This window comes from Saccharothrix carnea (assembly GCF_003014735.1).
Taxonomy (GTDB): domain Bacteria; phylum Actinomycetota; class Actinomycetes; order Mycobacteriales; family Pseudonocardiaceae; genus Actinosynnema; species Actinosynnema carneum.
The window spans coordinates 338,899-451,445 of sequence record NZ_PYAX01000007.1 but is presented as its reverse complement, the minus strand read 5'-3'; the positions used below and the strand labels follow the sequence as shown (position 1 = coordinate 451,445).

At 71.5% G+C, this 112,547-nt stretch carries 115 protein-coding genes and 1 pseudogene (1 of these 116 running past the window's edge); 49 read left to right on the top strand and 67 right to left on the bottom strand.

Features of this window, described 5'->3' with window-relative positions:
- Window positions 1-328 carry the 3' portion of a ricin-type beta-trefoil lectin domain protein gene (locus B0I31_RS23205; RefSeq protein ID WP_181320287.1) on the top strand. 149 nt of this gene lie to the left of the window's left edge, so the window shows 328 of its 477 coding nt (coding positions 150-477); its start codon lies off the left edge, out of view; the stop codon is at window positions 326-328.
- Between the two features lie 39 nt (window positions 329-367).
- Here the strand turns inward: B0I31_RS23205 and B0I31_RS23200 are convergent, their stop codons facing one another.
- The 5 genes from B0I31_RS23200 to B0I31_RS40765 are packed head-to-tail and all read right to left on the bottom strand — an operon-like array spanning window position 368 to window position 3,183.
- Complete coding sequence (locus B0I31_RS23200; RefSeq protein ID WP_181320286.1) at window positions 368-670, bottom strand: hypothetical protein; 303 nt, start codon at window positions 668-670, stop codon at window positions 368-370.
- A 10-nt stretch (window positions 671-680) separates the two neighbouring features.
- Complete coding sequence (locus B0I31_RS23195) at window positions 681-1,520, bottom strand: RecB family exonuclease (RefSeq protein WP_106617442.1); 840 nt, start codon at window positions 1,518-1,520, stop codon at window positions 681-683.
- Window positions 1,521-1,553: 33 nt separating this feature from the next.
- Window positions 1,554-2,411 carry a PHP domain-containing protein gene (locus tag B0I31_RS23190; RefSeq protein WP_106617441.1) on the bottom strand — a complete coding sequence of 286 codons (858 nt, stop codon included), beginning with the start codon at window positions 2,409-2,411 and terminating at the stop codon, window positions 1,554-1,556.
- A 14-nt stretch (window positions 2,412-2,425) separates the two neighbouring features.
- Window positions 2,426-2,986, bottom strand: a complete 561-nt coding sequence (locus tag B0I31_RS23185) for a PH domain-containing protein (protein WP_106617440.1) — start codon at window positions 2,984-2,986, stop codon at window positions 2,426-2,428.
- 38 nt (window positions 2,987-3,024) lie between these two features.
- Window positions 3,025-3,183: a hypothetical protein gene (locus B0I31_RS40765; protein WP_181320285.1), complete on the bottom strand. Its 159-nt coding sequence runs from the start codon at window positions 3,181-3,183 to the stop codon at window positions 3,025-3,027.
- A gap of 142 nt (window positions 3,184-3,325) precedes the next feature.
- On the opposite strand from B0I31_RS40765, the gene B0I31_RS23180 reads away from it, so the two are divergent.
- Window positions 3,326-3,739 (top strand): NUDIX hydrolase, encoded by a 414-nt coding sequence (locus B0I31_RS23180; RefSeq protein ID WP_106617571.1) that lies wholly within the window; start codon window positions 3,326-3,328, stop codon window positions 3,737-3,739.
- Between the two features lie 14 nt (window positions 3,740-3,753).
- Here the strand turns inward: B0I31_RS23180 and B0I31_RS23175 are convergent, their stop codons facing one another.
- Together B0I31_RS23175 and B0I31_RS23170 are read right to left on the bottom strand one after the other, a co-directional pair.
- Complete coding sequence (locus tag B0I31_RS23175; RefSeq protein ID WP_245950265.1) at window positions 3,754-4,839, bottom strand: DUF2332 domain-containing protein; 1,086 nt, start codon at window positions 4,837-4,839, stop codon at window positions 3,754-3,756.
- Between the two features lies 1 nt (window position 4,840).
- Window positions 4,841-5,344 (bottom strand): MaoC family dehydratase, encoded by a 504-nt coding sequence (locus tag B0I31_RS23170; RefSeq protein WP_053716239.1) that lies wholly within the window; start codon window positions 5,342-5,344, stop codon window positions 4,841-4,843.
- A gap of 295 nt (window positions 5,345-5,639) precedes the next feature.
- Between B0I31_RS23170 and corA the strand changes: the two genes are divergently transcribed.
- A complete protein-coding gene (gene corA, locus B0I31_RS23165; protein ID WP_106617438.1) occupies window positions 5,640-6,716 on the top strand; it encodes a magnesium/cobalt transporter CorA in 1,077 nt (358 codons plus the stop codon).
- Between the two features lie 139 nt (window positions 6,717-6,855).
- Here corA and B0I31_RS23160 read toward each other — a convergent pair whose 3' ends face one another.
- Window positions 6,856-7,941: a DUF2332 domain-containing protein gene (locus tag B0I31_RS23160; RefSeq protein ID WP_106617437.1), complete on the bottom strand. Its 1,086-nt coding sequence runs from the start codon at window positions 7,939-7,941 to the stop codon at window positions 6,856-6,858.
- 106 nt (window positions 7,942-8,047) lie between these two features.
- Here B0I31_RS23160 and B0I31_RS23155 point away from each other — a divergent pair, with 106 nt between their 5' ends.
- Together B0I31_RS23155 and B0I31_RS23150 are read left to right on the top strand one after the other, a co-directional pair.
- Window positions 8,048-8,710, top strand: a complete 663-nt coding sequence (locus B0I31_RS23155; protein ID WP_106617436.1) for a metallophosphoesterase family protein — start codon at window positions 8,048-8,050, stop codon at window positions 8,708-8,710.
- A 6-nt stretch (window positions 8,711-8,716) separates the two neighbouring features.
- Window positions 8,717-9,562 (top strand): chromosome partitioning protein ParB, encoded by an 846-nt coding sequence (locus tag B0I31_RS23150; protein WP_106617435.1) that lies wholly within the window; start codon window positions 8,717-8,719, stop codon window positions 9,560-9,562.
- Here the strand turns inward: B0I31_RS23150 and B0I31_RS23145 are convergent.
- The 8 genes from B0I31_RS23145 to B0I31_RS23110 all read right to left on the bottom strand — a co-directional run bounded on the left by B0I31_RS23145 (window position 9,559) and on the right by B0I31_RS23110 (window position 18,177).
- The gene (locus B0I31_RS23145) at window positions 9,559-10,530 is read right to left on the bottom strand and encodes a hypothetical protein (RefSeq protein ID WP_106617434.1); all 972 of its coding nucleotides are present in this window, start codon (window positions 10,528-10,530) and stop codon (window positions 9,559-9,561) included. The two genes, B0I31_RS23150 and B0I31_RS23145, sit on opposite strands and share 4 nt — an antisense overlap.
- Before the next feature lie 142 nt (window positions 10,531-10,672).
- The gene (locus B0I31_RS23140) at window positions 10,673-11,560 is read right to left on the bottom strand and encodes an SDR family NAD(P)-dependent oxidoreductase (protein ID WP_106617433.1); all 888 of its coding nucleotides are present in this window, start codon (window positions 11,558-11,560) and stop codon (window positions 10,673-10,675) included.
- A 284-nt stretch (window positions 11,561-11,844) separates the two neighbouring features.
- Window positions 11,845-13,026 (bottom strand): ABC transporter ATP-binding protein, encoded by a 1,182-nt coding sequence (locus tag B0I31_RS23135; RefSeq protein ID WP_106617432.1) that lies wholly within the window; start codon window positions 13,024-13,026, stop codon window positions 11,845-11,847.
- A gap of 4 nt (window positions 13,027-13,030) precedes the next feature.
- Window positions 13,031-13,876 (bottom strand): carbohydrate ABC transporter permease, encoded by an 846-nt coding sequence (locus B0I31_RS23130; RefSeq protein WP_106617431.1) that lies wholly within the window; start codon window positions 13,874-13,876, stop codon window positions 13,031-13,033.
- Window positions 13,876-14,823 carry a carbohydrate ABC transporter permease gene (locus B0I31_RS23125; protein WP_106617430.1) on the bottom strand — a complete coding sequence of 316 codons (948 nt, stop codon included), beginning with the start codon at window positions 14,821-14,823 and terminating at the stop codon, window positions 13,876-13,878. The genes B0I31_RS23130 and B0I31_RS23125 overlap by 1 nt, the downstream gene beginning before the upstream one ends.
- The gene (locus B0I31_RS23120; protein ID WP_106617429.1) at window positions 14,820-16,076 is read right to left on the bottom strand and encodes an ABC transporter substrate-binding protein; all 1,257 of its coding nucleotides are present in this window, start codon (window positions 16,074-16,076) and stop codon (window positions 14,820-14,822) included. The genes B0I31_RS23125 and B0I31_RS23120 overlap by 4 nt, the downstream gene beginning before the upstream one ends.
- A gap of 184 nt (window positions 16,077-16,260) precedes the next feature.
- Window positions 16,261-16,797, bottom strand: coding sequence for a YflT domain-containing protein (locus tag B0I31_RS23115; RefSeq protein ID WP_106617570.1), 537 nt, complete (start codon window positions 16,795-16,797; stop codon window positions 16,261-16,263).
- Window positions 16,798-16,980: 183 nt separating this feature from the next.
- On the bottom strand, window positions 16,981-18,177 hold the full coding sequence (locus B0I31_RS23110; protein ID WP_106617428.1) for an acyl-CoA dehydrogenase family protein: 1,197 nt from the start codon (window positions 18,175-18,177) through the stop codon (window positions 16,981-16,983).
- A gap of 144 nt (window positions 18,178-18,321) precedes the next feature.
- On the opposite strand from B0I31_RS23110, the gene B0I31_RS23105 reads away from it, so the two are divergent.
- Window positions 18,322-18,615: a DUF4190 domain-containing protein gene (locus B0I31_RS23105; RefSeq protein WP_106617427.1), complete on the top strand. Its 294-nt coding sequence runs from the start codon at window positions 18,322-18,324 to the stop codon at window positions 18,613-18,615.
- A 9-nt stretch (window positions 18,616-18,624) separates the two neighbouring features.
- Here the strand turns inward: B0I31_RS23105 and B0I31_RS40760 are convergent, their stop codons facing one another.
- Together B0I31_RS40760 and B0I31_RS23100 are read right to left on the bottom strand one after the other, a co-directional pair.
- On the bottom strand, window positions 18,625-18,786 hold the full coding sequence (locus B0I31_RS40760) for a hypothetical protein (protein ID WP_156077169.1): 162 nt from the start codon (window positions 18,784-18,786) through the stop codon (window positions 18,625-18,627).
- A 165-nt stretch (window positions 18,787-18,951) separates the two neighbouring features.
- Window positions 18,952-19,911, bottom strand: a complete 960-nt coding sequence (locus B0I31_RS23100) for an HpcH/HpaI aldolase/citrate lyase family protein (protein WP_106617426.1) — start codon at window positions 19,909-19,911, stop codon at window positions 18,952-18,954.
- A gap of 114 nt (window positions 19,912-20,025) precedes the next feature.
- Here B0I31_RS23100 and B0I31_RS23095 point away from each other — a divergent pair, with 114 nt between their 5' ends.
- From B0I31_RS23095 to B0I31_RS23080, 4 genes are read left to right on the top strand one after another with little or no spacing between them, the layout of a single operon-like run.
- Window positions 20,026-20,361, top strand: coding sequence for a hypothetical protein (locus tag B0I31_RS23095; protein ID WP_245950263.1), 336 nt, complete (start codon window positions 20,026-20,028; stop codon window positions 20,359-20,361).
- Window positions 20,358-21,215 carry an aminoglycoside phosphotransferase family protein gene (locus tag B0I31_RS23090; RefSeq protein ID WP_106617425.1) on the top strand — a complete coding sequence of 286 codons (858 nt, stop codon included), beginning with the start codon at window positions 20,358-20,360 and terminating at the stop codon, window positions 21,213-21,215. Before B0I31_RS23095 ends, B0I31_RS23090 begins: the two co-directional genes overlap by 4 nt.
- A 54-nt stretch (window positions 21,216-21,269) precedes the next feature.
- Window positions 21,270-22,523, top strand: coding sequence for a magnesium transporter MgtE N-terminal domain-containing protein (locus tag B0I31_RS23085; RefSeq protein ID WP_106617424.1), 1,254 nt, complete (start codon window positions 21,270-21,272; stop codon window positions 22,521-22,523).
- Complete coding sequence (locus B0I31_RS23080; RefSeq protein ID WP_106617423.1) at window positions 22,516-23,007, top strand: DUF1003 domain-containing protein; 492 nt, start codon at window positions 22,516-22,518, stop codon at window positions 23,005-23,007. Before B0I31_RS23085 ends, B0I31_RS23080 begins: the two co-directional genes overlap by 8 nt.
- A gap of 47 nt (window positions 23,008-23,054) precedes the next feature.
- On the opposite strand, the gene B0I31_RS23075 is transcribed toward B0I31_RS23080, so the two are convergent.
- Window positions 23,055-23,516: a MarR family winged helix-turn-helix transcriptional regulator gene (locus tag B0I31_RS23075; RefSeq protein ID WP_425444387.1), complete on the bottom strand. Its 462-nt coding sequence runs from the start codon at window positions 23,514-23,516 to the stop codon at window positions 23,055-23,057.
- 97 nt (window positions 23,517-23,613) lie between these two features.
- Between B0I31_RS23075 and B0I31_RS23070 the strand changes: the two genes are divergently transcribed.
- Window positions 23,614-24,783: an Mrp/NBP35 family ATP-binding protein gene (locus B0I31_RS23070; protein ID WP_106617421.1), complete on the top strand. Its 1,170-nt coding sequence runs from the start codon at window positions 23,614-23,616 to the stop codon at window positions 24,781-24,783.
- 177 nt (window positions 24,784-24,960) lie between these two features.
- Here B0I31_RS23070 and tatB read toward each other — a convergent pair whose 3' ends face one another.
- The 4 genes from tatB to sigE all read right to left on the bottom strand — a co-directional run bounded on the left by tatB (window position 24,961) and on the right by sigE (window position 28,210).
- Window positions 24,961-25,341 (bottom strand): Sec-independent protein translocase protein TatB, encoded by a 381-nt coding sequence (gene tatB, locus B0I31_RS23065; RefSeq protein WP_106617420.1) that lies wholly within the window; start codon window positions 25,339-25,341, stop codon window positions 24,961-24,963.
- Window positions 25,342-25,390: 49 nt separating this feature from the next.
- Window positions 25,391-26,917 (bottom strand): S1C family serine protease, encoded by a 1,527-nt coding sequence (locus B0I31_RS23060; RefSeq protein WP_106617419.1) that lies wholly within the window; start codon window positions 26,915-26,917, stop codon window positions 25,391-25,393.
- Window positions 26,918-26,999: 82 nt separating this feature from the next.
- Entirely contained in the window at window positions 27,000-27,623 is a 624-nt protein-coding gene (locus tag B0I31_RS23055) for an anti-sigma factor family protein (protein WP_106617418.1), read from the bottom strand.
- Complete coding sequence (gene sigE / locus B0I31_RS23050; protein ID WP_073895966.1) at window positions 27,620-28,210, bottom strand: RNA polymerase sigma factor SigE; 591 nt, start codon at window positions 28,208-28,210, stop codon at window positions 27,620-27,622. Before sigE ends, B0I31_RS23055 begins: the two co-directional genes overlap by 4 nt.
- Window positions 28,211-28,427: 217 nt before the next feature.
- Here sigE and B0I31_RS23045 point away from each other — a divergent pair, with 217 nt between their 5' ends.
- Window positions 28,428-29,054 carry an O-methyltransferase gene (locus tag B0I31_RS23045; RefSeq protein ID WP_106617417.1) on the top strand — a complete coding sequence of 209 codons (627 nt, stop codon included), beginning with the start codon at window positions 28,428-28,430 and terminating at the stop codon, window positions 29,052-29,054.
- Between the two features lie 236 nt (window positions 29,055-29,290).
- Here the strand turns inward: B0I31_RS23045 and glgC are convergent, their stop codons facing one another.
- Complete coding sequence (gene glgC / locus B0I31_RS23040; RefSeq protein WP_106617416.1) at window positions 29,291-30,505, bottom strand: glucose-1-phosphate adenylyltransferase; 1,215 nt, start codon at window positions 30,503-30,505, stop codon at window positions 29,291-29,293.
- Window positions 30,506-30,609: 104 nt separating this feature from the next.
- On the opposite strand from glgC, the gene glgA reads away from it, so the two are divergent.
- On the top strand, window positions 30,610-31,773 hold the full coding sequence (gene glgA, locus B0I31_RS23035; RefSeq protein WP_106617568.1) for a glycogen synthase: 1,164 nt from the start codon (window positions 30,610-30,612) through the stop codon (window positions 31,771-31,773).
- Between the two features lie 1,292 nt (window positions 31,774-33,065).
- Here glgA and B0I31_RS23030 read toward each other — a convergent pair.
- Window positions 33,066-33,776: an MFS transporter gene (locus B0I31_RS23030; RefSeq protein WP_245950260.1), complete on the bottom strand. Its 711-nt coding sequence runs from the start codon at window positions 33,774-33,776 to the stop codon at window positions 33,066-33,068.
- Here B0I31_RS23030 and B0I31_RS23025 point away from each other — a divergent pair.
- Window positions 33,702-34,514: a LysR family transcriptional regulator gene (locus tag B0I31_RS23025; RefSeq protein ID WP_106617566.1), complete on the top strand. Its 813-nt coding sequence runs from the start codon at window positions 33,702-33,704 to the stop codon at window positions 34,512-34,514. The genes B0I31_RS23030 and B0I31_RS23025 overlap by 75 nt on opposite strands.
- A 29-nt stretch (window positions 34,515-34,543) precedes the next feature.
- Here B0I31_RS23025 and B0I31_RS23020 read toward each other — a convergent pair whose 3' ends face one another.
- On the bottom strand, window positions 34,544-35,995 hold the full coding sequence (locus tag B0I31_RS23020) for a leucyl aminopeptidase family protein (protein WP_106617415.1): 1,452 nt from the start codon (window positions 35,993-35,995) through the stop codon (window positions 34,544-34,546).
- A 192-nt stretch (window positions 35,996-36,187) separates the two neighbouring features.
- Window positions 36,188-36,355 carry a DUF3117 domain-containing protein gene (locus B0I31_RS23015; protein WP_012783412.1) on the bottom strand — a complete coding sequence of 56 codons (168 nt, stop codon included), beginning with the start codon at window positions 36,353-36,355 and terminating at the stop codon, window positions 36,188-36,190.
- 262 nt (window positions 36,356-36,617) lie between these two features.
- On the opposite strand from B0I31_RS23015, the gene B0I31_RS23010 reads away from it, so the two are divergent.
- Together B0I31_RS23010 and B0I31_RS23005 are read left to right on the top strand one after the other, a co-directional pair.
- The gene (locus B0I31_RS23010) at window positions 36,618-37,397 is read left to right on the top strand and encodes a PaaX family transcriptional regulator (protein ID WP_106617414.1); all 780 of its coding nucleotides are present in this window, start codon (window positions 36,618-36,620) and stop codon (window positions 37,395-37,397) included.
- Window positions 37,398-37,411: 14 nt separating this feature from the next.
- The gene (locus tag B0I31_RS23005; RefSeq protein WP_106617413.1) at window positions 37,412-38,191 is read left to right on the top strand and encodes an enoyl-CoA hydratase-related protein; all 780 of its coding nucleotides are present in this window, start codon (window positions 37,412-37,414) and stop codon (window positions 38,189-38,191) included.
- A 41-nt stretch (window positions 38,192-38,232) separates the two neighbouring features.
- Here the strand turns inward: B0I31_RS23005 and B0I31_RS23000 are convergent, their stop codons facing one another.
- From B0I31_RS23000 to B0I31_RS22980, 5 genes are read right to left on the bottom strand one after another with little or no spacing between them, the layout of a single operon-like run.
- Window positions 38,233-38,781 (bottom strand): DNA-3-methyladenine glycosylase I, encoded by a 549-nt coding sequence (locus tag B0I31_RS23000; RefSeq protein ID WP_106617412.1) that lies wholly within the window; start codon window positions 38,779-38,781, stop codon window positions 38,233-38,235.
- Window positions 38,778-39,191: an SRPBCC family protein gene (locus B0I31_RS22995; RefSeq protein ID WP_106617411.1), complete on the bottom strand. Its 414-nt coding sequence runs from the start codon at window positions 39,189-39,191 to the stop codon at window positions 38,778-38,780. Before B0I31_RS22995 ends, B0I31_RS23000 begins: the two co-directional genes overlap by 4 nt.
- A complete protein-coding gene (locus B0I31_RS22990) occupies window positions 39,178-39,546 on the bottom strand; it encodes a DivIVA domain-containing protein (RefSeq protein WP_106617410.1) in 369 nt (122 codons plus the stop codon). The genes B0I31_RS22995 and B0I31_RS22990 overlap by 14 nt, the downstream gene beginning before the upstream one ends.
- A gap of 25 nt (window positions 39,547-39,571) precedes the next feature.
- Window positions 39,572-40,249 (bottom strand): permease prefix domain 1-containing protein, encoded by a 678-nt coding sequence (locus B0I31_RS22985; RefSeq protein ID WP_106617409.1) that lies wholly within the window; start codon window positions 40,247-40,249, stop codon window positions 39,572-39,574.
- On the bottom strand, window positions 40,231-40,569 hold the full coding sequence (locus B0I31_RS22980; RefSeq protein WP_106617408.1) for a PadR family transcriptional regulator: 339 nt from the start codon (window positions 40,567-40,569) through the stop codon (window positions 40,231-40,233). Before B0I31_RS22980 ends, B0I31_RS22985 begins: the two co-directional genes overlap by 19 nt.
- 88 nt (window positions 40,570-40,657) lie before the next feature.
- On the opposite strand from B0I31_RS22980, the gene B0I31_RS22975 reads away from it, so the two are divergent.
- The 4 genes and pseudogenes from B0I31_RS22975 to B0I31_RS22960 all read left to right on the top strand — a co-directional run.
- Window positions 40,658-41,830 (top strand): cytochrome ubiquinol oxidase subunit I, encoded by a 1,173-nt coding sequence (locus B0I31_RS22975; RefSeq protein WP_106617407.1) that lies wholly within the window; start codon window positions 40,658-40,660, stop codon window positions 41,828-41,830.
- A 12-nt stretch (window positions 41,831-41,842) separates the two neighbouring features.
- Complete coding sequence (locus tag B0I31_RS22970) at window positions 41,843-42,688, top strand: cytochrome d ubiquinol oxidase subunit II (RefSeq protein ID WP_181320284.1); 846 nt, start codon at window positions 41,843-41,845, stop codon at window positions 42,686-42,688.
- Window positions 42,689-42,707: 19 nt separating this feature from the next.
- Window positions 42,708-44,459 carry an ABC transporter ATP-binding protein/permease gene (locus tag B0I31_RS22965; protein ID WP_219910759.1) on the top strand — a complete coding sequence of 584 codons (1,752 nt, stop codon included), beginning with the start codon at window positions 42,708-42,710 and terminating at the stop codon, window positions 44,457-44,459.
- Window positions 44,456-45,643, top strand: a pseudogene (locus B0I31_RS22960) (ATP-binding cassette domain-containing protein); the annotation flags it as partial. The gene B0I31_RS22965 and the pseudogene B0I31_RS22960, both read left to right, overlap by 4 nt.
- A 197-nt stretch (window positions 45,644-45,840) precedes the next feature.
- Here the strand turns inward: B0I31_RS22960 and B0I31_RS22955 are convergent.
- Window positions 45,841-46,743 carry a glucosyl-3-phosphoglycerate synthase gene (locus tag B0I31_RS22955; RefSeq protein WP_106617405.1) on the bottom strand — a complete coding sequence of 301 codons (903 nt, stop codon included), beginning with the start codon at window positions 46,741-46,743 and terminating at the stop codon, window positions 45,841-45,843.
- Window positions 46,743-47,612 (bottom strand): dihydropteroate synthase, encoded by an 870-nt coding sequence (gene folP, locus B0I31_RS22950; RefSeq protein WP_106617404.1) that lies wholly within the window; start codon window positions 47,610-47,612, stop codon window positions 46,743-46,745. Before folP ends, B0I31_RS22955 begins: the two co-directional genes overlap by 1 nt.
- 119 nt (window positions 47,613-47,731) lie before the next feature.
- On the opposite strand from folP, the gene B0I31_RS22945 reads away from it, so the two are divergent.
- The 3 genes from B0I31_RS22945 to B0I31_RS22935 are packed head-to-tail and all read left to right on the top strand — an operon-like array spanning window position 47,732 to window position 50,671.
- A complete protein-coding gene (locus tag B0I31_RS22945; RefSeq protein ID WP_245950258.1) occupies window positions 47,732-49,228 on the top strand; it encodes a CocE/NonD family hydrolase in 1,497 nt (498 codons plus the stop codon).
- A gap of 35 nt (window positions 49,229-49,263) precedes the next feature.
- The gene (locus B0I31_RS22940) at window positions 49,264-49,635 is read left to right on the top strand and encodes a DUF3224 domain-containing protein (protein ID WP_106617402.1); all 372 of its coding nucleotides are present in this window, start codon (window positions 49,264-49,266) and stop codon (window positions 49,633-49,635) included.
- Window positions 49,628-50,671, top strand: a complete 1,044-nt coding sequence (locus B0I31_RS22935; RefSeq protein ID WP_106617401.1) for a DNA glycosylase AlkZ-like family protein — start codon at window positions 49,628-49,630, stop codon at window positions 50,669-50,671. Before B0I31_RS22940 ends, B0I31_RS22935 begins: the two co-directional genes overlap by 8 nt.
- Window positions 50,672-50,718: 47 nt before the next feature.
- On the opposite strand, the gene B0I31_RS22930 is transcribed toward B0I31_RS22935, so the two are convergent.
- The 3 genes from B0I31_RS22930 to dapE are packed head-to-tail and all read right to left on the bottom strand — an operon-like array spanning window position 50,719 to window position 53,106.
- Window positions 50,719-51,255, bottom strand: coding sequence for an LOG family protein (locus B0I31_RS22930; protein WP_245950256.1), 537 nt, complete (start codon window positions 51,253-51,255; stop codon window positions 50,719-50,721).
- Window positions 51,252-52,016, bottom strand: a complete 765-nt coding sequence (locus B0I31_RS22925) for an LOG family protein (protein WP_106617400.1) — start codon at window positions 52,014-52,016, stop codon at window positions 51,252-51,254. Before B0I31_RS22925 ends, B0I31_RS22930 begins: the two co-directional genes overlap by 4 nt.
- A gap of 10 nt (window positions 52,017-52,026) precedes the next feature.
- Complete coding sequence (dapE, locus tag B0I31_RS22920) at window positions 52,027-53,106, bottom strand: succinyl-diaminopimelate desuccinylase (RefSeq protein ID WP_106617563.1); 1,080 nt, start codon at window positions 53,104-53,106, stop codon at window positions 52,027-52,029.
- 25 nt (window positions 53,107-53,131) lie between these two features.
- On the opposite strand from dapE, the gene dapD reads away from it, so the two are divergent.
- A complete protein-coding gene (dapD, locus tag B0I31_RS22915) occupies window positions 53,132-54,103 on the top strand; it encodes a 2,3,4,5-tetrahydropyridine-2,6-dicarboxylate N-succinyltransferase (protein WP_245950254.1) in 972 nt (323 codons plus the stop codon).
- Window positions 54,104-54,293: 190 nt separating this feature from the next.
- On the opposite strand, the gene dapC is transcribed toward dapD, so the two are convergent.
- On the bottom strand, window positions 54,294-55,388 hold the full coding sequence (dapC, locus tag B0I31_RS22910; RefSeq protein ID WP_106617399.1) for a succinyldiaminopimelate transaminase: 1,095 nt from the start codon (window positions 55,386-55,388) through the stop codon (window positions 54,294-54,296).
- Entirely contained in the window at window positions 55,385-55,711 is a 327-nt protein-coding gene (gene fdxA / locus B0I31_RS22905; RefSeq protein WP_033430540.1) for a ferredoxin, read from the bottom strand. The genes dapC and fdxA overlap by 4 nt, the downstream gene beginning before the upstream one ends.
- A gap of 146 nt (window positions 55,712-55,857) precedes the next feature.
- Here fdxA and B0I31_RS22900 point away from each other — a divergent pair, with 146 nt between their 5' ends.
- Window positions 55,858-56,595 carry a GNAT family N-acetyltransferase gene (locus B0I31_RS22900; RefSeq protein ID WP_106617398.1) on the top strand — a complete coding sequence of 246 codons (738 nt, stop codon included), beginning with the start codon at window positions 55,858-55,860 and terminating at the stop codon, window positions 56,593-56,595.
- Here B0I31_RS22900 and B0I31_RS22895 read toward each other — a convergent pair.
- The 10 genes from B0I31_RS22895 to typA form a co-directional block, all read right to left on the bottom strand.
- Window positions 56,571-57,314 (bottom strand): hypothetical protein, encoded by a 744-nt coding sequence (locus tag B0I31_RS22895; protein WP_106617397.1) that lies wholly within the window; start codon window positions 57,312-57,314, stop codon window positions 56,571-56,573. The genes B0I31_RS22900 and B0I31_RS22895 overlap by 25 nt on opposite strands.
- Window positions 57,295-57,687: a hypothetical protein gene (locus B0I31_RS22890; protein WP_106617396.1), complete on the bottom strand. Its 393-nt coding sequence runs from the start codon at window positions 57,685-57,687 to the stop codon at window positions 57,295-57,297. Before B0I31_RS22890 ends, B0I31_RS22895 begins: the two co-directional genes overlap by 20 nt.
- Window positions 57,684-58,523 (bottom strand): N-acetyl-1-D-myo-inositol-2-amino-2-deoxy-alpha-D-glucopyranoside deacetylase, encoded by an 840-nt coding sequence (gene mshB / locus B0I31_RS22885; protein WP_106617395.1) that lies wholly within the window; start codon window positions 58,521-58,523, stop codon window positions 57,684-57,686. Before mshB ends, B0I31_RS22890 begins: the two co-directional genes overlap by 4 nt.
- Window positions 58,524-58,594: 71 nt before the next feature.
- Window positions 58,595-59,662 carry an ABC transporter ATP-binding protein gene (locus tag B0I31_RS22880; RefSeq protein ID WP_245950253.1) on the bottom strand — a complete coding sequence of 356 codons (1,068 nt, stop codon included), beginning with the start codon at window positions 59,660-59,662 and terminating at the stop codon, window positions 58,595-58,597.
- The gene (locus tag B0I31_RS22875) at window positions 59,659-60,846 is read right to left on the bottom strand and encodes an ABC transporter ATP-binding protein (RefSeq protein WP_106617394.1); all 1,188 of its coding nucleotides are present in this window, start codon (window positions 60,844-60,846) and stop codon (window positions 59,659-59,661) included. Before B0I31_RS22875 ends, B0I31_RS22880 begins: the two co-directional genes overlap by 4 nt.
- On the bottom strand, window positions 60,843-61,799 hold the full coding sequence (locus tag B0I31_RS22870) for an ABC transporter permease (protein WP_106617393.1): 957 nt from the start codon (window positions 61,797-61,799) through the stop codon (window positions 60,843-60,845). The genes B0I31_RS22875 and B0I31_RS22870 overlap by 4 nt, the downstream gene beginning before the upstream one ends.
- Window positions 61,792-62,790: an ABC transporter permease gene (locus B0I31_RS22865; protein WP_106617392.1), complete on the bottom strand. Its 999-nt coding sequence runs from the start codon at window positions 62,788-62,790 to the stop codon at window positions 61,792-61,794. Before B0I31_RS22865 ends, B0I31_RS22870 begins: the two co-directional genes overlap by 8 nt.
- A gap of 149 nt (window positions 62,791-62,939) precedes the next feature.
- The gene (locus B0I31_RS22860; protein WP_106617560.1) at window positions 62,940-64,763 is read right to left on the bottom strand and encodes an ABC transporter family substrate-binding protein; all 1,824 of its coding nucleotides are present in this window, start codon (window positions 64,761-64,763) and stop codon (window positions 62,940-62,942) included.
- A gap of 291 nt (window positions 64,764-65,054) precedes the next feature.
- The gene (locus tag B0I31_RS22855; protein WP_106617391.1) at window positions 65,055-66,725 is read right to left on the bottom strand and encodes an ABC transporter family substrate-binding protein; all 1,671 of its coding nucleotides are present in this window, start codon (window positions 66,723-66,725) and stop codon (window positions 65,055-65,057) included.
- A gap of 771 nt (window positions 66,726-67,496) precedes the next feature.
- Window positions 67,497-69,398 (bottom strand): translational GTPase TypA, encoded by a 1,902-nt coding sequence (gene typA / locus B0I31_RS22850; protein ID WP_106617390.1) that lies wholly within the window; start codon window positions 69,396-69,398, stop codon window positions 67,497-67,499.
- Between the two features lie 147 nt (window positions 69,399-69,545).
- Between typA and B0I31_RS22845 the strand changes: the two genes are divergently transcribed.
- A complete protein-coding gene (locus B0I31_RS22845) occupies window positions 69,546-69,734 on the top strand; it encodes a hypothetical protein (protein WP_106617389.1) in 189 nt (62 codons plus the stop codon).
- 49 nt (window positions 69,735-69,783) lie between these two features.
- Here the strand turns inward: B0I31_RS22845 and B0I31_RS22840 are convergent, their stop codons facing one another.
- Window positions 69,784-70,083 (bottom strand): YciI family protein, encoded by a 300-nt coding sequence (locus B0I31_RS22840; protein WP_106617388.1) that lies wholly within the window; start codon window positions 70,081-70,083, stop codon window positions 69,784-69,786.
- A 192-nt stretch (window positions 70,084-70,275) separates the two neighbouring features.
- On the opposite strand from B0I31_RS22840, the gene trpS reads away from it, so the two are divergent.
- Window positions 70,276-71,241, top strand: a complete 966-nt coding sequence (trpS, locus tag B0I31_RS22835; RefSeq protein ID WP_106617387.1) for a tryptophan--tRNA ligase — start codon at window positions 70,276-70,278, stop codon at window positions 71,239-71,241.
- Between the two features lie 192 nt (window positions 71,242-71,433).
- On the opposite strand, the gene B0I31_RS42950 is transcribed toward trpS, so the two are convergent.
- Genes B0I31_RS42950 through B0I31_RS22820 form a run of 3 tightly spaced genes read right to left on the bottom strand, consistent with a single transcriptional unit; the run spans window position 71,434 to window position 74,287 of the window.
- On the bottom strand, window positions 71,434-72,249 hold the full coding sequence (locus B0I31_RS42950; protein WP_106617386.1) for an NUDIX domain-containing protein: 816 nt from the start codon (window positions 72,247-72,249) through the stop codon (window positions 71,434-71,436).
- A gap of 23 nt (window positions 72,250-72,272) precedes the next feature.
- Complete coding sequence (locus B0I31_RS22825; RefSeq protein WP_106617385.1) at window positions 72,273-73,556, bottom strand: sensor histidine kinase; 1,284 nt, start codon at window positions 73,554-73,556, stop codon at window positions 72,273-72,275.
- Window positions 73,553-74,287: a response regulator transcription factor gene (locus tag B0I31_RS22820; protein ID WP_106617559.1), complete on the bottom strand. Its 735-nt coding sequence runs from the start codon at window positions 74,285-74,287 to the stop codon at window positions 73,553-73,555. Before B0I31_RS22820 ends, B0I31_RS22825 begins: the two co-directional genes overlap by 4 nt.
- A 150-nt stretch (window positions 74,288-74,437) precedes the next feature.
- Here B0I31_RS22820 and B0I31_RS22815 point away from each other — a divergent pair, with 150 nt between their 5' ends.
- From B0I31_RS22815 to B0I31_RS22800, 4 genes are read left to right on the top strand one after another with little or no spacing between them, the layout of a single operon-like run.
- A complete protein-coding gene (locus B0I31_RS22815; protein WP_106617384.1) occupies window positions 74,438-75,574 on the top strand; it encodes a LolA family protein in 1,137 nt (378 codons plus the stop codon).
- Window positions 75,571-76,587, top strand: a complete 1,017-nt coding sequence (locus tag B0I31_RS22810) for an ABC transporter ATP-binding protein (RefSeq protein ID WP_106617383.1) — start codon at window positions 75,571-75,573, stop codon at window positions 76,585-76,587. The genes B0I31_RS22815 and B0I31_RS22810 overlap by 4 nt, the downstream gene beginning before the upstream one ends.
- Window positions 76,584-77,417, top strand: a complete 834-nt coding sequence (locus tag B0I31_RS22805; RefSeq protein ID WP_106617382.1) for an ABC transporter permease — start codon at window positions 76,584-76,586, stop codon at window positions 77,415-77,417. The genes B0I31_RS22810 and B0I31_RS22805 overlap by 4 nt, the downstream gene beginning before the upstream one ends.
- Window positions 77,418-77,420: 3 nt before the next feature.
- Complete coding sequence (locus B0I31_RS22800; RefSeq protein WP_106617381.1) at window positions 77,421-77,927, top strand: GNAT family N-acetyltransferase; 507 nt, start codon at window positions 77,421-77,423, stop codon at window positions 77,925-77,927.
- Here the strand turns inward: B0I31_RS22800 and B0I31_RS22795 are convergent.
- The 3 genes from B0I31_RS22795 to B0I31_RS22785 are packed head-to-tail and all read right to left on the bottom strand — an operon-like array spanning window position 77,917 to window position 81,499.
- Window positions 77,917-78,888 (bottom strand): ABC transporter ATP-binding protein, encoded by a 972-nt coding sequence (locus tag B0I31_RS22795; protein ID WP_106617380.1) that lies wholly within the window; start codon window positions 78,886-78,888, stop codon window positions 77,917-77,919. The genes B0I31_RS22800 and B0I31_RS22795 overlap by 11 nt on opposite strands.
- Complete coding sequence (locus tag B0I31_RS22790) at window positions 78,888-80,489, bottom strand: ABC transporter permease (RefSeq protein ID WP_425444386.1); 1,602 nt, start codon at window positions 80,487-80,489, stop codon at window positions 78,888-78,890. Before B0I31_RS22790 ends, B0I31_RS22795 begins: the two co-directional genes overlap by 1 nt.
- Window positions 80,465-81,499, bottom strand: a complete 1,035-nt coding sequence (locus B0I31_RS22785; RefSeq protein ID WP_106617379.1) for a thiamine ABC transporter substrate-binding protein — start codon at window positions 81,497-81,499, stop codon at window positions 80,465-80,467. The genes B0I31_RS22790 and B0I31_RS22785 overlap by 25 nt, the downstream gene beginning before the upstream one ends.
- Window positions 81,500-81,636: 137 nt before the next feature.
- Here B0I31_RS22785 and B0I31_RS22780 point away from each other — a divergent pair, with 137 nt between their 5' ends.
- A complete protein-coding gene (locus B0I31_RS22780; protein ID WP_106617378.1) occupies window positions 81,637-81,936 on the top strand; it encodes a 4a-hydroxytetrahydrobiopterin dehydratase in 300 nt (99 codons plus the stop codon).
- On the opposite strand, the gene B0I31_RS22775 is transcribed toward B0I31_RS22780, so the two are convergent.
- Window positions 81,886-83,106, bottom strand: a complete 1,221-nt coding sequence (locus B0I31_RS22775; protein ID WP_106617377.1) for a mannosyltransferase — start codon at window positions 83,104-83,106, stop codon at window positions 81,886-81,888. The genes B0I31_RS22780 and B0I31_RS22775 overlap by 51 nt on opposite strands.
- 352 nt (window positions 83,107-83,458) lie before the next feature.
- On the opposite strand from B0I31_RS22775, the gene B0I31_RS22770 reads away from it, so the two are divergent.
- Window positions 83,459-84,034, top strand: coding sequence for a Uma2 family endonuclease (locus B0I31_RS22770; protein WP_106617376.1), 576 nt, complete (start codon window positions 83,459-83,461; stop codon window positions 84,032-84,034).
- On the opposite strand, the gene B0I31_RS22765 is transcribed toward B0I31_RS22770, so the two are convergent.
- The 3 genes from B0I31_RS22765 to ychF are packed head-to-tail and all read right to left on the bottom strand — an operon-like array spanning window position 84,018 to window position 85,714.
- Window positions 84,018-84,404, bottom strand: a complete 387-nt coding sequence (locus B0I31_RS22765; RefSeq protein WP_106617375.1) for a type II toxin-antitoxin system death-on-curing family toxin — start codon at window positions 84,402-84,404, stop codon at window positions 84,018-84,020. The two genes, B0I31_RS22770 and B0I31_RS22765, sit on opposite strands and share 17 nt — an antisense overlap.
- Window positions 84,401-84,604, bottom strand: a complete 204-nt coding sequence (locus B0I31_RS22760) for a CopG family transcriptional regulator (RefSeq protein WP_106617557.1) — start codon at window positions 84,602-84,604, stop codon at window positions 84,401-84,403. Before B0I31_RS22760 ends, B0I31_RS22765 begins: the two co-directional genes overlap by 4 nt.
- Window positions 84,605-84,634: 30 nt before the next feature.
- Window positions 84,635-85,714, bottom strand: a complete 1,080-nt coding sequence (gene ychF, locus B0I31_RS22755; protein ID WP_106617374.1) for a redox-regulated ATPase YchF — start codon at window positions 85,712-85,714, stop codon at window positions 84,635-84,637.
- Between the two features lie 80 nt (window positions 85,715-85,794).
- On the opposite strand from ychF, the gene B0I31_RS22750 reads away from it, so the two are divergent.
- Both B0I31_RS22750 and B0I31_RS22745 read left to right on the top strand, forming a co-directional pair.
- The gene (locus B0I31_RS22750) at window positions 85,795-87,063 is read left to right on the top strand and encodes a DNA-3-methyladenine glycosylase 2 family protein (RefSeq protein WP_106617556.1); all 1,269 of its coding nucleotides are present in this window, start codon (window positions 85,795-85,797) and stop codon (window positions 87,061-87,063) included.
- The gene (locus B0I31_RS22745; RefSeq protein WP_106617373.1) at window positions 87,060-87,557 is read left to right on the top strand and encodes a methylated-DNA--[protein]-cysteine S-methyltransferase; all 498 of its coding nucleotides are present in this window, start codon (window positions 87,060-87,062) and stop codon (window positions 87,555-87,557) included. Before B0I31_RS22750 ends, B0I31_RS22745 begins: the two co-directional genes overlap by 4 nt.
- A 37-nt stretch (window positions 87,558-87,594) precedes the next feature.
- Here B0I31_RS22745 and B0I31_RS22740 read toward each other — a convergent pair whose 3' ends face one another.
- Together B0I31_RS22740 and B0I31_RS22735 are read right to left on the bottom strand one after the other, a co-directional pair.
- Window positions 87,595-88,362 (bottom strand): DUF6542 domain-containing protein, encoded by a 768-nt coding sequence (locus tag B0I31_RS22740; RefSeq protein WP_146173911.1) that lies wholly within the window; start codon window positions 88,360-88,362, stop codon window positions 87,595-87,597.
- A 37-nt stretch (window positions 88,363-88,399) separates the two neighbouring features.
- Window positions 88,400-89,338 (bottom strand): DNA recombination protein RmuC, encoded by a 939-nt coding sequence (locus B0I31_RS22735; protein WP_106617371.1) that lies wholly within the window; start codon window positions 89,336-89,338, stop codon window positions 88,400-88,402.
- Between the two features lie 97 nt (window positions 89,339-89,435).
- On the opposite strand from B0I31_RS22735, the gene B0I31_RS22730 reads away from it, so the two are divergent.
- Entirely contained in the window at window positions 89,436-90,578 is a 1,143-nt protein-coding gene (locus B0I31_RS22730) for a metallophosphoesterase family protein (RefSeq protein WP_106617555.1), read from the top strand.
- Window positions 90,575-93,454: an AAA family ATPase gene (locus tag B0I31_RS22725; protein ID WP_106617370.1), complete on the top strand. Its 2,880-nt coding sequence runs from the start codon at window positions 90,575-90,577 to the stop codon at window positions 93,452-93,454. The genes B0I31_RS22730 and B0I31_RS22725 overlap by 4 nt, the downstream gene beginning before the upstream one ends.
- A gap of 34 nt (window positions 93,455-93,488) precedes the next feature.
- On the opposite strand, the gene B0I31_RS22720 is transcribed toward B0I31_RS22725, so the two are convergent.
- Window positions 93,489-96,350, bottom strand: coding sequence for an AfsR/SARP family transcriptional regulator (locus B0I31_RS22720; protein WP_146173910.1), 2,862 nt, complete (start codon window positions 96,348-96,350; stop codon window positions 93,489-93,491).
- A gap of 419 nt (window positions 96,351-96,769) precedes the next feature.
- On the bottom strand, window positions 96,770-98,653 hold the full coding sequence (locus tag B0I31_RS22715) for an ABC transporter ATP-binding protein (RefSeq protein WP_106617368.1): 1,884 nt from the start codon (window positions 98,651-98,653) through the stop codon (window positions 96,770-96,772).
- 430 nt (window positions 98,654-99,083) lie between these two features.
- Between B0I31_RS22715 and B0I31_RS41870 the strand changes: the two genes are divergently transcribed.
- The gene (locus B0I31_RS41870; RefSeq protein ID WP_245950250.1) at window positions 99,084-99,194 is read left to right on the top strand and encodes a DUF397 domain-containing protein; all 111 of its coding nucleotides are present in this window, start codon (window positions 99,084-99,086) and stop codon (window positions 99,192-99,194) included.
- 66 nt (window positions 99,195-99,260) lie between these two features.
- Here B0I31_RS41870 and B0I31_RS22705 read toward each other — a convergent pair whose 3' ends face one another.
- A complete protein-coding gene (locus B0I31_RS22705) occupies window positions 99,261-100,205 on the bottom strand; it encodes a 4-hydroxy-3-methylbut-2-enyl diphosphate reductase (protein WP_106617554.1) in 945 nt (314 codons plus the stop codon).
- 64 nt (window positions 100,206-100,269) lie between these two features.
- Between B0I31_RS22705 and B0I31_RS22700 the strand changes: the two genes are divergently transcribed.
- The 8 genes from B0I31_RS22700 to B0I31_RS22665 all read left to right on the top strand — a co-directional run bounded on the left by B0I31_RS22700 (window position 100,270) and on the right by B0I31_RS22665 (window position 105,835).
- Complete coding sequence (locus B0I31_RS22700) at window positions 100,270-100,746, top strand: lipid droplet-associated protein (RefSeq protein WP_106617367.1); 477 nt, start codon at window positions 100,270-100,272, stop codon at window positions 100,744-100,746.
- On the top strand, window positions 100,743-102,002 hold the full coding sequence (gene xseA, locus B0I31_RS22695) for an exodeoxyribonuclease VII large subunit (RefSeq protein WP_106617366.1): 1,260 nt from the start codon (window positions 100,743-100,745) through the stop codon (window positions 102,000-102,002). The genes B0I31_RS22700 and xseA overlap by 4 nt, the downstream gene beginning before the upstream one ends.
- On the top strand, window positions 101,983-102,390 hold the full coding sequence (locus tag B0I31_RS22690; protein WP_106617553.1) for a sugar ABC transporter substrate-binding protein: 408 nt from the start codon (window positions 101,983-101,985) through the stop codon (window positions 102,388-102,390). The genes xseA and B0I31_RS22690 overlap by 20 nt, the downstream gene beginning before the upstream one ends.
- On the top strand, window positions 102,387-102,596 hold the full coding sequence (locus tag B0I31_RS22685; protein ID WP_106617365.1) for an exodeoxyribonuclease VII small subunit: 210 nt from the start codon (window positions 102,387-102,389) through the stop codon (window positions 102,594-102,596). The genes B0I31_RS22690 and B0I31_RS22685 overlap by 4 nt, the downstream gene beginning before the upstream one ends.
- 66 nt (window positions 102,597-102,662) lie before the next feature.
- A complete protein-coding gene (glpX, locus tag B0I31_RS22680) occupies window positions 102,663-103,718 on the top strand; it encodes a class II fructose-bisphosphatase (RefSeq protein WP_106617364.1) in 1,056 nt (351 codons plus the stop codon).
- Between the two features lie 127 nt (window positions 103,719-103,845).
- The gene (locus B0I31_RS22675; protein WP_106617363.1) at window positions 103,846-104,613 is read left to right on the top strand and encodes a S1 family peptidase; all 768 of its coding nucleotides are present in this window, start codon (window positions 103,846-103,848) and stop codon (window positions 104,611-104,613) included.
- Between the two features lie 161 nt (window positions 104,614-104,774).
- Window positions 104,775-105,347, top strand: a complete 573-nt coding sequence (locus B0I31_RS22670) for a L,D-transpeptidase (protein WP_245950248.1) — start codon at window positions 104,775-104,777, stop codon at window positions 105,345-105,347.
- Between the two features lie 56 nt (window positions 105,348-105,403).
- Window positions 105,404-105,835: a L,D-transpeptidase gene (locus B0I31_RS22665; protein ID WP_106617361.1), complete on the top strand. Its 432-nt coding sequence runs from the start codon at window positions 105,404-105,406 to the stop codon at window positions 105,833-105,835.
- Here B0I31_RS22665 and B0I31_RS22660 read toward each other — a convergent pair.
- Complete coding sequence (locus tag B0I31_RS22660) at window positions 105,832-106,803, bottom strand: NAD(P)/FAD-dependent oxidoreductase (RefSeq protein WP_106617360.1); 972 nt, start codon at window positions 106,801-106,803, stop codon at window positions 105,832-105,834. The two genes, B0I31_RS22665 and B0I31_RS22660, sit on opposite strands and share 4 nt — an antisense overlap.
- Before the next feature lie 79 nt (window positions 106,804-106,882).
- On the opposite strand from B0I31_RS22660, the gene B0I31_RS22655 reads away from it, so the two are divergent.
- Window positions 106,883-108,277: a class II fumarate hydratase gene (locus tag B0I31_RS22655; RefSeq protein ID WP_106617359.1), complete on the top strand. Its 1,395-nt coding sequence runs from the start codon at window positions 106,883-106,885 to the stop codon at window positions 108,275-108,277.
- On the opposite strand, the gene B0I31_RS22650 is transcribed toward B0I31_RS22655, so the two are convergent.
- Window positions 108,274-109,170 carry a DMT family transporter gene (locus B0I31_RS22650; protein WP_106617358.1) on the bottom strand — a complete coding sequence of 299 codons (897 nt, stop codon included), beginning with the start codon at window positions 109,168-109,170 and terminating at the stop codon, window positions 108,274-108,276. The genes B0I31_RS22655 and B0I31_RS22650 overlap by 4 nt on opposite strands.
- Before the next feature lie 47 nt (window positions 109,171-109,217).
- Between B0I31_RS22650 and pdxR the strand changes: the two genes are divergently transcribed.
- Both pdxR and B0I31_RS22640 read left to right on the top strand, forming a co-directional pair.
- Window positions 109,218-110,585, top strand: a complete 1,368-nt coding sequence (gene pdxR, locus B0I31_RS22645; protein ID WP_106617357.1) for a MocR-like pyridoxine biosynthesis transcription factor PdxR — start codon at window positions 109,218-109,220, stop codon at window positions 110,583-110,585.
- A gap of 37 nt (window positions 110,586-110,622) precedes the next feature.
- Window positions 110,623-112,149, top strand: coding sequence for an ATP-dependent DNA ligase (locus B0I31_RS22640; RefSeq protein WP_106617552.1), 1,527 nt, complete (start codon window positions 110,623-110,625; stop codon window positions 112,147-112,149).
- The last annotated feature ends 398 nt before the right edge of the window (window positions 112,150-112,547 follow it).

Sequence of the window (112,547 nt, the reverse complement as noted above, 5' to 3'; positions counted from 1 at the left end):
CTGGGACCCGGAATACCCGATCATCCCCCACCCCAGGCACGACGGGGACAACCAGAAGTGGTACATCTCCGACGACGGCACGATCAGGAACGTGCAGTACAACGGGTGGTGCGCCACCTCGGTCGGCGGCAAGCTGGCCGGCCGGCCCTGCGACGGCTCCGACAGCCAGCGGTGGGACGGCACTTCCTACGACGGCTACTACTCGTGGCTGTTCGAGCTGCGGGGCACCGATGACTGCGTCACGCACAACGGCACGTACAAGGAACTGATCCTGACGTCGTGCAACCCCGGCCGGTTCGACCAGCGCTGGATCATCCACAAGGCCTAGCCCGGCACGCGTCGGCCGGACCCGTCCGGCCGACGCGCCTCAGGCCCACCAGAAGAACCACAGCGTCGACGCCACCAGCAGCACGACCGCCAGGCCGCACAACGCCACCACCCAGCCCCGGCGGCGGTCCGCGACGACCTGGGCCACCACGGCGGCCGCGGCCGCGACGACGTGGCCGACCACCACGTCGAACCCCGGTCCGGGCAGGTCGCGGGTGCCCGCGTAGACCTGCACGCCGATCATCGCCAGCGCCAGCAGCACCAAGCCGACGGCGAGCGCGCCGCTGACGCCGCGCCACAGCCTCGCCAGGCGTGGTTCGGGTCCGCTGTCCACCATCGTCACGCGGCCAACTCTACGGCGCGAGCAACGCCCACGGATCGAGGGACGGCGCCGCCCGCTGACCTTCGGGGCACGACCGGCGGAAGTCGCACCACGTGCACTGGTTGCCGGTGCGCGGCGGGAACAGGATCTCCGGGTCGCCGCCCGCTTCCAGCGTGTCGGTGGCCAGCCGCAGCTCGTCCGCCGCCTCCTCGGCCCGCGACACGTGCCGGCCCAGGCTCTCCTCGGTGTGCTCCCACACCGACACCGTGCCCGTGGGCAGGTGGTGCAGCTCCACCCGGTGGCACGGCTTGCGCAACGTGCGCCGCGCCGCCAGCGCGTACAGGGCCAACGCCTGCGAGCCGCGCGCGTCGTCCACGGTGAGCGCGTGCCGCCCGGTCTTGTAGTCCACGATCACCAGTTCGCCGTCGCGCAGGTCGATCCGGTCGACCCGGCCCTCGGCGACGATCTTGGACGTGGGCGTGGACACCCAGCGCTCGATGCCGACCGGTTCGATCGAGGTGTCCAGCTCGCTGACGTAGTCGCGGACCCACCCGACCGCCCGGTCCCGGTACACGGCGGCCTGCTCGGCGTCCCGGAAGCCGTCGTTCTTCCACTGCCGGTGCAGCAGCGCCACCGCCTGCTCGGGGGTGCGGCGCTCGGCGGGCAGGTCGAACAACGCCTTCAGCGCGTTGTGCACGACCGCGCCCAGGGTGTTGTGCGCCCACGCCCCACCGCGCGGCGGCGACGGCCGGTCGAGGTAGGCCATGCGAAAGCGACGCGGGCAGTCGGCCCACGTGGCGAGCTTCGCCGGCGTCACCCGCACCAGCTTCTTCGGCATCGCGCCGAAGTCGAACCCAAGCTGCTCCTGCACGGGTTCAAGCTACCCATCCGGTACGACAGTCCTTCACCCGACGAGGATCTTGCACCCGGTTGCCCGATCGGCCAAGGCGTCCAGCACCTCCGGCGACGTCGTCTCCGCGCCGAGCCGCACGGTCTTGTTCGTGCCGTGGTAGTCGCTGGAACCGGTGGTCAGCAGGCCGAGCTCCCCCGCGAGGCCGCGCAGCCGCGCCCGCGTCCCCTGGTCGTGGTCGGGGTGGTCGACCTCGACGCCGGCCAGGCCCAACGCGGCCAGGTCGGCCACCACCTGGTCGGTCACGATCGGCCCGCGCGAGGTCGCGAAGGGGTGCGCCAGCACCGTCACCCCGCCCGCCTCGGTGATCATCTCGATCGCCCGCGCCACGGGCGTGTCGGTGCGCGGCACGTAGTACCGGCCGCCGGTCAGGTAGCGGGCGAACGCCTCGTCCACGGTGGCCACGACACCCGCCCGGATCAGCGCCATGGCGAGGTGGGGACGCCCGGCGGGCGCGTCGGCAGGCATGGCCGCCATCAGCTCGTCGGGGTCGATGGGGAACCCGTCGGCGACCATCCGCTCGGCCATCCGGCGCAGTCGGTGCCGTCGTTCCAGGCGCAGCCGCAGCTGCTCCTCGACCAGCGCGGGCGAGGTGTGGTCGTACAGGTAGGCGAGCAGGTGGACGGTGATGACCCGGCCCCGGCCGTCGTCGGAGGCACAGGACAGCTCGGCGCCGCGCACCAGCTTCAAGCCGGGTGGCAGCGCGTTGGCCGCCTCCGCCCAGCCTGCTGCGGTGTCGTGGTCGGTGAGCGCGACCGCGGTCAAGCCGGTGGCGGCCGCGGCCGCCACCAACTCCGCGGGCGTGTCGGTGCCGTCGGACTCGGTCGAGTGGGTGTGCAGGTCGATGCGCACCCACCCAGTCTGAACTACGGCACCATCTTCTTGCCGCGCGCCGCCCGCTGCGCCTTGATCATCGAGAAGCGCTCGGCCTGCGCCTTCTTGTCACCGAAGGTCAACTCCGAGATGGCGTCGTAGACCTCCTCGGGGTTGGGCAGGTACTCGATCCGGTTGAGGGCCTGGATCTGACCCGCCGACTCCACGACCAGGGTGCCGAAGCCGAACATGCGCCCGAGCACCGAACGCTCGTAGGTGAGGTCGGTGACCTTGCTGATCGGCATCATGGCGACCTTGGTCTCGAAGACCCCCGAGGAGATCATGAACCTCTTGTCGGTGACGACGATGCGCTCCACCCACCACTCCATGACGAAGTAGGCCAGCCTGAGCAGCACGAACAGCGAGGCGTACCAGAGGATGTTCTGGATGATGCCCGCGTTGTCGGGCAGCAGGTACGAGATCATCATCGCGCCGGCCAGCAGTGCGCCCGCCTCGACGAGATCCCAGAGCAGACTGCTCCAGTGCCTGCGGACCCGGATGACCCGACGCTCCGTGGGGAGCAGGTACTCGTCGGGGTCCCGTGGTGCGAACATGCTTCGACCTCTCGCCGTGGGGGGAGGAGCCGGTCGACTCAGAACAATTGTTTCACGAAGGTGATGAGCGCCTCAGCGGCATCCCGCAGCGTGCCCAGGATGTTCTGCACCAGCTGAGCCGCCTGCTGTGGCTCCGCGATGAGGAAGAACAGGACCAAGCCGACCCCGGCGAAAGTGAGAATCTTCTTCAGATTCACGGTGATCAACCCCGTTCGCTACCGCACCCGTATGGCGCCAGTGAAAACCGTTGTACCGCACTCCGCGACACGTCGGGAGATTTGTACCGCACTTGGGTCAGCGTGCTGCACCGCCAACCCGGTGTGACTACGCTTGGTGATCGTGACGGCCGAACGTGAGCTCCGGATCCGCTGTGTCGGCGGCATCGCGCACAACCCGGACGGGCGACTGCTACTCGTGAGAAGGGCCAATCCGCCAGGTGAGGGACTGTGGTCGTTACCGGGTGGCCGAGTCGAACCCGACGAGTCGGACGAAACCGCACTTATGCGGGAACTTCGCGAAGAAACGGGACTCTCCGTGACCGTCGGCGCCTTGATCGGCACGGTCACCCGACCGGCGCCACGCGGTCTCTACGAGATCCACGACTACGCCTGCCAGGTGCGATCCGGCGTCCTCAGACCGGGCGACGACGCTTCGGACGCGCGGTGGGCCGATGCTGCGATCTTGGCCACACTCCCACTGACCGAGATGCTCCACGACACCCTCGCGGCCTGGGGCCAACTCCCCCGGTCGTGATCGTCATCCCCCGATCAGGGGAGCCACACCAACCGCTGGCCGTGCGGCGCCGTCTTCGCCAACGCCTGCGCCGACCGCACCTCGCCGCCCTCGAACCGGACCAGGCCCACCACGCCGAACGCCGCCTCGTCCGCCGCGGGCCGCAGGTCGTCCCGCTCCGGCAGCACGTGGACCAGGCCCGCCGGGTAGCCCTCGTGGCTCAGCCACCACACCGGACGACCGAGGTCGCGCAGCGCGGCGACGAACTCCTCCCCCGCCAGGTACGGCAGGACGTTGCTGGTCAGGACCACCAGCGGCAGGTCCTCGGGCACGCGGGCGGCGGCCTTGCCGAGGTCGGCCACCGCGTCGCCGACCACGAACTCCGGCGGCGACTTGCGCTGCACGGTCGCGGCCACGCCGAACAGCCGCAGCCGCTCCGGCTGGTCGGCCCAGACGCACGCTTCGAGCCACGCGTAGGTGTCCTCGTCGGTCAGGTCGGCGGGTGCCCGGTCCAGGCCGACCTTGGCCGCGATCTTCACCGTTTTGGGGATCTTCGGCAGCTCCGCGCCGGGCGCCAGCTCCAGCGCGCAGTGCAGCCCGAGCGCCGCCTTGGCGGGCCCCGCGACCAGCTGCCCGGCCTGCTGGGTCTGGTACCGGTAGCCGTACTGGTCCAGCCCGAGCAGCAGACCGGCCGAGCAGCCGACCTCCAGCAGCCCGACCGGTCCCTTGACCTTCGCCAGCGCCGGGTACAGCAGGGTCGCCCGCCGCACCTCGTTGGTCTGCACGGTCCGGTTGCCGATCAGCTCGCGCATCCGGTCGGCCCGCTCCAGCACGAACTCCCGGAACAGCCGCCACGTGCTCTCGTCCGCGCCGTACGTGCCGCCGAGCGACGGGTAGTAGTTGGACAGCTCGTGGAACGGCTCGGCCTGCACCAGCCGGTGCGCCGCCGCCAGGAGCAGGGTCGCGTGCGCGAACCGCTCCGGGGCGGCGGTCAGCAGGCCGGCGACCTCCGGATCGTCGGCGGCGTGCGCGGCCAGGTGCTCGTAGAGCGGCGAGACGCCGTGCGCCTCGCTGCGGGCGAACCGGGCCAGTCGTTGCCGCACCAGATCCAGCGAGGTCACGTCACTCCTTGGGTTCGGGCCTGCCCGGCTGCTCGCCGCCGCGCGCCTCGCCGTAGGAGCGCTTGGGCACCATGACCTTCCGGCGGAACACGCAGACGACCGTTCCATCCTGTTTGTACCCGCGCGTCTCGACGTAGACCACGCCGCGGTCGTCCTTGGACTTCGACGGCGTCTTGTCCAGCACCTCGGTCTCACCGTAGATGGTGTCACCGTGGAACGTGGGCTTCACGTGCTTGAGCGACTCCACCTCCAGGTTCGCGATGGCCTTGCCCGACACGTCCGGCACCGACATGCCCAGCAGCAGCGAGTAGACGTAGTTGCCGACGACCACGTTCTTGCCGAAGTCGGTGGTCTCCGCCGCGTAGTGCGCGTCCATGTGCAGCGGGTGGTGGTTCATGGTGAGCAGGCAGAACAGGTGGTCGTCGTACTCGGTGACCGTCTTCCCGGGCCAGTGCTTGTAGACCGCGCCGACCTCGAACTCCTCGTAATAACGCCCGAACTGCACCGCACGCCTCCGTTGGCCGGCTCTGTGTGAAGTCGGTGTGATGGAAGACCACTCCGACCGGGACGACAGTGTGAGCACCGGGGGAGTACCCTCGGCAACTGGTCTGTGAGCGACTACACCGCCGGGACCAAGCGACCCGAGGAGGTGAGGACTACCGATGAGTAACGACCCCCATCCTGCGAGTACCTCGCGCGTCCTCATCGGGGAGCCGGCTTTCCACAGCTAGGCCCAGCGGTACCGGTCGGGGACGTGCCGTCGTCGTTCGTCGAGTCGACGCCCCCACTGGAGGACCCTCGTGCCCAGCTTGCCCTCGCTCGGCGGTCGGAGAGGCCGCGCGCCGGAACGCCCCGCCGTGCCCATCCCCGTGCCGCTGTCGCACTACGTGGTGGACTGCGGCGTCTACGTCGACGGCACCCGCCTGCCCGGCCGCTGGTCGCACACCGACGCGGTCGAAGAGGTGCGCCGGCGCGGCGAGGGCTTCGTCTGGATCGGGCTGCACGAACCGGACGAGGAGCAGATCCAGGGCGTCGCGGAGACGTTCGGGCTGCACGAGCTGGCCGTCGAGGACGCGGTGCACGCGCACCAGCGGCCCAAGCTCGAGCGCTACGACAACATGCTGTTCATGGTGCTCAAGACGGTCCGGTACATCCAGAACGCGTCACCGGACACGGCCAACGAGATCGTCGAGAGCGGCGAGATCATGGTGTTCCTGGGCCGCGAGTTCGTGGTGACGGTCCGGCACGGCAACCACTCGGGGCTGGCGGCGGTGCGCCGCGAGCTGGAGGCGGAGCCCGAGCGGCTGAGTTCCGGCCCGGCCGCGGTGCTGTACGCGATCGCCGACCACGTGGTCGACAACTACCTCGACGTGACCGACCACATCGAGGACGACATCGACCAGATGGAGGCGCTGGTCTTCCAGCCGCGCAGCCGGGTCAGCGCCGACCAGATCTACCTGATGAAGCGCGAGGTGCTGGAGCTGCGCCGGGCGGTGATGCCGCTGGCCGTGCCGCTGCGGCGGTTGGCGGAGGGCTACACGCCGCTGATCCCCGAGCAGGTGCGCTCGTACTTCCGCGACGTGGACGACCACCTCACCGAGGTGTCCGAGCGCGTCATCAACTTCGACGAGTTGCTGACCACGCTGGTCAACGCCGTGCTGGCGAAGATCACGCTGCAGCAGAACTCGGACATGCGCAAGCTCGCCGCGTGGGTGGCGATCATCTCCGTGCCGACCATGGTGGTCGGCGTGTACGGCATGAACTTCGACTACATGCCGGAACTGCGCTGGCGCTACGGCTACCCCATGGTGATCGCGGTGATCCTCGTGGTGTGCCTGACGCTGTACCGAATATTCCGCCGGAACCAATGGCTCTGAGTCCGCTCACCTGCCCTTCTTCCAGCGACGGGATGTTCCGACATGACCAGGATCTTCACCAACCCGCGGTTCTGGGTGCTCACGTTCCTGATCGGCTGGCTCACCACGGTGACCCTGCTGATCGCGAACGGCGGCTGACTCAGTTCCAGGGTGCGGTGTCCCAGGTGAAGGGGATGCCGTGCCCCACACCCGTGCCCAGGCGCAGCGAGATGCCGGCCGGCCACAGCTTGAGCAGCAGCTGGAACTCGTACCGGCCCGCGGTGTGCGTGCGCCTGGGCTCGTAGACCAGCAGCGCCAGCGGCGCCATCGGGGTGGCGCGGGCGGCGGCGTCGGCCAGGATCGCGCGGCCCATGGCGCGGTCGGCCGGTGACACGTACTGCCAGACGACCGAGTGCCAGACGACGGTCAGCACGTCGCGTTCCGGGCGGGCGAGCTGCTCGGCCAGCCACTCCGGGCCGGTCGCCCGCCGCACCGGGACGGGGTCGAGCCTGGCCAGCTCCACGGCGGTCTGGAGCCGGTCGAAGCGGTCGACCTGGTCGGCCCAGACGAACGACGACAGGTGCAGCCGCCCGTCCTCTGTGGACACGTCCACCGGGTTGAGGTCGCAGCCGGCCCGGCGGACCAGGCGCAGGTTGTGGCCCGGGTCGACCGGCGGCCTGCCGGTCCACCCCGGGTCGAGGGCGAACGGGCTGCCCGGGTCGCCGTAGGTGACGCCGTCGACCCGGTAGGCGATGCGGTGCGGGCGCAGGTTCAGCCCGCCGGACGCGCCGACCTCCAGCAGCCGGATCGGGAACGTGGCGCGGCGGCCCGCCTCGTCGGCGGCCAGGTGGGTCGCGGTCTGCAGGCCGCCGAACAGGGGCGCGCTGCGGCCGGGCTCGTTGGTCTGCACGACGGTGGACGTGACCAGGACGTGCAGCTCGTCGGTGTGCTCGTGCAGCACGGTCAGCGCGTCGTCCCAGAGGGTGTCCAGGTCGGGTTTGCCGCCGACTGTGGGGTAGTGCTTGGCCAGCGTGGGCGCCCGGCCCTCCAGCACCAACCGGTGCAGCGCGCCCGCGAACCGCAGGCCGGGCACGGTGCCGTGCCGGTCGCACTCGGCGCCCGCCATCACCCGCGCGGTGATACCACCGCGGGCCAGGTCGTCCGCCGCCGCCACCAGCAGGGTGCGGGTGAGCGGGCTGTGGACTCCGCAGCCGCGGGACGCGTCGAGGAACAGCTCGGCGAGCACCCTGTGACGTTAACCCGATTTCCCTTGTGCGGCAGGGGGAGGAACGCGTTGTTCACCCTTTCACCAGCGATGTGTCGCCGTCTGCGGCAGCGCTTAGGCTCGGTGGATGCCGAGGGTGCTCGCGGTGGCCGACGAGGTGGTCGAGTCGTTGTGGACCGAACAGGTGCGCCGCCACGACGTCGACCTGGTCGTCGCGGCCGGTGACCTGCCGTTCGACTACCTGGAGTTCCTGGCGGGCGCGCTGGACCGGCCGTGCGTGTTCGTGCCTGGCAACCACGACGTCGACCTGACCGGGTACGCCAACGTGCGGGGCCTGTGGACGAAGGCGGGCCTGCCGGCGCGGTGGCCCGGTCCGGCGGGCGGCGTGAACGCCGACGAACGGGTGGTGGACGTGGCCGGGCTGCGGATCGCCGGGCTGGGCGGGTCCGTCCGGTACAGCGGCGGGCCGAACCAGTGGACCGAGCGGCAGCAGGCACGGCGGCTGCGGCGGGTGCTGCGGGCGGCCCGGTGGCGGCGGTGGCGTGACGGGCGAGGGGTCGACGTGCTGCTCACCCACTCGCCGCCGCTGGGCTGCGGTGACGAGCCGGACCCGCCGCACCGCGGGTTCGCGTGCCTGCACGAGGCCGTGCGGCGGCTGAGGCCCCCGGTCATGCTGCACGGGCACATCCACCCGCACGGCCAGGTCAAACCCGACCGCGCGCTCGACGGGACGCGGGTGGTGAACGTGGTGGGGTACCAGGTGTTGGACATCCCGTCCGGAACGACCTGAGGAGGAGTGCCCGTGCCCCGTGACACCGGTTTTCCGCGGGCCGACGCGGAGAACGACTTCCTGCGCGCCCGGCGACGGCAGGTGCTGTCGCGGTTGGCCGCGTGGCTGCGCCGCGAGCCCGACGACGTGAACATCATGCTGCCGTTCCACGAGGTGGTGGAGTCGCTGGGGATGCTCAGCGAGCGGCGGCTGGGGCTGCGCACGATCCGGCTGGAGTCGATCGTCGGCAGCGTGGACCGGACCAGGGACTTCGACCGCCGGTTCCGGCCCACGTCGGCGCGGGTGCGCGAGCGGTGGCAACGGCTGGCGCTGGCCCAGCGGCGGGGCGAGCCGGTGCCGCCGATCGAGGTGTACCGGGTCGGTGACCTGCACTTCGTCCACGACGGGCACCACCGGGTGTCGGTGGCGCACGCGTTGGGGCTGGAGGTGATCGACGCGTACGTGACGGAGGTCGTGACGCGGATCGCGGCGCACGGCATCCGGCACCGCGGCGACCTGATCGTGAAGGACTACCGGCGGCTGTTCCTGGAGCGGGTGCCGTTGGGCGGTGAGGCGCGGGCGGCGGTGCTGCTGTCGGACCCGTGGGAGTACGCCGAGCTGGGCGAGCACGTGGAGGCGTGGGGGTTCCGGCTGATGCAGGACGAGGGCGGGCTCCTGGACCGCGTCACGGTCGCCCGGCGCTGGTACGCCGAGGAGTACCAGCCGGTGGTGGGGATGCTGCGGCAGGCGGACCTGGTCGGTGACCGCACGGAGACCGAGGCTTACGTGTGGGTGGCGGCCGAGCGGTACCGGCTGATCCGCACGCACCGGTGGGACCCGGACGTGATCTCGACCCTGCGGTCACGCCGTTAGCGCTGGCCTTCGAGCCGCGGCAGCGGGCGGGCCTGGTCCATCACCCGGTCCGTGTAGCTGTCGAGCAGGCGGGTGGCGACCTGCTGGCCGTAGCCGAGGATGACCGCCCAGAGCAGCAGGGCGGCCTGCGACGCCACGCCGATGAGGCCGGTCGTCACGCCCGCGCCCAGCGCCAGGATGCCGACCACCGCGAGCGCCGCGCCGAGCAGGACCTTGATCAGCGCCTGGTAGCCGACCATCACGTACGGCGAGAGGCTGGGCCGTCGCCGCAGGAGCAGCACGACGGCCGAGAGCACCGCGCCGAACGCGCCGAACACCTGGATCAGCCACACGTCCGCGCCGGTCGCCGCCTTGCCGGACGGGCACACCGTGGGCAGCTTCTCCGCGCTGACGCACATCGGGATGAGGCCGGTCTCGACCAGGCCGATGACACCCAGGACGGTGTTGATCACGAACAGCACCACGGAGGTGGCGATGAGCTTGTTGCGCAGCGCCCGCGACCCGGCGTGGGCGAAGTCGGACGCGTCGAACGCGGCCCGCAGCGCGTCGACCACGACCTCCCGTTCCACGGCCAGCGGGAACTCACCGGGCCGCAGCTCCTCCAGCGCGACGCGCCGCGGGTCGTCCTCGTGCAGGTTCTCGGCGACCCGGGCCTTCAACCCCGGCAGCCGCCCGAGGAACCCGCTGCCCGCCGCCACGACCGCGATCTCGGCCTCGTGCAGCGACCGCCAGGCCCGCTCGATGTGCCACCCGGACCACCACGACGCCACCGTCCGCCACCGCGACTCGGTGCGCGTGATCATGTCCTCGACCACGGCGGCCTCCTGCTCCACCACCGCGCGCCACTGCCGGCTCTCCTGGTCGAGCGGATCCGGCGGCCCGAGCGCGGCCAGGTCGGCACGCACGCGGTCCAGCCGCGACTGCACCACCAGCCGCCAGTCCGTGACCCGGGGAGTGCGCGTGCCCATGTCCAGCATCGTCGCAGGCCAACCCACCTATCAGGCGATCACCCGAAGGTGTGACCAGCGGCGGGAACGCGATTCAGGTCGCGGCAACCAGGTGAACTCGGTCCACGAGCGGGGAAGCGCAGTCGGCACTTCCCCGCTCGTCTCACGCCGTGCGGCCGGGTTCGACCAGTTCACGCAGGCGTGGCGGCATGCGCTTCTCCAGGCCGAACGGTTCCAGGTGGGCTTGCAGGACGCCGTCGAACGCGCGCTTCACCGACGCGGTGTCCCACGTGTCGCTCTCCAGGATCGGCTGCTTGAAGTACGGGTGGCCGACCAGGTGCAGCTGCCTTCCGTTGCACCGGACGATCTGGCCGGTGATGCCGTGCGCCGCGTCGCTGAGCAGGAACAGCACGAGCGGCGCGACCTTGCCGGGGGTGCGGTCGGCCGGGATGGCCCTCAGGGACCGCTCCGACTTCCACACCATCCGGGTGTGCGCGACCGGGCAGACGGCGTTGACCCGGATGTTGTCCCCTTCGAGGTCCAGGGCCCACGACGAGCTGAGCGAGGCCACCGCGCCTTTGGTGGCCGAGTAGGTCGCGAGTTTGCGCTGGCCGAGAAACGCCCCTGACGAAATGTTCACGATCGAACCGTGGCCCTGCTCGCGCATCACGCGCATCGCGGCCATTCCCGTGTATATGACACCCAGGAGGTTGACCTCGATGATCCGCCGGATGGATTCCGGCTCGTCCTCCCACGGCAGTGCCTCGTAGTTCAGCCCGGCGTTGTTGACCAGGCCGTCGACCCGGCCGAACTCGGCCAGGCACATTCCCACGATCTTCTCGGCCTCGCTGGGATCGGCCACCGTCGCCGTGCTCGCCACCGCGCGCCCGCCGTACGCCCGGATGTGCTCGGCGACCTGTTCGGCCTGCTCAGCGTCGATGTCGTTGACCACGACCGCCGCACCGGCCTGCGCGGCGTGCATCGCGTAGGCCTCACCCAAACCTCGTCCCGCCCCGGTGATCACGACTGCTTTGCCGTCAAGAATCCCCATCTCGCGCTCTTCTCTGTGCTCGGCGGACTCCCCTGCCCCGGCCCTTTCCGGCCGGAGTCGTTTCCGCCTGCGCCCAGCGTGGAGATCGGCGGCGGTCCGGGCGCGACAATTGCGACGAGGTGTGGGTTTGCTGCGCTGAATGGCCTATGGAGTTCGTCCCTGCTGATGCCCTCGGCTGGTCAGTAACTCGCAGTGACCTCGGCAAACACCCCGGTTGGCCTTACCCGAAAGTGTGAAAGGCCGCCCCCGGTGGACAGCGGGGGCGGCCTTCGGGCGCGGACGGGTCAGCCGCGGTAGGTGAGGTTGCGGCCGTTGCCCGGGTCGAACAGCTGCACCTTGTCCGCGTCGAACCAGATGTCGGCGGGTTCGCCCGCGACGGCGGTGGACGTCGCGGCGATCCGGGCGACCAGCGACACGCCACCGCCGGGCACGTCGGCCGAGCCCGCGTCGGCGGCGAGCTCGGCCAGCTCCGCCGACGTCGCCTGTTCACCCTGGAGGCTGAAATAGGCGAACTTGTCCGAGCCCATCGACTCCAGCACGTCCACCTGGTTGGTGAACGTGACGCCCTTCGCGCGCACGGCCTCGTCCACCAGCCGCGCGTCCTCGAAGTGCTCCGGCCGCAGGCCCATGATCACCTCGCGGGGCGCGTCGGCGCCTTCCAGCAGCCCGCGCACCCGGTCGGTGAGCGGCACGTCGCCGAGCGCCGAGCGCAGCACGTTGTCCTCCAGCGCGGCGGGCACGAAGTTCATCGCGGGCGAGCCGATGAACCCGGCCACGAACAGGTTCGCCGGGTTGTCGTAGAGGAACTGCGGCGCCCCGACCTGCTGCACCGCGCCGCCTCGCATCACCACGACCCGGTCGCCGAGGGTCATCGCCTCGGTCTGGTCGTGCGTGACGTACACGGTGGTGGTGCCGAGCCGCTTCTGCAGCCGCGACACCGACGTGCGCATCTGCACGCGCAGCTTGGCGTCGAGGTTCGACAGCGGCTCGTCCATCAGGAACGCCTTGGGGCTGCGCACGATCGCCCGCCCCATCGCGACCCGCTGCCGCTGCCCACCGGACAGGTTGGACGGCTTGCGGTCCAGGTGCTGGGTCAGGTCCAGGATCTCGGCGGCGTCGCGGACCTTCTTCTCCACCGTGGTGTCGTCCACTTTGGCCAGTCGCAGCGGGAAGGCCATGTTCTCCTTCACCGTCATGTGCGGGTACAGCGCGTAGGACTGGAACACCATGGCGATGTCACGGTCCTTGGGCGCGCGCTCGTTGACCCGTTCGCCGCCGATGCGCAGCTCGCCGGACGTGATGTCCTCCAGGCCCGCGATCATGTTGAGGGTCGTGGACTTCCCGCAGCCAGAGGGGCCGACCAGGATGATGAACTCGCCATCGGCGATCTCGATGTCCACGTCCCGCACGGCCACCGCGCCGTCGGGGTACTGCTTGGTCACGCTGTCCAGAACGATCTCGGCCATTGCTTCACCCCTTGACGGCGCCGGAGGTCAACCCGGCGACGATCCGACGCTGGAAGAACAACACGAACAGGACGATCGGGATGGTGATCACCACCGCGGCGGCGGCGATCGACCCGGTCGGGTCCTCGAACTGCGAGCTGCCGGTGAAGAACGACAGCGCGACCGGCACCGTGCGGGACGCCTCGGTGGAGGTCAGCGAGATCGCGAACAGGAAGTCGTTCCAGCAGAAGATGAACACCAGGATCGCGGTGGTGAACACGCCGGGCGCGGCCAGCGGCGCGATGACCCGGCGGAACGCCTGACCGGGCGTCGCGCCGTCCATCTTCGCCGCCTTCTCCAGCTCCCACGGGATCTCGCGGAAGAACGCCGACAGCGTGTAGATCGCCAGCGGCAGCGCGAACGTGATGTAGGGCAGGATCAGGCCGGGCCAGGTGTCGAACAGCCCGAGCGTCCGCTCGATCTCGAACAGCGGCGAGACCAGCGAGATCTGCGGGAACATCGCGATCAGCAGCGACACCCCGACCAGCAGCCGCTTGCCGGGGAAGTCGAGCCGGGCGATCGCGTAGGCGGCCATCGTGCCGAACACGACCGCGACGGCCGTGGCGATGAGCGCGATGCCGATCGAGTTCACCAGCGCGCGGACGAACTCCGTGGTGGAGAAGATCGCCTTGTAGTTGTCCAGCGTCCACGCGCGCGGGATGAAGTTGCCGTCCGCCAAGGTCTCCTTGGTCTTGAACGACAGCGACACGATCCACAGCACCGGTACCAGCGCGTACGCCACCACCAGGATGTTGAGCACGGTCCAGCGCGCCTTGCGGCCCGTGGTCACGGCCCCGCCGATGCCCGCCATCAGCGCCTCCCCCCGCCGTCGCCGCCGGGTGCGGCGGTGCCGAACAGCTTCACGAACACGAAAGCGATGATCGCCACCGCGATGAAGATGAGCACCGACATGGTGGAGCCGATGCCCAGGTTCAGACCTTTGATCAGGTTGTTGTAGGTCAGCATCGACACCGACGACGTGCCCTGCGAGCCCGCCGTGAGCACGAACAGGTTGTCGAAGATGCGGAACGCGTCGAGCGTGCGGAACAGCAGCGCCACCAGGATCGCGGGCTTCATCACCGGGACCATCACCTTGGTGAACCGCTGCCACGCGCTCGCGCCGTCCATCGCGGCGGCCTTGAGCAGGTCGTCGGGCACCAGCGCCAGGCCCGCCATCAGCAGCAGCGCCATGAACGGCGTGGTCTTCCAGATCTCGGCCAGCGTCACCACCATGATCGCCGGGATCTTCTCGGTGAGCACCGGGTCGCCGCCCGCGATCGTCTCGGCCAGGTAGCCGGTGCGCGGTGTCCAGGCGTAGCGCCAGGAGAACGCGGCGACGACCGTCACGATGCCGTACGGGATGAGCGTGGACGTGCGCACGATGCCGCGGCCGACCAGCGTGCGGTGCATGATCAGCGCCAGCGCCATGCCGAGCACCAGTTCGACCGCCACGGACACCACGGTGATCAGCACCGTGACCCACATGGCGTTCCACCAGTACGGGTTGGACAGCACGGTGACGTAGTTCTCCAGGCCGACGAACTCGGTGCGGTCGGGGAACTTCAGGTCGTAGCGCTGCAGGGACAGCCACAGCGAGTACAGGATCGGCCAGCCGGCGACGGCGGCCATGATGAGGATCGCGGGCGCGCACAGCAGCAGGCCGAGCCGCCGTTCGGCTCTCTTGCCCTCGCTGAGCGCGGCCTTGGCCTTCGGCGGGAGCGCAGGTTCGGCGTTGTCGGTCTTCACAGCGTGGCTCACGGCAGCACCCCCTTCGAGTCGAGCGCGTCCTGCAGCTCGGTGCGCAACCGTTCGGCGGTGCCCCGCGGGTCGATGCCCGCCGGTGGCGACAGGATCGTGGAGATGACGGTGGAGACGTTCTGGTAGGCGGGGGTCCGCGGGCGCACGCTCGCGTTCTTCAGCGTCTCCAGGATCGCTTCCTTCATCGGGTACGGCTCGGCCATCTCCGGGTCGTCGTAGACGGACTCGATGGTCGGCGGCACGCCGTCGTTGATGGCGGCGAACTTCTGGTGCTCGGCGCTGCGCAGGCACAGCACCGCGTCGAACGACTCCTCGGTGTGCTCGGTGAAGGCGCTGACCGCGTAGTTGATGCCGCCGACGGTGACCTTGGCCGGGTCGCCGTCGATCGACGGGTAGGGTGCCCACTTGAGGTGCGGCGCGATGGTCTCGACCTTCTGCGCGGCGGCGTAGACGTACGGCCAGTTCAGCATGAACGCCGCCTTGCCGCCCTCCATGGCGAGCCGGGCGTCGTCCTCGGCGGCGTTGGAGAACGACGGGTCGACCACGTCGGAGGTGGCGAACTTCTTGAGCACTTCCAGCGCCTTGACCGCGCCGTCGTCGACCACGGCCTTGGTGCCGTTGTCGTCCACGATCTGCCCGCCCGCGGTGCTGACCAGGGTGTTGTAGAGGACGACGAGGCCCTCGTACTGCTTGCCCTGGGCGGCGACCAGGCCCGGCGTCTTGTCGTTGCCGTCCGCTTGGAGCTTCGCGCCCAGCTCGATCATCTCGTCCCACGTCTTCGGCGGGGTGGGCACGAGGTCCGCGCGGTACCAGAGGAGTTGGACGTTGGTGTTGTCCGGCGCGCCGTACAGCTTGCCCTCGTAGCGGGCGGTCTCCAGCGGCGTCTCCAGCGTGCCGTCCTCGACCTCGGACCTGGCCTGGCCGGTGAACTCCTTGATCCAGCCCGCTTTGGCCAGTTCGGCGGTCCAGGTGACGTCGAGCGCCAGCACGTCCATGCCGGCGTCCCCGGCGGCGAGCCTGCGGACCATCTGCTCGCGCTGGCCGTCCGCCTCGCGCGGCAGCTTGTGGTAGACGATCTCGTAGCCGTCGGCCTGGGCGTTGCAGTTGTCGACGATCTTCTGGAAGTTCTCCTGCGGGTACTTGTAGACGTTGATGGTGATCCCGCCGTCACCCGAACCACAACCCGCCAGCACGGACGTCGCGATCAGCGCGGCGCCCCCTGCGGCGGCCAACCGATGGCCCTTGCCCCTCATCGGTCCTGCCTCCTTCCCGACAACGGAGGAGCCAGACCGACAGCGCCCGGCACCTCGTCGTGCCCACCGGTCGGCTGGGCCGACCGGTGGAACGAACGTAGGCCCGGTGATCAGGTGCCGCAACCACCGGAGCCCGGAACGGCCTTACCCGATCAGGTGGCGCGCTAAACCTCGGTCTTCGACGTCAGGCTTGGCCGGTCCCACCCGCGTCCGAGGGGCGCATGGCGAGCTTGGCGAGCAGGTCACGGCCACGTTCGGCGGAACGGGGCTGGCAGAGCACGTCGTAGCGGCCCGCGACCAGCTGGCTGGCGCTCTGGAAGTCCCGCTTGCCGCGCGCCGACCCGTACCCGACCGCCGCGAAGATCAAGCCGAACGCGATGCCGACCACCAGGCCCGCGACGATGGGCCCGAGGCTCGCGCCGGGGCTGGTGTTGAACAGGCTGAGCAGGACGCCGACGAACAACCCGAACCACGCCCCCGACGCCGCTCCGGTGCCCAGCACGCGGCCCCAGGTGAGGCGACCGGTGACCCGTTCGACGAGCATCAGGTCGACACCGACGATCGTGACCTCTTGGACGGGGAAGTCGTCATCGGCCAAGAAGTCGACCGCTCGCTGTGCTTCCTCGTAGGTGCTGTACGAGCCGATGGGCCAGCCGGTGGGCGGGGTGGGCAGGCGGGGAGGCACCCCGGGTCGGTTCTGGCCGGAGAATGAACTCGTCACGGTGACCACCTCTTCGCGGTGCTGATCACCCCATCCTGCCAACACCGGGCGATCAGCGCGAAACGGGTTAGTGCGAACGGACGCGAAACGTGACCTGACCATCAGCGCCCGGGGCAGGCCTGGTGGCTGGGGTCCGATGGCCGGGCTCTGGTGGCCGCCGATCTTTGATCTTGACCAGCGGGATCAGCCGCGGGACTGGTAGTCGCGCAGGAGACCCCGGCTGATGATGGTCTTCTGGATCTCGCTGGTGCCCTCACCGATGAGCAGGAACGGCGCCTCGCGCATCAGGCGCTCGATCTCGTACTCCTTGGAGTACCCGTACCCCCCGTGGATGCGGAACGCCTCCTGGGTCACCTCGGCGCAGTACTCCGACGCGATGAGCTTGGCCATGCCCGCCTCGACGTCGTTGCGCGCGCCGGAGTCCTTCAGCCGCGCCGCGTTCACCATCATCAGGTGCGCGGCCTCGACCTTGGTCGCCATCTCGGCCAGCTTGAACGCGATGGCCTGGTGCTCCACGATCGGCTTGCCGAACGTCTTGCGCTGCTGCGCGTACTCGATGGCCAGCTCGAACGACCGCAGCGCGATGCCGCACGCCCGCGCCGCCACGTTGACCCGGCCGACCTCCACCCCGTCCATCATGTGCCGGAACCCGCGACCGGTGTGGCCGCCCAGCACCTGCTCCGCCGGGATCCGGAAGCCGTCGAACACCATCTCCGTCGTGTCGACGCCCTTGTAGCCCATCTTGTCGATCTTGCCGGGGATGGTGAGGCCGGGCACGACCTCGCCGTAGCCCTCGGGCTTCTCCACCAGGAACGTGGTCAGGTTCTGGTGCGCCTTCTCCGCGCCCTCGTCGGTCTTCACCAGCACGGCGGTGAGGTTGGACGTGCCGCCGTTGGTCAGCCACATCTTCTGGCCGTTGATGACGAAGTCGTCGCCCTCGCGCACGGCCCGCGTGCGGATCGCGGCCACGTCGGAGCCCAGTTCCGGCTCGGACATGGAGAACGAGCCGCGCACCTCGCCGGTCGCCATCCGGGGCAGGTACTTCTGCTGCTGCTCGGGCGTGCCGTGCTGCTTGAGCATGTGCGCCACGATGAAGTGCGTGTTGATCACGCCGGACACCGACATCCAGCCACGGGCGATCTGCTCGACCACCAGGGCGTAGGTGAGCAGCGACTCGCCGAGCCCGCCGAACTCCTCCGGGATGGTGAGCCCGAACAGGCCCATCTCCTTCATGCCCTCGACGATGTCGGCCGGGTACGTGTCACCGTGCTCCAGCGACTGGGCGTGCGGGATGATCTCCTTGTCCACGAAGGTGCGAACCGTCGACAGGATCTCCTCCTGGACGTCGGTCAGTCCTGCGGTCCGGGCCAGGCGCGCCATCGCGTTTCCCTTCGTAGCTCTCGGGTTACCGGCGAGTATGGACCGGTTAACGCCCGTTCGCGCCACGAGAGTGCTCATCACCACGCGCTGAACCGAAACAGCGGGTTAGCCTGTGCGCCCGCACGATCCGCCAGGGGGACCACCATGTCGCAACCGCAGTACCAGCAACCGGGCTACTACCCGCCGCACCGCCAGACCAACGGGATGGCGATCGCGGCGCTGATCACCGCGTTCCTGTTCTCGCCCGCGGGCATCGTGCTGGGCGTCCTGGCGCGCAAGCAGATCCGGCGGACCGGCGAGGAGGGCTGGGGCATGGCGACCGCCGGCCTCATCGTCGGCGTCGTGCTCACCGTGCTGTGGGTGCTGGCCATCGTGCTGTGGGTCGTGCTGGTGGTGTGGCTGTACCGCGAGGCCTCGAACCTGCCGGTGCCGCGCTGACCGTCCGCGTCAGGAGGCGCGCAGCTCCAGCTCGCCACCGCAGTGCCGGCACACGTCGGCGAACACGTGGACGTCGTGCGAGCAGGCCGGGCAGGGCCGGAAGCTGCGCTCGATCAGGTCGTCACGGCGGCGCTGGAACAGCCGCCTGCGCGGGGTGCGATGTCTGGACACGCCGACCACCATGCACAGGCGGCACCCCATGATCGCCAATCCACAGCCCGCCCTGTGGCCATGCTCACCGGCAGGGTCACCAGCCCGTGCCCAGCCGGTCACTCTTCGAAGGCGCGCAGCCAGCCGTCGAGGTGCGGGCACGTGCCGACCGGGAACCGGGAGAAGTCAGTCCTCCGGCGGCGACCACACGTTCGTGCGAGACATGCCCGCGGCACGTCCCTTGGACGAGATGACCAGTGCCATCTTGCGCGACGCCTCGTCGATCATCTCGTCGCCGAGCATCACGGCGCCGCGCTTGCCGCCCTTCTCGGACGTGAAGTAGTCGTACGCGTCGAGGATGTTCTCGGCGTGGTCGTAGTCCTCCTGCTTGGGGCTGTAGACCTCGTTCGCCGCGTCGATCTGACCGGGGTGCAGGACCCACTTGCCGTCGAAGCCCAGGGCGGCCGAGCGGCCGGCGACGCGCTTGAAGCCCTCGACGTCGCGGATCTGCAGGTACGGGCCGTCGATGGCCTGCTTGTCGTGCGCGCGGGCGGCCATGAGGATCTGCATGAGGATGTAGTGGTAGGCGTCGCCGACGTCGTAGCCGGGCGGCTGCTCGCCGACTACCAGGGACTTCATGTTGATCGACGCCATGAAGTCGGCCGGGCCGAAGATGATCGTCTCCACCCGCGGCGAGGCCGTCGCGATCGCGTTGACGTTGATCAGGCCCAGGGCGTTCTCGATCTGCGCCTCGATGCCGATGCGCCCGACCTCGTACCCCATGGTCTTCTCGATCTGGGTGAGCAGCAGGTCCAGCGCGTGCACCTGCTCCGCGGTCTGCACCTTCGGCAGCATGATGCAGTCCAGGTTCGCGCCCGCGCCCTCGACGACCTCGGTGACGTCGCGGTACGTCCACTCCGTCGTCCAGTCGTTCACCCGGACCACCCGCGCGCGGGAACCCCAGCCGCCCTCGTTCAACGACGCCACGATGGTCTTGCGCGCGTCCGGCTTGGCCAGCGGCGCGCACGCGTCCTCCAGGTCGAGGAACACCTGGTCCGCGGGCAGCGTGCGGGCCTTGTCGATCATCTTCTGGCTCGACCCGGGCACGGCCAGACACGAGCGACGGGGACGCTGCTGGTCGACCACTGTGGGTACCTCCTCGTACCGGCCGGTAACTCCTGTCGTGCGAAGGGTGGCACGCACGCGTGGCGCCCGCTATTTCGTGAGTCACGTTTCACAGGCCCGTGGCAGGCTGAACCGGTGGAGATCGAGCAGGTGCTGGACAACGCGCTGCGCAAGGCCGCCGCGGTGTGGATCCGACCGGACGGCCACGAGCCGCGACTGGTGTGGGCGCTGTGGCGCGACGGGACGCTCCTGGTGGCGGTCGGCGGCACGGAGCAGGAGGTCCCGGGCCTGGCCGACGACGTCACGTGCACGGTCACCGTCCGCTCCCCCACCACCCACTCCCACCTGGTCGACGCGTCCGCGACCGCCCGCCTGACCGAGCCGGACGACGACACCGCGGCGGCGTTGCGGGCGGCCCGGCTCAACAGCGAGCCGCGGTGGGAGTCGGTCTACCGCTTGGAGTTCGCGTGATCACCGTCCCGGACGACTTCGGCCGGATCCTCGGCGACCAATCGCGGGAGTGGCGCGCGAACCTGCCCGCCCTGGCCACGCGGTTCTGCGCCCGCTGGCGGCTCACCCCGGACGGCGCGCTGCTCACCGGCAACGTCGCCGTCGTCCTCCCGGTGCGCCGCGCCGACGGCCACCCGGCCGTGCTCAAGCTCACCTGGCTGGACGACGAGACCCGGCAGGAGCCGGTGGCGCTGAAAGCCTGGGCAGGTCAGGGCGTGGTGGACCTGCTGGAGCACGACGACCGGCACGGCGCCCTGCTGCTGGAACGCCTCGACCACACCAGGTCGCTGGACGACGCGCCGATCGAGGAGGCGCTGGCCGTCACCGGCGGGCTCCTGCGTCGGCTGCGCACGCCCGCCGGGCCGGAGTTCCACCGCCACGAGTTCCCCGACCTGGTCGCGGAGAACGCGCGACTGGGCGACCCGCTGCCGTCCGCGCTCGTGCACCAGGCCCGGGAGTTGGGCCGCCACCTCGCCGAGACCGCCGGGAACACCCTGGTCAACCAGGACCTGCACTACGAGAACGTGCTGCGCGGTGACCGCGAGCCGTGGCTGATGATCGACCCGAAGCCGCTGGCGGGCGACCGCGAGTTCGGCGTGATCCCGTTGCTCTGGAACAGGTTCGGCGAGCTGGACGGTGACCGGGGGCTGCGCGACCGGTTCGCCGCCCTGTGCGACATCGGCGAGCTGGACGCCGACCGGGCACGGGCCTGGACGTTCTGCCGGGCCGTCGACACCTGGCTGTGGTGCCTGGACGAGGAGCTGGACGACATGGCCGTCCCGGTCGAGGTCATCGCCCGCACCCTCCGCCCCTAGCAGCGTCCACAGTGGAACGCAGCGGCGGCGCACCGGGCGGACTAACCTGATCACGTGGTCGCCGTGAACCGCGTCTTCGCCGCCCAGCTCGCCGGTCTGCCCGTGTTCGGGCCGGACGGCGAGTCGATCGGCAAGGTCCGCGACCTGGTCATCGGCCTGCGGGTGGACCGCCAGCCGCCCCGCGTGCTGGGCCTGGTGCTGGAACTGGCCACCCGGCGGCGCATCTTCGTGCCGATGCTGCGGGTCACGTCGATCGAGCCGAACGCCGTCACGCTCGCCACCGGCTCGGTCAACCTGCGCCAGTTCCACCAGCGCACCAACGAGGTGCTGGTCGTCGGCGAGCTGCTCGACGCCCGCGTGACGCTCGACTCCGGCGCGGCGGCGGTGCTGGTCGACGCGGCGATGGAGCCCAGCCGGACGCGTGACTGGCGGATGACGCGGGTCGCGGTCCGGGAGCGCACCGGCAGGCTGGCCCGCCGCGGCCCGGTGCAGGTGCTGCGCTGGGAGGAGCTGACCGGGCTGTCGGTGACCGAGCTGGCCGGTCAGCCGCAGGGCGCGCAGCACCTGGTGGCGATCTTCGAGACGATGCGCGCCGCGGATGTCGCCCTGGCCCTGCACAGCCTGCCGTTCAAGCGGCGCTACGAGGTGGCCGAGGCGCTGGACGACGAACGGCTCGCCGACGTCATCGAGGAGATGGCCGAGGAGGACCAGAAGGACCTGCTGGGGCACCTGGACGACGAGCGCGCCGCGGACATCCTGGAGGCCATGAACCCCGACGACGCGGCGGACCTGCTGGCCGAGCTGCCCAAGGGCGAGCAGGACCGGCTGCTGGGGTTGATGGAGCCGGAGGAGTCCGAACCGGTGCGGCGGCTGCTGGAGTACAGCTTCGACACCGCGGGCGGGCTGATGACGCCGGAACCCGTGGTGCTCGCGCCGGACGCCACGGTGGCCGAGGCGCTGGCGCACGTGCGCAACCCGGACCTCACGCCCGCGCTGGCCAGCATGGTGTTCGTGTGCCGCCCGCCCACGGCCACGCCCACCGGCCGCTACCTGGGCTGCGTGCACATCCAGCGGCTGCTGCGCGAACCGCCGTCCGACCTGGTCGCGGGCGTGCTGGACACCGACCTCGCCACGTTGTCGCCCTCGGCGTCACTGGGCGACGTGACCCGCTACTTCGCCACCTACAACCTGGTGTGCGGGCCCGTGGTGGACGACAGCGACCACCTGCTCGGCGCGGTCACCGTGGACGACGTGCTGGACCACCTGCTGCCCGACAACTGGCGCGAAACGGGGCTGACCCATGCCTGAGCTGCCACGTCGACGGCTCGACCAGCCGCGCACGGAGGGCCGGTTCCGGCTGTCGCTGGACCCGGAGGCGTTCGGCCGGTTCTCCGAGCGGCTCGCCCGGTTCCTCGGCACCGGCAAGTTCCTGTTCTGGCAGACGCTGCTGGTGATCGTGTGGATCACGCTGAACCTGTTCGCGGTGACGCTGCGCTGGGACCCGTACCCGTTCATCCTGCTCAACCTGGCGTTCTCCACGCAGGCCGCGTACGCCGCGCCGCTGATCCTGCTCGCGCAGAACCGGCAGGACGACCGCGACCGGGTGTCGCTGGAGGAGGACCGGGCGCGGGCCGCGCAGACCAAGGCCGACACCGAGTACCTGGCGCGGGAACTGGCCGCGCTTCGGCTCGCCGTGGGCGAGGTGGTGACCCGTGACTACCTGCGCAGCGAGCTGGAACGCGTGTTCCGGGAGCGCAAGCGGCCCGCCAAGGACGACGTGCCCTCACCCTGAACGGCCCGTCGAGAGTTCGTCGGGTTCGTCGGGTTCGCGAGTGCCCGTCAGGGTTCGTCCGCGCCCAGCCGCTCGCACATCCGGCCGAACGCCTCCAGCTCCGCGTGGTCCAGCGGCTCCGCGAAGTGCCGCGCCACGCCCGTCAGGTGCGTCCCGGACGCCACGCGCAGCCGCTCCAGGCCCTGTGACGTGAGCACCGCCACCACGCCGCGGCCGTCGCCGTCCGCGCGTTCCCGCAGCACCAGGCCCGCGCGTTCCAGGCGGTCGACGAGTCTGGTGACGCCGGAGCGGGACAGCAGCACGGCGTCGGCCAACTCGGTCATCCGCAGTCGGTACTGAGGCGCCTCGGCGAGCTGGACCAGGACGTCGTAGGCCGCGAGCGACAGGCGTTGCCCGGCGATCAGTTCGGCTTCCAGGATCCGGGTGAGCCTCGCGTGCGCCCGGAGGAAGGATCGCCACACCCCCAGCTCGGTACGGGTGGGCAACCGGGCAGATCCGGTTTCCGGCACGGATACCAATGTTACGGAAAGCACGCAACCTGCTGCGCGCTGCCCCCGGAACCGGGGTGACCGACCGGTAGCTTGGAGGTGTACGACCCGCCGTAGCATGGCGGTCCCACCACCTCTTGGCGAAGGCGTTCCCGTGACTCTTCCTACCGTTGACGACGTGCAGAAGGCGTTGGCCGGTGTGCAGGACCCGGAGATCCGGCGTCCGATCACCGACCTGGGCATGGTCAAGGGCGTCGTGGTCGGTGACGACGGGGTCGTGGACGTGGCGGTGTTCCTGACCGTGTCCGGCTGCCCGTTGCGCGACAAGATCACCGCCGACGTGACGTCCGCCGTGTCCGCGCTCGGCGGCGTGACCGGTGTGCGCGTCGAGCTGGACGTGATGAGCGACGCCCAGCGCACCGAGCTGCGCAAGACGCTGCGCGGTGGCGTCGAGGAGCCGGTGATCCCGTTCGCCCAGCCCGGGTCGCTGACCCGCGTGTACTGCGTGGCGTCGGGCAAGGGCGGAGTCGGCAAGTCGTCGGTGACGGTGAACCTGGCCGTCGCGATGGCCGCGCGCGGGCTTTCGGTCGGCGTGGTGGACGCCGACATCTACGGCCACTCGATCCCGCGCATGCTGGGCACCGAGGCCAAGCCGACCCAGGTCGAGAAGATGATCATGCCGCCGCAGTCGCACGGCGTGAAGCTGATCTCGATCGGCATGTTCACGCCGGGCAACACCCCGGTCGTGTGGCGCGGCCCCATGCTGCACCGGGCGTTGCAGCAGTTCCTGGCCGACGTGTTCTGGGGCGACCTGGACGTGCTGCTGCTCGACCTGCCGCCGGGCACCGGTGACATCGCCATCTCGGTGGCGCAGCTGGTGCCGAACGCCGAGATCCTGGTCGTGACGACGCCTCAGCAGGCGGCGGCCGAGGTGGCGGAGCGGGCCGGGTCGATCGCGTTGCAGACGCGGCAGCGGATCGCGGGCGTGATCGAGAACATGTCGTGGCTGGAGCTGCCGGACGGCACCCGGATGGACGTGTTCGGGGCCGGTGGCGGCCAGGCGGTGGCCGAATCGCTGACCCAGGCCGTGGGCGCTGACGTGCCACTGCTGGGCCAGGTCCCGCTCGACCCGCGCCTGCGCGAGCAGGGTGACGCGGGCACGCCGATCGTGCTGGCACACCCCGAATCGGCCGCCGGCCAGGTGTTGACGACCGTCGCGGGCAAGCTGTCGACGCGGTCGCGCGGCCTGGCCGGCCGCCTGCTGAACGTCTCCCCCGCCGGTCGCTGACGCCTGGCCGCTCACCGGCCGCCCGGACGGCACGTCGCCCGACGCCCGACGCCCGACGCCCGACGCCGAATGCTGCGCAGGGGTCCCCGCCAAGGGGACCCCTGTGTTGATTTTACCGGTGGGGTACGACAATTCCCGGTGCCCGCGACGTCGACCCGGCGCGCGAGCCGGGTCGGGTCAGGTGGCGTCCGGGTCGAACGGCGGGCGTTCGCCGCGTTCCAGCGGACGGTCCTGGCCGACCGTGTCCCGAGCGGGCGGGACGGCGGGGTGGCCGTTCGGCTTCTCGATCGGGTCGTCGTCCCACAGGTGCTTGGTGATCGCGCGCTTCGGGTCGAAGTTGCGCAGTTCCCGCAGGTCCTCGAGGGGCTTGCGCAGCTGCTCGAACTCCGGCCCCATCTCCTGCTTCAACTGGTCCCGCGCGCCGGTCGCGTAGTCGCGGACCTTGCGGACCGTCTTGCCGACCCACGAGGCGGCCTCGGGCAGTCGTTCCGGGCCGAGGATGAACAGCCCCGCCACGACGATGACGAGGATCTCAAGCCACCCGATGCTGTCGAACACCCGCGTGCCCCACCTTCCGCGCCCCAAGCCCTGGTTGCCAGCGTAGCCGTCAGTCGGACCTCAGAGTCACCTGCACGGTCAGCTCACGACCCTGCCTGGCCAGCACGACCGGAACCGTCTCGCCGATTTCACGCTCCCGTACCGCGACGGTCAGCTCGGCGGCGTTGCGGACCATCCGGTCGCCGACGCGCGTGATCACGTCGCCCTCCTCGATGCCCGCCGCGTCGGCCGCGCCGCCCTCGGGGACGTTCTGCACCTGCGCGCCCTCCGCCGTCTCCGCCGACGCCGAGCGCACGTTGACGTTCATGTCCGCGTGCTTGACCTGGCCGTCGCGGATCAGCGCCTGCGACACCTTGCGCGCGTAGTTGCCGGTGATCGCGAACCCGAGGCCGACCGAGCCGCCGGTCTCGGTGCGGATCGACGAGTTGATGCCGACCAGCGCGCCGGACGAGTCGACCAGCGCGCCACCGGAGTTGCCGGGGTTGATGGCCGCGTCGGTCTGGATCGCGTCGTAGGTGACCTGCGGTCCGCCGTTCTCGCCCGCCGCCGTCACGGGCCGGTGCAGGGCGCTGACGATGCCCTCGGTCACGGTGTTCGACAGCGACAGCGGCGAGCCGATGGCCAGCACGGTGTCGCCCACGGCCAGCTCGTCGGAGTCGCCGAACTGCAGCACGGTCGGGTTGTCCACCTCGACCTTGATCACCGCGAGGTCGGTCTTGGAGTCACGGCCGACGACCTGCGCCACGGCCCGCTTGCCGTCGGTGAAGACGACGGTCAGCTTGGCCGACGTGTCCTGCACGGCCGGTGCGACCACGTGGTCGTTGGTCAGCACGTACCCCTCGCCGTCGATGACCACGCCCGAACCGACGCCGGCCACGTTCGCGCCCTTGAACTCGATCGACACGACGCTGGGCGTGACCCGCTTGGCGATCTCGGCGACGGACCCGACCGGTCGTTCCTTGCCCGGCTTGACCTCGGCGAGCGTGACGCCGCCATCGGTGAGCGGGTTGCCGACGCGGCCCAGCAGCCAGCCGACCACCCCGCCGCCCGCGCCGACCAGCAGCGCGGCCACCATCAGCAGCACCAGGCCCATCGGCTTGACGCGCCGCCCGAACAGCAGTTCGGGCACGCTGAGCTGCGGTCCGGGCTCGCGCTCCGGCTTGGGCCCGGTGTCGGGCTGCTCGGTGACGGCGGGCGGGCCGATGACGGCCGACGCGCCCGGGTCGCGCCACGAGTCGCCCGCCGGTTTGCCCTCCCAGAAGACGGGCTCCACCTCGGGCTCGCCGTGCAGGTCGACGGGCGGGCGCTGCAGGCGGGTCTCGCCGTCGCCCTGCGGACGGCCGAACGCCGTGGTCAGCGCTTCCGGTGGGGGTGGTGCGAGCTGGACGAAGCCGTTGCCGTTGAGTCCGGGGCGGTCCGCGGCGAACGCGCCCGCCACGCCCTGCGGCCTGCCGAACACGGCCTGCTGGCCGGGCTCCACGGGCGGGCGGTGCAGCGGGCGGGGTGCGAGCCTGCGGTGCGCCCCGTCGTCCACGCCCGACCTGGGGGTCCCGTTGCCCTGTTCTGGCTCGCTCATCGCTCCCCGCACGTCGTCACACCATGGTTGTCGCGGGGCCAATCGTGCCCGGTGACCGGTGAAGTTGCCGTCAGCGGGCTGGTCAGCGGCCCAGCAGGCCGGTGTTCGAGACCGGGCGCAGCACGCCCACGGGCTCGCGGTCGTCGGCCGACGACGGCGCCACCACGGGCGAGGGCTGCGGCGTGTTGCCCTGCGCGGGCGCCGGCGAGGTGTCCTCGCTGCCCGGTGCGACCAGGGCGAGTGCGCCGAGCATGAGACCGGAGACGACGACACCGGCGCCCTGCCTGGCTCGTCTGCCCCCGAAGAGACCGGTTCCGAAGCGGCTACCGCCGCCGGTTCCGAAAGGGCGGCCCGACCCCAGCACGGGACCGCCGCCGAACGCGGCCCGGTCGGGCCGCTGGACCGTGACGAGCTGGCCGTCCTCGGTGACCGCGAGGCCGTCCGGCGCGCTGGGCAGCTCCACTTCCTGCGGGATCGCGCCCAGCCTGGCCAGCAGGCTCGCGGGCGCGCACGGCGCGTCGGCGGCACGCACGGCGGACCGCGCCTGCTGCTGCGAATACGCCTCCGCCGCGCAGAACGGGCACCTCTGCAGGTGCGCGGCCGCCCTGGTGTGCGCCGAGGCGGACAGCTCGCCGTCGACGAAGGCGACGACCGCGTCGGGCAGCAGGTGCTGCTCGGGCAGTTGCCAACCTCGCAGGTCGGTCATGCAGAGTCCTCCTGGGCCAGACCCCGACGGCGTTCCAGTGCGACCCGCAGGGCCTGGCGGCCCCGGTGGATCCTGCTCCTCACGGTACCGAGTTTGACGCCGAGGGTGGCGCCGATCTCCTCGTAGGAGAGTCCTTCCACGTCACACAGCACGACGGCGGCGCGGAACTCGGGCGGCAACTCGTCCAGCGCGGCCTGCAGCTCCGGGTCGAGGTGCGTGTCGTCGTAGATCTCCTCGGGCGTGGGGTCGTCGCCGGGGATGCGGTCGGTCTCCTCGGGCAGGGCCTCCATGCGCACGCGGGAGCGGCGGCGGGCCATGTCGAGGAAGAGGTTCGTGGTGATGCGGTGCAGCCAGCCCTCGAACGTGCCGGGCTTGTACGACGCCAGCGACCGGAACACCCGGATGAACGTCTCCTGGGTGAGGTCCTCGGCGTCGTGCTGGTTGCCGGTGAGGCGGTAGGCCAACCGGTACACCCGGTCGGCGTGTTCGCGCACGACTTCGTCCCACGTGGGCGGGATCCACTCCACGTCGTCGATGGGCGCCGTCAGTGCGGGCGCAGTCGGTGCGAGATTCGGCTGCTTTGGCATCGGGCGGTTAAGCACCTCCACTGGGCTGGCTGCCCTGCTGCACGGGTCAACGCTCGGCTCCCCTGACGTGTTCCCGTTGGTCCTGCTCGTCATGCGTTGGGACCATCGTGACGTCTTCCCTTATAACCATCGTGAGAGGCGGCTGAGAGCACGCTGAGAATCCGGGTTGTCGGCGAGATTCACCCGAACCGACGCCGGCGGCGTTAGCCTTCGTGCTGTGGATGCGCCGACGCGCGAGTACGTGGAGCGCTACCTGCCCGAGGACGCCGTGCTGACGGCCGCCAGGGCTCGTGGCGCCGAGTTGGGGTGCGTGCCGATCGGGTCCGGCGGCGGGGCGGCGTTGCGGTTCCTCGCCGCGGCGTTGCAGGCCAAGGCCGTGGTCGAGATCGGCACCGGTGCCGGGGTCGGCGCGTTGTACCTGCTCAGCGGCATGCCCGCGGCCGGGGTGCTGACGTCGATCGACGTGGAGCCGGAGCACCAGCGGGCGGCGCGGGTGGCGTTCGCGGAGGCGGGGATCGCGGTGTCGCGGACCCGGTTGATCATGGGGCAGGCGCTGGAGGTGCTGCCCAGGCTGACCGATGGCGCGTACGACCTGGTGTTCGTGGACGCGGCGAAGTCGGAGTACCCGAAGTACCTGGCCGAGGGCGTGCGGCTGCTGCGACCGGGCGGCGTGATCGCGTTCGACAACGTGCTGTGGCACGGCCGGGTGGTCGACCCGGCCCACCGCGATCCGGACACCGTCGCGATGCGGGACGTGGCCCGGTCGGTCCGCGAGGACGACCGCCTGGTCCCGGTGATCCTGCCGCTGGGCGACGGCCTGCTGGTGGCGGCGAAGGTCGGCTGACCGGATCGCTTCGCTGGGCGCTTGGCGGGGCAGGACCCCGGCCAGTTGTCCGCGTGCCCCACCTCCCCATCGAGGGGTCACCCGTGAGGGTGAAAAAGCCGTGGTTCATCCGCGCCGGGCTCATTGAGGCCGCACGACGTGTTCGTCATCCCGAAGCACGCCACAAGCCGTGGTCGGGGACCCCACGAGGAGATCCCCGACCACGTCGACGCGACCACCGGCCACCCGCCGGTGACCTAGAGCGCCGTGACGCCCTTCCCCAGCACCGTCACCCCGCCGGACGACACGGTGTAGCGCTGCCGGTCCGTCGCCGGGTCCACCCCGATCAGCGCCCCGTCCGGCACCACCACGTTCTTGTCCAGGATCGCCCGCCGCACCACCGCGCCGCGCCCGATCCGCACGCCCGGCAGCAGCACGCTGCCCTGCACCACCGACCCGGATTCCACGACCACGTCCGAGCTGATCACGGACCCGTGGATGGTGCCCGAGATGATCGACCCCGGCCCCACCATCGAGTCCTCGGCGCTGCCGCCGGCGATGAACTTCGCGGGCGGCAGCGGCGGGGTCGCCGTCCGGATCGGCCACGCCTGGTTGTAGAGGTTGAACACCGGGCGCACCGACACCAGGTCCATGTGCGCCTCGTAATAGGCGTCGATGGTCCCCACGTCACGCCAATAACCGCGGTCCCGGTCGGTCTCGCCCGGCACCTTGTTGTCGGCGAAGTCGTAGACGTGCGCCTGACCCTGGTCGACGAGCATCGGGATGATGTCGCCGCCCATGTCGTGGTCGGAGTCGGGGTTCGCCGCGTCCGACCGCAACGCGTCGATCAGCGCCTCGGTGGTGAACACGTAGTTGCCCATCGACGCGAACGTGACCTCCGGGTCGTCCGGCACGTGCGGCGGCTCCGAGGGCTTCTCCAGGAACCGCGTGATCAGCCCGGACGCGTCGGAGTCGATGCAGCCGAACGCCTTGGCCTCCGCCCGCGGCACCCGGATGCCCGCCACCGTCACGCCCGCACCGGTCTCGACGTGCTGCTCCACCATCTGCCCCGGGTCCATCCGGTAGACGTGGTCGGCACCGAAGATGATCACGTGCTCGGGTTTCTCGTCGTTGACGAGGTTGAGGGACTGGAAGATGGCGTCGGCGCTGCCGGTGTACCAGCGCGGCCCGAGCCGCTGCTGCGCCGGCACCGGCGTGACGTACTGCCCGAGCACATTGGACAGCCGCCAGGTCGTGGAGATGTGCCGGTCCAGGGAATGGGATTTGTACTGGGTGAGCACGCAGAGCTTGACGAAACCCGCGTTCACCAGGTTGGACAGGACGAAGTCCACCAGCCGGTAGTTACCGCCGAAGGGCACCGCCGGCTTTGCCCGGTCGGCGGTCAACGGCCACAACCGTTTGCCTTCGCCACCGGCGAGGACAATTCCTAGAACGTGCGGTTGCCCTTTCACAGCAACGACCCTAACCGGGTGACCACCGGCCCACCAACGGCGAAGCGACCCGGACTCCGCTCGTTCACCCGGCTGCACCCGGCGACCGGGTTACGGTGAGCGTCGTGCGAATTGGACTGCTCACACGGGAGTACCCGCCGGAGGTCTACGGCGGCGCTGGGGTGCACGTCGGCTTCCTGGTGCCGAGACTGCGCGAACTGGTGGACGTCGACGTGCACGCCTTCGGCGGGCCGCGCGCGGACGCCAGGGCGCACAACCCCGCCCACGGCCTGGAACAGGCGAACGCCGCGCTGGCCACGTTGTCGGTCGACCTGGAGATGGCGGCCGCGCTGGGCGGGGTGCAGCTCGCGCACTCGCACACCTGGTACGCCAACATGGCCGGTCACCTGGCGAAACTGCTGCACGGCATCCCGCACGTGGTGACCGCGCACTCGCTGGAGCCGCGCCGGCCGTGGAAGGCCGAGCAGCTGGGCGGCGGCTACCGGGTGTCGTCGTGGGTGGAGCGGACGGCGTACGAGGCGGCGGACGCGGTGATCGCGGTCAGCGAGGGCATGCGGGCCGACGTGCTGGACTGCTACCCGGCGTTGGACCCGGCGCGGGTGCACGTGGTGCGCAACGGCATCGACACCACCGCCTACCACCCGGTTTCCGAGACCGACGCCCTCGTCCGGCACGGGATCGACCCGGCGCGGCCGATCGTGACGTTCGTCGGGCGGATCACCCGGCAGAAGGGCGTCGGCCACCTGGTCGCCGCCGCGCACCGGATCTCGCCGGACGCGCAGGTCGTGCTGTGCGCGGGTGCGCCGGACACGCCGGAGATCGCCGAGGAGACGCGGCTGGCGGTGGCGGAGCTGGCGGCGTCGCGGCCGGGGGTGTTCTGGATCCAGCAGATGCTCCAGCCAGCCGAGGTGCGGCAGATCCTGAGCCACTCGACGGTGTTCGTGTGCCCTTCGGTGTACGAGCCGCTGGGGATCGTGAACCTGGAGGCGATGGCGTGCGGCACGGCGGTGGTGGCGTCGGACGTCGGCGGCATCCCGGAGGTCGTGGACCACGGGCGGACCGGGCTGCTGGTGCACTACGACGAGAAGGACGTCGACGCGTACCGGGTGGCGTTGGCCGACGCGGTGAACGAGGTGCTCGGCGACCCGGCGCGGGCGGCGGCGTTCGGTGAGGCCGGGCGGGCGCGGGCGGTCGAGGAGTTCTCGTGGGCGACGGTGGCCGAGCAGACCGTCGCGGTCTACGAGGCGGCGCTGAGCAGCTCCAAGTGATCGTTCGACCGCGCACTGTGACGTCCGTCACTAAAACGTGATGCAACGGTATGGGGTGCCGACCGCCTTTAACCAGTAGGGGCAACTACTGGGGGCGGTATGCGGTGGCTTGTGCTCCTGCTCGCGCTGGTGGCCGGTGGGTGTGCCACGCCCGCGTTCAGCGCGGAGCAGGTCAGGTTGACCATCGAGGGAGAGGCGGTGCTGGACGCGCCCGGCCTGCAGGCGCGGGCCGAGGCGGAGTTGAGCTACACGTTGTCGTTCGGGTACGTGGCCCGGACCGGCCGTGACGCGGTGAGCTGCTGGTTCGCCCGCACCGGCGAGGAGTTCGAGGTGGACACGCGGCTGTGGTGCGGTCCCGTGCAGGTGCCGGGCACGGCCGCGGCCACCGACTGGGTGCCGGTGCCGATGAAGAAGGTCGAGCGCACCGGGTCCGGGATCCGGCTGGAGGTGCAGCCGCCGCAGGTGCCCGCGCAGGGCGCCCGCAGCACACCGGTGGGGAAGCTGGTGCGCACGGACGGCCGGGAGACCGACGCGGACCAGGACGTCGGCCACGCGGGGCCGGATTTCCTGGCCGTGCTGCCCGACGACGGCCAGATCCTCGACGCGGCGTCCGCGATGGTGCGCGACGACCAGCTCGAGGTGCAGGTGACGGGGTACTCGTCGCCGTCGGTGTGGTCGACGGCGGACGGTGACCTGCGGGCCGAGCACGGGGTGGCGTTGCGGGTGCTGCGGGTCCGCGTGACGCGGCACGGCGAGGTGGACTCGGCGTTCGCGCAGACGCCGTGGCGGGGCTGGCTGCCGCAGCCGCCGGAGCTGTCGCTGGACGTGCCCGGGCGGCGGCACCGATTACCGGCCGAACGGCTGCCGGACAACGGGTCGGCGCTGATCGTCTACACGGTGCCGGTCACGGGCGGGCAGGAGTCGCTGGTGCTCGACACGGTGGGGGCGAAGTCGCTGCAACAGCGGGTCGAGGTGCCGTCCGGGCAGGTGGTCGGCGAGGCGCCGATGGTGCTGCGCCGTCTTCCGGGGCCGGAGGAGATCTCGGTGTCGACGCCCGTGACGGTGGGTCCGGCGGCCGGGACGTTGGAGGTCGTGCGGGCGCGGCTGGGGCGGCAGCGGCCGGTGGCGGCGAACGGGCCGTACGAGCTGGCGACGGCAGGCGCGGGGAAGGCGTTGGTGGAGTTGCGGCTGGTGGGCCACGACCTGCCGAGCGTGGTCGGCGCAGGCCAGACCGCGCCGCTGGTGACGTTGACCGTGCCGGGCGGGCAGGCGGCGGCGCAGGTGGGTGCGCGTTACGGCGGTGACGCGTTCCCGGTGGCGGTCGTGTTCGAGGTGCCGGAGGACGTGCGTTCGGCGACGGTGTCGGTCGCGCCGGGGACGGTGACGTTGCCGCAGTTGGGGGAGGTCGCGGTGGCGGGTGGCGCGGGGGTCGAGGTGCCGCTGGACTTCTGAGCCTTCTGGGCCTGGTGGGCCTTCTGCGCTACGACGACGGCCACCGCCGCCGGCGTCAACCAGGCGGCGATCAGGCCCGGCCAGCCGTGGGTCTGGTAGGCGGCGCTGCCCGCGGTGCCGCCGGTGCTGCTGCCCACGTAGAACGCGAACAGGTAGACGCCCGAGGCCTGGCCGCGGGCGTGTTCGGGGGCGCGTGCGCCGACCCAGCCGCTCGCCACCGCGTGGGCGGCGAAGAAGCCGCCGGTGAACAGGGTGAGGCCGAGGGCGAGCGCGGCGACGTGGTCGGGGAGGGTGATCACCGCGCCCGCGGCGGCCAGGGCCAGGCCCGCGAGGGCGATGCGGGTGCGGCCGTGGCGGTCGGCGAGGGCGGCCATGGGGATGATCGCGAGGGCGAGCGCGCCGGTGGCGGCGCTGATGGCGAGGGACGCTTCGGCCGGGGTGAGGCGGAACTCGGCCGCGATGTCGGGCAGGACCGACTGCGGCGCGTAGAGCAGCGCGAACGTGGCCAGGCCGTCCTGCGTGCCCTGGCCGCCGACGAGCACATCACCCACGCCGCCGAGGCCGCAGGCGTCCCCCAACCCACGGTGAGCCGCTGGCTGGCCTCACTGAGCGCATCCCTCGGCGCACCAGTGGCCATACGATCGGGTCGCCGAATCCGCCTGACCAGGGCAGGCCGCCTACTCTGCGAAGCCGCCGACCGAGCCCTGACCGCACTGGAAGCCGGCCACCGCGCCGCCGCCGAAGAAGTGTCACCCGAACGTGGCCAGGTCGCGCTCGGCTTCCTGCACCTGCTGGGCAGGTCCCTGGTCCCGACCCTGGTCAGCACGTTCCGCGAACATCACCCGTCCGTGCGCTTCCGCCTGGTCCAGAACTCACGCCAGGACATCCTCGCCGACCTGTCGGAGGGCGTCGTCGACCTGGCCCTCGTCTCACCGCCACCGACCGATCCCGCGTTCACGCACGCCGTCATCCGCGAGGAGGAACTGATCCTCGTCACGCCGAGCCACCGCCGGGCCTCCCCGCACCCACGCCGATGCCGTCGCCGGGCCGTCGACACCTGCGCGCCAAGCCCGCCGCTGGGCCTCCCCCGCACGCACGTCAGGCTCGCCGCCAGGCCGGCCAGCGGCCGCCCTGCACGCGGGCGCCCGCCCTGGGCGCCTTCGCTGGGGCCCGTCGCTCGGGGGCCGTCGTGGGTCACCGCTGTGGCCGTTGTGGCGGGTCGTTGGGTGTTGGGGTCGTCAGGGGTCGTTGGGGGGTTGCGGTTCCTCGATTCAACCGAGGGGCGGTAACGGTGTTTCCGTACATTTTCGGGACATGATCACCCGATCGTGTTCGGTTGGGTGTAGGTCTCGGCCAGTTCGATCAGGGTTCGGGCGGCGAAGCCGGTGGCTCCGGCGACCACTTCGTCGTAGACCCTGTCGGCGCGGGCGGGGCCGGCGATGTCCAGGTGGGCCCACGGGACGTCGCCGGTGAACTCCTTCAAGAACAGCGCGGCGGTGATGCCGCCCGGGCCCGGTGGGCATTGGCGGACGTCGGCGATGTCGCTGCGGACGTCCTCCGCCAACTCCTCCAGCAGTGGCATTCGCCACCAGGACTCACCGACCTTCGCTCCAGCGTCGGCGATGCGGCCGGCCAGGTCGTCGTCGGTGGCGAACAGGCCCCCGGTGCGCACGCCCAGCGTGACCTTCATCGCGCCGGTCAGGGTCGCGACGTCCACCAGGACGTCCGGCCGCAGGTTGCGCACGGCGTAGGCGAGGGCGTCGGCGAGGACCAGCCTGCCTTCCGCGTCCGTGTTCGTGACCTCGGTCGTCGTGCCCCCGTAATGGGTGATCACGTCACCCGGTCGGTAGGCCGAGCCGGACACGTGGTTCTCGGCGGCGGGCACCAGGCCGGTCACCCGGACGGGCAGGCTCTGCTGCGCGATCCCCACCAGGGCCGCGATCACCGCCGCACCGCCGGACATGTCCGTGCGCATCAGGTGCATGCCCTCGGCGGGCTTGATCGAGATGCCGCCGGTGTCGAACGTGATGCCCTTGCCGACCAGCACCAGGTGCGGCAGGCCGGAGTCGGTGCCGGGCCACGTCAGCTCGATGAACCTCGGCGGCCGGGACGAACCGCCACCGACCGCCAGCACGCCGCCGAACCCCTGCTCGGCCAGCCACTTCTCGTCACGGACGTCGACCCGCAGGCCGGGCGCGACCCGGGCCGCCTTCACCGCCGCCGCGGCCAGCCACGACGGATCTTTCACATTTGACGGCGTGTTCGCCAGGTCCCGCCCCAGCGACGTCGCCGCGGCCAGCGTGTTCGCCTTGCGCACGGCCTCCGCCAACCCGGCCCCCGCGGCGACCAGGCGCAACGACTTCACCCGCTTCGGCGGCTCCTCGCCGCTGACCTTGAACCGGTACCCGCCGACCGCCGCACCCAGCGTGAACGCCGCCACCGCCGCCGCCGTCACGTCCTCCGGCAGCCGCACGTCGAACGTCGTCCCGCCCGCCTTCTCGGCATCCGCGTGCAGCGCCCGCACCAGCGACGCACCGGCCTTGCGCCAGTCACCCGGCCCACCGTCGCCGACACCGACGACCCACGCCCGCCCCTGCCTGGACGTCGCACCGGCCTTGCCGCTCACGTCGGCGAGGTCGACCACGTCCTCACCGCCGGGCCCCAGCCGCACCGGGTCGCCGGTGGACGCGACGAGCACCGCGGGCACACCTCGCCGGAGGGTGTCGGCCACCTCGACGGTGACCAGCGGGGTGGGCAGGGGTGCTCGCACGGGGACCTCCGGATCGGGCCGCCGGGCAGGCGCCGGCGGGTCGGGTCGCGGGACAAGCCGCAGGTGAGCGGCCTGGTCGGGGCACGTCGTCAGGGCACGGCCCCGGCCCGCGTCACGGGGCGCGGCACGACGTAGCGATGCCCCGGTTCCACAGTGGAAACCGGGGCGTCGACGCTTTCTCGGTCCGGCTGGTCAGCCGGCGGCTGCCTTGAGGGCGTCGCCCAGGGCGTTGGCCTCATCCGCCGACATCTCGACGACGAGGCGCCCACCACCCTCGAGCGGAACGCGCATCACGATGCCGCGCCCCTCCTTGGTCACCTCGAGGGGACCGTCGCCGGTCCGGGGCTTCATGGCCGCCATCGCGTGCTCCCTCCGTCAACATCTTCCCCGTCCGACCAGGGCCGGATACTCCGGCCATTCTCCCCTATGCGGACTCGGCAGCGAAACCGAACCGATCTTTCCGGCCGCCCGGTGACCGTTTGACGATCTTCACCAAGTCGCAGATCAGGGCCAGGATCGTCCTGCCCCAACGACTTCCGGTCCGGCCGCCGACCGTCACCTGGTCGTGACCGATCGCGGCTCTGTGGCGTGTCGCGGGGTCGCCCTGACAGACTCGGCTCTCGTGCGAGCCCGTTCCGCGCTCTTCGACGTCTACGGCGGCCACCTCCGCGAGCGGGGTGGCGCCGCGACGATCGCCGCGCTCGTCCGGTTGCTGGAGCCGCTGGACTTCGCCGCGCCCGCTGTGCGGACGGCCGTGTCGCGCACCGTGCGGCAGGGCTGGCTGGAGCCCGTCCGCCTACCGGACGGTCCCGGCTACGCGATGACACCTCGCGCGGAACGACGGCTGGACGAGGCGGCGGCCCGCATCTACCGCACCCGGCCGTCCACCTGGGACGGTCGGTGGCACGTGGTGGTGCTGGAGGAGCTGCCCGCGCGTGAGGCGCGCGACCGGCTCGCCTCCTCGCTGCAACTGCTCGGCTACGGCGCGCTGGGGCCCGTGACGTGGATCGCGCCGCGCTCGTCGCCGGAGCTGGCGGACGTGCTGGCGGGCGAGGGCGTGCGGGCCGGCACGTTCCTCGGGGAGCACGAGGGCGACCCGGCGGAGCTGGCGGGCCGGGCGTGGGACCTGGGCACGCTCGGGCGGGACTACGCGCGGTTCGTGGCGGAGTGGGAGCCGGTGATGTCCGCTGTGGACGGTACGGCGCCGCCGTCTGCGTTCGCGGCTTCGCAGCGGTTCCTGCACGCGTGGCGCAAGTTCCTGTTCCGCGATCCCGGCCTGCCGCGCGAGCTGCTGCCCGCCGACTGGCCGGGCGCGGAGGCGGCCGAGTTCTTCGACCGGCACACCAACCGCCTCGCGCCCGCGGTGGCCAAGTTCGTCGACGACTGCCTCGCACACCACTAACCGGAGGTCACCCCGTGTCCGAACTCCTCATCGACGACGCTGACGGTGTTCGCACCTTCACGCTCAACCGGCCCGAGTCGTTCAACTCGTTCACGGTGGCGCTGAAGGAGCGGTTCTTGGCGGCCGTGGTCGAGACCGCGGCGGACGACGCGGTGCGGGCGGTGGTGATCACCGGGGCGGGGAGGGCGTTCTGCGCCGGTCAGGACCTCAAGGAGCACGTCGCGCTGCTCGAGGCGGGTGACCCGGCGCCGTTGAACACGGTGGAGCGGCACTACAACCCGTTGATCAAGGCGATCGTGGGCATGCCGAAGCCGGTGATCGCGGCGGTGAACGGGATGGCGGCGGGCGCGGGGGCGTCGCTGGCGTTCGCGAGCGACCTGCGGGTGGCGGGTGCCGGGGCGAAGTTCCTGATGGCGTTCGCGAACGTGGGGTTGACGGCGGACTCGGGCGCGTCGTGGACGTTGCCGCGGTTGATCGGGCACGGTCGGGCGATGGAGATGATGCTGCTCGCGCAGCCGGTGGGCGCGGAGGAGGCGTTGCGGATCGGCCTGGTGGGGCAGGTCGTGCCGGACGGCGAGGTGCTGTCGACGGCGCAGGCGCTGGCCCGCCAGCTGGCCGCCGGGCCGACCACGGCCTACGCCAAGATCAAGGAGGCGATGGCGTTCTCCGGTGAGCTGGCGGCGGCGTTGGAGGTGGAGGCGCGCACGCAGGCGGAGGCGGGTGCGACGGCCGACCACCGCGAGGCCGTGGCCGCTTTCGTGGCGAAGCGGAAGCCGACCTTCACCGGCGAGTGATGCCTGTTCGCGGGTTGTGGCCGGCCGACGCGTAGTGGCCGCTAGGAGGTGGCGCGGAAGCAGGCCGCGATGTGGTCGTCGACCATGCCGGTGGCCTGCATCAGCGCGTAGCAGGTGGTGGGTCCGAGGAACACGAAGCCGCGGCGCTTGAGCTCCTTGGCCATCGCTTTCGACTCGGGTGTGACGGCGGGCACGTCGGCGATCGTGGCGGGGCGTTCGTGGTGCTCGGGGGCGAACGACCAGAGCAGGTCGTCCAGGGGCACGTCGAGCTCGGCGACGGCGCGGGCGTTGTTGATGGTGGCGTTGATCTTGGCCCGGTTGCGGACGATGCCCGCGTCGGCCATCAGCCGGTCGAAGTCGGCCGGTCCGAACTCGGCCACCAGCTCGGGCTTGAAGCCGGCGAACGCGGCCCGGAAGTTCTCGCGCTTGCGCAGGATGGTGATCCAGGACAGGCCGGACTGGAACGATTCGAGGGCCATCCGCTCGAACATCTCCGCCTCACCACGCAGCTCCACGCCCCACTCGGTGTCGTGGTAGGTGATGTAGTCGGGCGTGCTGTCGCCCCACGGGCAGCGGACGAGGTCGGTCATGCGGGGTACTCCCGGGCGAAGGCGGCGAAGCGGCGCAGCGACCATGCCACACCGGGCGCGAAGGCCAGGTTGAGCGGTAGCGCGATGTCCTCGGACCAGACGAGCTCGCTGCGCGCGTCGCCGCGGGGGACGACGACGAACTCGCCGGTCCCGCGCACGAGCCGGCCGGTGTGCTCGACGGCGCAGCGCACCGGCGGCTCCCACGCGGTGATGCGCATGGTGTCGGTGAACCCGAGCGGGCCGAGGCCGGTGAACGCCGCCAGCCCGCTGCCCTCGCTCGCGCCGTCGCCGCTGGTCACGCGCACGGTGGTGCCGAGCATCCACTCGCCCTGCCGTGCCCAGTCGGTCAGCGCCGCCCAGGTGGTCCCGGCCGGTGCCTCGACCTCGACGCGCAGGTCAAGCCGGGTCATGCTCCGGCTCCCGTTCGGGGTCGGGCGTCACGTGGTCGGGTTCGGGCGCGACCCGGTGGTCGACGCCCTGTTCGGCCTCCAGTTCGGCCACCCGGGCGCGCAGCCGGTCGACCTCGTCGGCCAGGCGGGCGAGCGCCCAGTCGACCTCGGTCATCTTGTAGCCGCGCAGGACCTGCTGGAACTTCAGGTCGCGCACGTCGTCCGGGGTCACGTCGTCGGACGGGAGGCGGGTCGGCGACGCGCCCGGGGGCAGCGGCGCCAGTTCCTCGCCCCGCCCGAACACCAGCGCGGCCAGCAGGAAGACCACGGCCGCGACGAGCGCCATGACGACGATGTAGATGAGCGCTGAGGTCACAGGACGATCGTGACACATGCGCCGGTCAAACCGACGAGAACGCCACGCAGCGCCGGGCGAGGACGGCGAGTCGCAGCGCGATGACGAACGAGACCACGGTCGCGCCGGCCACCGGCGGCGACATGAGCAGCCTCGCCGCGTCCAGGTAGGCGGTGGCGGCGAGGATCGCGACGTTGCCGAGCAGGGACACGCCGACCGCGACGACGGCGACCACACCGGCGAGCCGGGCCAGGGTCACCGTGCTGACCGTCGTGCGGGCCAGTCGCCGTCCGACGAGCAGCGCGAGGACCGCCGCGCCGGCCACGAACCACGCCGCGTCGTCGTTGAGGCGGGCGATGGTGAGGTACCAGTCGGGCGGTGGGGCGTCGAAGTCGTTCCAGGCGCCGATCCAGAACTTGCGGTTCAGCTCCCACATCACGTACGCCAGCGGCACGACCAGCATCACGGACCGCAGTGTGCGGGCACCGTAGGCGAGGCCGAGGAGCCCTTGGTACTCGCGTGCGATGGCGGTGACCGGGCCGAACTCGGCGACGGCGCGGCGTTGCGCGGCTTCCTCGCCGAGTCCCCGGTCGCGGTGCGCGGCGGCGGCGTCGTGGAGGCTGTCCCTGGCTTCGGCGAGCAGGTCGCCCTTGACCGGGTCGGGTCCGCGCAGCCGCCGGTCCAGGGCGGTAACGTAGTCGTCGATCACGTCTGCGCCGGCCACGGCCCACCTCCGAGCACGCCCTCGATCGCGGTGGTGAACTCGCGCCACGCGGTGCGTTCGGCGGCCAACGCGCGCTGGCCGGCCTTGGTGAGCCGGTACGTGCGCCGCTGCCTGCCGCCGACGGTGCTCCACTCGCTGGCCACGAGACCCGCGGTCTCCAGCCGCCGCAGGGCCGGGTAGACGGTGCCGGTGGGCAGGTCGAGGGCTCCGCCGCTGCGCCGCTGCAACGCCTCGATGATGGCGTAGCCGTGCAGCTGGCCGCCGTCGAGGGTGGCCAGCAGGAGCGCGTCGAGATGGCCCCGCAACGCGTCGGACTTCATGGGTAGCCACTCTACTGATCAGGACAAGGGCAGGAATCCGGGACATCCCTGATGTTGAGTTGTCTGCCTACATATACTGTGCCTACCCATGGATGCTCTCGGACTGGCCCGGCTCCAGTTCGCCACCACGACGTCGTTCCACTTCCTGTTCGTGCTGCTGACGCTCGGACTGGTGACGGCGGTGGCGGTGATGCAGACCCGGGCCACGCTGTCCGCCGACCCCGTGCACGCCCGGATGACGCGCTTCTGGGGTCGGCTCTACGTGGTGAACTACGCGCTCGGCATCGCGACCGGCATCGTCATGGAGTTCCAGTTCGGGCTGAACTGGTCGGGCCTGTCGACGTTCGCGGGCGACGTGTTCGGCGCGCCGCTGGCACTGGAGACGCTGGTGGCGTTCTTCCTGGAGTCGACGTTCCTCGGCCTGTGGATCTTCGGGTGGGACCGGCTGGACAAGTGGGTCCACCTGGCGCTGATCTGGCTGGTGGCGTTGACCGCGTTCGCCTCCGCGTTCTGGATCATGATGGCGAACGCGTTCCTGCAGAACCCGGCCGGGCACGAGCTGCGTGACGGCGTGCTGCGGATGGTCGACTTCTCGGCGCTGGTGACCAATCCGACGTTCGGCACGGCGTTCCTGCACGTGTGCTTCGCGTCGTTGACGGTCGGCGGGGTGTTCCTGACCGGGGTGAGCGCCTACCACTTCATCCGGCGCACGGCGGAGGTCGACTTCTTCCGCCGGTCGCTGCGGCTGGGCGTGGTGCTGACCGCGCTGGCCACGCCGATGCTGATCGGGTTCGGGTTCGGGCAGTTCCCGGTCGTGGAGCGGTACCAGCCGGACAAGCTCGACACGGTCGGCGCGCTCGACGGAATGGGCCTCGGGTTCATGATCCAGATCGGGTTCGTGCTGCTGCTGGTGAGCTGGGTGACCGTGCCGCTGCTGTTCCGCGACTGGGTGGTGCGGTTGCGGTTCCCGCTCTACCTGATGGTGGTCGGCATCCCGCTGCCGTTCGTCGCGGCGATCGGCGGGTGGCTGTTCCGCGAGGTCGGTCGGCAGCCGTGGCTGGTCCAGGGCGTGCTGACCACGCAGGACGCGATGTCGCACGTCAGCCGGGACCAGATGCTCGTGTCGTTCATCGCGTTCACGGGCGTGTTCGCGGTGCTGGCGGTCGCCGACTGGGTGCTGATCGCCCGGCTGGCGCGGCGGGGGCCGGCGTCGTCCGAATCCGATGAGGCGCCGGTGTCGCCACTCGTTCCGGTGCTGTGAGGGGTGTGTGTCGTGGAAGGTGTCTGGGTCTTTCTGCTGGCGTTCCTGACCTGCGGCTATTTCGCGCTGGCCGGGTTCGACTACGGGGTCGGGGTGGTGTTGCGGCTGGTCGGGAGGGACGAGCGGTCGCGGCGGGAGGTGTTGCGGGCGGTGACACCGTTCTTCCTCGGCAACGAGGTGTGGCTGGTCGCGGCGGTGGGTGTGCTGTTCGGGGCGTTCCCCCGGTTGGAGGGTGAACTGCTGTCGTCGCAGCACACGGTGTTCGTGGTGCTGCTGGCCGGGCTGGTGTGCTTCACGGTCGCGGTCCAGTTGCGGTCGCCCGGGTGGGATTTCCTGCTGGTGGGCGGGGCGCTGGTGGTCGTAGTGGGGTGGGGTGTGCTGCTGGGGCGGGTGCTCGGCGGGCCGGTGTGGTTGTGGGGCGCGGGGATGCCGGTGTTGTTCTCTTTGCACGGGGCGGTGTTCCTGGCCTGGCGGTTGTCCGGTGGGTTGCGGGAGCGGGCGGTGCGGATCGCGGGTCTCCTCGTGCTGCCGTCGCTGGTGTTCGTGGTGGCGGCGGTGGTGACGGCCGGGTCCGTGCCGGTGCCCGCGTTCGGGGTGACGGGTGTCGTCGCGGTGGGGTTGCTTGGCGGGGTTTGGGCAACGTTGCGATCGCGACGGCATCTGGTCGCTTTTTGTTGCAGTGCTGCAGTTTGCGCGTTGCCGGTGCTGGGTGTGTTCGGGGCGCGGTCGGTGGTGACGGTGTCGGTGATGGCCGATGTGCCGACGTTGCGGGTGTTGACGTGGGCGGCGGTCGTGGTGGTGCCGTTGGTGCTGGTGTTCCAGTGGGCGACTTGGCGGATGTCCCGTGCGGCACGTTGACCGGCGGTATGTCGTCGTCTTGACGGTGTTGGCGGTCGTCACGGCGGTCGTGGTGGTGGCACAGGCCGAGGTGCTGGCGTTGGTGCTGTCCGGTGGGTGGTCGCCGGGGTGGTTGGTGGCGGTGGTCGTGGTGCGCGGGTTCGTGGTGTGGGGCGGGCAGGTCGTGACGCAGCGGTTCGCGGCCGCGGTGAAGGCCTCTTTGCGGAAGCGGGTGTTGCGTGACTCGGCCGGGTCAGGCGGGCAGGCCGGGTCGGTGGCGACGTTGGTGGTGAAGGGGGTGGACGCGGTCGAGCCGTACTTCGCCGGGTACCTGCCGCAGGTGGTGGTCGCGGCGGTGGTGCCGGTGGCGGTGGTGGTGCGGCTGTCGTTCGCCGACTTGGCGTCGGCGGTGGTGGTGCTGGTGACGTTGCCGCTGGTGCCGGTGTTCGCGGCGTTGGTCGGGATGCACACCCGGGACCGGACGCGGGCGCAGTGGGCGGGGATGGCGGTGGTCGGCGGGCACTTCCTGGACGTGGTGCGCGGGTTGGGGACGTTGAAGGTGTTCGGGCGGGCGGCGGCGCAGGCGGGGACGGTGCGGGCGATGGCGGGGGCGCACGCGGCGGCGACGATGCGGACGTTGCGGGTGGCGTTCCTGTCGGCGTTGGTGTTGGAGTTGGTGGCGACGTTGTCGGTGGCGCTGGTGGCGGTGCCGGTGGGGTTGCGGCTGCTGCACGGTGGGGTGACGCTGCAGGTCGCGCTGCTGGTGCTGCTGTTGGCACCGGAGGCGTACTTGCCGCTGCGGGCCGCCGGTGCACGGTTCCACGCGTCGGCCGAGGGGCTGGCCGTGCTGGAGGCGGTGGCGGCGCGGCGGGCTGTGGCCGGGACTGTGGACGGGCAGGCCCCGCCCGAGCGATCGGCCGCGCAGACATCGCCGGCGGCGGGATTGGCTGCGCAGGCGCACCCGCTCGACGGACTGGCCGCACAGGCACCCCCGCCCGAGTGCCTGGCTGCGCAGGCGTCCCCGCCGGGGGGATCCCCGGATTCGATACTGCCAGGGAAGGACGACATAAAGGTGTCGGCTGGAGCGGGTTGTGGACAGCTCGGCGAGGTGGGTGCGGGTTGTGGACAACCCGGGCGGCGGGTGGTGGTGAGGGTTGGTCGGGTGCGGGCGCCCGATCTGCGGTGCGCCGAGGTCGTGGTGGAGCGGGTGGTTGTCAGGTATCCGGGGCGGGAGGTGTTGGGGGAGGTGTCGTTGCGGGTCGGGGTTGGGGAGCGGGTCGGGTTGGTTGGGGCCAGCGGGGCGGGGAAGAGCACCTTGTTGGCGGTGTTGTTGGGGTTCGTGACGCCCGCGTCGGGGCGGGTGCTGGTGGGTGGGGTGGACTTGCGCGAGATCGACCGGGAGTCGTGGTTGCGGCAGGTCGCGTGGGTTCCGCAGCGGCCGACGCTGTTCCCCGGCACGGTCGGCGAGAACATCGCGCTGGGGTCCTCCGGTGACGTGCGGGGCGCGGCGGCGGAGATGGGGTTGGCGCACCTGGTGGACGCGGCGCACCCGTTGTCCTCCGGTGAGCGGCAGCGGGTGGCGTTGGCGCGGGCGTTGGTCCGGGACGACGCGCGGTTGCTGCTGTTGGACGAGCCGACGTCCCGGTTGGACGGCGGGACCGAGGAGGCGGTGTTGCGGGCGACGCGGCGGCTCGTGGCCGGGCGGACGGCGGTGGTCGTGGCGCATCGGCCGGTGGTGCTCGGTGAGGTGGACCGGGTGGTGGAGTTCAGCGAGGCGGGGGCGGGACGATGAGGCGACTGGTGCTCGCGGTGGCTGCCGGGGTGGCGGCCGAGCTCGCCGGGATCGGGCTCATGACGACGGCTGTGTGGCTGATCATGCGTGCCGCGGAGCAGCCACCGCTGTCCGCGTTGACGGTGGCGATCGTGGCGGTGCGGACGCTGGCCCTGGCGCGGGGCGGTCTGCGGTACGCGGAACGGCTGGCCGGGCACTCCGCCGTGCTGCGGCACCTGGCGGACCTGCGCGGCCGCGTGTACGAGGCGCTGCTGCGCCGTCCCCTCCCCCGCGGTGACGCGCTCACCCGCCTCGTGTCCGATGTGGACTCCGTGCAGGACGCGTTGTTGCGTTGCGCGTTGCCCGGCGCGGTGGCGGTCGTGGTGGGTGCGGTGGCGTTGCTGGCGACGGGCTTCGCGTGGCCGTTGGTGGTCGGGTTGGCGGCGACGGTATTCATCCTCCCGTGGGCCGCCTACGCGTTGGCTTCACGGCACTTGAAGGCCCTCGCACCGCTGCGGTCGGAGTTGGCGGAACGGACGGTCGTGCTGCTGGACGGCGCCGCGGAGCTGACCGCGTTCGGCGCGCTGGACCGCGAGCTGGACGCGACCGGCCGGGTGGTCGACGCGCTGGCCGAACGGGAACGGCGGGGCGGTGCCGGCGCGGCGGTGTTGGCGGCGGTGGCCGTGGTGGTGCAGTTCGGCGTGGCGGTGGTGCTGCTGCACACCGCAGCGCCGGCGCACGTCGTGCTCGGCTCGGTCGCGGTGCTGGAGGTGGCGGTGCCGTTGACGTCGGCCGCGCAGCGGTGGGCCGAGGTGCGGGGATCGGTCAGGCGGGTGCGGGAGGTGTTGCGGGCGGTGGAGGCTCCTGTCCGAGAAGTACAGCCGCCTGTCGGCCGGGTCGGGGTGGTGGGCGCGAGCGGTGCGGGGAAGAGCACGTTCCTGCGGGCGTTGGCCGCCGCGCACCCCGGCGTCGCCAAGGGCGTGCTGGACGACGCGCACGTCTTCCACGCCACCGCGGAGGCCAACGTGCGGCTGGCCCGGCCGGACGCGTCACGGGAGGAGTTGGACCGGGTAGCGGAGCTGGTGGACCTGGACGTGCCGTGGGACACCGCGGTCGGCGAGGACGGGGAGGCCCTGTCCGGCGGTCAGCGGCAACGCCTGCTGCTGGCGCGCGCACTCCTGGCCGACCCGGACGTCCTGCTGCTCGACGAACCGGTCGAAGGCCTGGCCATCGCACACGGTGACGCCGTGCTGCGCCAGGTCCTGGACCACGCCCGCGGCACGGTCGTGCTCGTCACGCACCGGCTCGCGCCGCTGGTCGACTTCGACCGCGTCCTGGTGTTCGAGGACGGCCACATCACCCAGGACGGCACGCACGCCGAGCTGGTGGAGGTGCCCGGGTACTACCGCGACCGCTGGAGCACCGAGCGCATGGCGGGCCGGTCCTCGGCGGGCACGTCCACCGGCGACGGCAGCCACTCGCCGTCGAACGGCACGAACTGCGTCAGCGTGGACGACTGCACCGGCACTCCGCACCGGCGCAACGCGGTGACCGTGATCTGAGCCGCCATCGGCCCGAGCTGGCGCAGGTCCCGGTTGCGGTGCTTGCGCACACCCAGGTTGACCTGCGCGATCCCGTCCAGCCCGTACCGGGCGTGCGCGTCGAGCAGCAGGCCGATCTCGACGCCGTAGCCGGGCGCGAACGGCACCGACTCCAGGAACGCGCGGGTGCCCGCGTACTCGCCGCCCAACGGCTGCACGACACCGGCCAGCTCGGGCCGCAGGGCGTTGAGCAGCGGTCGGGCCGCCAGCTCGGTGACCCGGCCGCCGCCGGTGCTCTCCAGCCGCAGCGGGCGCCGGTAGAAGCCCTTCACCAGGTGCACGTCGTCGCGGGTCAGCAGCGGCCCGAGCAGGGCGGGCACGAAGTCCGGGTCGGGGTCGACCAGGTCGGAGTCGAGGAACACGACCAGGTCACCGGTCGTGGCCGCCAACGACCGCCACAGCACCTCGCCCTTGCCGGGACGCGGCTCCAGCTCGGGCAGCACGTCGGTCCGGTGCACGACCCGCGCACCCGCGGCGGCGGCACGTGCCGCGGTGTCGTCGGTGGAGCCGGAGTCCATCACGACCAGTTCGTCCACGAGCGTGCCGAGGAGCGGGCGCACCACGGCCACGACATCGCCGACCGTGGCCTCTTCGTCCAGCGCGGGCAGGACCACGCTGACCGTGCGACTTCCCTTGTGCGCCAACAGTGCCGCGATTGTCCAGTGTGGACTCTGCCACGTGTTGGCCGCGAACCAGTCCGCCATCAGGCCAGCGCCCTCAGCACCCGGGCGGGCGGACGCGTGCCCGCGATGCTCGCCACCATCTCCACCACCCGCCTGGTCTGCCGCACCTGGTGCGCCCGGAACACCTTCGCGCCCGACCACGCGGCCACGGACGTCGCGGCGAGCGTGCCGTCGACCCGGTCCTCCAACTCGGCGCCCAGGGTCTCGCCGACGAAGTCCTTGTTCGACAACGCCATCAGCACCGGCCAGCCCGTGGCCACCAGCTCGTCCAGCCGCCGCAGCAGTTCCAGGCCGTGCCAGGTGTTCTTGCCGAAGTCGTGGGTCGGGTCGATCAGCACGCCCTCCGCCGGCACGCCCAGCGCGACCATCCGCTCGGCCCGCTCGACCAGTTCCGCCGTGACGGACGCCACCACGTCGGCGTACCGGACGCGGTGCGGGTCGGTGCGCGGTTCGAGGCCGCCGGTGTGCGAGCAGACGATGCCGACGCCGAACTCCGCCGCCACCTCCGCCAGCGCCGGGTCCGCGCCCGCCCACGTGTCGTTGATCAGGTCCGCGCCCACCTCGCACACCGCGCGGCCCACTTCGTGCCGCCACGTGTCGACGCTGATCACCAGGCCGGGGTGCCGTTCGCGGACCGCGGCGACGAACGGCACGACCCGCCGCGCCTCCTCGGCGGCGTCCACCACCTCGCCCTTGGACCCGGCCTTCACGCCGCCGATGTCGACGATGTCCGCGCCGTCGTGGACCGCCCGGTCCACCGCGGCCATGGCGGCGTCGTCGGAGAACGTCGCGCCGCGGTCGTAGAAGGAATCGCGCGTCCGGTTGACGATCGCCATCACCAGCGCGCGATCCCCGGCGACCTCTCGTGAACCGAACCGCATGACCGGCATCGTGCCACGTCCGACGCGAAGGTGAGCTGCGTCACAGACTTCTGCTACTGCAGAGTAAGTTTCGTGTTTACTCGCCGGTAACACCCTGCGTGATCCCGGTCACGGTCAAGGAGGACCTCGTGCGCCGATCACTTCCCCTGCTGCTCGCCGCTCTGGTGGCGCTCACGGTGGCACCACCCGCCGCTCAGGCCGCGCCCGGCTTCGCGGTGGCGTACCAGAGCATCCCCGGCGAGGGCGGCACGCCGCTCAAGGCCTTCGTCGTCACGCCGACCGGGCGCGGCAGCGGGCCGTTCCCGCTGATCGTGCTCCCGTCGAGCTGGGGCGTGAACAACATCGAGTACGTCGGCGCGGCGGCCAAGCTGGCCTACGAGTCCGGGTACTCGGTGATCAGCTACACCTCCCGCGGGTTCTACGACTCGGCGGGCGAGATCGACGTGGCCGGCCCGGACACCGTCGCGGACGTCAGCCGGGTGATCGACTGGGGCCTCGCGCACGCCGGTGGCGACCCGGCGCGGATCGGCGTCGGCGGTATCTCGTACGGCGCGGGCCAGTCCCTGCTGGCCGCGGCACGCGACCCGCGGATCAGGGCGGTGGCGGCGCTGAGCACGTGGACCGACCTGGCGCGCTCGCTGTACCCGAACGAGACCGTGAGCGCGCAGGCGGTCGAGCTGCTGCTGGCGGCCGGGAAGCTGACCGGGCGGCCGGGTCCGGTGCTGCGCGAGGCGGAGGCCGCCTACCGGGAGAACCGGTTCGAGGACGTGCTGCCGATCTCGCCGCCGCGCTCGCCGGCGACGCACGTGTCGTCCATCAAGGCCGCGGTGATGATCGGCAACGCGTGGAACGACGGGCTGTTCGCGCCGAGCCAGATCACGGACTTCTTCGGCGCGCTGACCGGGCCGAAGCGGTTGATGCTCTCGCCCGGTGACCACGCGACGGCGGAGCTGTTCGGCGCGGCGGGGTTGCCCAACGAGATCTGGGCGTCGGTCGGGCGCTGGTTCGACCACCACCTCAAGGGCGCGGCGAACGGCATCGAGCGCGAGCTGCCCGTGCAGGTCAAGCCGAACAACGGCGGCGGCTGGCGCGCGTTCCCGTCCTGGGCGGCGGCGACCGGGCGGACGAGCACGGTGCCGTTGAGCGCGGACCGGATCGGTGCCGGGTGGCCGACCATCGCGGAGAGCGGGACCGTGATGGTGTCGGGGGCGTTGCAGGGGTTCCTGAACCTGCCGGTCGGCGTGTCGACGCCGTTGATCGACCGGAACGCGGCGGCGGTGTGGCGCGGGCCGGTGCAGTGGACGTCCGCGTCGGTCAGCGGGACGCCCCGGGTGCACCTGACCGTGACGCCCAGCGGTGCCCGGACCACGCTCTACGCGTACTTGTACGAGGTCAACGCGTTGGGGTTGGGTGCGCTGGTCACGCACAAGGCGGTGACGGTCGCCGGCACGGGGACGCGTGCGGTCGACCTGGACCTGGAGCCGGTGGTGTGGAACGTGGCGGCGGGCAACCGGCTGGTGCTGGTCGTGGACACCGTGGACGCCCGGTACCGGGGATCGAGCGCGCTGGGATCGTCGGTGACGTTCGGCGCGGACTCGTGGTTGCGGGTCCCGTGGGGTAGCTGACAGCGGTTGGCAGGATTTGCTGCGAGGATCAGCGCATGGAATCCAAGTCGACGTTCAAGATCACCCGGTGGGACCAGACCGTCTACGACTCCGCGGAGCCGCAGCTGGGCCGGGCGGTTGTGGACAAGGCCTACAGCGGTGTCATGGAGGGCACCAGCACGGCCGAGCTGACGATGTGCCAGCCGTCCGACGGCTCGGCCGGCTACGTGGGCACCGAGCGGTTCGTCGGCACGGTCGACGGGAAGGCCGGGACGTTCGTCCTGCAGCACGGCGCGGTCATGGCCGGTGAGGACGCGCAGTTCTGGGGCCACATCGTGCCGGGTTCGGGCACCGGTGAGCTGGCCGGGATCTCCGGCACGGCCCGGCTGGAGCACGAGCTGATCATCCTGGACCACGACCTTGGCTGACCGGGAACGGGTGATCGCCTACCGGGTCGCCGCGCACCAGTTCGACCGCTCCACCACCGACGCGGCGGACCTGCGGGTGTTCGACCTCGGCCTGCAGGACTCGGAGCGGTCGGCGGTGCCCGCGCTGGCCGCTCGCCTGGACCGGGTGCCCGACCTCGACGCGTTCACGCTCACGTGGAGCGTGCGGGGTGCGCCGCACTGGCACCGCGCCGACGAGGTGCCCGCGCTGGCGGCCCGGTTGTGGCCGTTGAGCGACGCCGACGCGGTGACCCGGATGAACCGGCCGCCGGTGCCGGACGGGCTCGCGGCGCTGCACGAGGTCGCGTCGGCGTTGCGCGAGGTGGTGGCGGAGCCGATGACGAAGGGCGAGGCGTCGTCCCGGCTCACCGGGAAGGTGCGCCCGGAGGTCACCGGCTGGTGCCGCGGCTGCGACGCCACGCACGTGCAGGACCCGATCTTCCGCCTCGCCGTGCTGCCGGCCGGGCTGCGGTTCGACCCGGCGGAGCAGGTGGTCACGTTCGTGCCGCTGGAGGGCCGGCGCGGGGTGCCCGACGTGAGCGAGGGTTTCGAGGCGCTGGTCGCGGACTACCTGCGGCTGCACGGTCCCGCCGGGCCGTCCGAGGTGGCGCACTACTTCGGCGCGCCGGTGCGTGAGGTCAAGGACGCCTGGCCGGACGACCTGGTGGCCGTGTCCAAGCGGGCGTGGTTGCCCGCCGACCGGATCGAGGCGTTCGAGAACCCGCCGGAACCCGAGGTGGTGCGGCTGCTGCCGCCGCTGGACCCCTACCTCAACGCCCGCGACCGCGACCTGCTCGTGCCGGACAAGGCGCACCAGAAGCAGGTGTGGCGCATCCTGGGACGGCGTGGCGCGCTGCTCGTGGACGGCGAGGTCCTGGGCACCTGGCAGGCCAAGGCCGCGGGCTCCCGGCTGGACGTGAAGGTCTCGCCGTTCGTGCCGCTGGACGTGGACATGTTCGCCGAGGAGGCGGCCCGGTTGGCCGCCGCCCGTGGCCTGGAGGAGGCCCGGGTCAGCTAGCGAGGTCGCGTCGGTCGTTCGAGCCGCCGTCTGCGGAGCAGCGGCAATCAAACACCGCAGGCGTCCAACGCCGTGTCCACGTCATCGGTGACGACGAGGGAGTCGAGCGCGAACCGGGACACGAACCCGCGTTCGCGCAACTCCTCCAGCCACGCGATCAGGCCGCGGTAGTGGCCGTCGACGTCCAGCAGGACCACCGGCTTGGCGTGCATGGCCAGCACGCGGGACGTCCAGACCTCGAACAGCTCCTCGCACGTGCCGATGCCGCCGGGCAACGCCAGGAACGCGTCGCCGTGCGCCTCCATCAACGCCTTGCGGTCGCGCATGGTGTCCACGACGAGCAGCTCGTCGGCGTCGGAGTCGGCGACCTCGCGGTCCACCAGGCCGCGCGGGATCACGCCGGTGGTGCGGGCGCCACCCTCACGGGCCGCCCGCGCCACCTCGCCCATCATCGACGTGCGGCCACCGCCCCACGTCAGCGACCAGCCGCGGGCCGCGATGCGCCTGCCCACCTCGGCCGCGAGCTCCAGGTAGCTGTCCGGGACCGTCTTCAACGACCCGCAGTACACCGTCACCGTGGTCAATGCGCGTCCGCCCAGGCCTTGTGCGCGTCGTTCACCACGCGCACCGCGTCGTCGATGTCGTCGGTCAGGTACAGCAGGTCCAGGTCCTTCTCGCTGACCTTGCCGCTGGCCAGCACCGAGTCGCGCACCCAGTCGTACAGGCCCTGCCAGTAGGCCTTGCCGAACAGCACCACCGGGAACTTGGTGACCTTCTTCGTCTGCACCAGGGTCAACGCCTCGAACAGCTCGTCCAGCGTGCCGAACCCGCCCGGCAGGCAGATGAACGCCTGCGAGTACTTGATGAACATGGTCTTGCGCACGAAGAAGTATCGGAAGTTCACGCCCAGGTCGACCCACGGGTTCAGGCCCTGCTCGAACGGCAGCTCGATGCCGAGGCCGATGGAGAACCCGCCCGCCTCCGAGCAGCCCCGGTTGACCGCCTCCATCGCACCCGGACCGCCGCCGGTGATCACCGCGAACCCGGCCTCGGCCAGCGCGCCGCCGAGCTTGCGGCCGATCTCGTACTCGGGGTGGTCACGGCCGGTGCGGGCCGACCCGAACACGGTCACCGCGCTCGGCACCTCGGCCAACGCGCCGAAACCCTCGACGAACTCCGCCTGGATCCGCAGCACCCGCCACGGGTCGGTGTGCACCCAGGCGCTCGGTCCGCGCGAGTCCAGCAGCCGCTGGTCGGTGGTGGTCAGCTCGTCGCGGCGCCCGCGGCGCAGGACGACCGGTCCGCGCTGCTTCTCCTTGGGGTGCTCGTCCACGCTGTCCGTCATTGCCGGGAGTCTAGTGGCGCGTGGTGTCGTGGCTCAGGAAGCGGCGCAGGACTTCCACGCACTGGTGGATCTGGTTCACCGGGACGTTCTCCTGCCGGGTGTGCGCCAACGTCGGGTCGCCCGGTCCGAAGTTCACCGCGGGCATGCCGAGCGCCGCGAAACGGGCCACGTCGGTCCAGCCGAGCTTGGCGACGGGGGTGCCGCCGGCGGCTTCGACCAGTTCACGGGTGGTCGGCGCGGCCAGGCCGGGCAGGGCGCCCGGTGAGCTGTCGGTGACCGTGACCTCGTAGCCCGCGAACACCTCGCGCAGGTGCTGCTCGGCCTGCTCGGGCGTGCGGTCGGGGGCGAAGCGGTGGTTGACGGTCAGCACGGCCTCGTCCGGCACGACGTTGCCCGCGACCCCGCCGCCGATCTTCACGGCTTGGAGGCCCTCGCGGTACAGGCAGCCGTCGATCTCGACCTGGCGCGGCTCGTAGGCCTCCAGGCGGCGCAGGGCGTCACCGATGGCGTGGATCGCGTTCACGCCCATCCAGCCGCGGGCGGTGTGGGCGCGGACGCCCTCCGTGCGGACGTCGACGCGCATCGTGCCCTGGCAGCCGGCCTCGATCGTGCCGTTGGACGGCTCGCACACGATCGCCAGGTCGCCGTCCAGCCACTCGGGCAGCTCGCGCTCGATCCGGCCCAGGCCGTTGCGGACGGCTTCGACCTCCTCGCAGTCGTAGAAGACGAACGTGAGGTCGTGGCGCGGGTCGGTGACGGTGGCGGCGAGGTGCAGCATCACCGCGTCACCACCCTTCATGTCGACGGTGCCGCAGCCGTGCAGGACGCCGTCCTCCAGGCGGGACGGCAGGTTGTCGTTGATCGGCACGGTGTCGAGGTGGCCGGCGAGCACGACGCGGGACGGGCGGCCGAGGTTCGTGCGGGCCAGCACGGCGTTGCCGGATCGGGTGACCTCCAGGGCGGTCTGCTCCTTGAGGGACCGTTCGACGAGGTCGGCGATGAGGGCTTCGTCGCCGGAGACGCTGGGCGTGTCGACCAGCGCGGCGGTCAGCTCGACGGGATCGGCGGCGAGGTGCAAGGTGTCGGCCACCCGGCGCACGTTACCGTTGACACCCGTGAGCACCGCAAACCCCACCGGCGCGTACGGCGTCGGACTCGCCACCGTCACCCCTACCGGCGCTGTGCTGGACACGTGGTTCCCGTCGCCGTCCCTCGGGGACTCGGAGCCCGGTGTGGCGCTGCTGTCGTCCGCGGAGGTCTCGGCCGCGCTCGGCGAGGCCGCCGCCAAGCAGCTCGGCGTGGACGCCGAACGTGACGTCGAGGTCGTCGGCGTCCGGGTCGGCATCGGGTCGCTGGACGACGCGCCCACCACCACCTACGACGTGTGGCTGCGGCTGCACCTGCTGTCGTCGCGGCTCGTGCGGCCGCACGGCGCGAACCTCGACGGCGTGTTCGGGCTGCTCAACAACGTGGTGTGGACGAACTTCGGTCCGTGCGCGGTGGAGGGGTTCGAGCAGACCCGGCTGCGGCTGCGCGGGCGTGGGCCGGTCACCGTGTACGGGATCGACAAGTTCCCCCGGATGGTCGACTACGTGGTGCCGTCCGGCGTGCGGATCGCCGACGCGGACCGGGTGCGGTTGGGTGCGCACCTGGCGTCCGGGACGACCGTGATGCACGAGGGTTTCGTGAACTTCAACGCGGGCACGCTCGGCGCGTCCATGGTGGAGGGCCGCATCTCGGCCGGTGTCGTGGTCGGTGACGGCTCGGACGTCGGCGGCGGCGCGTCGATCATGGGCACCCTGTCCGGTGGTGGAAAGCAGGTCATCTCGGTCGGCGAGCGCTGCCTGATCGGCGCGAACGGCGGCCTGGGCATCTCGCTCGGCGACGACTGCGTGGTGGAGGCCGGCCTCTACATCACCGCCGGCACCAAGGTCACCGGCGCGGACGGCGCCGTGGTCAAGGCCGGCCAGCTGTCGGGCATGTCGGGCCTGCTGTTCCTCCGCGACTCGACCACCGGCGTCGTCAAGGTCCTGCCCCGCAAGGGCCAGGGCGTCGCCCTGAACGCCGCCCTCCACTCCAACGACTGACCGCGAGAGTCGTACGTTCAGCGCGCGAGAGTCCAACGCTCGCGCCGCGTGAGTCCAACGCTCGGAACGCGAGAGTCCAACGTTCAGCGCACCTGAGTTCAACATTCGGCATACCGGCTGGTCGGTCCGAGCGTTGAATTCAGGTGCCGTGAGCGTTGGACTCTCGCGGCGTGAACGTACGACTCTCGGGTCAGGGGGTGAGGCGGGTGGCGGCGGTGGTGATGGCGGAGTCGGTGGCGGTCAGGGCGATGCGGACGTGGCGGTCGCCGGTCGGGCCGTAGAACGTGCCCGGGGCGGCCAGGATGCCGCGGTCGGCCAGCCAGGCGACGGTGTCCCAGGCGGGTTCGCCGCCACGGGTCGACCACAGGTACAGGCCCGCCTCGGAGTGGTCCACGGTGAAGCCCGCCGCCGTCAACGCGGGCAGCAGCACGTCACGCCGCGCCCGATAACGCTCACGCTGCTCGGCCACGTGCGCGTCGTCGTTCAGAGCCGCCGTGATCGCCGCCTGCACGGGCCGCGGCACGATCATCCCCGCGTGCTTGCGCACCTCCAGCAACGACGCCACCAACGCCGGATCACCCGTCACGAACCCCGCCCGGTACCCGGCCAGGCTGGACGACTTCGACAACGAGTGCACGGCGAGCACACCGTCCAGCGAACCCCCGTTCACCGAAGGCAGCAGCACGGACACCGGCGACGCCGTCCACGCCAACGCCAGGTAGCACTCGTCGGACGCGACGACCGCACCCACCGCCCGCGCGTCGGCCACCGCCCGCGCCAACCGCGACTCCGACAGCACCCGACCGGTCGGGTTGGACGGCGAGTTCAGCCACACCAGAGACGTCCCGGCCGGCGGCGGCTCGCCATCGGCCAGCCGCACCACCGCGGCACCCGCCAGCCGCGCGCCCACCTCGTACGTCGGGTACGCCAGCGCCGGGATGGCCACCACGTCACCCGGCCCGAGGCCGAGCAACGTCGGCAGCCACGCCACCAGCTCCTTCGACCCGATGGTCGGCAGCACCGCCACCGGGTCGAGCCCGACCACGCCGTGCCGCCGCGCCAACGCGCCGACGACCGCCTCGCGCAACGCGGGCGTGCCGTGCGTGGTCGGGTAGCCGGGCTCGTCGGCGACCGCGCCGAGGGCGTCCCGGATCAGCTCCGGGACCGGGTCCACCGGCGTGCCGATCGACAGGTCGACCACGCCGCCGGGGTGCGCGCGCGCCTTGGCGGCGTGGTCGGCCAGCGAGTCCCAGGGGAAGTCCGGGAGCTTCCTGCTGAACGTCACTCGTGCGACGCCTGCGGGGGGAGAGCCTTGACGAACGCGGGGTCGGCGCTGACCTTGCCGACCTTGGAGGCACCGCCGGGGGAGCCCAGCTCGTCGAAGAAGTCCACGTTCGCCTTCGTGTACTCCTTCCACTCGTCCGGGACGTCGTCCTCGTAGTAGATGGCCTCGACGGGGCACACCGGCTCGCAAGCACCACAGTCGACGCACTCATCCGGGTGGATGTAGAGCATCCGGTCGCCTTCGTAGATGCAGTCGACGGGGCACTCTTCGATGCACGCCTTGTCGAGCACGTCCACGCACGGCTGGGCGATCACATAGGTCACTGCGCTCTCCTGCTCTTGTTCTGGTCCACACCGCGCAAGCCGGAGAGTACGCGGCGGAGTCGATTGTCCAACGCTCAGGCTTGCCTTAACGGCACCGTGCTTCAGCTCACAGAACGCCGTCCACCTGCGCGGGGCACGATGCGGGGGTGCTGGGAGTCACCGAGTTGGAGCAGCGGTGTGCCGACGCGTGGCCGGCCCTGGTCGACCGGCCGCTCGGGCAGTGGCGGCTGCGCGCCGCGGGCGGGTTCACCGGACGGGCCAACAGCGCCCTGACCACGGGAGATCCGGGGGTCCCGGTCCGCGAGGCGCTCGCCGAGGTGATCGACTTCGCGACCGTCAACGGCATCAAGCCGGCGGCTCACGTGGTCGTCGGCGCACCCTCCGAGGCCGAGGTCGAGGCGGCGGGTTGGCGGGTCGACGTGGACCACCCGGGTGGCGCCGAGTCGCTGGTGATGACCGGTCGGCTGGATGGGTTCGCCACTCCGAAGCACGCCGATGTGGTCGTTTTCGACGCGCCGGTTCCCGGATGGTGGGAGCTGGCCGCCCAACCTGACCCCACCCCGGCGCAGCGGCACGTGCTGACGTCCGGCGACCGGGTCGGTTTCGGCGCGGTCGTGCGGGACGGCGAGGTGCTCGCGGCCGTGCGCGGCGCCGTCGTCGGCGACCTGCTCCACGTGGCACGGCTCGCCGTCCGCCCGCAGGCCCGCCGGCTCGGCCTGGCACGGGCGTTGATGGCCGGTCTGGCGGCGTGGGGCGTCGACCGCGGCGCGACGACGTGCGCGCTGCAGGTGGCCGAGCACAACAAGCCCGCGATCACGCTCTACGAGTCGCTGGGCTGCGCCGAGCACCACCGCTACCGCTACTGGGTGTCGAACCACTCGTAGGCGGCCTTGCGGACCCGCTTCAAGGCCGAGCGCTCACCGAAGTAGTCGCCCACCACGCCGACGACGGGCAGCATGCCCAGCGCCTGGTGGTAGAGCCTGCCCTGGGGACGCTTGTCCAGCTCGTCCTCCAGCTTCCAGAGGACCTTGGCGAGCTTCCAGATCGTGGCGCCGATCGCCCGGAACGTGGACCGCTGCCGCAGCTCCTCGGTCAGCTGGGCGGTCTGCTCGTCCTCCGTGCTCGTCTCCCCGGGCCGCTGGGCCACCGGCAGCCCGTCGACCTCGCGCTGGAACAGCACGTGCGCGAGCAGCCGCACGCGGTCCTCGGTCGAGGTGAACCCGTGCTCCCCCGCGAGCGCCGACAGCAGCAGCCCCTGCCCCGCGGCGCCCAGCGCGGACTGGATCGGCAGCCGGTCGGCCAGCACGCCGCCGATGCCGGGCAGGGCCGCGACCAGGTTCACCACCCGGCCGACCCGGTTGAGCCAGAACTCGTCGCGCTGGTGCACGTCCATGCGCGCCCACGCGGCCGTGCCCGGCACCTTCACCGCGGCCAGCTGGTCCCACAGCTTGTCGACCAGCTTGCGGTCGGCGCCCCGCTCGACCTCGCGGTCGCGCAGCCCGAGCAGGTTCGCGTCGCGCAGGGTGTCCAGCAGCGGGCCGGTCGCCCGCACGAACGGGCGCAGCGCCCGCACCACGTCCCGGTCAGTGATCGTCTCCGCCACCGGCGACCCTCCCCATGTGCGCGCCCACCGCGATGGCGCCCGGCAACGCGCCCCCGGCGAACAGCACCAGGGTGCGCCAGTCGTTGAGGAGTACCACGTCACCGCCCGGCCCGAACAGGCCGAACAGCAGCAGCGTGCCGATCCACACCAGCAGCGGCGACACCGCGGCCAGCGTGCGGTGCGCGTGCCGCGAGGCGGCCACCACCAGCAGCGGCGTGGTCACGATCGCGACCAGCACCGTGATCGGGAACGGCAGGTCGTCCGCGCGCGGCAGAAGCGTGCCGTCCAGCCGCAGCGGCAGGAAGAACAGCTCCAGCACCGCGAGCACGAACGCCGCGACCGCGATCCCGGCGAGCACCAGGCGATCGGTCAATCCAGCCCCCCGAACAGGTCTGTCTCCGCGCCCTCCGCGGGTCCCTTGGCCAGCACGTAGTACTCGGCCTGCACGACGGGCTGCGCGATGCCGTTGGACAACGCGTAGCTCGCCCGGCCCGCGCCGTCCTGCCACACGCTGACCTGCGTGGAGTGCGCGCGCAACGCCCGCAGCTTCGCGACCAGGTGCTCGGAGATGTCGATCGTGGTGGTGATCGCGGCGTCGTCGGTGACCGGCAGCTCGCCCTCGGCGGGCAGCCGCCACGGCAGGTCCGGGATCTCCGCCAACGCCGCCGCGCCCGCCTCGGTCGCGGCACGGGACGTGACGGCGTGGAAGACGCGGTCCACGTCGGTGGCCGCGGCCGTGGTGATCTGGTGCGCGCGGATGTGGTCGGGGTGCCCGTAGCCGCCGAACGCGTCGTACGTGACGACGACCTGCGGTTTCACCGACGAGATGATCTCGGAGAGGGCGTCGACCTGCTCGTCGAACGAGCCGTTGACGAGCGCGCGCGGGTGGTTGTTCGCCTCGACGCCGACCATCCCCGAGTCGCGCCAGCGGCCGATGCCGCCGAGGAACCGGTGGTCGGTCACGCCGAGCGCGGCGCACGCCGATCTCAGTTCCGCGACCCGGTACCCGCCGAGCTGGTCGGCGTTGTCCGCGGTCAGCTCCTGGAGCGCGGGCGGGATGATCTCGCCCTCCTCGCCGAGGGTGCAGGTGACCACGGTGACGTGCGCGCCCAGCGCCGAGTAGCGGGCGATCGTGCCGCCTGTCCACAGGCTCTCGTCGTCGGGGTGTGCGTGTACCAGCAGCAACCGTGGTGGAGCGGTGAGCGTCACCGGATGAGAGTAATGGGCCGCCGCTGCGGGAACTGCCACAAGGGTCAGGTCCGCAGCGGCGGCCGTTGAACTCAACCCACCAGGGCGGGCATGACCTCAGCGAAGTGGCACGCCGAGAGCGTGCCGTCGCCGTCGCTGCGGCGCTCCAGCTTCGGCTCCTCGACCGCGCAGATGTCCTGCGCCTTCCAGCACCGGGTGCGGAAGCGGCAGCCCGAGGGCGGGTTCACCGGCGACGGCACGTCACCGGTGAGCACGATCCGCTGCCGCTGCCGTTCGATCTTCGGGTTCGGCACCGGCACCGCGGACAGCAGCGCCTGCGTGTACGGGTGCATCGGCCGGGCGTAGATGTCCTCGCGGTCACCGATCTCGATGATCTTGCCGAGGTACATCACCGCGACCCGGTCGGAGATGTGCCGGACGACCGACAGGTCGTGCGCCACGAACAGGTACGCCAGGCCCAGGCGTTCCTGCAGCTCCTCCAGCAGGTTCACCACGCCCGCCTGCACCGACACGTCCAGCGCGGACACCGGCTCGTCCAGCACCACGAGCTTCGGGTTGAGCGCGAGCGCGCGGGCGATGCCGATGCGCTGGCGCTGGCCGCCGGAGAACTCGTGCGCGTACCGGTTGCGGTGCTCCGGGTTCAGGCCGACCAGCTCCATGAGCTCGTTGACCCGGTGCTGCACGTCCTTGCCGGTGCCCTCGGGCATGCCGTGGATCTTGAACGGCTCGGAGATCAGCTCGTTGATCTGCCAGCGCGGGTTCAACGACGCGTACGGGTCCTGGAACACGATCTGCATGTCCCGGCGCACGCCGCGCAGGCCCTTGCCGCGCAGGGTGGTGAGCTCGCGGCCCTCGAACTTCACCGAGCCGGACGTCGGCTTGTGCAGCTGCAGGATGGCCCGACCGGTGGTCGACTTGCCGCAACCGGACTCGCCGACCAGGCCCAGCGTCTCGCCCGGGTACAGGTCGAAGCTGACCCCGGACACCGCCTGGACCTGCCCGACCGTGCGCGGGATGATGCCGCCGCCGCGCACCGGGAACGACTTGACCAGGTCCTTGACCTCCAGCAGCGGGGTCTCGCCCGGACGTCCGCCCGAGTCGAGGCCCCCGGCCTGGGGGTTCACGTCAGTCGAGGTCATGACGTCGGCTTCTCCTCTTCGTGCAACCGGGCTTCGACCACGTCGAGGTCCTCGCTCACCGGGATGTCCGGGTTCGCCATGGTCAGCGAAGCCGGGTTCTCGACCACGCCGATCTCCTCGTGGGCGAACAGCCGCTGCGGGTTCTCGATGGTGGCCAGGTGCGCGGAGCGGTGGCACCGCGCGAAGTGGCCCGCCCGGTCGGTCTCCAGCAGCAGCGGCTCGGTCACGCGGCACTCGTCGATCACCAACGGGCAGCGGGGCGAGAACGAGCAGCCCTGCGGCAGGTTCATCAGCGAGGGCGGCGCGCCCTTGATCGGGGTGAGCCGCTTGCCCAGCATGTTCGGGTTCGGGATCGAGCCGAGCAGGCCGACCGTGTACGGCATGCGCTGCGCCTCGAACACCTCGTCCACGGTGCCCTGCTCGACGACCGTGCCGCCGTACATGACCTGCACGCGGTCCACCATGCCCGCCACCACGCCCAGGTCGTGCGTGATGACCATGATGCCCGCGCTCGTCTCGTCCCGGATGCGCAGCAGCGTGTCCAGGATCTGCGCCTGCACCGTCACGTCCAGCGCCGTGGTCGGCTCGTCCGCGATGATCACGTCCGGGTCGTTGATGATCGCCATCGCGATCATCGCGCGCTGCCGCATGCCGCCGGAGAACTCGTGCGGGTACTGCGCCGCGCGGCGGTCCGGCTGCGGGATGCCGACGAGCTCCAGGGCCTCGACGGCCTTGGCCCACGCCGCCTTCTTCGACACGTCGTGGTGCGCCTGGTGCGCCTCGGCGAGCTGCCAGCCCACCGTGTACACCGGGTTCAGCGACGTCATCGGGTCCTGGAAGATCATCGAGATGCCGTTGCCGCGCACCGGCTGCATCTGCTTGTAGCTCAGGCCGACGAGTTCGCGGTCCTTGAACTTGATCGAGCCGCCGACCTTCGCGGTCTTGGGCAGCAGGCCCATGATCGCCATCGACGACACCGACTTGCCCGAACCGGACTCGCCGACGATGCCCAGCACCTCACCGGGACCGAGGGTGAACGACACGTCCCGCACGGCGTGCACGGTGCCGTCGTCGGTCGGGAAGTCGACCGACAGGTTCTCGACCCGCAGCAGCTTCTCGCCGCTGCTCGTCGTGTTCTCCCACGCCGACGACCCAGGCGCACCCATCACGTCCACCTCACTCATGCCTTCACCCTCTTCTGCCGCGGGTCGAAGGCGTCCCGGAGACCGTCGCCGATGAAGTTCACCGCGAGCGAGATCAGCACGATGAACACGAACGGGGTGAGGAACAGCCACGGGTGCAGCGTCAACTCGTTCTTGTTCAGGCTGATCATCAGGCCGAGCGACGTGTCCGGGCTCTGCACGCCCAGGCCGATGAACGACAGCGCCGCCTCCAGCAGCACGGCCTGCGCGATCGCCAGCGTCGCGTTCACGATGATCACGTCGACGGTGTTGGGCAGGATGTGCCGGAACACGATGCGGAACGTGGACGCGCCCAGCGCGCGGGCCGCCTCCACGAACTCCTTCTCGCGCAGCGACAGCACCATGCCGCGGATGACCCGGGCGATCGACAGCCAGCCGATCAGGCCCAGGTAGAGCGCCACGATCAGCCAGTTGCTGCCGCCGCTGCCGCCCGCCACCGACACCACGAAGCTGTTGCGCACCAGCACGGCCGCGATGATCAGGCTGGGGATCACCAGCAGCAGGTCGATGAAGCGGCTGATCAGCGTGTCGACCCAGCCCCTCATGTACCCGGCGATCGCGCCCAGGACCACGCCGATGACGGTGGACAGCACCGCCACCACGATCGCGATCTGGAGCGAGAACTGCGTGCCGCGGATGATCAGGGCGACCATGTCGCCGCCCAGCCGGTCCGTGCCGAACGGGTGGTCGGCGCTGGGCGGCAGGTACCGCTTGAAGCCGAGGTCCGTGTAGGAGTACTCCCAGAACAGGCTGCCGAAGAACGCGAACAGCACCAGGACCACGAACAGGACCAGGCCGACCAGAGCGGCCTTGTGCCGGGTGAACCGGCGCAGGATGACCTGCCACTGCTTGCGGGCCGTGGTCGTGTCGAACGTGCTCGCCTCGCCCTTCTGGGGCGCGGGAGCCTGCGCCACGGGGGAACCGATCTCAGTCAAGGCGAATCCTCGGGTCCAGGAACGCGTACAGGATGTCCGCGATCAGGTTGAACACGATGATGAACACGGCCGTCAGCATCATGAAGCCGAGCACCTGGTAGGGCTCGATGTCCGTGATCGCGTCGACGATGAACTTCCCCATGCCGGACCAGCTGAAGACCGTTTCGGTGATCACCGCGCCACCGAAACCGGCGCCGATGTTCAGCGAGGAGACCGTGATGATCGGGATGAGCGCGTTGCGGAACGCGTGCCGGAAGATCGACCGCGCCTCCGAAATGCCCTTCGCCTGCGCCGTGCGCACGTAGTCGGCGTTGAGCGTCTCCAGCATCGAGGCGCGCTGGAAACGGCTGTAGAGCGCGAACTGGATGACCACCAGGGAAATGGTCGGCAGGATGTACGCGCCGGAGTACTGGAAGACCTGCTCACCGAAGCTGCCGCCGAAGCCGTCACCCGGCGGACCCGCCGTGATGATCCACCGGTCGGCGCCGATCGATTCCAGCCAGTTGTTCAGCTCGATACCACCGGCCTTGAGCACCAGTGCCACGCAGAACAACGGCATCGAGAACATCGCGAACGATATACCGGTCGCTGTGTAGTCGAATATCGAGTACTGTCTGACCGCGCCGATGACGCCGACGGCGATACCGAGCAGCAGCGCGATGAGCTCCGCGCCGAGGATCAGCCGCAGCGTCACGCCGAACGCCTTGACCAGGTCGTCCTTGACGGGCTTGCCCGCGTTGCCGGGGTTGACGGACTCACCCCAGTCGCCGGTCACGAAGTCGCCCGCCCAGTCGACGTAGCGCTCCATGAACGGCTTGTTGTAGCCCGTCCGCTCGTAAGCGGCGGCGATCTCCGCCGGTGTCCGGGGCTTCTGGAGCTTCCACTCGCCAAGGGGATCGCCCATGGCGTTGACGAGACCGAAGCAGAGGAATGAAGCGACGATCAACAGCGGAATCGAGATCAACAACCGCCGGATTATGTAACGGAACATGACGAGTCTCTAGTCTCCCTAGGCACCCCCGCGTGCAAGCGTGGGAGCCTACCGGACGCGGACACCGTCCGGGGGGCCGGTGCTTGTGGCACCGGCCCCCCGGCGGTTGGGTCGTGCTCTATCTGTCTGGACTCACGAGCCCGGCGTTGTTACTTCTTCTGCCAGGCGTAGACGTTCCAGGTCACACCGCCGCCGACACCGATGTACGAAATCGGGCCGATGTCCGCGCTCGACGCCGCGAAGTCGGTCAGCTGGAACAGCGGGATGCTGTGCAGGTCGTCCCGCATGATCTTGTCGGCTTCGTTCATCATGGTGATGCGCTTCTGGTAGTCCAGCTCGCCGTTCGCGGCTGCCCACTTCTCCGTCAGAGCGGCGGAGTCGTAGTTGTTGTAGTTGCCGGAACCACCCTTGGCCTTCTGCGCGTAGTTGCCGTACGCACCGGCCTTCAGCGGCTGGCCGACCCACGCGAACAGCGCGGCGTCGAACTCGCTGGCCGGGAGGCGCTTGTCGTTGAAGTCCGCCGCCTGGTCGGCGACGATCTCGATACCGGCCTGCTTGCACTTGTCCTGCAGGATCCGGACCGTGTCCGAACGACGCTGGACGATCTTGTGGCCCAGCTTGAACGACGCGCGGAACTCGCCCTTGGTGTAGATGCCGTCGGCGCCCTGCTTCCAGCCGCCGTCCTCGAGGGTCTTCTTGGCCGCGGCGACGTCACCCTTGCCGACATCGCCGTAGTGGTCCTCGTAGCCGACCTCGTTGGGCTGGAACGTCAGGCTGCCCAGCGGCTTGGCGTTCGGGTCGACGTCCGCGATCAGCTTCTCGACCAGGGACTCGCGGTCGAAGCACTGGGCGATCGCCAGGCGCAGGTCCTTGTTCTCCTTGAACAGCGGGCGCGCCATGTTGAAGTCGACGTGCTCGTAGGTCTGGCCACCGGCCGCGTAGACCTCGAACGCGCTGTCGCCGCGCAGCTGCTGGGCGACCGCGGGGTCGGCCTGCGGCGCGATGACCTGGACTTCCTTGTTCTGCAGCTGCTGGGCCGCGGACTGGGCGTCCGTGTTCGTCTTCAGGATGACCTTGGACGGGCCACCGGGGTTGCCCCACCACTTCGGGTTGCGCTCGAGGACCGTCTGGTCCTTGAGGTCCGAGGAGGTGATGGTGTACGGGCCACCGGAGAGGGCGACCGCCGCGTCGAAGCCCAGCCAGCCCGTGGTGTAGAACTCGGCGACCTTCTTGACCGTCTCGTCGTTCTGCGACGGCGCCACCTTGGTGATGTCCGAGACGCCGGTCTTCTGCTCCAGGACGTGCGCCGGCAGCAGGCTGTCGCTACCCGGCTGCGAGAACAGGCCGCGGTAGTCCGCGAACGCCTTGTCCTTGAAGAACGTCGTGGTGATGGTCTTGTCGCCGTCCGAGCACTCGAGCTTCTCGATGTTCTCGTAGCCCGTGGGCGACGAGTCGAAGATCGAGGCCTCTTCGCCGCTCTCGCTCTTCGTGGTGGCCTTGCTCGTGGCCGCCAGCCACTTCAGGTGGAAGTCGTCGCAGTCGATGGCCTCGCCATCGGACCAGACGGCGGCCTTCTGCACCTTCCACTCGATCGTCTGCGGGTCGCTCGACGTGACCTTGATGGACTCCATCAGGTCACCGTCGATCTTGATGACGACCTTGCCGTCGACCAGCTCGGTGACGTAGGGCGAGGGCTGCACGTTGGACAGCGCGATGGTGCTGGAGAAGTTGTTCGTCGCGCCGATGTTGTTGTTGTAGTTGTGGAAGCCCTCTTCCACGGCGACCGCGATCTCGCCGATGTCCTCTACCTTCGGACGCTTCAGCAGCTCGTCCTGACCACCGATCGAACCGGGGTCGAGGTCCTGCGGCCCGCCTTGGTCGCCGCTGCCCGAGCCGCCGCCGCCACACGCGCTCAGCACGAGCGCGGCTCCGGTCAACAGCGCAAGCGCCGAGACAGCCTTTGATCTCCTCATCGACACGTGCCCTCCTAGCACTGGGTTGGAGCGACCGTTTGGGCCGACTTCCACCCATAACCGTGATGTGCCAAACGCGCCCCGAACCGACACACCGTTGCAGCACGATAAGAACCCGTGCGCGGCACGGTCACTGCCCATCGGCCGATCGTGACCAAAGGGTGACACGTTGGTCGCAGCACGCAACTCTGTCGTTACCGGGCGGGAGCGTTCGTTAACCGGACGACGGGAATACTGTCAATACTGCGCCTCGAACGCATCTTGAAGCCAGTGTTTCGTCCGAGTCAACGGTCAACGATCTTCACGGCGCCAGGTGCGCGCGGTGCTCAGCGGACCGGCGAACGGAGCACCGGCGGTGACGTTGCGGGCCTCCGGTAGGACCACCAACAGGTCCGCTACCTGGAACAACGGCAGCGAGACGGCCTGCTGCCAGAGCACCGGCTCGATGGTCTCCAGCGCGTCGGCGAGCAGCACCTGGCCGCTGAGGGCCTGTTCGATCACCGGTTGGACCGCTTGGTCGCAGAAACCGGACAGATTCGCCGGAATGGGTGTACCGCCGTCGTCCGGCGACGGGCGGCAGCCGAATGTGGATGCCAGAACGGCCGCGGAATCGCCGGTGTCGACCTGCGGCACGACGGCAATGTCCACGGGCTCATTGGAAGCGGCGGTATCCGACAGATCTTGGCCGAACAACTGATTGGGCTGCGTTGTCAGGACGCGTGCGGCGATTCCGGACAATGACAGTTGACGCTGAACGCGGTTCGCGACGGTCACGTACGGCTCCATCCCGGCCGGTGCGGCGATGGTCAACTCCAGCGGCTTCCCCTCCCGTCCCCACTGTCCGTTCTCCGGACGGGTGTAACCCGCTTGGGTGAGCAGTTGCGCGGGGTCACCGGCCTTGGGGGGCATGGTCGGGGTGTAGCCGGGCTTGCTCGGGGGGATCACCTGGGCGTCCGCGCGGAGGTTCTCGCTGGGGCCGCTGCGGGAGCCGGCGTCGATCAGGTCGTCGCGGTCGAGCAGGTTCAGCACGGCGGTGCGGACGCGGACGTCCTGCATGCGCGGCGAGGCGGGGCGCAGCAGCAGTTGGACGACTTCCGCGCGGGGGACGACGACGCTGGTGAGCGGCGTGGTCTTGGCCAGTTCGGCGATGTCCTTGGTCGCGATGGCGTCCGCGCGGAGGAGGGCGACCTGGTCGTCGCCGGTGTTCAGCGCCTCGATCGTGTCGTGCTGGCTCGCGCGGCGCAGGACCAGCCGGTCGAGTGCCGGCGGTGCCTCCCAGAAGCGGTCGCTGCGCTCGAGGATGATCTCGCCGCGCGGCTGGTCGAGCGTGCGGACCGCGAACGGCCCGGCGGTGGCCGGGAAGCTGTCCGCGAGCGCCGCGCCCCACCCGCCGGGGGCGTCTTTGAGCAGGTGGGCGGGCAGGAGGTTGCGGAACAGGCTGCGCCAGCCGGGGTAGGGCTTGGTGAACACCACCTCGACCACCTTGCCGCCCTCGCGGCTGGTGATGTCGTCGATCAGCCGGTACCCGGCCGGGTCGACCACCCCGGGCTCCTCCCGCATCCGCTGCCAGAGGTACACGAAGTCCTCCGCCGCGACCGGCGCCGAGTCCGACCAGCTGGCATCACGCCGCAACGTGTAGGTAACCGTGTACGGGTCCGCGCTGCTCACCTCGGCACTCACCAGGAGGTCCAGGTCGAGCCGCGGACTGCCGTCCGCGTCGGTCCGGAAGGTCGAGGGCAGCAACAGCGCCGCGAGCGCCGTCGTGACCGTGCTCTGGCTGGCCAGCGTGTGCGGGTTGTAGCCGCCCTTGACGTCATCCACCCCGACGACGACCTCGTTCTGCTTCTCCTTCGGGACGACCGTCATCCCCGGCGTCGAAGGCACCAGGGGCGGCGGTGGCGTAGCCGTGCAACCGGCCAGCGCAAGCGCAGCCAACACCGCAAGAACCCTTCGCGTCCCCATGGGTACGAGCGTGCCAGACGACGCTGACAGTTGACGCCCAACCCCACGACTCCCACCCCAACGACACCCCACCCACTCCGGCCCTCTGTCCACCGGGCCCCTTCACCACCCCTCCCCTCGCCACCCCATCCCTCGCCACCTCGCCCCTGGCCACCCACGCCCTCGCCACCGCACGCAACCACCCACCGCCGGCCGCCGGTCCCCAGCCGGTCGCTATCCGTGGGCGCGGGCCGAGCCGTGTGCGCGGGGCGGGCAGCGCGCACGGGGCCAGCGGTGTCCACGGGGCGGCCGGGGCGCGGGCGGTCGACGGCGCGGGCGGCGGTTCGCGGCCGGCGGCGTGCGCGGGCCGGGCAGCGTGCGCGGGCCGGGCAGCGTGCCGGGCGGGCGGTGTGCGCGGGGCCAGCGGTGTGCACGCGGCACGGGTGGTCGGCGGGTGGCGGTTTGCGGCGGGGGTGGTTTCGGGGAGGCGGGACCGTTGTGGTCCGGGAGGGGTGGTGGTGGTCGGGGCGTCGGATGGGCGGCGAGGGGGTGGCGGGAGTGGGGGGTGGCCAGGTGGTGGGTGGTCGGGAGGGGTTCGGGTCGGGGGTCGGGGCGGTCGGTCGGTTTCCTCATGTTCCAACCGAGGGGTGGTAACAGTGTTTCCGTACATTTTTGGCCTATGTTCACCCGATCGTGTTTGGCGGACACGGGGACGGTGGCCAAAGCGACGGGCACCCCAGGGCCGGAGCCCTGGGGTGCCCGTTGGCAGACCCTATATATAAGGAGAAGCGGTCAGCCGCGCAACTTGTTGCGGCTGCGCTCGCGGCCGCGCTGGTTGGCGTCCAGGATCACCTTGCGCACCCGCACGACCTCCGGCGCGACCTCGACGCACTCGTCGGCGGCGCAGAACTCCAGCGCCTCCTCCAACGACAGCTTCCGCGGCCGGGCCAGGGTCTCCATCACGTCGGCGGTCGACGTGCGCATGTTCGTCAGCTTCTTCTCACGGCACACGTTGACGTCGAGGTCCTCGGCACGCGGGTTCTCGCCGACGACCATGCCCTCGTACGCCTCGGCACCGGGCTCCACGAAGAACGTGCCCCGGTCGGCCAGCTGGATCATCGCGTACGCGGTGATCTGGCCGGACCGGTCGGCGACGAGCGAGCCGTTGTGCCTGGTCCGGATCTCGCCGGCCCACGGGCCGTAGCCCTCGGACACCGCGTTCGCGATACCGGTGCCGCGCGTCTCGGTCAGGAACTCGGTGCGGAAGCCGATGAGGCCGCGCGACGGCACGACGTACTCCAGCTTGATCCGCCCCGAACCGTGGCCGGACATGTTCTCCATCCGACCCTTGCGGTTGGCCAGCAGCTGGGTGATGGCACCCAGGTGCTCCTCCGGCGCGTCGATCGTCAACCGCTCGAACGGCTCGTGCAGCTTGCCGTCGATGGTCTTGGTGACGACCTGCGGCTTGCCGACGGTCAGCTCGAAGCCTTCCCGCTTCATCTGCTCGACCAGGATGGCCAGCGCCAGCTCACCGCGGCCCTGCACCTCCCAGGTGTCGGGGCGCTCGGTGGGCAGCACGCGCACCGACACGTTGCCGACCAGCTCCGAGTCCAACCGGGCCTTGAGCACCCGCGCGGTCAGCTTGGTGCCGCCGCCGCGACCGGCCAGCGGCGAGGTGTTCACGCCGATCGTCATCGAGATCGCGGGCTCGTCGACGGTGATCCGCGGCAGCGGCTCGGGGTTGTCGACGTCGGCGAGCGTGTCGCCGATGGTGATGTCCGGGATGCCGGCGATGGCGACCAGGTCACCCGCCCGCGCCTGCTCGGCGGGCACGCGGTCGAGCGCCTCGGTGATCAGCAGCTCGGTGATGCGGACCTTCTGGATGGAGCCGTCCTCGCGGCACCACGCCACGGTCTCACCCTTGCGGATGCGACCGGCCTCGATGCGGCACAGCGCGATGCGGCCCAGGAACGACGACGCGTCGAGGTTCGTCACCAGCGCGCGCAGCGGCGCGTCCGCGTCACCCATCGGGGCCGGGATGTGCTTGAACAGGACCTCGAACAGCACGTCGAGGTTCTCCTCGTCGGGCAGGCCGCCGTCCTCGGGCTGGTTGAGCGAGGCCCGGCCGGCACGCGCGGAGGCGTAGACGACGGGCAGGTCGAGCACCGAGTCGTCGGCGCCGACCTCGCTGGCCAGGTCGAGCAGCAGGTCGTGCGCTTCCTCGACGACCTCGGAGATCCGGGCGTCGGGGCGGTCGACCTTGTTCACCACGAGGATCACCGGCAGGCCGGCGGCCAGCGTCTTGCGCAGCACGAACCGGGTCTGCGGCAGCGGGCCCTCGGAGGCGTCCACCAGCAGCACGACGCCGTCGACCATGGACAGGCCGCGCTCGACCTCACCGCCGAAGTCGGCGTGGCCGGGGGTGTCGACCACGTTGATGGTGACGGGACCGTCGGGCGTGTGGCGGCGCACGGCGGTGTTCTTGGCGAGGATCGTGATGCCCTTCTCGCGCTCCAGCTCGCCCGAGTCCATGACCCGGTCGACGAGCTCGGCTCGCTCGGAGAAGGCGCCGGACTGGCGGAGCATGGCGTCGACGAGGGTCGTCTTGCCGTGGTCAACGTGCGCGACGATCGCGACGTTGCGCAGGTCGTTGCGGACCAGCGTTTCCTTGATCGACGCGGTGGCCGTGGGCACGCGGAACTCCTAGAGCTGTTTGTGCGAGGGAAGCCAGGCGCCGGACGTTGGATCGCGCGCAGCCTGAGTACAGCTTACCGGTCGGGCCGCCATTACCACACAGGTACGGCAGGTGAGGTCAGCCTCACCTACTCTGAGGACACCCGGATGAGTGGAGCACGTCGCGTGGGCAAGGTCAAGGTGAAGAAGAAGTGCTGCCGGTCGACGCCGAGGTGCAAGAGCTGTCCGGTGGTCGTGCTGCTCAAGGCTCGGGAGAAGGCCGCGAAGAAGGCGGCCAAGCAGGAGCGCAAGGCGGCGAAGGCCGGGAAGAAGGGCAAGAAGAAGGCGGCCGCGTGAGGGCCACCGCCCGGCCGACGCCGGGTGGGACGCGGTCCGTGCCCGCGGGCTAGCCCATCGCCGCTTCGTTCACCCTGGCCAGCTCGGGTGCCGTCCGGGTGGCCTGGAACTCCACCACCTGGTACTTCGCCAGCTTGCGGATGGCGAACGGGTCGGTGGCCAGCAGCGCGTCCAGCTTCCCGCGCACCATCGGCCGGGCGATGATCACGCCGCCCACGCGGGGCACCTGACGGCCCGAGGCCAGGAAGTGCCCGGCCTCGTACTGCTTCTTCAGCCACTCCACGTGGTCCGGGAGGGCGTAGTCGACCTCGTCCAGCGGTGCGGTGTACTCCAGCAGCACGACGTACATGGGAGAAATGTAGACTCGTGACGCAGCCGGGCAACACGCTAGGATCACGGGTATGCGCACTCTTCACACGTTCTGGTGGTCCGCCTTCCGGCGGCCCTGAGAACTGCGCGTCCAGACGAACGCAGGCCGCCCGCTGGGGCGGCCTTCGTGCTTTCGGGGGCCCGTCGAGCGGGCACACCCGAAGGGATCACCATGATCAGGCTGTCCGCGATCACCCCGTCCGGCCCCGTCCAGCTGGGCAACTACCTCGGCGCGATCAGGCGGTGGGCCGCCGAGGGCACCGAAGAGGACGTCTACTTCATCAGCGACCTGCACGCGATGACGACGTCCCACAACCCGTCACGATTGCGGTCGTTGACCCGGGAGCAGTTGGCGGTGCTCATCGCCGCCGGCGTGGACCCGCGGTCGGTGGCCGTGCAGTCCGACCTGGTCCGCGAGCTGGGTGCGTTGACGTGGGTGCTGGAGTGCACCTGCACGTACGGCGAGGCGGCGCGGATGATCCAGTTCAAGGAGAAGTCGGCGGGCCGGTCGTCGGTCCGGTTGAGCCTGCTCACGTACCCGGTGCTGATGGCGGCCGACATCCTGCTGCAAGGTGCGCACGAGGTGCCGGTGGGTGACGACCAGCGGCAGCACGTGGAGCTGGCGCGGGTGCTGGCGCGTCGCTTCAACGGCACGTACGGCGAGGTGTTCGTGATGCCGCGGTCGGTCGTGGCGCCGACCGCGGCACGGGTGCGGGACCTGGCGGATCCGTCGCGGAAGATGGCCAAGTCGGCGAAGGACGCGGCGGGCACGGTGTTCGTGCTCGACCCGCCTGACCTGGTGCGGCGCAAGATCCGGCGTGCGGTGACCGACGACCTGGGCGTGGTGCGTTACGCGCCGGAGGAGCAGCCGGGGGTGGCGAACCTGCTGGAGATCCTGGCGGCGTGCACGGGGAAGGACCCGGAGGGGCTGGCGGGTTCGGTGCAGGACTACGCGGAGTTGAAGGAGGCCGCGGCGGACGCGGTGATCGAGGAGCTGCGGCCCGTGCGCGAGGTGACGCAGGGCCTGCTGGACGACCCGGCCGAACTGGACCGGGCCCGTGCCCACGGCGCCGAACGCTCCCGTGAACGCTGCACCCACCGCCTCGACGCCGCCCTCCGCATGTCCGGCCTGGGCTGACCCCCGCGAGTCGAACCTCCAGGTCCCGCGTGTCCCACGTTCAGAACGCGCGTGTCCTACGTTCGCGTACCCCGAGTTGAACATTCAGGACAAGATCCACTGTTCTGAGTGTTCAACTCGGGTGTTCTGAACGTAGGACACGGTGGACGCGAACGTAGGACACGCGGGACCTGAGTGTTCGACTCGCGGGGGTTAGGGAAGGAGGGGGCGGAGGGTGGGTAGGAGGACGCGGTCGGCTGGGAGCCAGTCGACGGTGGTCAGGTCGGTGGAGGTCAGCCAGCGGACGGCTTGGTGGTCGGTGGGGGTCGGGGTGCCGGAGACCAGGGTGGCGGTGTAGGCGCGGAGGAGGAGGTCGGGGCGCAGGGGGATGTCCGGGCCGATCTGGGCGCCGGGGGTGACGGTGACGCCCAGCTCCTCGGCGCACTCGCGGATCACGGCGGCGTGGTCGGTCTCGTCCGGTTCGACGCGGCCGCCCGGGAGTTCCCACTTGCCGGCGGCTTCGGGCGGGTAGCTGCGCTGCTGGGCCAGGAGCAGGCCGTTGTGGATGATCGCGGCACCTACCACTACGCGTGCGCTGAGCAGGTCGACGCTGCGGGCGGACACGGCGGCGGCGCGCGCTTCGAGCACCTTCAGGGCCAGGCCGCGGCCCACGAGCACGTCGGCCAGGCGTCCGAACGGGCCGCCGGGGCTGGACCACTCGACGGAATCGACCACCATCGTGCCGCCACCGGTGTGCAGCAGGTCCGTGACCAGCGAGAACCGCGGCAACGGCCCGCCGACCAGCTCCGCCGACACCCCGGTGGTGTCGGCCCGCGTCACGACCAGCGTCCCGTTCACCGGCCCCACGGACCCGGCCAGCGAAGCGCCCTCGAACAGCACCGGCGCACCGCCCGTGATCCGCACGCCGAGCCCGCGCACGGCCCGGGCCAGCAGTCGGGCGTCCAGCAGCGCGGCGGCGACGGTCCGCAGCGGGGCGTCGACGAGGGTGGTGTTTCTCAACGCGGGCACGGTCGCACATCTTGTCAGCAAGGTCACCGGTAGAGCGGCCAGCGCACCTCCAGCCGGGCGCCGCCCTCGGGCGACTCCCCCGCCCGGATCGTCCCCCGGCGACGACGGACCAGGTGGGCCACGAGGGCGAGTCCCAGCCCGAACCCGCCGGTGGCCCGTCCCCGGTCGGATTCGACCCGGTAGAAGCGGTCGAACACCTTGTCCCGGTGTTCCTCGGGGATGCCGTGCCCGTCGTCGTCCACCAGCAACCGCACCTCGCGCGCGGCCGGCAGCACGGAGATCCGGATGAACGTGCGGGCGTAACGGGCGGCGTTGCGCAGCAGGTTGTCCAGCACCAGCTCGACCTCGGTGCCCGCGGCGGAGATCAGGCACGCGCTCATCGGCGCGGCCAGCTGCACCAGCAGGTCCGTCTCACCCAGCCGGTCCACCGCCGCCTGCGCCTGCAGCACCAGGTCGACGGGTTCGGCGCGGGGCAGCTCCCCGGTGTCCGCCCGCGCCAGGATCAGCAGCGCGTCGACCAGCGCGGACAGCCGTTCGGACTCCTCCACCACCGATTCCAGCACCTCGATGGAGAAGTCCGGGTCGGGGTGCGCCACCGCGACCTCGGCCTGCGCCCGCACGGACGTCACGGGCGACCGCAGCTCGTGCGCCGCGTCACCGGTGAACCTGCGCAGCCGTTCGGTGGCTTCGTCACGCCGGGCGAGCAGGGCGTTCAACGCCTCCGCCAGCGCCTGCAGCTCGTCCCGCGCGGCCGGCACGGGCAGGCGTTGCCCGCGCGGCAGTTCCGCCGCGGCCACCCGCATCCGCTCCACGGGCCGCAACGACGACCGCACGGCCAGCCACGTCGCGATCCCCACCAAGCCCGCGACCAGCACCGCGGCCACGGCGAGCCACCGCGTGCCCAGCCGGTTGGCCTCGCGGTAGCCGACCAGGGTGTCACCGGCGACGTGCAGCTCGGGCGTGCCGTCCCCGGCGAACACGACCCGGCCGATCCACCGGTGCGCGCTGGGCCCGTCGATCCGCAGCACGGGTTCGCCGGACTTGAGCGCCCGGATCTCGGCCGCGGTCAGGGCGGGCCGCGGCCCGCCGTCGAGCGGGTTGCCGGCGGTGTCGAGCACGCGCGCGTTGCCCGCCTTGGCCAGCTCCGAGTCCACCGCGCTTACCTGCACCAACCCGATCAGCTGCGGGGCGAGGAGGGTGAACGCGAGCAGGCACAGCAGGGCCACGCCGGTCGCCACGACGGTGATCCGGAACCGCAGCCTCCGCCGCAGCCACCACCGGCGCGGCCACCACCGGCGCAGGTTCACCTGCGCCTGGTCCCCGCCGTCGTGCCCGCCGCGCCCAGCGCCGCGTCGAGGTCGGGCGTGGACGCCAGGTAACCGTGGCCGCGCACGGTGCGCACGACCTCGCCCGCACCCATCGCGTCGAGCTTGCGCCGCAGGTAGCCGACGTACACCTCGACCGCGTTGCGGGTGGCGGCCTGCTCGTCGCCCCACACCGTGCGCAGCAGTTCGTCCTTCGTCACCACGGATCCGGCACGGCTGGCCAGCACGTCCAGCACGGCGTACTCGCGCGGTGACAGCGACACCGGCTCACCTGCCCAGCTCACCTCGCGCAGGGCCCGGTCCACCACGAGCTCGCCGAGCTTGAGCCTGCGCCGCGCCAGGTCGGCGGAGTTGCGCCGCAGCAACGCCCGGACCTGCGCCACGAGCACCACGAACGAGAACGGCTTCACCAGGTAGCCGTCAGCGCCGAGGTCGAGGCCGTCAGCCTGGTCCACCTCGCCGTCCTTGGCCGACACCATCAGCACGGGCGTCCGCACGCCCTCGGCGCGCATCCGCTGCAGCACCCGGTAGCCGGACAGGCCGGGCAGCATGATGTCCAGCAGCACCACGTCGAACGCGCCGGTCAGCGCCACCCGCAGGGCGTTGGGGCCGTCCGCGGCCGTCACCACCTCCATGCCCTCCGCGGACAGGCCGCGTTCCAACGCCCGTCGCACGCCGATCTCGTCGTCCACAACCAGCACCCGTGGTCTCACGCCCACAGCATGCCCCGTGAGGAGGACAATCGGCGCGGGATCTCAGTCCGCTCTCAGGCTCCGGGCGGCTCTCAGCCCCATCTCAGCGCGGGCGGAGGAAGGTCTGTGGTGTCGGGTCGCAAGGGGCTGCCCGGCAGGAGGAGGGGACACATGAACCGGAGAAGGGTGACCGTCGTGGCGGCGGCGGTAGGCGTGGTCGCCGGTGCGACCGGGCTGGGTCTGCTCGCGATGCCCGCCGGCGCGGGACCCGCACCGGTGCTGCCGGACGTGAGCGCCGAGGCACTGGTGGAGTCGGTGCTCAACGCGAAGCCGGCCGCGTTCGGCGGCACCGTGGACGTGGACAACGACCTGGGCATCCCGGCGATCGGTGGCGTGCCGCAGCTGTCCGACGGCGCCAGCAACCTGCGGATCTGGACCGATGGCGCGGGCAAGCTGCGGGTGCAGCTGCCCAGCGGCGACTCCGAGCGCACGTTCGTCGACGACGGGCAGACCGCGTGGATGTGGGACTCGGCCGAGCAGACCGTGACCAAGATGCCGCACGGTTCGTTCGAGCACGGCGAGCCGGACCTCAGCGGTGAGCCGAAGGCCGCGCCGACCGACCCGGTGACGTTGTCGCGGCAGGTGGTGGCGGCGATCCAGGAGTACAGCGACGTCACCGTCGACGGCACCGCGCGGGTGGCGAACCGGCCGGTGTACGAGCTGGTGCTGACGCCGAAGCCGACCGAGAAGACGGTGCTGCGCGAGGTGCGCGTCGCGGTCGACGCGGAGCTGCGGGTGCCGCTGCGGGTGGCCGTGCTGACCAACGGCACGGACGCGCCGGCCGCGCAGGTCGGGTTCTCCGAGCTGAACGTCGGCCCGCAGGACGCGTCGCTGTTCGCGTTCACCCCGCCCGCGGGGGCGAAGGTGACCGAGCCTGAGGTCGAGAAGCCGTCCGCGGAGGACAAGGCGGCCGCCGAGCAGGCGTTCACCGAGGCGAACCCGCAGGTCATCGGCGAGGGCTGGGACGTCGTGCTGGCCGCGCGGGTGCCTCAGGACGCGTTGACGGGGCTGGCCGACCTGCAGCAGCAGGGTCAGCGCGAGGGCCGTTGGCAGGAGCACGGCCAGGGCGAGGACGTCGACGTGCAGGGCCTGATCAAGCAGCTGGGCAAGCAGGTCAGCGGCGCCTGGGGTTCGGGCACGCTCATCACCACGCGGGTCGGTGGCGTGCTGATCGCCGACGACGGCCGGGTGGCCGCGGGCGCGGTGCCGGAGCAGGTGCTGGTGGACGCGATCGGTCAGGTCAAGTGACCTCGTCGACCAGCGCGCGGGTGGAGCCGGTGACGACCACCGGCTCCACCCCGGTCCTCGCGGCCCGGACGCGGGGACTGCGCAAGGTGTACGGGCGCACGGTCGCGGTGGACCGGGTGGACCTCGACGTGCCGCGGGGGGCGGTGCTCGGGATGCTCGGGCCGAACGGGTCGGGCAAGACCACCACGATCCGCATGCTGCTCGGGCTCGTGCGACCGACCGAGGGGGAGGTCGAACTGCTGGGCAAGGCGTTGCCGGACGGTGTCGCGGAAGCGCTGCCGCACGTGGGCGCGCTGGTCGAGGGTCCGGGGTTCCACCCGTTCCTGTCGGGTCGGGAGAACCTGCGTCGGGCGGCGGCGTTCGAGCCGCTGCTGGCCACGGGTGACATCAGGCAGGCGGTCGAGGACGCCTTGGAGCGGGTCGGCCTCGCCGCCGCCGCGCACCGGCGCTACCGGGGTTACTCGCTGGGCATGAAGCAGCGGCTGGGGTTGGCCGCGGCGCTGCTGGTGAAGCGGAAGCTGATCGTGCTGGACGAGCCGACCAACGGCCTCGACCCGGCGGGCACGCGCGAGGTGCGCAAGGTGATCGCGGACCTGCACGAGGCGGGCAGCACGGTCGTCGTGTCGTCGCACCTGCTCAGCGAGATCGAGGCGATCTGCACGCACGTGGCCGTGCTGCACCGGGGAACCGTGGTGGCGCAAGGGGAACTGGCCGAGTTGCTGCACGCGGACAGCAGTTCGCTGCTGGTCGTCACGCCGGACGTGGACGACGCGCTGAACGCGTTGCGCGCCGGTCGGATCTCGGCGCGGCCGATCGAGGAGGGTGTGCGGGTCGAGCTCATCGGCACGACGGCGCCCGCGGTGCTGGAGACGTTGGTGCGGGCGGGGGTCGCGGTGCACGAGGCGCGTCGCCACCGCACCGGCCTGGAGGACCTGTTCGCCCGGCTCACCGAGGCCGAGGAGTCCGAGCACAACCTGTCCGCGGTGGACACGATCGAGGAGGGTGCGCGATGAGCGCGCTGGTCGCCACGCGCGCTCCGCTGGGCAGGCAACTGCGCTCGGAGCTGCGCTGGATCCTGCGCCGGCCGCGGACGGTGATCGGGCTGGCGTCGCTGTGCCTGGTGCCGATCCTGGCCGGCATCGGGCTGTGGTTCGCGGTGGACGGTGAGGGGCCCGCCGGTCCCGGGTTGGCCGCGATCATCTCGGGCAACGGCCTGGTGCTGCCGGTGTTCACGCTGTTCCTGGCGCTGCCGCTGCTGCTGCCGCTGGTGGGTGCGATCTGGGCGGCGGACGGGCTGGCCGGTGAGGCGCAGCACGGCACGCTGCGCGGGTTGATGATCTCGCCGGTGGGCCGGATCCGGCTGCTGGGGATCAAGGCGTTCGGCGTGGCCACGATGACGTTGTTCGCGGTGACGCTGATCGCGTTCGTGGGCGCGATCACGGGTGTGGTGCTGTTCGGCGGCGAGGGGATGCTGACGCTGTCGGGGTCCACGCTGTCGTTCGGGGCGGCGCTGGGGCGGATCGTGCTGACGATCCTGCTGGTCACCGTGCAGGTGTGGGGTGTGGCGGCGGTCGCGCTGGCGATCTCGGCGTGCACCGAGCACCCGCTGGTGGTGATGGCGGCGACGATGGCCGGCGTGATCGTGTTCGCGGTGCTGGGCGTGTTCAGCGCGTTGGACTGGCTGCACCCGTACCTCATCACGTCCGCTTGGGAGGGCCTGGTCGACGTGATGCGCGACCCGTTGCCGACCGAGGGGCTGTGGCGCAGCACGGCGCTGGCCGCGTGCTACATCGTGATCGGGATGTCGTTGGCGGCGATGCGGTTGGCGACCAAGGACAATTAGCCGGTGGAGACCGACCGACTGGTGTTGCGCGGGTTCGAAGAGTCCGATGTGGACGATGTGGCGCGGCTGCTGGGCGAGGCCCGGGTGATGCGGTACATCGAGGACGGCAAGCCGGTGTCGCGGGCCGACGTGGAGCGGGTCGTGCTGCCCAAGCTGCTCGGTGGCGGCTGGTGGGCCGCGCACCTGAAGGAGTCGGGGGACTTCGTCGGGTGGTTCGAGCTGAGCGCGGTGGAGCCGGGTGTGGCCGAGCTGGGGTACCGGTTGCACCCGGACCACTGGGGCCGCGGGTACGCGACGGAGGGCGCGGCGGCGCTGGTGGAGCACGGGCGCGCGGTCGGGTTGACCCGGGTCGTGGCGTACGCGATGACGGTGAACGCCGGGTCGCGGCGGGTGCTGGAGAAGGTCGGGCTGCGGTACGTGCGGACGTTCCACGAGGAGTGGCCCGACTACATCGAGGGCGCCGAGCACGGGGACGTGGAGTACGAGCTCGTGCTGCAGCTCAGCCGATGACCGCGACGCCGTCGTGGTCCACGGCCAGGGTGACCCGGTCGCCGGGTGACGGTGGTTCGGCGACCGGGGCCACGGCCTCGAAGTCCTCGCCGGCCAGCCGCACGAGCAGCCGCACGTGGTCGCGGCGGTGGACGCGTTCCAGCACCTCCGCCTCGATCGGGCCGGTGGGGTCGGTGCGCAGCGCCGTCGCACGCAGGCCGACCCGTGCGCGCACGCCCACCAGGCGTTCGGCGGCGTCGGGGGCCAGGACCTTGCCGCAGCCCAGGAACCGGGCGGTGTCCACATCGGTCGGTTTGCGCCACACTTCGGTCGGCACGCCGACCTGCACGATCCGGCCCGCGCGCATCACCGCCACCCGGTCGGCCAGCGTGAACGCCTCGTCGTGGTCGTGCGTCACCACCAGCGCGGTCGCGCCCGCCTCGCGCAGCAACCGGGCCAGGTCCAGCGCCAGCTGCTCGCGCAACGCCCGGTCCAGCGCGGACAGCGGTTCGTCCAGCAGGAGCAGCTTCGGGCGGGGCGCGAGGGCACGGGCCAGCGCGACCCGCTGCTGCTCGCCGCCGGACAGCTCGGTCACCCGGCGGGAGTGGTAGCCGGCCAGGCCGACCAGGTCCAGCAGCTCGGTGACGCGCTTCGCCCGCGCCTCGCGCTCCACCCGGCCCATCCGCAGGCCGAACGCCACGTTGCCCGCCACGTCCCGGTGCGGGAACAGCTGGCCGTCCTGGAACACCAGGCCGAAACCGCGGCGGTGCACGGGTGTCCCGGCCAGGTCCGCGCCGTCCCACGACACCGTGCCCGCGGTGGCCGGTTCCAGGCCGGCCACGGCGCGCAGCAGCGTCGACTTGCCGCACCCGGACGGACCCAGCAGCGCCACCACCTCGCCGTCCGCGATCGTCAAGTCCACTCCGGACACCGCGGTGACCGGACCGTAGGCCACGGTCAGCCCGTCGAGGTGCAACGACATCAGAACTCCCCGCCGCTCGGCACGCGCAACCGCTCGATCAGCAGCACGGCCACCGTGGTCACCACCATCAGCAACGCGCACGCCGCATAAGCCATCTGGCTGTTCACCTCGCCCGGCCGCGACATCAGCCGCGCGATCACCACCGGCAGCGTCGGCGCGTCCGGCCTGGCCAGGAAGCTCGTCGCGCCGAACTCGCCCAGCGCCACCACGAACCCGAACCCGGCCGCCGCCACCAGCGACCGCGCCGCCAACGGGAAGTCGACCTCGCGCCACACCCGCCAGGGGCTCGCGCCCAACGTCGCCGCCGCCTGCCGCAGCCGTTCGTCCACCGCGCGCAGCACCGGCAGCACGATCCGCACGATCAGCGGCGTCACCACCAGCGCCTGCGCCAGCGGCACCAGCAGCGGCGAGGTGCGGAAATCGCCCGGCAGGGCGTCCATCGTGACCAGGTAGCCGAAGCCGAGCGTCACCGCGGACACCCCCAGCGGCAGCATCAGCGCCGTGTCCAGGGTCTCCGCGAACCACGACCCGTGCCGCCGCAGGCCCACCAGGACCACCGCGGACGTCACGCCGACCAGCAGCGCGACCGCGGTGGCGTCGGTGGCCACCCGCACGGAGTTCAGCGCCGCGTCCAACCCGGACACGGCCAGCGTGCCGCGCTCCCCCGTGCCCGTCAGCGCCGCGTACCCGGCGAGGCTCCAGCCGTCGTCGGTGGCCAGGGACCTGGCGATCAGGCCGACGACGGGCGCGAGCAGCGCCGCCACCACCAGCCACGCCGCCACGACCACGCCCCACTCGCCGCCGGTGGGCCGACGCGGTGGCTCGATCCGCAGCGGCAGTGCCTTCTCCCGGCGGCGACGCGCCAGACCGCCGACGACCAGCACCGCGATCACGGCGACGAACTGCAGCAACGACAGCGCGGCCGCGCCCGACAGGTCGAACAGCTCCACCGTGCGCAGGTAGATCTCGGTCTCCAACGTGCGGTGGCGCGCACCGCCGAGGACCAGCACCACGCCGAAGCTGGTGGCGCAGAACAGGAACACCACCGACGCCGCCGACCCGATCGCCGGCGCCAACGACGGCAGCACCACGGAGGTGAACGCGCGGACGCGGGACGCGCCCAGTGCCCGTGCCGCGTCCTCCGCCCGCCGGTCGACCCGGGCCCACAGGCCGCCGACCGTGCGGGCGACCACGGCGACGTTGAAGAACGCGTTGGCCAGCACGATCGGCAGCACACCGCCGTCCGGCCACAACGCCCGGAACGCCAACCCCACCACCACGGTCGGCAGCACGAACGGCACCATCACCGCCGCCCGCACCAGACCCGTGCCCCGCACCCGGCAGCGGGCCAGCAGGAACGCCACCGGCAGGCCCGTGACCAGCGCCAACGCCGTCGCCGCGGCGGCCTGGCCGAGGGTGAACGCGACCAGGTCCCACGTGTCGGCGCGGGCCAGGACCGGCAGCACGCCGCCCTCGCCCAGGCCGAGGCCGACGATCGCCAGCACCGGCCACGCGAAGAACACCCCCAGGAACGCCAGGGGCAGCAGGGCGGCGAGCGACCAGGCCAGGCGGGGACTCAGCCCTGCACCAACGTGCGCCACTGCTGCACCCAGCGCTCGCGGTTCGCGTCGACCTCGGCGGCGGGCAGCGACCGCGCGGTGGCGGGCAGCGGCGCGGCCTTCGTCCACGCCTCGGGCAGCGCGACACCCTCGCGTGACGGGTAGACGTACATCTGGCCCGGCACGTCGGCCTGCACCTGCTCGCCCAGCAGGAAGTCCACGACCTTCTTCGCGTCCTCGGTGTTCTTCGCGCCGTTCAGCACGCCCGCGTACTCGACCTGCCGGTAGCACGTGTCCAGCAGCGCCTTGGTGCGCGGCGTGCCGTCGTCACCGATCTCCGCCGAGGGCGAGGAGGCGTAGGACACCACGATCGGGCGCGGCCCCTTGCCGCTGGAACCGGAGAAGTCCTGGGTGTAGGCCTCCTCCCAGCCGCTGACGACCTTCACGCCGTTGGCCTTGAGCTGACCCCAGTAGTCCGTCCAGTTCTGCTCGCCGAACTGCGCGATCGTGCCGAGCAGGAACGCCAGGCCAGGCGAGGACGTCGCCGGGTCCTCGACCACCAGCATGTCCTTGTACTTCGGGTCGGCCAGGTCGGCGTACTGCTTGGGCTCGCCGATGTCCTCGAACGCCGCGATGTCGATGTTCAGGCACACGTCGCCGACGTCCACGGCGTGCAGCCGGTTCGGCGGGTCGAGCTGGTAGCGCTGCGCGCCCTTGGTCGCCTCGGCGCTCGCGTACTCGGCGAACACCCCCTCCTTCAGGGCACGGGAGGCGAACGTGGAGTCCACGCCGAACGCGACGTCCCCGATCGGGGCGTCCTTGGTCAGGACCAGCTTGTTCGTCATCTCACCGGCGTCACCGCTCGCCAGCGGCTTGATCGTGATGCCGGTGTCGGCCTTGAACCGCTCCAGCAGCGCCGGGGTGAGCGCGAACGAGTCGTGCGTCACCAGCGTGACGACCCGCTCCCCCGCCGGCGGCGCGTCGGACGTGGTCACCGAACAGGCCGTGAGCAGCGCGAACGCGGTCACGGCGGGCAGCACTCGTCGGAACATCATCTCTCCCTACACCGGCATGACCCGGATCAGGTGTGGACGGTCGAAGGCTCGCGCGCCTTCCTCTCAGCCCGGCGCAGCACCGGACTCCCGTGGCGAACGCGCAGCTTACCCCGCGCGGTGGGACGATCGGGGCCATGGCCGAGCTGCTGACCGACGACCAGGTGACCGCCGCGCTGACCTCGCTGCCCTCGTGGCAGGCCCAGGACGCCGCGCTGGTGCGCACGGTGGAGCTGGAGAGCTTCGCCCAGGCGCTGCAGGTGGTGAACCGGGTCGCGGAGATCGCCGAGAACGACAACCACCACCCCGACATCGACATCCGCTGGCGCACGCTCACGTTCCGCTGCCGCACGCACTCCAGCGGCGGGATCACGGCGCTGGACGTGTCACTCGCGGAGGAGATCGACGGGGTGCTCGACGTCTTCCGCGGCCGGTGACCGCTCGCGCGTGCGCTGCCGCAGCACCACCGTGATCGTGACTAGCGTGAGCACGCCCACCGCCGGGTAGACCCAGCCCAGCACCGACTGGTGCCACGGGCGCGGGATGACCCAGATCGACGGCTGCACCTTGAGCAGGAACGAGATCAGGTAGCTGCCGATGGCCACGATCCACGCGGTGGCCGTGATGGTCGCCAACCGGTGCTCGGCCGCGTAGACCAGCCACATCAGCGCGGGCACCGCCCACACCCAGTGGTGGCTCCACGAGATCGGCGAGACGAGCAGGCCGAGGAACTGCACCGCCACGATCATCGCCAACGTGTCCTTGGCCTTCAGCGACGCGTGCAGCGCGAACCCGGCCAGCACGGCGGCGACCACCACGGCGCCGATGAACAGCGGCCCCGTGCCGATGTCGTACCCGACCGTGCGGGACAGCGCGCCGCGCAGCGACTGGTTGATCGCCGAGGCGACCGGGCCGACGCGGGAGGCGTCACCGAGCAGGTGGAACCAGTACTCGTTCGACAGGCGGGGCGAGACCGCGTAGGCCACCGCGACCGTGCCGAAGAACGCGGCGATCGACCACACCGCCGCCTTGTACCGGCGGTGGAGCAGGAAGTAGAGGCCGGAGATGGCGGGCGTGAGCTTCAACCCGGCCGCGATCCCGACGCCCGCGCCCTGCTTCCAGCTCCGGGCGCTGACCATCGTGCCGAGCAGCAGGGCCGCCAGGACCAGGTTGATCTGGCCGTAGTTGAGCGTGGTGCGCACCGGCTCGACCCAGACGAACAGGCCCGTCCACAGCATCGCGCGGCGCGGGTCGTTGCTGCCGACGAGCTGGAGGGACTTGCGGGTGACGAACCAGAGGCAGGCCAGGCAGGCCAGCTGCCAGACCCAGCGGGCGACGCCCCACGGCACCCACGACAGCGGCACGAAGACCAGTGCCGAGAAAGGTGGGTAGGTGAACGGCAGGGCGAACTGGTCGGAGAACTCCTTCAGCCGCCACTCGTAGAGCAGGCCGGTGAACAGCTCGGGTGAGGCGTTCCGGTAGACCATCAGGTCCACCATGGTCATCTTCGTCTGGAACGCCACCATCGCCAGGTGCCCGAGCAGGGACGCGCCCAGGATCCAGGGCGCGATGGCCAGCACCCGACCTTCAAGTGTGCGCAGTCCCACTGCCCTTACCTCCACGATCGTGTGAATTACACGACTGTCGGGCCACGAAACCGGGTACCCGGACGTCAAGACGAGTGGGAGATCAACGCAAGGGGAATCTACGCATGACCACCGACATCGTCGTGTTCACCGTCTCGGCACTGGGCATGCTGGCCACCGCGGGGGGCGTCTTCGCCCTGGCCCGCCACAGCCGCAACCAGGTGCGCTGACGCCTGCAGCACAGTACCTCGGGGCGGTGCGCCCAACGCACCGCCCCGAGGTACGTCCAGGGACCACCGGCCCACAACCACCCACCGCCCACGCCATCGTGCGACTACCCGGGCGACACTCCCGCCACTAGCGTTCGCGAGCCATGGACGGCTTGCCTGACTGGATGTGCCCGCCACGCGAGGAAGGTTGGTTCGCGGAGGACCTGGATCAGCTGATCGACGCGCCCCGCCACACGGAGCTGATCGACGGAGCACTCGTCTTCCGGATGTTCCCGCAGCGGTTGTGGCACAACCGCGTCCGCACCGATCTCGCCCGCGCCGTCGACGACCAGGCGCCTGACGGCGTCGACGTGGTGCAGGGCATGACCATCCGACTCGACGCCCGCAACCGCCCCGAAGCCGACATCATCGTGACGTCGGCCCCCTTCGACCCGGACCAGACGTGGTTCGAGCCGGGCGACGTTCCGCTGGTGGCCGAAGTCGTCTCACGCGAATCCGCGTTCCGCGACCGCACGGTCAAGCTCCGCAAGTACGCCGCTGCGAGGATCCAGCACTATTGGCTGGTCGATGACGGGGCCGTCGGCCCCGTCGTGCACGTCTACGAGCTGGACGAGCCGTCCAAGGCTTACGTCGCCACGGGCATCTTCCGCGACTCGCTGAACGTCACCGTGCCGTTCGAGATCGACATCGACCTCGCCGAGCTCATCCCGCGTCAGTGATCGGGCGGGTCCAGCTGCCCAGCCGCTCCGCCGCCTCCGCGTAGTGGATCGCGCCGGTGGCCAGCGCGATCACCAAGTCGTACGCGTCGTCCTCGGGCGCGTCCAGGTCGAACCCGTTCAACCCGTAGAAGACGAACGCGGACATCCACCCCAGCCGCTTGTTCCCGTCGACCAGCGGGTGGTTGCGCAGGATCGACTCCATCAGCACGGCGGCCTTCTCGTCCAGGCTGCCGTAGGCGTCCTGCCCCATCAACGACGACCGGGGCCGATGCGCGGCCGAGTCCAGCAGTCCCAGGTCACGCACCTTGGGCACGCCGAGGTCGTCGGCGAGCGCCAGCAGGTCCTCCAGCGTCAAGTACTCCGGGTTCACTGCGCGAGCCGGTCGAGCAACGCCGCGTACCGCTCCCGGCCGTCACGGGAGAGCGCGCGGACGCGGTCCTCCTTGACCCGCCGTGCGGCGACGTCGGTGATCGCACGCACCGCGGCCTCGTGCTTGCTCACCCCGTCGACCTCCGCGAGCAGGGCGAGCGCGCGCTCCTGCTCGTCGGTCAGCCGCAACGTCATCGCCATGCCGACCATGCTACCAAAGTGGTAGCAAGATCAGACGTTGAAGCGGAACTCCACGACGTCGCCATCGGCCATCACGTAGTCCTTGCCCTCCATGCGGACCTTGCCGGCGGCTTTCGCGGCGGCCATGGAGCCCGCCTCCACCAGGTCGTCGAACGAGACCACCTCGGCCTTGATGAAACCGCGCTCGAAGTCCGTGTGGATCACGCCGGCCGCCTGCGGTGCGGTGGCGCCGTTGGGGATGGTCCAGGCCCGGGATTCCTTCGGGCCGGCGGTCAGGTAGGTCTGCAGGCCCAGGGTGTGGAAGCCGGCCCTCGCCAGCGCGTGCAGGCCCGGCTCGTGCTGGCCGATCGACTCCAGCAGCTCGCGGGCGGACTCCTCGTCCAGCTCCAGCAGCTCCGCCTCGACCTTGGCGTCGAGGAACACCGCGTCCGCGGGCGCCACCATCTCGCGCAGCTCCTTGAGCTTCGCCTCGTCGGTGAGCACGGCCTCGTCGGCGTTGAACACGTACAGGAACGGCTTGGCCGTGAGCAGGCTCAGCTCGCGCAGCAGCGAACCGTCCACTTCGGACTGCGCAGCGAACAGCGTGCGCCCTCCGTCGAGGATCTCGCGCGCCTTCTGCGCCGCCTCCAGCGCCGGACGGCGGTCCTTCTGCGTGCGGGCTTCCTTCTCCAGCCTCGACACGGCCTTCTCCAACGTCTGGAGGTCGGCCAGGATCAGCTCGGTGTTGATCGTCTCGATGTCGGACGCCGGGTCGACGCGGCCGTCGACGTGCACCACGTCGGAGTCGTCGAACACCCGGATGACCTGGCAGATCGCGTTGGCCTCGCGGATGTTGGCGAGGAACTTGTTCCCCAGCCCGGCGCCTTCGGACGCCCCCTTCACGATGCCCGCGATGTCGACGAACGACACCACCGCCGGCACCTCGCGCTCGGAGCCGAAGATCTCCGCCAACTTCCCGAGGCGGGCATCCGGCAGCGGCACCACGCCGACGTTCGGCTCGATGGTCGCGAACGGGTAGTTCGCCGCCAGCACGTCGTTGCGCGTGAGGGCGTTGAACAGGGTGGACTTGCCGACGTTGGGCAGGCCGACGATGCCGAGGGTCAAACTCACGGTGGGTGAGTCTACGCGCCCCCAACGCCGTGTCCGATTCCCGCGAGACCGGACGTGTTCGCGCTGGCAGAGTGGACGCCATGCTCCTCGACGACGAACGCGCCTACCGGGCCGTCGCCGCCCGCGACGCCCGGTTCGACGGGTGCTTCATCCTCGCGGTGCGCACGACCCGCATCTACTGCCGGCCGTCCTGCCCCGCGGTGACGCCGAAGCGCCGCAACGCCGAGTTCTACCCGACCGCGGCGGCCGCCCAGTCCGCCGGCTACCGGGCGTGCCGGCGCTGCCTGCCCGACGCCGTGCCCGGCTCGCCGGAGTGGAACCTCCGCGCCGACCTGGCCGCCCGCGCCATGCGCCTGATCTCGGACGGCGTGGTGGAACGGGAGGGCGTGCCGGGCCTGGCGGCACGGCTCGGCTACTCGGAACGCCACCTGACCCGCGTGCTGACCGCCGAACTGGGCGCCGGACCGCTGGCGCTGGCCCGTGCCCACCGCGCGCATTCCGCGAGGTTGCTGATCGAAACGACGGACCTGTCGTTCGCCGACATCGCGTTCGCGGCGGGTTTCGCCAGCGTGCGGCAGTTCAACGACACGATCCGGGCGGTGTTCGCGGCCACGCCCTCGGCGATGCGCTCGACCCGTTCGGCGACCACCACGGCGGGACGCATCACGCTGCGCCTGCCGTACCGGCCGCCGTTCGACGCGGCGGGCCTGCTGGCGTACTTCCGGGCGCACGCGGTCCCGGGCGTGGAGCACGTGACGGACCACGGCTACGCCCGGTCGCTGCGGCTGCCGCACGGCCAGGCGACCGTGCTGCTGGAACCGGCGACGGGGTACGTGTCGTGCTCGCTGCGGCTGACCGACCTGCGTGACCTGGGCAGCGCGGTGAGCCGGGTGCGGCGGCTGCTGGACCTGGACGCCGACCCGGTGGCCGTGGACGACTTCCTGGCCTCCGACCCGGCGTTGCGCCCGTCTGTCCTGGCCCGGCCGGGCGTGCGGCTGCCGGGCAGCGTCGACGGCGCGGAAACCCTGCTCAGGGCACTCGGCCACGACGCGCCGGGCGAGCCGTTGGAGCAGCCTGACGGGCCGGTGACGCACCTGTACCCGGCGCCGTCCGCGATCGACTCGCCGGTGGCGCGGGCCTTGGCGGACGGCACGCTGCGGGTCGACGTCGGCCGTGACGCGGACGAGCTGCACGCCGAGCTGTCGGCGTTCCCCGGCATCGGCCCGCAGGTCGCCTCGTACGTGGTGATGCGCGTGCTCGGCGCCCCTGACATCCCTTTGACCAGCGACAACATCGCGTGGCGCCCGTGGCGCTCGTACGCCGCGATGCACTTGAGGAGGACCGCGTGAGCACCGGCCACGTGTCGACCATCGACACCCCGATCAGCCCTTTCACCGCCGTCGTCGCCATGGACGGCGCCGTCCTGGCCAGCGGGTGGACCGCCGACGTGGACGACCTGCTCCCGCAGGTGTCGCCGTCACTGCGGCCGAAGACCCTCGCGCACCACCGTGACCTGGGCGCCGTGACCAGGGCCGTCCGCGCCTACCACGCCGGTGACGTGGACGCGATCACCGGCATCCCGGTCCGCCAGCGCGGCGGCGAGTTCATGGAGCGGGCGTGGGAGGCGCTGCGCACCGTCCCGGCGGGCGAGCCGGTCAGCTACGCCGACCACGCCGCCCTGTCCGGTCGACCGTCCGCCATCCGCGCCGCCGCCACCGCGTGCGCCCGCAACGCGGCGACCTTGTTCGTGCCGTGCCACCGGGTGATCCGCACGGGCGGCGCCATCGGCAACTTCCGCTGGGGGGCCGACGTGAAGCGGTGGCTGCTGGCCCACGAGTCCTGACGTGCCGCACGCAGCCCGACGCGGCTCCGTTCGGCGATCAGTCGTCGTCGCGTGGACGGCGGCGGGGTGGGCGGCCGCCTTCGCGAGGTGGGGCGGGACGGCGGGGGCGGTCCGGGGTGCCGGCCGGGGGGCGGGGGCGCTTGGGGCGGTCCTCGTCGGCGGTCGGGCCCGGGCGGCGGCGGTCGGACGGGGGGTCGGAGCGGTCCGAGCGGGGGCGCTTGCGGGGGCGGTCGTCGGGCTGGGGCTGGTCGGCGCGGTCGGCGGCGCGGTCGGGGCGGCGGGGTTGGTCCGGTTTGCGGCGGGCCTCGCGCTTCTCGTCCTTGGTCAGCCGGTTCGGGTCCTTCTGGGTCGACACGCGCACGATGCCGATGATCACCGTGCACGCCGTCGTGATCGCCATCGCCGGGAAACCGTCGATCAGCGGCTTGCCCAGCGTGAGACCGATCGAGGCCAGCCCGCCGGTGCTGGGCATGCCCTGCGTCATCACCACCAGGATCGGCACGACGATCGCCAGCACCAGCGGCGGCTGGACGATCGGGCCGAACATCGAGCGCCGCTCGACGAACACCACCGCGCCCACGCAGCCCACGAAGAACGTGATGGCGAACACCCAGCCGACGGTCTTCGCGGCCGAGTTGACGTCGACGAACGTCCCCACGACGGCTACCACGAACGTCCCGAGCACAGCCGCCCACCAGGGCAGACCCCGGAAGCTGCCGAACATGGCGCGGTCGTTCCAGCGGACGGCGCTGTACTCGTCGTCCTCCGGCTCGCTGCGCGAGTCGTCACGCATTGCAGCGGTCACGCACACTCCTCGTTCGGCTCAGTCCCGACACACTCTATTACGCCTCCCGGGCGTCCAAGGGTGCACCGGGGCCGGCCTCGTCCGTCCGCCTCACCAGCGGCAGGGGTGTGACGTCGGACGACGCGTTGCTCAACGGCTCGACCGCCGCCCGGAATCCCTCCAACGCGTCCAGCTCGCGCCGCCGCGCGGACAGGAACCGCTGCAGGTGCGTGCTCGACAGGTTCACCGCGTCGACGGCCGAGTCCGCGGCCCGGTGCGCGCGCGACGCCGCGGCCCTGACCTGCTCGACGTCGTCGGCCAGCGCACGGTCGGTCACCGCGAACATCGCCGCCGACGCGATCACCGCGAACCCGGTCGGCCCGCACAGGAACACCCGCCGGTCCAGCAGCCACCGCAGCAGCTCGGGGTCGGTGTCCAGGGCCGCAACCACCGCGCCGTCGTTCGGCACGAACATGATCGTGCCGTAGATGGCGTCGGCCCACCGCTGGTAACCCTTGCCGGCCAGCTCCGCGGCACGCGCCCGGATGTTGCGCACGTGCACGCGCAACGCGTCCACCCGCTCCGCCGCGTTGTCGGTCTCCACCGCCTCGGCCCACGTCGCCATGCTCATCTTCGCGTCCACCGGCACCCGCCGCCCGCCGCCGACGTTGAGCACCAGGTCTGGCCGCACCGACCCGCCGCCGGCGACGTCCACCTGCAGGTCGAAGTGGATGCCTTCACGCAGGCCGAGCACCCGCGCCGTCTCCACCAGCACCTTCTCGCCGAGCTCGCCGCGTCCGCTGACCGAGGAGAACGCCACCTCGTAGCGCTGCAACGCCGCCCACTGCGCGTCGCCGCGTTCCCGTTCGGCTGCCACCGCGGCCAGCGCGGCGTCGGTGCGCCGCACGCTGTCCTGGTAGAGCCGCCACAGGAACACGAGCGCGCCCGCGAGCAGGAGCGCCACGACCACCGCCGCCGTGCTGAGGACCGCTGTCATGACCCGATCATCGCGCACACGTGTCCGACCACACGTTCGAGCGACACGCCGAGCCGCTTGAACGATCAGAGCGCGCGCCGGCCCTAGCGTGGCCGACGTGTTGATCCTGCACACGTCCGATTGGCACGTGGGGCGCACCTTCCACGGCCGTGACCTGCTGCAAGAGCAGGAAGCGGTGCTCGGCGGCCTCGCCGACACCGTGTCGGACGAGCGGGTGGACGTGGTCGTGGTGGCGGGTGACCTGTTCGACCGGGCCGTGCCGAACGCGGAAGCCGTCGCGGTGTGCTCGCGCGTGCTCAAGCGGATCCGCGCGGCGGGCGCGAAGATCGTGATCACGCCGGGCAACCACGACTCGGCGGCCCGGCTGGGCTTCCTGGGCGCGTTCGCCGAGGCGGGCGGCCTGCACCTGCGCACCCGCGTGGCCGAGTTGCACGAGCCGGTGCTGTTCGCCGACGAGCACGGGCCGGTGGCGGTGTACGGGATCCCGTTCCTGGAGCCGGAGACGGCGCGGCACGCGTTGGGCGTGGAGGCCAAGGGGCACGGTGGCGTGCTGACCGAGGCGATGAGGCGGATCGAGGACGACCTGGCCGCGCGGCCGGGCACGCGCTCGGTCGTGATGGCGCACGCGTTCGTGACCGGCGGCGAGCCGTGCGAGTCGGAGCGCACCATCGCGGTCGGCGGTGTGCAGGACGTGTCCGGCGCGGTGTTCGCCGGGGTCGACTACGTGGCGCTGGGCCACCTGCACGGTCAGCAGACGTTGGCGGAGCACCTGCGGTACTCGGGCAGCCCGGTGGCGTACTCGTTCTCCGAGGCGCGGCACCACAAGTCGGTGTGGCTGGTCGAGTTGGGCGCGGACGGGCTGGCCGGGGTGGAACGGCGCGCGCTGCCGGTGCCCCGTGCGTTGTCCACGTTGAACGGCGCGCTGGACGACCTGCTGCTCGACCCGGACCACGAGCCGGTCGAGGACCACTTCCTGTCCGTGACGCTGACCGACCGGGTGCGACCGCTGGACGCGTTGCGCCGCCTGCAGAAGCGGTTCCCGCACGCGGTGCACGTGGAGTGGCGGCCGGAGGGCGGGCGGACCGGTGAGCTGCGGTTCGCCGAACGGGTGCGCGGTCGCAGCGACGAGGAGATCGCCTGCTGCTTCATCGAGGACGTGCGCGGCGACCAGCCGAACCCGCGTGAGCTGGACCTGCTCCGCGAGGCGTTCGCCGCGGCGGCCCGGGAAGGGGAGTCGTGAAGCTGCACCGGTTGGCGGTCAGCGGGTTCGGCCCGTATGCGGCGCGCGAGGAGGTCGACTTCGACCTGCTCGGCGCGGACGGCCTGTTCCTGCTGCACGGCGACACCGGCGCGGGCAAGACGACGTTGCTGGACGCGGTGGCGTTCGCGCTGTTCGGCAAGGTGCCCGGCGCGCGCGGTGACGTGAAGCGGCTGCGGTGCGACTACGCCGACCGCGACACCCCGACGTACGTGGAGCTGGAGCTGACCGTGCGCGGCAGGCGGTTCCGGATCAAGCGCAGCCCCGAGTACGAGCGGCCGAAGAAGCGCGGCGACGGCGCGACCCGCCAGCAGGCGCAGGTGTCGTTGACGTGGGTCGGCGGGTGGACCGGCGAGGGGCACAGCCGCATCGACGACGTGGCCCGCGAGGTCGAGGGCCTGCTCGGGATGACGGCCGAGCAGTTCTTCCAGGTGGTGCTGCTGCCGCAGGGCGAGTTCGCCCGGTTCCTGCGCGCGGAGACCGCCGAGCGGGAGAAGCTGCTGGAGAAGCTGTTCGGCACGGAGCGGTTCCTGGACGTGGAGAAGTGGTTCCGGGACCGCCGCGCGGAACGCAGGCGCGAGGTGGCGCGGCTCGGCGAGGTGCACCGCAACCTGGTGCAGCGGGTCGCCGAGGCCGCGTTGGAGGAGCCGCCGGAGGGCGGTGGCGACCAGGAGTGGCTCAGCTCGCTGCTCAAGCGGCTGGACGAGGCCGAGCGCGAGGCGGACCAGCTCGCGGCCGAGGCGTCCGACCGGCGCGCGCTGGCCGAGCGGGACTGGCAGGAGGCGCGGGCGCGGCACGAGCGGGTGCGCCGGGTGCGGGAGGCGCGCCGCAACCTCGACCGGTACGCCGAGGTGGAGCCGAGCCTGCGGGCGTGGGTCGCCGAACGTGACGCGGCCAGGCAGGCGGCGGTCGTGGTGCCCGCGCAGGAGCGCGCGGTGAAGCTGGCCGGTGAGCTGGACGCCGCCGTCGCCCACGAGCGGGCCGCCGCCGACGCGGTGACCGCCCTCGGCTACCGCGGCAGCGACCTGCGCGGTGACGGTGAACGCTTCCGCGAGGAGGCGGGCAGCCTGACCAGCCTGGCCGCCGACGCCGAGCGGCAGCGCGCCGACCAGCGGCGGATCGCGCAACTCGACCGGGACGTGGCCGCCACGTCACAGCAACTGGCCACGCTGGTCACGCAGCTGGACGAGGTGCCGACCAGGCTGGCCGCCGCGAAGGCCGCGGTCGAGGAGTCGGCGGAGGCCGCGGCGCGGTTGCCGCAGGTCTCGGGCCTGGCCGCCGCCGCGGCCGAGCTGCCGCGCGTCGAGCGGGCGTTCCGGGAGGCCGACGAGGCGCGCCGGGTCGCGGTGGACGCGCAGCAGAAGGCGCGGGAGACGTTGCTGCGGATCCGCCGGGAACGGCTGGACGGCATGGCGGTCGAGCTGGCCGGGCAGCTGCGCGCGGGCCACGAGTGCCCGGTGTGCGGTTCGGCCGAGCACCCGTCGCCCGCGCAGCCGATGCTCGACGCCGTGACGGCCGTGGACGAGGAACGTGCCGCCGAGGAGGACCAGCGCACGCTCGACCTGCGTCAACGGGCGGAGCAGGAGGCGCACCGGCTGGGTGAGCGGCTGGCGTTGCTGCGCGAGCGACTGGGCGACCGGCCGCCCGCCGAGCTGGACCGCGAGCACCGGTCCGTGGCCGCGCTCGCCGAGCGGCTGGAGAGCAGGCAGGCCGAGCTGGCCGAGCTGGAGGCCAAGGTGCAGCGCGCGCTCGACCAGCGCGGCGCGCTGGAACGGGAGCTGGCCGAGGCGGGCGCGCAGCGGGCCCAGTTGGCGGAGGCCGTCGAGGAGCGCGGCGCGCGGTTGGAGGAGGCGCGCGGTGACTTCCCGGACGTGGTGACGCGCCGGGCCCACCTCAGCGACCTGGCCGACGCGCTGACCGGGTTGGCGACGCGCCGCGCGGCCGTGGCCGAGCACGAGGAACGCCTCGCCGACCAGCGGCTGGAGGTGGCGCGGCTGGCGTCGCTGGCCGGGTTCGCCGACGTGGCCGACGCCCTGGCCGCCGCCCGCCCGGCCACCGCCGTCGCCGAGCTGGAGACCCGGATCCGCGACGTGGAGAAGACCAGGACCGCGGCCGAGAGCACGCTGGCCGAGCTGCCCGACACCGACCCGGACGCCGAGGTCGACGTGGCGGGCGCGGAGGAGCGGTTCCGGGTGGCGAGCGACCGCGCGACCGAGGCCGCGACGGGGTTGACGAACGCCCGCACGCGCGCCGCACGCGCCGCCGACCTGGCCGAGCAGCTGCGCGCCGCGTGGCTGCGGCTGGAGCCGGTGGAGGCCGAGTTCGCCGAGCTGGACGCGCTGACCGACGTGATCAACGGGTCGGGGCAGAACACCAGGAACATGACCCTGCGCAGCTACGTGCTGGCCGCCCGGCTGGAGGAGGTCGCGGTGGCCGCCGGTGCCCGGCTGGAGCGGATGAGCCAGGGCCGCTACCGGTTCGTGCACTCGATCGAGGCCGGGCCGCGCGGCACCAGGGGCGGGTTGGGCCTGGACGTGATGGACGACTACTCGGGGCAGCAGCGGCCGGCGAAGACGTTGTCCGGCGGCGAGTCGTTCCTGGCGTCGCTGGCCCTGGCCCTGGGCCTGGCGGACGTGGTCGCCGCGGGCGCCGTGCTGGACACGCTGTTCATCGACGAGGGCTTCGGCACGCTCGACGCCGAGACCTTGGAGCTGGTGATGACCACGTTGGACGAGCTGCGCGCCGGTGGCCGGGTCGTCGGCCTGGTCTCGCACGTGGAGGAACTGCGGCAGCGCATCCCCACCCGGCTGCGCGTGCGCAAGGCCCGCGAGGGCTCGTCGTTGGAGCTGACGGCCTGACCCGCGACCCTGCCGACCAAGGGAGCGGGCGCTTTCACGACGAGCGCCGCGCATTCACCCCTTGGTTCACGCCGGGTGCACGGCGCGTCGCCAACAGCCGGTGCCGGCGGGCGTCGTCCGGCCTGCCCCAGGCTTCGTAGGCGCGGGCGAGACCGTCGTGGGCGCGTGCCTCCTCGTGCCGGTCCCCCGTGCGGCAGGTCAGCGCCAACGCCTCGTGGTGGTGGTCGACGGCCCGCCGGAGGTCGCCGGTGGCGGTCGCCAGCTCGCCCAGGGTGTCGAGCACCTCGCACTCCAGGTCGCGGTTGCCGGTCGCCCGCGCGCCCGCGAGGGCTTCGCCGAGGTGCTTCGCGGCGACCTCCGACCGGCCGAGCCTGAGGTGGACCAGCCCCAGGTTGGCCTGCAGGTGGTTCACCAGCGCGTGGTCGTTGTCGACGTCCGGCACCGCCGCCATGGCCGACTCCATGTGCCGCAAGGCCTCCTCGTACCGGCCCGACGCCTCGTGCACCAGCGCCAGGCTGCACAGCACACCGGCTTCGCCGCGCCGGTTCCCGATGGCCCTGGCGATGGACAGCGCCTCCTCGAAGGTCCGCTGCGACTCGTCGTACCGGCCAAGGCGGCGCAGCACGACACCCAGGTTCTTCAACGCCCGGCCGGTGAAGCTGACGTCACCGGTCTCCCGCCCGACCGCGACGGCCTGCTCGTGGTGCCGCAACGCCTCCTCGTAGCGCCCCAACCGCTCGCACGCCACGCCGAAACCGGTGAGCGCGAGCCCTTCCGCGACGCGGTCCGACCGCCTGCGGCCCGCGACGAGCGCGTGCGTGTGCAGGGCGAGCGACTCGTCGTGGTGGCCGCGGAAGTGGAAGTAGCGCCACAGCGAGTCGGACAGCTGTTCGGCGTGCTCGGCGTCGCCGTGGCCGGCCGCGTGCTCGGCGACCGCGAGGAGGTTCGCCCGCTCGGACTCCAGCCACGCCATCGCCTCGTCCCGGGTGGTCAGGCAGGACGCGGGCAGCACGGACCGCCGGTCGGCGCGGTGGGCGCGGTCGACGGGGTCGAACAGGCCCATCGCCACCGCCGCCTCGCGCACGTAGTGCTCCGCCAGGGCGTGCAGCGCCGCGTCCCGGTCGGCGTCCAGCTCGGCGGCGAGGCCGCGGGCGTAGGTGCGCAGCAGGTCGTGCATCTGGAACCGGCCGTCGGCCGTGCGCTCCACCAGGTGCGCCTGGACCAGGGCGTCGACGTGCCGCCGGGCCGTGACGTCGGCGCAGCCGGTCAGGGCGGCGATCGCGGTGATGCCGAGCTCGTGGCACGGGTGCGCGCCCAGCAGCCGGAACACCCGCGCGACCTCGGGGCCGAGGTGCCGGTAGGACCACGAGAACGCCGACCGCAGCGCCGCGTGGGGGTCGGCGTCGTCGTCCAGCCGGTCCAGGCGGTCCTGTTCCCGGGTCAGCTCGCCGCTCAGGTCGGCCAGCGACGACGAAGGACGGCCGCCGGCGAGTTCGGCGGCCAGCCGCAGCGCCAGCGGCAGCCTGGCGCACAGCTCGGCCAGCGCGTCCACCGCACGCGGTTCCGCCGCCGCCCGGTCGCCGATCAACGCGCACAGCAGGTCGTGCGCCTCGGCGGCCGGCAGGAGGTCCAGCGGGAGGCGGGTCGCGCCGTCCTTCGCGATCAGCCCGCGCAGCGAGTCACGGCTGGTCACCAGCACCAGGCAGCCCGGCGACCCGGGCAGGAGCGGCCGGACCTGGGCGGCCGTGCGGGCGTTGTCGAGCACCACCAGCACCTGCCTGCCCGCCAGCAGGGACCGGAAGGTCGCGGACCGCTCGTCCAGGTCCTGCGGGATGTCCCGCGAGTCGACCCCGAGCGCGCGCAGGAAGCCGGACAACGCGTCACCCGGGCCGACCGGCAGGTCCGGGTCGTAGCCGCGCAGGTTCACGTAGAGCTGCCCGTCCGGGAACCGGTCGCGCACGCGGTGCGCCCAGTGGATCACCAACGCAGTCTTGCCGACGCCCCCGGTACCGGTGACGACGGCGATCGGAGGCGGCTGCCGGTCGTCGTCGGCGTGTAAGAGGAGGCGGTCGAGCCGTTGCAGGTGCTCCGCCCGCCCGGTGAAGCCGATGACGGCGGCGGGCACCTGCGCGGGGCTCACCCACGGCGACGGGCCTGCCGCCGGGTCCACGTCCTGGTTGAGAACGGCGAGGTGCAGCCGGCGCAGCTCCTCGCCCGGCCGCACGCCCAGTTCCCGGTCGAGCAGCACGCGGCCCTCGTCGTAGACGTCCAGCGCCTCGGCCTGCCTGCCCGCCCGGTACAGCGCGGTCATCAGCGCGCCCCGCAAGCGTTCGCGGAACGGGTGCCGCGCGACCAGCCCGGTGAGCGCGACCACCGCCTCCTCGTGCGACCCCAGGGCCGACAGCGCGCAGGCGTGCCCTTCCAGCGCGGTCAGCCGGCGCTCGACCAGCCCGGCCCGCACGGTGTCGACGTCCGCCCCGGCCAGGTCGCCGAACGGGTCACCGCGCCACAGCTCCAAGGCCTCGCCGAACGCCGTCGCGGCCTGCCGGTGCAGGCCCGCGTCCGCGTGCCGCCGTCCCGCGCGGACCAGCTCCTCGAACCGGTGCGCGTCCAGCTCGCCGTCCGCCACCCGGACGCGGTAGCCGCCCCGGCCGCCGTCGAACCGGTCGTCGCCGACCAGCCGGCGCAGCTTCCACACGTAGGTCTTGGTGTTCTGCTCCGCGGACGGCGGCGCGCCCTCCGGCCACAGCGCCTCGACCAGCCGCTCGACGCTCACCCACTCGCCCGCGTGCAGCAGCAGCGTGGCCAGCAGCACCCGCGGCTTCCGGGCGTCGACCGGGACCCGCGCACCGTCCGACCGCACGACGTCGACCGCGCCCAGGACCCGGAACAGCACTCGGCACACTCCCCAGCGCCGCGACCGTCCCCACGGCCGAGGCTGTCCCGAGCCTAGTGCCACGACCGGCAGCCTCTGCCCCGTGTTCCGACTGTCGGACGGGTGGATCGGGTGCCGGCCCCACGTCCTCGTCCTGGCTGGATGGGGGCGTGGGGCCGGTGCCGCGAGGCGCCCCGCCGAGCGCCGGAAGACGAGGTGAAGGTTGCCGGTCGTGGCACTGGCGCAGTCGGCCCGTCACCGGGTGTTGGACCGCCGATGTACCGGCGGTGTACCGGCGTGCCCCAGGCTGACCACGCGGGTCGCCGGCTGTGGCCTTTTTTTGGGGGTGGGTCACAGCCACGACCCCGCTGCGGACCCCACGACCGGGTGCCGGGTGCCGGGCGGCAACCTGTCCCGCCGCCCGGTCGTGGTCTGCGGGTCTAGGACGCGAGCAGCCCGCCCCGGTACGCGGCGGCTTGCAGCTCGAACAGCTCGAAGTAGTGGCCGCGCAACGCCATCAGCTGCTCGTGCGTGCCCTGCTCGATGATCCGGCCCTGGTCGAGCACGACGATCCGGTCGGCGTTGCGGATGTTCGCCAGCCGGTGCGTCACCAGGATCGTGGTGCGCCGCGCGGTCGCCTCGCGCAGGCCCTCGAAGACCCGCGCCTCGGCCTTGGCGTCCAGCGCCGCGGTCGGCTCGTCGGCCACCAGCACCGCCGCGTCCCGGTACATGCCGCGCGCGATGCCCATCCGCTGCCACTGCCCGCCGGACAGGTCCTGCCCGTCGTTGAACTGCCGCGACAGCACGGTGTCCGGGCCGGCGGGCAGCGTGGCCAGCACCTCGTCCGCGCCCGACTTGGCCACCGCCTCCTGCCACGCGTCGTCGTCCTCGCGCTCCAGCCTGCCGACCGTCACGTTGTGCCGCGCGGTCATCGGCCACTGCGCCGGGTCCTGCGCGATCACCGCGATCGACGAGTGCACCGAGTGCGGGTCGGCCTCGGCCAGGTCGACGCCGTCCCACGCGACCGTGCCGGACGACGCCGGGTACAGGCCGGTCAGCACCTTGCCGAGGGTCGTCTTGCCCGACCCGTTCTCCCCCACCAGCGCGATGACCTCGCCCTTCGCCACGGTCAGGGTCACGTCCCGCAGCGCGGGCCTCGGTGCGCCCGGGTAGGTGAACGAGACGTCGGTCAGCGTGATCCGCTCCGGGTCCTCCGGCGCCTTGACCGGTGAGCTGCCCTGCGCCCGTTCCTCGCCCTCGACCAGCAGCTTGCGGTAGAAGTCGATGTAGAACGAGTCCTCGTACAGCGAGTTCACCGCGCGCGTGGTCGACGCCAGCGACGAGAACCCGGTGCGCATGGCCAGCACCGCCGTGCCCGCCAACGCCAGCTCCATGCCGCCGGTGTGCAGCAGGAAGCCCAGCACGACGTAGGCGATGGCCGTGCCGACGCCCGCGAGCGCGCGCCCGGTCAGTCGCACCAGGTTCGTGCGGTGGGCCATCCGGATCTCGTCGGCCATCAGGCTGTCCGCGATGCGCCGGTGCTCGGCGAGCAGGCGTTCCTGCAACGTCAGGGCGTGCCGTTCCAGCGCGAAGTCGCGGTCGGTGGCCACCTCCTCCACGACGCCCTTGCGGGTGTTGCGGGTCACCGAGTCGAGGAAGTGCTCGTAGCGCAGCTTGGAGGCCCGCGCCGACGCCCAGGCGTTCGCGAACGCGGCCAGCAGCAGCGCCGGACCCAGCCACGGGTTGAGCAGCGCGACGGTCACCACGGCCGCGACCAGCGAGATGCCGCCGGACAACAGCTCCGCCAGGTACCGGATGCTGCTCTCCAGCGAGCGGACACCGCGCCGACCGCCCTGACGGGCCAGCTCGCGGAAGTCGGCGTCCTCGAACGCGAGCAGCTGTGCCCGCACGAGCACCGCCGTCACCTCGTCGTTCGCCTCCCGCGTGACCTTCGGCCGCAACGAGCTCTCCACCGCCGCGACCGCTGTGTCGAGCAGCGCGCGGACCACGAACGACCCCACCACCACCGCGAGCGCCGGCAACGCCTCCACCACCCGCTGCGGCGTGGGGCCGTCACGCAGCAGGGCGGAGAACACGTCGGCCGTGGCCAGCAGCCCGAACGCCGTGACGGCGCCGGACAGCACGTGCACCACGCCCGCCATCAGCGTGAGCCGTGGCGACGTGCGCCAGGCGAGCCGAACCACCATCCCCACCGCGGACGGCAGGCTCTTGAGGGCCTTGCCCAAGCTCACCGAAGTCTCACCGCGACGACGGGCCCACTTGGGGGTGGCGACGTTCTCCACCCCGATCAGCACGGTGCTCATCGTTCCAGGAAACGCGAACTTCACCGTCCCGCCAACCACGTTCACGATCAGCGCAGCTCACCGCCCCGCGGGAGCCGGACTGTCGTACCGCCGTGAGACCATCGGCCGGGGCACTGGCGAACGCGCCGGTCGAAATGGAATAAAAACCACTCACCGGCGAACCGCTAACGCGCGGCGGACTTCCTCCGACAGGCGGGATGACCCCGGGCGCAAGCACCGCCGTCCGACCACCCGGGCGATCTCTTCCGCTTTCCGCGCGCTTTCGATCGCGCACAAATCGGCGAATGGAGAATTGTCATGCGCACGATTCCCGGCGGACTCGGCGTCGATGATCCGCGAGGCTCGCGAGGAGTTGAGATGACCACCTGGTCATGGCGGAAGTCATCACGGTCGGCGACCATCGGCCAGTGCGTCGACGGTGGCCGTCGGCGTGCGGGACAGCAAGCTGGGCGAAGAGAGCCCGATCCTGACGTTCAAGCCCGGCACGATGGCCGCGTTCGTCACCGCCGCGAAGAGCGGCGGGTTCGACGGCTCGGCGTGACAAGCGCACAACCACGAAGCGCCCCCGCCGACCGGCGTGGGGCGCTGCGCATCAACGCGGGAAGACCTAGCGGACCATGTCCTTGCGCAGCTCGCGCGGCAGGGCGAAGGCGATCTTCTCGTTCGCCGTGGTGATCTCCTCGACGTCGCCGTAGCCGTGCGTCGCCAGGAACTCCAGCAGCTCCATCACCAGGATGTCCGGCACGGACGCGCCCGAGGTCACGCCGACCGTCGTCACGCCCTCCAGCCACGCCGGGTCGACCTCACGCGCGTAGTCGATCAGGTACGACGCCTTCGCGCCCGCCTGCAACGCCACCTCGACCAGCCGCACCGAGTTGGACGAGTTCTTCGACCCGACCACGAGCACCAGGTCGCACTCCGGCGCCATCGTCTTCACGGCGGTCTGCCGGTTGGACGTGGCGTAGCAGATGTCGTCCGAGGGCGGCTCCTGCAAGTCCGGGAACCGGTCCTGCAACTGCCGCACCCGCACCATCGTCTCGTCCACCGAGAGCGTGGTCTGCGAGAGCCACACCACCTTGGACGGATCGCGCACCACGACCTTGTCGACGTCCTCGGCGGTGTCCACGAGCTGGATGTGCGAGGGCGCCTCGCCGTACGTGCCCTCGACCTCCTCGTGTCCTTCATGGCCGATGAGCAGGATGTCGTAGTCCTCGCGGGCGAACCGCTTGGCCTCGTTGTGGACCTTCGTCACCAACGGGCACGTGGCGTCGATCGTCCGCAGCTGCCGCGAAGCGGCCTCCTCGTGCACGGCCGGCGACACGCCGTGCGCCGAGAACACCACGAGCGCACCCTCGGGCACCTCGTCGGTCTCGTCCACGAAGATCGCGCCGCGCCGGGACAGCGTCTCCACGACGTGCTTGTTGTGGACGATCTCCTTGCGCACGTAGACCGGGGCGCCGTACTGCTCCAGCGCCTTCTCCACGGTCACGACGGCACGGTCCACGCCGGCGCAGTAGCCACGCGGCTTGGCCAGGAGCACTCGCTTGTCCATGACCACCAGGGTACGGCGTGCCGGATGTAGGCATCCGACCGCCGACTGCGGCAGGCTGTAGGGCATGAAGCCACTGCCCCTGTCCGTCCGCCTCGCCGCGGGACTGGCGGTCACCGCCGTCGAGCAGGCCCGGAAGCTCCCCGGGCAACTCGCGGGCCTGCCGGTCACCGTGGTCAGTGAGGCCTTGCAGCTGTCCATGCGCCTGCAGCAGCGGGTGACGGAACTCGCAATCAAGGGTGACGACGCGCTGTCCGTGCTGCGGCCGGTCGAGCAGGAACCCGAGTGGGCGACGTTCGACGAGGACGAACCCGAGGTCCGCGCCGAGGACCCGTGGGCGGAGGAGGAGCAGGCGCTGGCCGCCGAGCCGCCCGCCGTGCTGCCGAACTACGACGAGCTGTCGTTGGCGCAGCTCAGGGCACGTTTGCGCACCCTCACCGCGGAGGACCTCGAAGAGCTGCTGGCGCACGAGCGCACGCACGCGGCCCGGCCCGAGTTCACCGGCATGCTCACCCGCCGCATCGCGAACCTCAAGCAGCAGTGAGCGAGGAGAAATCCAGCCCGGAGAACCCGTGGCCGGTGCGAACGGTCGCGCGCAAGATCTTCGACTGGATCAACCGGCTCGGTGACGTGTGGGTCGAGGGCCAGGTCACCCAGCTGAGCGCGCGTCCGGGCACGGCGACGGCGTTCCTCACCCTGCGTGACCCGTCGGTGGACATGTCGATGCAGCTGACCGCGCCCGTCCCGATGGTGCGCGAGCTGCAGCTCACCGAGGGCAGCCGGGTGGTGGTGCACGGCAAGCCGAACTTCTTCCCCAACCGCGGCACGCTGAGCCTGCGCGTGGACGAGATCCGGCAGGTCGGCATCGGCGAGCTGCTGGCCCGGATCGAACGGCTGCGCAAGCTGCTGAACGCCGAGGGACTGTTCGACCCGCGCCGCAAGCGCAAGCCGCCGTTCCTGCCGAACAAGATCGGCTTGATCACCGGCCGCGCGTCCGCCGCCGAACGGGACGTGCTGACCAACGCGCACGCCCGCTGGCCGGGTGCCCGGTTCCGGGTGGTCAACGTCGCGGTGCAGGGCGCGTTGGCGGTGCCGCAGATCCTCACCGCACTGTCGACTCTGGACCGTGACGCCGAGGTGGACGTGATCGTGCTGGCCCGCGGCGGCGGCAGCGTGGAGGACCTGCTGCCGTTCTCCGACGAGGCGCTGTGCCGGGCGGTGGCGCAGTGCCGCACGCCGGTGCTGTCCGCGATCGGGCACGAGCCGGACACCCCGCTGGTCGACCACGTGGCGGACGTGCGCTGCTCGACGCCGACCGACGCGGGCAAACGGGTGGTTCCGGACGTGGCGGAGGAAGGCGAGCGGATCCGCCAACTGCGCGACCGCAGCAGGCGCGCCCTGCACGGCTGGGTGGACCGCGAGCGCAAGCTGCTCGCCGCGCTGCGCACGCGACCAGCGCTTTCCGACCCGTACGGCCCGCTGGACCGGCGTGCGGAGGACGTGGACCGGTTGCGGGAACGCGCCCGGCGCGCGGTGCGCAACCGTCTCGATTCAGAGACCGCCGGCCTGACCGCGACCACGGCGCGCTTGACGACCCTCGGGCCTGCCGCCACGCTGGCGCGGGGGTATGCGGTGGTCCAGCTCGTCACCCCGGACGGGGTCGACGGAGTACTCCGGTCGACCTCCCAAGCTCCCGCGGGCACCCGGCTGAGGGTGCGCGTGGCCGATGGCGCCGTGCACGCGGTCGTCACCGCCGACGAGGCCCGAGAAGGAGGCGGTGGTGCCGAATCCGGCACGTGAGCCCACGTTCCTGCCGTTGACGATGGCCGCCGCGGGTGCGGCCGACGACGAAGGTGCCGTCGCCGTGCGCGACCGGGCCGAGTCCGCGGACCGGGCCGCCGCCGACTGCTGGCTGTCGCTGGTGGCCGGCTGCACGTCGGGCAGGCAGACGTTGATCAACCGGCTGCACGACCTGTCCGAGGCGACGTCCGGCTACGCCGGGATGCGCTGGTGGCTGGGCCACGGCTCGGTCCACCGGCGCCGCGTCGCCGCCGCCGAGCACCGCATCGACGACGCGGTGCGCGAGGGTGACGGCGCGGAGTTCGCCGAGGCGTTCATCGGCTACGACCAGGCGGTCGCGACCGTCGTGGTGCACGTCCAGAACCGATTGGGGAAGTTGTCCACGTGAGCGAGCCGGGCTACGAGCAGGCCAGGGACGAGCTGGTGGAGGTGGTCCGCAAGCTGGAGGCGGGCGGCCTGTCGCTGGAGGAGTCGCTGGCGCTGTGGGAACGCGGCGAGGCCCTGGCGAAGACCTGTGAGCGGCAGCTCGCGGGCGCCCGGGAACGGATCGATCAAGCACTCAGTGTGACCGAGGAGGACGTGGCCGAGGCCTGACGACGTGCGAGGATTGGTCTACCGGCCGGTAATCGCAGGTGGATCGCAGTCGCAGGAGGAACCCTCATGGTCACAGGCAGCAGCCAGTCCGAGCGCCGTCGCGAGGCACCCGACCGGAACCTCGCGCTGGAGCTCGTCCGGGTGACCGAGGCGGCGGCGATGGCCGCCGGGCGCTGGGTCGGCCGCGGCGACAAGAACGGCGGCGACGGCGCGGCGGTGGACGCCATGCGCAAGCTGATCGGCACCGTGTCCATGCGGGGTGTCGTGGTGATCGGCGAGGGCGAGAAGGACGAGGCGCCCATGCTCTACAACGGCGAGCAGGTCGGTGACGGCAACGGCCCCGAGTGCGACGTGGCGGTCGACCCGATCGACGGCACCACGTTGATGGCCAAGGGGATGCCGAACGCGCTGGCGGTGCTCGCGGTGGCCGAGCGCGGCGCGATGTTCGACCCGTCCGCCGTGTTCTACATGGAGAAGCTCGCCACCGGGCCGGAGGCGGCAGACGTCATCGACATCACCGCGCCGATCGCGGAGAACATCCGCCGGGTCGCGAAGGCCAAGCACAGCGACGTCTCCGACGTGACGGTGTGCATCCTGGACCGGCCGCGGCACGAGTCGCTGGTGGGCGAGGTGCGCGCGGCGGGTGCGCGGATCCACTTCATCTCGGACGGCGACGTGGCGGGCGCGATCTCGGCGGCCCGGCCGAACACCGGCATCGACCTGCTGGTCGGCATCGGCGGCACGCCCGAGGGGATCATCGCGGCGGCGGCGCTGAAGTGCATGGGCGGCGCGATCCAGGCCAAGCTGTGGCCGAAGGACGACGAGGAGCGGCAGAAGGCCCTGGACGCGGGCCACGACCTGGACCGCGTGCTGCTGACCGACGACCTGGTGCGCGGCGACAACGTGTTCTTCTGCGCGACCGGCGTCACGGACGGCGACCTGGTGCGCGGCGTGCACTACCGGGCGGGCGGCTGCACGACCCAGTCGATCGTGATGCGGTCGAAGTCCGGCACGGTGCGGATGATCGACGGCTTCCACCGGCTGACCAAGCTGCGCGAGTACTCGTCGGTCGACTTCGACATCCCGCCCACGGGCGAGGACGCCCTGCCGCCGCTGCCGTGAGCCCTACCCGGCGCTGTCAAATGTGAACTGTGCGTTACCGGCCGATCGGCTGTGGCGATCACGCCGCGTTCATCCCTAGTTTCCGATCCGTCCCCGAGCACCCTGCGCCGGGGACGGAGAGGAAGCGATGAAGGTTCGTACCCTGTTCACCGCCTTCGCGGTGGCGGTCGGCGCGGCACTCGCCTCGGCGGCCGGGGCGGCGGCGGCCCCGGCGACCGACGGCGGCGTCACCCCGTTCATCGTGGGCGGCGGCAACGCCACGCAGACCTACTCGTGGATGGTCTCCCTGCAGAGCACCACGGGCAGCCACTTCTGCGGCGGCTCGCTGATCAAGGCCAACTGGGTCGTCACGGCCAAGCACTGCGTGCAGGGCCGGTCGGCGTCCTCCATCCGGGCGCGCATCGGCACGACCAACCGCACCAGCGGCGGCACGGTCGCGTCCGGCGCCCAGGTGATCACCCACTCGTCGTACGACATCGCGCTGGTGCGCCTGGCCACCTCGGTGGGCCAGACGCCGATCGCGGTGGCGTCGACGTCGGGTCCGGTCGGCACGGCCACCCGCATCATCGGCTGGGGTCAGACCTGCGCCCCGCGCGGTGCCTGCGGCGCGCCGGTCACCCTGCAGGAGCTGAACACGTCGATCGTGTCGGACAGCAGCTGCCTGGGCATCTACGGCTCGGTGGAGATCTGCACGAACAACCCGAACGGCAACTCGGGCGCCTGCTACGGCGACTCGGGCGGCCCGCAGGTCAAGTCCGTGAACGGCGTGTGGCAGCTGATCGGCGCCACCAGCCGCGCGGGCAACAACAGCTCCACCTGCGCCACCGGCCCGTCGATCTACATGGACGTGCCGGCGTTCCGCTCGTGGATCAGCCAGTACGCGGGCGCGGTCTAAACCCCGTCCTCGCGTTCGAAGGGCCGTCCCTCCTCCGGGTGGGGCGGCCCTTCCCGATTCGTTATCGAAGGGCTTGCAACCAGGGGCTACCGGGTGGCGTCTCCAGGATCAGTACACAGCACGATCTCTGGGGGGAATGCGCGATGCGCAGAGCAGCACTGGTGGCAATCGCTTTGCTGGCAACGGCTTGCGGGACGTCCGAGGCTTCCGGCCCGGCCGCGTCCACACCTTCGCCGGCCACTTCGGCCTCGTCGACCCCGTCCTCCGCCGCACCGACGTCGGAGCCGTCCGTCCCCACGCCCTCGCCCGCACCGCCGACCGAGACCACGAAGACCCCGGACCCGCAGCCCGCGCCGCCGCCTCCGCCGGTGACCGTGCCCGGCACGCCGTGCGACATCACCGAGGGCGCGTGCGTGCGGCTGTCGACCAACGAGTCGTGGCTGATCAGCGGCGGTCAGATCAGCTACGGGCCGGTGCCGACGACGTCGGGGATGCCCGGCTACGAGACGCCGGTCGGCTACCACGAGGTGCTGTGGAAGGTCGAGCTGGACTACAGCCGCGACTTCAACATGGCCGAGATGCCGTACTCCACCTACTTCGTCAGCAACGGCATCGCGTTCCACGAGGGCAGCCTCACGGAGCCGTCCCACGGCTGCATCCACCTGTCACGCGAAGCGGCGGCGAAGTACTTCCGGACCCTCCAGGTGGGCGACCAGGTCCAGGTGACCCCGTAACTCGGTGTGTCGGTTCACTCCTCGGTGGGTAATCCTGACACCGAGGAGTGATAGCGATGAGGAAGACGCTCGGCACGACGGCGTTGGCCGCGGTGGCCCTGACCTTCGGCCTCACGGCTCCCGCTTCCGCTTCGACCGGCACGCCGTGCTCCGTACCGAACGGCGCGTGCGTGCAGTTGTCCACCAACCAGGCGTGGCTGATCTACCAGGGCAGCGCCAGCTACGGCCCCGTCCGGGTGTCCCACGGGATGCCCGGCTACGAGACCCCGGTCGGCACGTACCCGGTGCTGCGCAAGGTGAAGGACGACTGGAGCGTGCCCTACAACGGGCCGATGCCGAACGCGGTGTACTTCACCACGAACGGCATCGCGTTCCACCAGGGCGACACGAACACCCAGTCGCACGGCTGCGTCCGGCTGGGCCCGAACGAGTCGCTCGTGTTCTACGACAACCTGTTCCCGGGCGAACAAGTCCAAGTAGTTCCCTAACTCGCGTTGCTCGAGTGCCCCGGGAACAGGTGTGCCTCGGGGTTGAGCAGCACGGCGATGTTGTTGACCGCGGTGGCGGCCTCGCCGAACCCGGTGGCGATCAGCTTGACCTTGCCGGGGTACTGGGCGACGTCGCCCGCCGCGTAGACGCGATCCCGGGCGGTGCGCATGGTGGTGTCCACCAGCACCGCCCGGTGGTCCAGCTCCAGGCCCCACGACTCGATCGGGCCCAGGTCGGCGGTGAAGCCCAGCGCCGCGACCACGGCCTGCGCGGGCAGCACCTTGCGGTCGCCGCCCTTGACGCCCAGCTCCACCTCGGCCAGGTCCGGGTCGCCGCGCAGTTCGAGCACCTCGGCGTCGGTGATGATCTCCACGCCCAGTTCGCGGACCTGCCGCACGGTCGGCGGGTGCGCCCGGAACGTCGAACGGCGGTGCACGAGCGTGACGCTGGCCGCGATCGGGTGCAGCGCGAGCGCCCAGTCGAACGCCGAGTCGCCGCCGCCGACCACCACCACGTCCTGGCCGGTGTGCACGTTGAGCTTGGGCACGAAGTGCACCATGCCCCGGTCCAGCCAGCCGTCGCCCGCGGGCAGCGGACGCGGCCGGAACTCGCCGATGCCCGCCGTGATCAGCACCGCGCCGGCCCGCACCACGCCGCCGTCGGCCAGCCCGACCTCCAGCCGGCCGTCCACATCGGACAGCGTGCGGGCCTGCCTGCCGAGCAGGTACGTCGGCTTCCACTGGTCCGCCTGCTGCACGAGCGCGCTCACCAGCTCGCGCCCGCGCACCGCCGGGAACCCGGCCACGTCGAAGATCATCTTCTCCGGGTACATCGCGGTGATCTGGCCGCCCGCCTCGGGCAGCGCGTCGACCAGCGCGACGGACAGGTCCCGGAACCCCGCGTAGTACGCCGCGAACAGCCCCGTGGGGCCCGCACCGACGATCAGCAGGTCGACCTCAAGCTCCATCCTTCGACCATAGGTGTTCCAGCCCACTCTTCCCACCCTTCTCGGGCCGAGCAAGGCAAGCCGGTCCAAACTCGGTGGTATGGCTGAACAGGAGTACCGCGTCGAGCACGACACCATGGGCGAGGTCAGGGTGCCGGCGGACGCGCTGTGGCGTGCGCAGACGCAGCGCGCGGTGGAGAACTTCCCGATCTCCGGGCGTGGCCTGGAACGCGCCCAGATCCGCGCGCTGGGCCTGCTCAAGGCCGCCGCGGCGCGGGTGAACGAGCGGCTGGGGGTACTGGAACCCGAAGTCGCCTCGGCCATCGCCTCGGCCGCCGACGCCGTCGCGGCGGGCGAGCACGACGCGCACTTCCCGGTGGACGTGTTCCAGACCGGGTCCGGCACGTCGTCGAACATGAACGCCAACGAGGTCATCGCCACCCTCGCCACCCGCGCGCTGGGCCGCGAGGTGCACCCGAACGACCACGTCAACGCCTCGCAGTCGTCCAACGACACGTTCCCGACCACGCTGCGCGTCGCCGCCACCGAAGCCGTGGCGCGTGACGTCATCCCGGCTTTGGAGCACCTCGCGGGCGTGCTGGACGCCCGTGCCGCCGACTGGACGTCCCTGGTGAAGTCCGGTCGCACGCACCTGATGGACGCCGTGCCGATCACCCTGGGCCAGGAGGCGGGCGCGTGGGCGACGCAGGTCCGCTACGGCGTCGAGCGCCTGACCTCGTCGCTGCCCCGGCTGGCCGAGCTGCCGATCGGCGGCACGGCCGTGGGCAGCGGCCTGAACGCGCCGGCGGGCTTCGGGGCGGCGGTCTCGGCCGAGCTGGCGGCCGTCACGGGCCTGCCGCTGACCGAGGCGCGCGACCACTTCGAGGCGCAGGCCACGCAGGACGGCGTGGTGGAGGTCTCCGGCCAGCTCCGCGCCACCGCCGTGGGCCTGTACAAGATCGCGAACGACCTGCGGTGGCTGGGCTCCGGCCCGCGCACCGGCCTCGGCGAGCTGGCGCTGCCGGACCTTCAGCCGGGTTCGTCGATCATGCCGGGCAAGGTGAACCCGGTGATCTCCGAGGCCACGATGATGGTGGTGGCGCAGGTCATCGGCAACGACGCGGCGGTGGCGTTCGCCGGGTCGCAGGGCAACTTCCAGCTGAACGTGATGCTGCCGGTGATCGCCCGCAACGTGCTGGAGTCCGCGCGCCTGCTGGCCGCCGTCGCCCGCCTGCTCGCCGACAAGGTCCTGACCGGCGCCGAACCGCAGATCGACCGGATGCGCGAGTACGCCGAGTCCTCGCCCTCCATCGTGACCCCCCTCAACCGCTACCTGGGCTACGAGGAAGCGGCCTCCATCGCCAAGCAGTCCCTCCGCGAGCGCAAGACCATCCGCGAGGTCGTCCTGGAGCGCGGTCACGTCCCGTCGAAGCTCTCCGAAGCCGATCTCGACGAGGCCCTCGACGTCCTGCGCATGGCCGGCGGCAACCGCTAACGCTCGGCTCCCACGAGCACCGGCGGGCGGTCGACATCGGCCGCCCGCCCCCGCAGCCCGATCACGCACCCCACCGCCACCGCCACCGCACCGGCCAGCGCCACCGCGGTCAACGCCTGCGCACCCAACGCCACCGACGCCACCAGCCCGGCCACCGGCATCAGCCCGATCAGCACCCCGGCCCGGTCCGCGCCCAACCGCGCCACCGCGAAGTACCAGAGCCCGAACGCCACCGCCGTCAGCACGATCCCCAGCACCACCAGCGCCACCCCCTCGCGCACCGTCGGCACCTGCCACCCGCCGACCACCGTCCCCAGCACCGCACCGACCACCGCCGCGATCAGGCAGCACCACGTCGCCACCGCCAACCCGCCCAACCGCCGCACCACACCCACCGCGAACAGCGTGAACGACGCCTCACCCGCCATCGTCAACAACGCCAGCAGCAACCCCGGCCCGTGCCACGACCCACCGCCGGACAGCACCACCACCCCGCCGACCACGGCCACCGCGCCCACCACCGCCGCACCGGACGGCTTGCGCCCCGCCAGCAACGGCGCCGCCAGCGCCAGCACCAGCGGGCTCGCACCCAGCACGGCCGCCACGAACCCCGGCTCGGCGTACCGCTGCGCGTAGAGCACGCACGCGTTGAACCCGAGCATCCCCGTCGCCACCAGCCCCACCAGCGCGAGCCAGTCCCGCCGACCCGGCACCGGCAGCCGCCCACCGCGCAGCCAGATCCACCCGAGCAGCACCACCGCGCCCAGCGCGTACCGCATCGCTTGCCCCGTGAGCAGCGGATACCCCTGGAGCATGCCGGTCACCGGCACGGACGCGCCCACGATCACCGACGACATCGCACCCGCCGCGATCGCGGATCTGCCATTTCTCATGTCGTCAACCCTTCGTGACCAGTGGTCCAGGTTTAAGCTCCACTTCGATGCCTGCCAACTGGACCACTTACCGCGAGCTCCTGCTCCCCGCCCCGAACGGACGGCGCGCGGTGGAGTCCGAGCTGCGCCGCGCGGTGCGGGACAGGCGGCTCGCACCGGGCACCCGCCTGCCGTCCAGCCGCGACCTGGCCGCCCAGCTCGGCGTCGCCCGCGGCACGGTCACGTCCGCGTACGCGCAGCTCATCGGCGAGGGCTACCTGACCGCACGACGCGGCTCGGGCACCACCGTGACGGCCGCCTGCACGTGGCCCGGCCCGGCCGCCACACCCGAACCCGCCCCGGGGTTCCGGTACGACTTGAAGCCCGGCGTGCCCGCGTTGAGCGCGTTCCCGCGCGACGAGTGGATGCAGGCGCAGAAGTCGGCGCTGGCGGACCTGTCCACCGACGACCTCGGCTACCCCGACCCGGCCGGTTTCGGGCCGTTGCGGCGCGAGCTGGCGGACTACCTCGGCCGGGTGCGCGCGGTGGCGGCACGACCGTCCGAAGTGGTCGTGACCAACGGCGCGGCGGAGGGGATCTCGTTGCTGGGCAGGGTCCTGCACGCGGGCGGGCACCGGAGCGTGGCGGTGGAGGAGCCGAGCCACTTCGGTGCCGCGGAGATGCTGGCGTCGCACGGCCTGACCGTCCGGCCCATCCCGGTCGACTCGGACGGTCTCCGCGTCGATCTCCTGTCCACAACGGACTGTCGCGCGGTGGTCGTCACGGCGGCGCACCAGTTCCCGTTGGGTGTCGTGCTGCATCCGTCGCGTCGGCGCGCGCTGCTGGAGTGGGCGCGCGCGTGCGACGGGGTGGTGGTGGAGGACGACTACGACGCCGAACACCGCTACGACCGGCCGGCGTTGGGCGCGATGCAGGCGCTCGACCCGACGCGGGTGGTGTACCAGGGCAGTGCGAGCAAGGTGCTCGCGCCCGCGTTGCGGCTGGGGTGGCTGGTGCTGCCGCCGTCGATGCGCGACGTGGTGGTCGACCGCAAGCGGCTGGACGACCTGGGTACGGGCACGTTGCACCAGGCGGCGTTCGCCCGGCTGCTCGGCACCGGCGGGTACGACCGGCACCTGCGCCGCACGCGTCAGCTGTACCGGTCGCGGCGGGACGCGTTGCTGGCCGAGCTGCGGGCCGTGCTGCCGGAGTGGGAGCCGATCGGGGTGGCGGCCGGGCTGCACGTGGTCGTGCGGCTGCCGGCGGGGACGGACGACGTGGCGTTGCAGGAGCGGCTGGCGCGGCGCGGGGTGAACGCGCCGGCGTTGGCCCGGTACGCGCGCACGCCGACGTTCCCCGGGCTGGTGCTCGGGTACGCGGCGCTGACCCCGGACCGGCTGCGGGAGGCCGTGCGGGAGCTGTTCGCCGCCGTCTGACCGGTTTTTGTCGGTGCTCGGGTGCACCATGGTCGACGTGTTGTTCACCGAAGTCGTCGAGACGTCCGCCGCGGTGGCGGCGACGCGGTCCCGCTTGGCCAAGGTCGCCGCCCTGGCCGGGCTGGTGCGCCGGATGAGCACGGCCGCGGTGGTGTCGTTCCTGGTGGGCGTGCCCAGTCAGGGTCGGATCGGCGTGGGGTGGCGCACCGTGTTCGACCTGGACGTTCCGCCCGCTGCCGAACCTTCGCTCACGGTGTCCGACGTGGACTCGGCGCTGGGTTCGTTCGCCTCGATCAGCGGCAAGGGGTCGTCGGCTCGGCGGGTCGAGGTGCTGACCTCGCTGTTCGGCCGTGCGACGGCGGCCGAGCAGGACTTCCTGCGTCGGCTGCTGACCGGTGAGCTGCGTCAAGGCGCACTCGAAGGGGTGATGTTGGACGCGATCGCGCGGGCGGCCGAGGTGCCCGGCGAGGTGGTGCGGCGGGCGTTCATGCTGTCCGGTTCGCTGCCGGGGACGGCGGTGGCGGCGATGAGCGGTGAGGAGGCGTTGGCGGCGTTCCGGCTGGAGGTGGGCAGACCGGTGCGGCCGATGCTCGCGTCACCGGCGGAGTCGCTGCCCGACGCGTTGGCCGAGCTGGGGTCGTGCGTGGTGGAGCACAAGCTGGACGGTGCGCGGATCCAGGTGCACCGGTCCGGTGACGAGGTGCGGATCTTCACCCGGACGTTGCGCGAGATCACCGGCACCGTGCCGGAGCTGGTGGAGCTGGTGCGGGCGCTGCCATGCACGTCGGTGGTGCTGGACGGGGAGACGCTGGCGTTGACCGACGACGGCAAGCCCCGGCCGTTCCAGGAGACGATGAGCCGGTTCGGTGCGCAGGACGTGCGGGAGCTGCTGCTGAGCCCGTTCTTCTTCGACTGCCTGCACCTGGACGGGGAGGACCTGCTGGACCAGCCGCTGCGGGTGCGGCTGGACGCGTTGCGGCGGGTGGCGGGGGCGCACGTCATCCCGGGTGCGGTGTCGCCGGCGGAGGCGGAGGCCGCGCAGGTGCTGGACGAGGCGCTGGCCGCCGGGCACGAGGGAGTGATGGTGAAGTCGCTGGAGTCGGTGTACGCGGCCGGCCGGCGCGGGCGGGCGTGGCAGAAGGTGAAGCCGGTGCACACGCTCGACCTGGTGGTGATCGGGGTCGAGTGGGGCAGCGGTCGGCGGAAGGGGCTGCTGTCGAACCTGCACTTGGGTGCGCGGGATCCCGATGGCGGTGCGCCGATCATGGTCGGCAAGACGTTCAAGGGGCTGACGGACGAGTTGCTGGCGTGGCAGACGCGTGAGCTGATGGCGATCGCGACCGAGCGGACCGACTGGGTGGTGACCGTCCGGCCGGAGCTGGTGATCGAGATCGAGCTGGACGGCGTCCAGGTCAGCTCCCGCTACCCGGGCGGCGTGGCCCTGCGCTTCGCCCGCGTGCTCAGGTACCGACCGGACAAAGACGCTGGTGAGGCGGATTCCATCGACACCGTCCGCGCCCTCCTGCCCCAGCGCGCGCCGACCGATCCGAACACGATCGGGTGATCATGGCCGCACAATGTACGGAAACACTGTTACCGCCCCTCGGTTGAAACGAAGAGGAAGCCAACCAACCCCCGCCACGCGCCCGACCACCCACCGCCCCCGACCAAGCCCTCAACCACCCCGACAACCATCCCCCAGCCGAACCACCACCACGCACCCTCGCCACCCGCACCCGGCCCGACCACACCACGCACCCGCGAACCAGCTCGACACCCAGCCCGGCCGCACCACCCGAACGACCCGCCCAGCCTGCCCACCGACCGCCAAGCCAGCCCGAGCCGAACCGCCGCCCAGCCAATCCCGCTCGACCCGCCGCTCCGCCCGACCCGCCAGCCCGCCGCTCCGCCAGACCCGCCAGCCCAGCCAGCCCGCCACGCCAGACCAGCCGCCTGTCCAGA

Bases quoted from the DNA above. Each gene is read 5' to 3' on its own strand.
- B0I31_RS23185 (WP_106617440.1), bottom strand. From the start codon at position 2,986: ATGTTCGCACCACGGGACCCCGACGAGTACCTGCTCCCCACGGAGCGT.
- B0I31_RS23155 (WP_106617436.1), top strand. From the start codon at position 8,048: ATGCCGAGGGTGCTCGCGGTGGCCGACGAGGTGGTCGAGTCGTTGTGG.
- B0I31_RS23145 (WP_106617434.1), bottom strand. From the start codon at position 10,530: ATGGGCACGCGCACTCCCCGGGTCACGGACTGGCGGCTGGTGGTGCAG.
- B0I31_RS23140 (WP_106617433.1), bottom strand. From the start codon at position 11,560: ATGGGGATTCTTGACGGCAAAGCAGTCGTGATCACCGGGGCGGGACGA.
- B0I31_RS23135 (WP_106617432.1), bottom strand. From the start codon at position 13,026: ATGGCCGAGATCGTTCTGGACAGCGTGACCAAGCAGTACCCCGACGGC.
- B0I31_RS23130 (WP_106617431.1), bottom strand. From the start codon at position 13,876: ATGGCGGGCATCGGCGGGGCCGTGACCACGGGCCGCAAGGCGCGCTGG.
- B0I31_RS23120 (WP_106617429.1), bottom strand. From the start codon at position 16,076: ATGAGGGGCAAGGGCCATCGGTTGGCCGCCGCAGGGGGCGCCGCGCTG.
- B0I31_RS23110 (WP_106617428.1), bottom strand. From the start codon at position 18,177: ATGGCGCGCCTGGCCCGGACCGCAGGACTGACCGACGTCCAGGAGGAG.
- B0I31_RS23105 (WP_106617427.1), top strand. From the start codon at position 18,322: ATGTCGCAACCGCAGTACCAGCAACCGGGCTACTACCCGCCGCACCGC.
- B0I31_RS23080 (WP_106617423.1), top strand. From the start codon at position 22,516: ATGCCTGAGCTGCCACGTCGACGGCTCGACCAGCCGCGCACGGAGGGC.
- B0I31_RS23070 (WP_106617421.1), top strand. From the start codon at position 23,614: ATGGCGGTCCCACCACCTCTTGGCGAAGGCGTTCCCGTGACTCTTCCT.
- B0I31_RS23060 (WP_106617419.1), bottom strand. From the start codon at position 26,917: ATGAGCGAGCCAGAACAGGGCAACGGGACCCCCAGGTCGGGCGTGGAC.
- B0I31_RS23055 (WP_106617418.1), bottom strand. From the start codon at position 27,623: ATGACCGACCTGCGAGGTTGGCAACTGCCCGAGCAGCACCTGCTGCCC.
- sigE (WP_073895966.1), bottom strand. From the start codon at position 28,210: ATGCCAAAGCAGCCGAATCTCGCACCGACTGCGCCCGCACTGACGGCG.
- B0I31_RS23015 (WP_012783412.1), bottom strand. From the start codon at position 36,355: ATGGCGGCCATGAAGCCCCGGACCGGCGACGGTCCCCTCGAGGTGACC.
- B0I31_RS23000 (WP_106617412.1), bottom strand. From the start codon at position 38,781: ATGACCGACCTCGTCCGCTGCCCGTGGGGCGACAGCACGCCCGACTAC.
- B0I31_RS22995 (WP_106617411.1), bottom strand. From the start codon at position 39,191: ATGACCCGGCTTGACCTGCGCGTCGAGGTCGAGGCACCGGCCGGGACC.
- B0I31_RS22980 (WP_106617408.1), bottom strand. From the start codon at position 40,569: ATGAAGTCCGACGCGTTGCGGGGCCATCTCGACGCGCTCCTGCTGGCC.
- B0I31_RS22975 (WP_106617407.1), top strand. From the start codon at position 40,658: ATGGATGCTCTCGGACTGGCCCGGCTCCAGTTCGCCACCACGACGTCG.
- B0I31_RS22955 (WP_106617405.1), bottom strand. From the start codon at position 46,743: ATGGCGGACTGGTTCGCGGCCAACACGTGGCAGAGTCCACACTGGACA.
- folP (WP_106617404.1), bottom strand. From the start codon at position 47,612: ATGCCGGTCATGCGGTTCGGTTCACGAGAGGTCGCCGGGGATCGCGCG.
- B0I31_RS22940 (WP_106617402.1), top strand. From the start codon at position 49,264: ATGGAATCCAAGTCGACGTTCAAGATCACCCGGTGGGACCAGACCGTC.
- B0I31_RS22925 (WP_106617400.1), bottom strand. From the start codon at position 52,016: ATGACGGACAGCGTGGACGAGCACCCCAAGGAGAAGCAGCGCGGACCG.
- B0I31_RS22880 (WP_245950253.1), bottom strand. From the start codon at position 59,662: ATGACCTCGACTGACGTGAACCCCCAGGCCGGGGGCCTCGACTCGGGC.
- B0I31_RS22875 (WP_106617394.1), bottom strand. From the start codon at position 60,846: ATGAGTGAGGTGGACGTGATGGGTGCGCCTGGGTCGTCGGCGTGGGAG.
- B0I31_RS22865 (WP_106617392.1), bottom strand. From the start codon at position 62,790: ATGTTCCGTTACATAATCCGGCGGTTGTTGATCTCGATTCCGCTGTTG.
- B0I31_RS22860 (WP_106617560.1), bottom strand. From the start codon at position 64,763: ATGAGGAGATCAAAGGCTGTCTCGGCGCTTGCGCTGTTGACCGGAGCC.
- B0I31_RS22855 (WP_106617391.1), bottom strand. From the start codon at position 66,725: ATGGGGACGCGAAGGGTTCTTGCGGTGTTGGCTGCGCTTGCGCTGGCC.
- B0I31_RS22845 (WP_106617389.1), top strand. From the start codon at position 69,546: ATGAGTGGAGCACGTCGCGTGGGCAAGGTCAAGGTGAAGAAGAAGTGC.
- B0I31_RS22840 (WP_106617388.1), bottom strand. From the start codon at position 70,083: ATGTACGTCGTGCTGCTGGAGTACACCGCACCGCTGGACGAGGTCGAC.
- trpS (WP_106617387.1), top strand. From the start codon at position 70,276: ATGATCAGGCTGTCCGCGATCACCCCGTCCGGCCCCGTCCAGCTGGGC.
- B0I31_RS22815 (WP_106617384.1), top strand. From the start codon at position 74,438: ATGAACCGGAGAAGGGTGACCGTCGTGGCGGCGGCGGTAGGCGTGGTC.
- B0I31_RS22805 (WP_106617382.1), top strand. From the start codon at position 76,584: ATGAGCGCGCTGGTCGCCACGCGCGCTCCGCTGGGCAGGCAACTGCGC.
- B0I31_RS22795 (WP_106617380.1), bottom strand. From the start codon at position 78,888: ATGTCGTTGCACCTCGACGGGCTGACCGTGGCCTACGGTCCGGTCACC.
- B0I31_RS22785 (WP_106617379.1), bottom strand. From the start codon at position 81,499: ATGTTCCGACGAGTGCTGCCCGCCGTGACCGCGTTCGCGCTGCTCACG.
- B0I31_RS22780 (WP_106617378.1), top strand. From the start codon at position 81,637: ATGGCCGAGCTGCTGACCGACGACCAGGTGACCGCCGCGCTGACCTCG.
- B0I31_RS22770 (WP_106617376.1), top strand. From the start codon at position 83,459: ATGGACGGCTTGCCTGACTGGATGTGCCCGCCACGCGAGGAAGGTTGG.
- B0I31_RS22760 (WP_106617557.1), bottom strand. From the start codon at position 84,604: ATGGCGATGACGTTGCGGCTGACCGACGAGCAGGAGCGCGCGCTCGCC.
- B0I31_RS22750 (WP_106617556.1), top strand. From the start codon at position 85,795: ATGCTCCTCGACGACGAACGCGCCTACCGGGCCGTCGCCGCCCGCGAC.
- B0I31_RS22735 (WP_106617371.1), bottom strand. From the start codon at position 89,338: ATGACAGCGGTCCTCAGCACGGCGGCGGTGGTCGTGGCGCTCCTGCTC.
- B0I31_RS22715 (WP_106617368.1), bottom strand. From the start codon at position 98,653: ATGAGCACCGTGCTGATCGGGGTGGAGAACGTCGCCACCCCCAAGTGG.
- B0I31_RS22705 (WP_106617554.1), bottom strand. From the start codon at position 100,205: ATGGACAAGCGAGTGCTCCTGGCCAAGCCGCGTGGCTACTGCGCCGGC.
- B0I31_RS22700 (WP_106617367.1), top strand. From the start codon at position 100,270: ATGAAGCCACTGCCCCTGTCCGTCCGCCTCGCCGCGGGACTGGCGGTC.
- glpX (WP_106617364.1), top strand. From the start codon at position 102,663: ATGGTCACAGGCAGCAGCCAGTCCGAGCGCCGTCGCGAGGCACCCGAC.
- B0I31_RS22675 (WP_106617363.1), top strand. From the start codon at position 103,846: ATGAAGGTTCGTACCCTGTTCACCGCCTTCGCGGTGGCGGTCGGCGCG.
- B0I31_RS22665 (WP_106617361.1), top strand. From the start codon at position 105,404: ATGAGGAAGACGCTCGGCACGACGGCGTTGGCCGCGGTGGCCCTGACC.
- B0I31_RS22660 (WP_106617360.1), bottom strand. From the start codon at position 106,803: ATGGAGCTTGAGGTCGACCTGCTGATCGTCGGTGCGGGCCCCACGGGG.
- B0I31_RS22655 (WP_106617359.1), top strand. From the start codon at position 106,883: ATGGCTGAACAGGAGTACCGCGTCGAGCACGACACCATGGGCGAGGTC.
- B0I31_RS22650 (WP_106617358.1), bottom strand. From the start codon at position 109,170: ATGAGAAATGGCAGATCCGCGATCGCGGCGGGTGCGATGTCGTCGGTG.
- pdxR (WP_106617357.1), top strand. From the start codon at position 109,218: ATGCCTGCCAACTGGACCACTTACCGCGAGCTCCTGCTCCCCGCCCCG.